Below are 101543 nucleotides of genomic sequence, written 5' to 3'. Positions count from 1 at the left end.
GCAAGTACATCAGCAAGCACATCAGCAAGTACATCTGCTAGCACGTCAGCATCAACAAGCGCAAGCACATCAGCAAGTACGTCAGCTTCAACGAGCGCAAGCACATCGGCTAGTACGTCAGCTTCAACAAGTGCAAGCACATCAGCAAGTACATCAGCAAGTACATCAGCTTCAACAAGTGCAAGCACATCAGCAAGTACGTCAGCTTCAACAAGTGCAAGCACATCAGCAAGTACGTCAGCTTCAACAAGTGCAAGCACATCAGCAAGTACGTCAGCAAGTACATCAGCTTCAACAAGCGCAAGCACATCAGCAAGCACGTCAGCAAGTACATCGGCTAGCACGTCAGCAAGTACGTCGGCTTCAACAAGCGCAAGCACGTCAGCAAGTACATCAGCATCAACAAGCGCAAGCACATCAGCAAGTACGTCAGCTTCAACAAGTGCAAGTACATCAGCAAGCACATCAGCAAGCACATCAGCAAGTACATCGGCTTCAACAAGTGCAAGCACATCAGCAAGTACATCAGCATCAACAAGTGCAAGTACGTCAGCAAGTACGTCAGCTTCAACAAGTGCAAGTACATCAGCAAGCACGTCAGCAAGTACATCAGCTTCAACAAGCGCAAGCACGTCAGCAAGCACATCAGCTTCAACAAGTGCAAGCACGTCAGCAAGCACATCAGCTTCAACAAGTGCAAGTACATCAGCAAGTACATCGGCTAGCACGTCAGCATCAACAAGTGCAAGCACATCAGCAAGTACGTCAGCTTCAACGAGCGCAAGCACATCGGCTAGCACGTCAGCTTCAACAAGTGCAAGCACATCAGCAAGTACATCGGCTTCAACAAGTGCAAGCACATCAGCAAGTACGTCAGCAAGTACATCAGCTTCAACAAGTGCAAGCACATCAGCAAGTACGTCAGCTTCAACAAGCGCAAGCACATCAGCAAGTACGTCAGCTTCAACGAGCGCAAGCACATCGGCTAGCACGTCAGCTTCAACAAGTGCAAGCACATCAGCAAGTACATCGGCTAGCACGTCAGCAAGTACGTCGGCTTCAACAAGCGCAAGCACGTCAGCAAGTACATCAGCTTCAACAAGCGCAAGCACATCAGCAAGTACGTCAGCTTCAACAAGTGCAAGTACATCAGCAAGCACGTCAGCAAGTACGTCAGCTTCAACGAGCGCAAGCACGTCAGCAAGCACATCAGCAAGTACGTCAGCTTCAACAAGTGCAAGTACATCGGCTAGCACGTCAGCTTCAACAAGCGCAAGCACATCAGCTAGCACGTCAGCTTCAACAAGCACAAGTACGTCAGCAAGTACATCAGCAAGTACGTCGGCTTCAACAAGTGCAAGTACATCGGCTAGCACATCAGCTAGCACGTCGGCATCTGAGTCAGCAGATAAGTCAAGACAGCAATTGCCAAATACCGGTACAGAAGTTTCTAAATCATCTGTACTCCTTGGAGTTTTGGCAGCTGTGACTGGTCTAGGTCTGGTTGCTAAACGTCGTAAACGTGATGATGAAGAATAATCGTACTTAAAATACAAATAAAGTATTATTATTTCGATTTATGAAGAATCCCTTGGATAAAAAATTATCCAGGGGATTTTTTGGTATGGCAGATATGAGTAGATATGAAGCAGAACTCTTTTGTAAGTATTCGATACTGGGGGGCATAACGATTTTTGAGTATGACTATTATGAAGTTGTGAGCATCGAAAGAGATTTGCACTCCAATAGCAAGTGGCTGTATTTGAGAGTTTATATATTCTAATGGTGTAGTGGGCATCCGTATTTAGAGGTTTTTTCTTAGTAGCTGGTGCCTATAATAAATAATGAGTAAATGTATTTTTGAAGCAATTATCTTAAGCATATTTGAATGAGTCCATTTGATTAGTTATGAATAATGTTGTTTGACATGAGGCCAAGGACTTAAAGATTATCTATTCTATTAGATTTGTTTATACTCTTTATATATCTGAGATACCCATATTTGAATAAGCATAGACTGAGATTAGAAAACGAGGTTTATAGAATAGAACTCTAGGATACATGAATAGGTTATGTATAAGTTTCAGAAAGCTATCTAAACTTTATCTCGGATAAAACTGATATTAATGGTTAGACGAGAATGAACTAAAGTACTTTTTGGATTTCGTTGAGTATCATTTTGTAAAAAGGTATAAAAATGATATAATGTATTGTAGGATTTTTAAAGATGAAACTAGCATTTTCTATATATGAAGATTATAAACATGTATAATCTCTATGAGAATTGAGAGTAGTCAGAAGATTTAATGAGTCTTGTTGTACTTATCTATAGTAGAGGATTATATAGAGGTTGCTTCCAAATCTTTTTGAATCAGATATATAGAATAGATAAATATAGTCAATACAGTTTAATGTTTTTTGTAATTTTTTAGTGTAAATAAAATTTATTAGGTGGGTAAATGATTCAGAAGACAATCGTTCTTGCAGCAAATCAAGCTTATGTGAGTTATTTAGAAACAACAATTAAATCTATATGTAGCCATATGAAGCAGATTAAGTTTTATATCCTAAATGAAGATATTCCAACGGATTGGTTTCAGCTAGTAGACAATCATCTTGAAAAAATAGATTCAGAGATTGTAAATGTTAGATGTTCTTCAGCTATGTTTCAGGATTATAAACTTCCAACAGCGCATTTAAACTATGCTACTTATTTTCGTTATTTAATTCCGAATCATGTCGTAGAAGATAGGGCCTTGTACTTGGATAGTGATATGATTGTGACACAGGATTTATCAGATCTATTTGAACTGGATATGCAAGGTTATCCTGTTGCTGCAGTTGAGGACTTACCGACAACTTCGGATAAGTTTAACGCTGGGTTATTATTGATAGATAATAAAAAATGGAGAGAGGAAGATGTTGTGAAACAGTTATTTGATTTGACTGCTCAACATCATCATGAGGTCTATGGGGATCAAGGAATCTTGAATCTCGCTTTTCAGGATAATTGGTATCGTCTTCCTCTAACCTATAATCTTCAAGTGGGGTCAGATAGTCAGCAATTTACACTAGGGGATATGGCTTGGTATGATCTTTTTAAAGGAAAACCAGCAGTCATTCACTATACTACAGGTTTGAAGCCGTGGCATCAACATCATTTTAATCGATTCAGAGAAGAATGGTGGTTTTATTATGGATTGTCATGGGAGGATGTTCTTCTTAGAAAATATCCTGCAAAAGAAGGATGGAGCGCTCTTGTTTCAAAACCACCTTATCAAACAGCTATTTACACGAATACCGTAAATCTGCATGAAGCGGAGAATCTGATTAAAGCTCTTCCACAAGTGAATTTTAATATTTTGGCCCACTGCTATTTTGCACCAGAAATTTTAATGTTGGAAAAGTATAAAAATGTAACCCTTTTTCCCTGCTTTGATCCTTTGACGCATGAAAAAGTGTTTAATCAGTTAGATTTTTATCTAGATATTAACTATGAGGGCGAAATTTATAACATTATCCAAAAAGTAGTAGATAAGGGAATTCCTTTCTATTCTTTCCAAGCAACAAATCATGCACAAGAAATCTCTCATTATGTTTTTGAAAATCAGGATGTTCAAGGGATGATTCAGCATATTAAAAACTATTTGGATACCCTAGACAATAAGGAGAAGGAATGCAAACAGAGCCATTAATCAGTGTTATCGTACCAGTCTATAATGTAGCACCTTATCTAGAACTAGCCTTGGATAGTATAAGATATCAGTCTTATCAAAATTTAGAGATTATTTTAATTAATGATGGTTCAACGGATGATTCAGAAAGTATCTGTAAAGATATTGCATCTCAAGATGCAAGATTTAGATACATTTATCAAGAGAATGGGAAAAGTAAAAGATGTTTGTAATCGCAAAAAAAACAGATGATAAAGTTCCAAAAATTAAGGAAATTTTTCAAAAGCTAGAGAAATCATTAACTGTATTCTACATTGATTGTTTTGACAATCTAGATAATCTTGAACAAGGGGAGTTGACAGCACTGACATACTTCCTAATGAAAGAAAAGGGTCAACCTCTCTTTGTTAACAATTTACCTCTGCCCCCTTACTGGGAGATAACGACAGATGGTTTAGAAGGATATGTTTATGATCACGGCAAAAAGAAAGCTGTGATCCAGTTTCGTCAACCACAATCGGAACGTACTGTTGCGAGAATTTACTGGTATGATGACGATGAAAAATGTATTTGGATAGATTATTACAGCGCTTATGGTTGGAAAGTTTGTCGTGAGCTTTTAGATGAAGAAGAAAAGAGTGTACTGAGAACTATCTATGACTCAAAAGGGAGAGAAGTTCTGGTCGAATGGTTACAACAAGATAAAATAGCTTATTTTGATTCGCAGAAGAATCCGGCTATCTATCCGAATCGTCATTTCTTTCTTCTTAAAGTATTAGAAAAGATAGTGGAGAGAGAAGATATTTTAATTTTGGGAGAAGAGGTTCTCTCTCTTTTTCCCTTAAGCAAGAAAGATCATTACTATTATTTAGCAGATGATATAACAGAGGCTGATAAGATTGCAGACCGTGTTAATCAGGTTTTAGTAATGTCTCCTAAAGTTTCAGATGTTTCTCCTTACACTCATTTATATGGATTTGCCCTAGATAAACCAGTTCCACTTAGACCACAAGCTATTATTGTTACGAATTCTGAATGGATAGAAGGTTTAGAACAACTGTTGATACAGTTTCCGGAGATCGACTTTCATGTGGGAGCAGTTACTGAGATGGGGAATCGAATTACTAATTTATCCATCTACTCAAACTTACATATATACGAAGGTATGACCTATCAACTGTTTCAAGAAATTCTCGATAGAAGTAGTTTTTATTTTGATATTCAGTATGATATTGAAATTTTTGCCTCTTCTTTGTGTGCGGTAGAACAAGGCGTATTACTTTTTACATTGGATAATCTAACTCATCATGAAGAATATAAACAATTAGAAACTTGCCACGATTCAATAGAGTCTCTCATTCAAAATGTACGCCAAGTTTTAGAAAATCATGATAAATATCATCAACTATCTAGAAAACAAGCTCAAACATTAGGGATATCTAGTTTGGCAGACTATCGTAATTTATTTGATAGTTGGGAGAGAAAAAATGACGGTTTATAATTTTAATCTATTGCTAGGGTTTGAACCAAATGGAGTAGATGTTGCACAAGCACATCGCCTTAAAATGTTTCGTAAGTTAGGTGTAGAGACATATTTTGTATTTACCCATTGGCCAAATAGTGAACAATTAGATTATTTTTTATCCAAAGGTTATCGATACAATGAACTTCTTTTTGCTCAACTTTTGTTTACGGATCAGTTAGTAACAGAACCCATTCTTTCTTCGAGTGAGATGGAAATGCTTTTGGGATTGGAGAAGTCACAACAAATTGATAGTTCTGATGAAAGTCAATCTTATAAACTAGATAATGGAGAAGTCATCGTTTTTCGGTACAGTAAATATTATTTAGATAAGGTTCAGTATGTGGATTATTTTTCAGAAGGATATTTACTAAGAAGGGAAATGTACTCTACAAGAAAACTAGTAACTGATTATTTTGTATTGAACTATCAAAATAATCACATTTCAGCTGAACTAGGGAAACGTGTTTATCATAACCAAGACGGAAGTGTAGCATTAGAGGAAATTTCTCAGAAAGAGAAACGTCTTTATCTATTAAAAGATAATAGACTAATAACACATGAAGAGCTGATAACTTTTTTTATAAATAAGCTCAACCTAAAAGAAAGAGATATTGTTCTGATGGATAGAGCTTCGAATATTGATTTTGCTCGTCCACTATTGGAGCAATCATCAGGTGCAAAACTAGGACTAGTGTTCCATTCGGAACATACTTTTGGTGAGCATCCCTTTAGCTATGAATATTACTACCCTGTAAAGTATGCTAATCGTTTTGACTTTATGATTACATCTACTAAGTTACAGGCAGAAATTTTGAAGGAGTCTTTTCAAAAAGAAGGACAGCAAGCTCCCAAAATTTATACTATTCCAGTAGGGAGTTTGAAGTCTTTACAATATCCAGACAAAGTTAGGCAACCACAAAAAATTATGACTGCGTCAAGATTGATTTACTCAAAGCGAGTCGATTTAGCTATTAGAGCAGTTGTTTTAGCGCATCAGAAGGGTGCAAATATTGATTTTTCTATCTTTGGTCAAGGTATGGAATATAATGGGTTAAAAGAACTGATTTGTGAATATTCGGCAGAGGATTATATCCATCTAAAAGGATATGCGAGACTAGATGACGAGTACATAAAACATAGTATTTATCTAACAGCTTCTATAACTGAGACTTTTGGTTTGACCCTGATGGAAGCGGTTGGAGCAGGATTGGCTATTGTTGGATTTGATGTAAGATATGGTAATCCTACCTTTATACTAAATGGGGAAAATGGTTATTTAGTTCCTTTTGAAGGTAGAAGTGATCAGGAGTTGGTAGAGGACATGGCTCAGAGATTAGTTGAACTGTCTTCTAAAGATATGGAGGATTTTCATAGAAATTCTTATCAGTTGGCGCGTGATTACCTAGAGGAACGAATCTTGGAGCTCTGGAATGGTTTTCTTGGAGATCAGACTTCAAGAATAGCTATATCTTAGAGAGTTCAATATTCTAATGATAAATTTATAAAAGAGAGAGGAATATGAGTCTTGAAACGAAAGCAATCTATCAATAATGAGGGATAGATTGAGAAAATTATCGATGAAGTTTATCGTCTTTGAAAAACTATTTTTGATTTTGATAATACTCGTCATAATGTGTCTAGAGGTTCTTTTATTTGTGATCACTCTTATCCTGAAAATAAGGTGTTTAAAATAGATAATAAGGAGTTGACTTATATGAAAGAAGAGTTAATTAGCGTAGTTGTTCCTATTTATAATGTGGAAAAATATCTTCGTCTTTGTTTAGATAGTTTGTTGATGCAAACATACACTAATTTCGAAGTGTTAATGATTAACGATGGTTCGTCAGATGGATCATCAAATATTTGTAAGGAATATTTGACTAAGGATAGACGCTTTCAGTACTTTGAAAAGGAAAATGGTGGTTCATCTGATACGAGAAATTATGGGGTAGAACATTCTAAAGGAGAATATATTACCTTCGTTGATTCAGATGATTGGTTAAAGGAAACATTTCTAGCGGATTTATATGAAGCTATTACTAGGACAGGAGCAGATATAGCTCTATCAACCTATGTAAAATACGATGATTTTCAATCTGTTTATAATATTCCGATTATAGGGGAATATTACGAGCGTATCTGGATGTCCGATGAGTTTATTAGAGAATTACCCAAGTTAGAAATGGAAGATAATTCGTATTCAAATCCATGGGCAAAACTATTTAAAAAAGAATTGTTTCGTACGATTCGCTTTCCAAAAGGTAAGTTAATTGAGGATACCAGAACAAATATTAAGTTGTTTTTAGAATCCTCAAGCCTAGTTTATATTAATAAATGTTTATACTTTTATCGAATAAGAGGCGGCTCAGTTATGCAAACTATTACAGAAAAATTATTAGAAGATGTACTGGATACTTTAGTGGAACGATTGTGTCTCGTTACAATGAAAGGATTGTACTCAAACATTTATAAAGAGACTTTGTTAGGATCACTTGAGTTTAGAAGCTATCAAGCCTATACTTGCGGTTTGGAAGATACGGAAATTTATCGAAGATATCAAGAAATGATCTACTTAATCAAAAAGATGGATGAAAAATGATTCTGTTTTGATTAAAATAGACAGCTTAAATTGAGGTCTTTCAGTTTAATTTAGTTTTTCTAGTAGTTCATTTGAAATCCTACCGTAAAGAGTTCTCATCTTGATTATTAGAGTTATTTTGAGATAATATTTCTATTATTAGTAGGGATAATTATTTATTTTATGATTGAAAATATGAAAGGACTTGTCATGAAAAACTATTTTTCATCTATAATAACAAAAAGTCTAATGACTTTCTCTTTGATTTTTATTTATGTACTAGGAAGTCATTTGACGTTACCATTTATTGATGTAAATAGTAGGGACTTTTTAGGTGGTTCAACAGCTTATCTTGCCTTTTCGACGGCTATTACAGGCGGAAATCTCCGCAGTCTTTCCTTACTTTCTGTTGGGATTTCTCCGTGGATGTCCTCTATGATTTTGTGGCAAATGTTTTCCTTCTCAAAACATTTAGGCTTGTCTTCGATGTCGATGGAGACTCAGGATAGGTGTCGGATGTATTTAACACTGTTTATAGCTATCATTCAATCTTTGGCTATTTCCTTAAATCTTCCGGTTCAACCGGCTTACTCTTTTGAACTTGTCCTGTTCTTAAATACAATGTTATTGACTGCAGGAACTTTTTTTTCGATTTGGCTAACTGATATCAATTCTAGCAATGGTGTTGGTGGAGTTATGGTTATATTGTTAACGAGTATGGTATTAAATATTCCGCAGGATTTGATTGAAATATCTAAACAAATCAATATATCGACATCTATTTTGATGCTTTTAAGTCTTATGGGTGTTTTCTTTGCTTATCTACTAGCCCTATTTTATAGAGCTCGCTATCGCATACCAGTTCATAAGATTGGTTTAAATAGTCGTTTTAAGAGATATTCATATTTTGAAGTGATGCTTAATCCAGCTGGAGGGATGCCTTACATGTATTTGATGAGCTTTTTATCTTTGCCAACCTATATTCTTTTGTTGTTACAGACGCTTTTCCCTGCAAATTTAATATTCTCTGAAATTGCAGCAAAGTATACAGTTGGGAAACCACTTTGGATTTATATGTATATCGGATTTCTTTTTCTTTTTAGTATCTTATTTGCTTTTGTAAATATGAGCGGAGAACAAATTGCAGAACGTATGAAAAAGTCTGGAGAATATATCTATGGAATCTATCCTGGTGAAGAAACTAGTCGATTTATGAATAGAATAATTTTTCGTTTTTCTATTATAGGTGCTTTCTTTAATGTGATTATGGCAGGTGGTCCCATGCTTTTTGTTTTATATGATGAAAAGTTATTGAGGATTGCTATGATTCCGGGTTTATTTTTGATGTTTGGTGGTATGATTTTTACAATCAGAGATGAGGTGAAAGCTCTGAGATTAAATGAAACATATAAACCATTGATTTAGGAGGATATCATGTATTATTTTATTCCAGCTTGGTATGGTTCAAATCGTCAATGGCACGCTGATTTGACTCCGTGGTACTATTCTAACTTTAAACTTGAATTTGATGATACTTTCAATCAAATTAGACTTTTTCAAAGACAAGGTCTACCGTCTCGACTATTAGTATTATCCTATCAGCCACATTTACGTTATTTTTTACACAGACATGGTGTCCTAGAGACAGAAGTCTATCCTATATTTGATGATTTGCAAGACTTTCATGATTTACATACCCAAGTTCTTAATATTAGAGATATAGAGTGGGATAGTGATTGTCAATTTCTCTATAGTCCATTTGCAATAGTAGTTCAAAAAAATGGTAAAAAGTATGCCAAGGTAGAACATGGTGTAGAAGGATTTATCAGTGAAATCCAATATTTTGATCTCAATGGACAGATAAGTAAGCATTATATAATGGATGATCGAGGTTTTGTGTCTAGTGTTATTTATTTTGATAATGGACACCCTGCTTATCAAGATTATTTGGATCCTAAAGGTATTTGGAGATTTAGAGAGTATTTAAATGAAGAAGGAAGAGTAGAGGTAAATCCGATATTTGGATACCGTTTTAAACAGCTTCATTATGCCGATATGAGTCAACTAATCTCAGAGTTTTTTAACAAATATTTGCAAAATCAACAGAAAAAACAGGACATTTTTATAATCCCCTCTCATCCTCATCATGACAAATTCCTCTTCAGTTACCTACAAAGAGATGTTATCAAAATTTTGAGTCTTTTTATTAATCGGAATTCTCAAGCCAGTTTTAAAGACTTGGCTCCATCATTTGATCAGTCAGATATCGTGTTGGTGGATAGAGAGGATAGTTTACAACTATTAAAGGAATTGTATCCTGAAGCATCTACTAAATTTCATCATCTTTCTCCTTTTGATACACGTTTAAGATTGGGTCGAAGTCAAACACGAAAAGAATCGATTATTTACTTTCAATTAGATTTTTCTGAAGGGATTGATAGACAAGCTTTATTTCATATTTTGTCATTTATTTCTGAGACAAAAAATACAGAAGTCATTTTTGGAGCCTTTTCTGCTAGTCAGGAACAAATGGAAGAGGTGGAATCTCTTGTCAATGAAATCATTAAGACACAAATTGATACCGATAGCTTAGAAAAAGGTATAGACTATGGTCGCGCAGAAAATCCCCTAGAGGAGAATGGAGAGAAGGAATTACGTTTTCAGTTTGTCAATATGAATGATGATTTGGATCTGATTAAGACACTAGAGTTTGTACGACTTATTGTAGATTTAAATAAACAGCCACATCTCTATACACAGATAGCAGGTATTAGTGCTGGAATTCCTCAGATTAATCAGGTTGAAACGGTCTATGTGGAACATTTGAAAAATGGTTATTTGATTTCAGATGTGACAGAATTTTCAAAGGCTGCACATTACTATTTAGATATGCTAAAAGAATGGAATCAATCTTTAGTTTATTCTATTGATAAAATCAAAGAACATACTGGCCAACGTTTCTTAGATAAATTACATCACTGGATTGAGGAGGTTACAGATGTCAAAGGACTATAAAATCCTACAGATAGGGATTGATAATTGGGCTCATTATTATGAAATTCCTAAAAACATGGATTGGTATTATTTTTGTCCTAACTCACCATTAGCCCTTCGTAAAATGATGGAGATGGAAGAGATAACACGTTTTCATTCTATTTTGATAGAGGATGGTCAGTACTTATCTGATTTACTGCCTTTTGTTCATCATATTGAGCCTCATACTCTTTTTTATAATCAAGATTTTAAAACGACTGATTTGAGCATTCTTGATTTATTAAAAAAGCGATGTGCTCAGTCTGTAGATTTTTCAGATCCCCAGAAATTACTAAATGATTTATCAACTTCTCTTTTTGGTGGTGGGTATGGTGATAAATTATTTCCGTCTAGTATCCAAATTCATCCCTCTTTTAAAGGTTCTATTTCTTATCAAGGATTTGAACATGTGACTTTAGAGGGGAATTTTGGTGATACTTTCTCCCAACTTGCTCACTGGTCATATAATCTCATGATTAGTGAAAATTCTCCTATTGAATTGTGGTTAGAGTACGAAAAAATAGGGGATTGTGAGTTTAGATTGGTGATGCGTAAACTTTGGGCTGGATCAGTTGATGACTTTTTTGAAGAAGAAATTTATAACGAGGATGATCTTCAACAAGCTATTATCGTAGATAGCAAGGAAACAAATTTTTATATAACAGTATCCATTGAAGCTCGTGGTAAAGGGAAAATTCAATTAGGTAATCTGCACCAACGTTGGAGTCGAAAACAGTTTGGGAAATTTGTTCTTGGTGGTAAGATCTTACATGACGAAAGTCGTGATGAGATTAACTATTTCTTTCATCCAGGTGATTTTAACCCCCCTTTAGCTGTTTATTTTGCAGGTTTTCGTCCTGCCGAAGGCTTTGAAGGATATTTTATGATGAAAAATTTAGGATGTCCTTTTCTTCTTTTTTCAGATCCTCGTTTGGAAGGTGGAGCCTTTTACCTTGGTAGTGAAGAATTAGAAAATAAGATTAAGAAAACGATTCAACACTATTTAGACTATCTTGATTTGACTTCTAAAGATTTAATTTTATCAGGTTTATCTATGGGAACATTCCCCTCTCTCTATTATGGTGCAGCTTTTGAGCCGTGTGCAGTTATTGTCGGGAAGCCATTAGCCAATATTGGAACCATTGCAAAACGAGGTCGTTTAGATGCACCAGGGGTATTTAATACAAGTTATGATATTTTGAGGCATCAAACTGGTGGAGTTAGTTATCAACATATGAATGATTTGGATCAACGGTTTTGGAATGTTTTTAAAAAAGCTAACTTTACAAATACGACTTTTGGACTTTCCTATATGAAAGATGAAGACATGGATAGTAAAGCCTATGATCAGCTAGTAGAACATCTTTGTTATACAGGAGCTAAAATTTTATCAAAGGGGACGTCGGGACGACATAATGATGATACTGACACAAACGTTGCTTGGTTCTTACATTTTTATAATATGGTATTGAGAGAGGAGTTTGGGAGAGGTGACATATGATAATCAATCAGAGAGAACATATCACTTGGGGAGAGGTAAAGGGGACATCTATGTATGGTAGCAAAGTAACCTATCATCAAGATCAGCATATCAGTTTATATAATCCCCTAGTTTCAGCAGGGGAAATATTAAAAACATGGTTGTCTATTGTGAACTATCAAGCCCATAGAACTCAGCCCAGTCTTCCCTTACTTAAAAGAAAACAAGATTATCAGTTGTGCATGAATCTTGATTGTACTCCTAAAAATAGTGTCTATATAAGGATTTCTTTTTTTGATAGATACGGGGATGTTATTGAAGAGAAAATTGAAAAAACGAAAGTCTTTGATTTTACCTATCCTGAGGATGCCTATACCTATCAAGTATCTCTTCTAAGTGCTGGATTTGAGTCGCTAGATTTTTATTCTTTTTCTATTAAGGAGATGAATAGTGTTTAAAAGATTGTATCAAGATTTTCAGCTTAGGCATATCAAAAAGATTTTAAAAAAAATTAATGCACTTAAAAGTAAGATGGAATCTTTATCAGACCAAGAATTAGCGGCAAAGACAGTTGAATTCCGTCAACGACTTATTGAGGGTGAAACGCTCGATGACCTCTTGGTAGAAGCTTTTGCAGTTGTTCGTGAAGCAGACAAACGCGTATTGGGGATGTTCCCTTATGATGTACAAGTCATGGGAGGTATCGTTATCCATCAGGGAAATGTTGCGGAGATGAATACTGGCGAGGGGAAAACATTGACAGCTACTATGCCCGTTTATCTTAATGCTCTGACAGGAAAAGGAACCATGCTGATTACTACCAATGACTATCTAGCTAAGCGTGATGCCGAGGAGATGGGACAAGTATACCGATTTTTGGGTTTAACAATTGGAGTTCCTTTTACAGATGATCCTAAACAGGAATTGAAGTCAGAAGAGAAAAAAAGAATTTATGCATCCGATATTATTTATACAACTAATAGTAATTTAGGGTTCGATTATTTGGGTGACAATCTTGCTTCCAATGAAAAGGGAAAATTTTTACGTCCTTTTGATTATGTCATTATTGATGAGATTGATGATATTCTATTGGATAGTGCTCAGACCCCCCTTATCATTGCAGGAGCACCTCGGGTTCAGTCTAATCACTATGGTATTATTGATACGCTGGTAACGACTTTAGTAGAAGGAGAGGACTATATTTTTAAAGAAGAAAAGGATGAAGTCTGGCTCACTACCAAGGGAGCTAAAGCTGCAGAAAGTTTCTTGGGAATCGATCATTTTTACAAGGAAGAACATTCGGTTTTTGCTCGCCATTTAGTCTATGGGATTCGAGCACATAAACTTTTTACAAAAGACAAGGACTATATCATTCGTGGAAATGAAATGGTACTGGTGGATAAGGGGACAGGGCGTCTAATGGAGATGACAAAACTGCAGGGGGGTCTCCATCAGGCTATTGAAGCAAAGGAGCATGTCAAACTTTCTCCTGAAACACGTGCTATGGCTTCTATTACTTATCAAAGCCTTTTCAAGATGTTTAATAAAGTATCTGGAATGACGGGTACAGGTAAAGTTGCTGAAAAAGAGCTTTTGGAAACTTATAATATGTCGGTAGTACGCATCCCAACCAATCGTCCTAGACAACGGATTGACTATCCAGATAATTTATATGTAACTTTACCTGAAAAAGTGTATGCTTCTTTGGAGTGTATTAAAGAATACCATGCTAAGGGAAATCCCTTACTCGTTTTTGTAGGTTCAGTTGAAATGTCTCATCTTTATTCATCACTCTTGCTCCGTGAAGGGATTGCACATAACGTTCTCAATGCTAATAATGCTGCACGTGAGGCCCAAATCATCTCAGAATCAGGTCAGATGGGGGCTGTAACAGTAGCAACTTCAATGGCAGGACGCGGTACGGATATTAAACTCGGTGAGGGAGTTGCAGAGCTTGGTGGCTTGATAGTGATTGGAACGGAGCGGATGGAAAGTCAACGAATTGACTTACAAATCCGTGGTCGTTCTGGTCGTCAGGGAGATCCTGGGATGAGTAAGTTTTTTGTATCCTTAGAGGACGATGTTATTAAGAAATTTGGTCCTTCTTGGGTGCATAAAAAGTACAAAGATTACCAAGTTAAAGATATGATACAACCAGAGGTTCTTAAGGGCCGTAAGTATCGGAAATTAGTTGAAAGAGCTCAGCATGCCAGTGATAGTGCTGGACGTTCGGCACGTCGTCAGACTCTAGAATATGCTGAAAGTATGAATATTCAACGGGATATGATTTACAAGGAGCGTAATCGTCTAATAGATGGTTCTCGCGACTTAGAAGATGTTGTTGATGAAATCATTGCTAGTTATATAGACCAAGTGACTGTTTCAAATTATGAAAGCCGAGAGTTGCTCTTCCACTTTGTTGTAACTAATATTAGTTTTCATATTAAAGATATTCCAGACTATATAGATGTTACTAACAAAACTGCAGTTCGTAGGTTTATAAAGCAGGTGATTGATAGAGAACTTTCTGAAAAGAAAGAATTGCTAGAACAACATGGTCTGTATGAACAGTTTTTACGACTTTCTATGCTCAAGGCTATTGATGACAACTGGGTGGAGCAAGTAGACTATCTCCAACAGTTAACTATGGCTATCGGTGGTCAGTCTGCTAGTCAGAAAAATCCAATCGTAGAGTATTATCAAGAAGCCTATGCAGGCTTTGAAACGATGAAAGAGCAAATTCGTGCTGATATGGTACGGAATCTCCTGATGGGGCTGGTTGAGGTCACTCCAAAAGGTGAAATCGTGACTCATTTCCCATAAGAGGAGAAAATATGACAATTTACAATATAAATTTAGGAATTGGATGGGCTAGTAGTGGTGTTGAATACGCCCAAGCCTACCGTGCTGGTGCTTTTCGGAAATTAAATCTGTCCTCTAAGTTTATCTTTACAGATATGATTTTAGCCGATAACATTGAGCACTTAACAGCCAATATTGGTTTTGATGATGAGCAAGTTATCTGGCTTTATAATCACTTTACAGATATCAAGATTGCACCAACTAGTGTAACAGTGGCTGATGTCTTGGCTACTGTTGACGGTGTTGAAAGTCGTAGAGAAAAGAATGGCAAGGTTTTGCGTGTCTTCTTTTCTGACCAAGATAAGTTTGTCACCTGTTATTTGGTTGATGAGAACAAGGACTTGGTCCAACATGTGGAGTATGTATTTAAGGGGAACTTGATTCGGAAGGATTACTTTTCTTATACGCGTTATTGTAGCGAGTATTTTGCTCCCAAGGACAATGTTGCAGTCCTATACCAACGAACTTTTTACAATGAAGACGGGACTACAGCCTATGATATCTTGATGAATCAAGGGAAGGAAGAAGTTTACCGTTTTAAGGATAAGATTTTCTATGGAAAGCAAGCTTTCATGCGTGCTTTTATGAAATCTTTGAATTTGAACAAGTCTGATTTGGTCATTCTCGATAGGGAGACAGGTATTGGACAGGTTGTGTTTGAGGAAGCGCAAGCAGCGCATCTAGCGGTAGTTGTTCATGCTGAGCATTATAGTGAAAATGCTACAAATGAGGATTATATCCTTTGGAACAACTATTATGACTATCAGTTTACAAATGCAGATAAGGTTGATTTCTTTATCGTGTCAACTGATAGACAGAATGAAGTGTTGCAAGAGCAATTTGCCAAGTACACCCAGCATCAACCAAAGATTGTTACCATTCCTGTAGGCAGTATTGACTCTCTGACGGAGTCAAGTCAAGGACGTAAGCCATTTTCATTGATTACAGCTTCACGTCTTGCCAAAGAAAAACACATTGACTGGTTGGTCAAGGCGGTCATTGAAGCTCGTAAGGAAATTCCTGAATTAACCTTCGATATTTATGGTAGCGGTGGAGAGGATTCTCTGCTTCGAGACATTATTGCAACTCATCAGGCTGAGGATTATATCCAACTCAAGGGACATGCGGAACTTTCGCATATTTATAGTCAGTATGAAGTCTACTTGACTGCTTCAACCAGCGAGGGCTTTGGTTTGACCTTGATGGAAGCTATTGGTTCAGGTCTACCCCTAATCGGTTTTGATGTGCCTTATGGGAATCAGACCTTTATAGAAGATGGGCAAAATGGTTATTTGATTCCAAGTTCATCTGACCATGTAGAAGACCAAATCAAGCAAGCTTACGCAGCTAAGATTTGTCAATTGTATCAAGAAAATCGTCTAGAGGGTATGCGTGCCCATTCTTATCAAATTGCAGAAGGTTTCTTAACCAAAGAAATTTTAGAAAAGTGGAAAAAAACAGTAGAGGAGGTGCTCCATGATTGAACTTTATGATCGTTATAGTCAGGAAAGTCGAGATTTACATGAAAGCCTAGTCGCTACTGGTCTTTCTCAACTTGGAGTGGTCATCGATGCAGATGGTTTTCTGCCTGATGGTCTGGTATCTCCTTTTACTTATTATCTAGGTTATGAGGAGGGAAAACCTCTCTATTTCAACCAAGTTCCTGTTCCAGCTTTTTGGGAAATTTCAGGAAATAATCAGTCTGCTCGTATTGAGGATATGACGCAGGAGAGAGCTGTTATTCATTATGCTGATGGAATGCAGGCGCGTTTGGTTAAGCAAGTAGATTGGAAAAATCAGGAAGGTCGAGTCCGTCAGGTTGACCATTACAATCGCTTTGGTGCTTGCTTTGCCACAACAACCTATAGCGCAGATAGTGAACCAATTATGACAGTTTACCAAGATGTCAATGGTCAACAAGTTTTACTTGAAAACCATGTGACGGGTGATATCTTATTGACCTTACCTGGTCAGTCCATGCGTTACTTTGCAAATAAGGTTGAATTTATTACCTTCTTTTTGCAAGATTTGGAAATAGATACAAGTCAGCTTGTCTTTAATACTCTAGCGACTGCTTTCTTGGTTTCCTTCCATCATCCAAATAAGTCTGGCTCAGATGTCTTAGTTTGGCAGGAACCTCTCTATGATGCTATCCCAGGTAATATGCAGTTGATTTTGGAAAGTGATGATGTGCGTACCAAGAAAATCATCATTCCAAACAAGGAGACTTATGAACGCGCTTTAGAGTTGACTGACGAGAAATACCATACTCAGTTTGTGCATTTGGGTTACCATTATCAGTTCAAACGTGATAATTTCCTAAGACGAGATGCCTTAATCTTGACCAACTCAGATCAGATTGAACAAGTGGAAGCAATCGTAGAAGCCTTGCCTGATGTCACTTTCCGTATCGCAGCGGTGACAGAGATGTCTTCTAAGCTCTTAGACATGCTTCGCTATCCTAATGTGGTCCTTTACCAGAATGCTAGTCCACAGAAGATTCAGGAGCTCTATCAACTGTCGGATATTTACTTGGATATAAACCACAGCAATGAGTTGTTGCAGGCCGTGCGTCAGGCCTTTGAGCACAATCTCTTGATTCTTGGATTTAACCAAACGGTCCACAATAGTTCTTATATCGCTCCTGATCATCTATTTGAAAGTAGTGAGGTTGCTCCTTTGGTTGAGACCATTAAACTGGCCCTTTCAGATGTTGAACAAATGAGTCTGGCACTTGGGAAGCAAGGCCAACATGCAAACTATGTTGACTTGGTGCGATATCAGGAAACTATGCAAACTGTTTTAGGAGGCTAACATGTCAGACGAAGATTTATTTTACAAAGACGTTGAAGGTCGTATGGAAGAGTTGAAACAAAAACCGATTAAGAAGGAAAAAGAAACCCGAGGGGAAAAGATTAGTAAGACTTTTTCACTCATCTTGGGTTTAATGATTCTGATTGGTTTACTCTTTACTTTGTTGGGAATTTTGAGGTAGGCCTATGACTGACATACTGATTGTTTTAGCTATTGTCCTCTCTCTTGCTTTGATTGTATTGGTGACCATACAACCTCGTCAAAATCAACTATTTTCCATGGATGCGACCAGTAATATTGGTAAACCAAGCTACTGGCAGAGCAATACCTTGGTCAAGGTTCTTACTTTATTGGTGAGTTTGGCCTTATTCGTTTTACTATTAACCTTTATGGTAATAACTTACAAATAAAAGAAAACTTCAGATATTCACCTTTTGTGATTGTTCTGAAGTTTTCTTTTTTTACTGTCCATATTTTTGGTAAAAGTCAACTTTTACTTGGATGAAGGTTTTGGCTTCACGTAGGAGTTGGAGGAGCGTGGCGCGGGTTTCAAATTCTTCTCTTGTCTTGGGTAGACTGCGGTTGCGAAAAACTTCTAGATAGCGTTCAATTTCATCTAGTAAATCAGAAGCAGGATTGGTCTGGCTCAGTTGACCTGCAATTTTTGAAAAGAGTTGCGCTAAAATCAAACTCTCACTGGCAGCTAGGTGACAAGTATTGATCTGCTGGGCCATATTTCGCAGGATGCGACTTTGTCGCTGTCTCATCTCAAAGTAGTGAATATGGTAGTCAGTCTGGTGAAAGAGGTGGTCTGAGTGATCCAAATAGACCAGTCTGAGGGCTTCTTCCAAAAGGGTGTCTAATTCTTCAACCAGTTGTGCTCGGTTGCGTCCATCCCCTCTGGATAAAAAATATTTGAAGCGCTGGAGAATATCTTTTAACTTTTCTTCAACCATTGTGTAGTAGAGCTGAATTTCCTTTTCTCGTGAAGGCATATAGAGATTGACCAGTAGGGCAAATCCTGTACCGATAGCAAAGAGAAGGAATTCGTTGACTAGGAGGTCTGGAGAGGTTGACTCTTGCACCAGAAGATGGCTAACCAAAACGCTACTTGGTGTGATGCCAATTTCCCAGCCCATCTTGTAGGCTAGAGGCACATAGAGGGCCAGATAGAGACCAAGGCTCCAGATATGAAATCCGCTCAAGTGAAAAGCCAGAACTCCGATAAGCAAAGCTAGAAGCATGGAAAAGAGGCGATTGCGGGCCAGTTTTAAGGTACTTCTACGGGTATCAGATAGGCTCAAGAGGGCGATGATTCCAGCTGAAACTGCTGAGGAGAGATTGAGAAAATAAGCAAGAAGGCAGGCAAGACAGGTAGCTAAGATGAGCTTGGTCGTACGTTGGCTAATAGACATAAGGATTTCCTAGTAAGTTAGAATAAAAGTGTAAAAGACAAGACTTGAGCAGACTTGTCTTTATGAGTTATTTTTTACGGGCTGCTGCGTATTCGGCAACGGCAGTAAAGAGGACATCTGTAGAAGAATTAATAGCTGTTTCGCATGAGTCTTGGATGACACCAATCACAAATCCAACACCAACAACTTGCATGGCAATATCATTAGAAATGCCGAAAAGACTACAAGCGACTGGGATAAGGAGGAGGGAACCGCCAGCGATACCAGAGGCTCCACAGGCTGAGATAGCTGCTACTACACTGAGGACAAAGGCTGTCGCAAAGTCAACAGGGATTCCAAGAGTATTTACTGCAGCAAGGGTCAAAACGTTAATAGTAATCGCTGCCCCTGCCATGTTGATAGTAGAACCCAGTGGGATAGAAACAGAATAGGTATCTGGATTCAGTCCAAGGTCATGACAGAGTTTCATGTTTACAGGGATGTTAGCAGCGGAACTACGAGTGAAGAAGGCTGTCACACCGCTGACACGCAAACATTTCCAAACGAGGGGATAAGGATTTCTCTTCATAAAGAGGAAGGCAATTAGCGGATTGACTACCAGAGCCACAAAGAACATGGTTGTTACTAAGAGGGCAAGCAAGATTCCATAGTTGGCTAGACTGCCGATTCCCTTATCAGAGATGGTTTTGAAGACAAGACCAAGGATACCAAATGGAGCTAGGTTGATGATCCATTCGACAATTTTAGAAGTCACATCAGCCATAGTTTTCAGCAATTCTTTACTATTTTTGCTGGCTTCTCTCATAGCAATACCGAAAACAACTGCCCAAGATAGGATTCCAATGTAGTTGGCTGTGACGAGGGCATTGACAGGGTTGTCTACGAGTTTAAGTAAGAGATTACTGAGGACCTGACCAATCCCATCAGGAGGTGTAACCTCTGTATTAGCACTATTTAAGGTAATTTCAACTGGAACGATGAAACTAGCAAAGACAGCCACAAGTGCCGCTGCAAAGGTTCCCACTAAATAAAGGAAGATAACGGTTTTCATATTGCTATCCTGTCCCTTTTGGTGTTGGGAAAGGGCGTTAGCAACGAGGGCAAAGACCAAAATAGGTGCGATGGCTTTGAGGCCACCAACAAAGAGATCTCCGAGTAGCCCAATTCCAGAAACAGCAGGAAGTGTCAGTCCGAGGATTCCTCCCAAAAACATACCAATCAAAATACGTTTGATTAGGCTTGCCTTATTCCAATCATGAATGAGTTTTTTCATAATAACCTCCTTGTTTGCTCTTTGATTTTCATTGAGTATTAGTTGTGTAATGTTTATGATTATAGTATAAATATGAGCTAAAATCAAGAATTTTCTGTCTATTTTTGAAATTATTTTTGAATATTTATGGAGAATGACACTTTATGAAAGTGTGGTATAATAAATGAAAGGAGTTTTCTATGCAAGAATTTATTCAAACCTACCTCAATAAGCTTGATGTTACAGCGATTATCGAGAGTATCTTAACCAAATTACTTTCTCTGTTATTCCTGTTTTTACTATTTTATATAGCTAAGAAATTGCTCTATACCATGGTGCAGAGAGTTGTCAAACCCTCTTTAAAAATGTCTCGTCATGATGTTGGGCGTCAGAAAACCATCTCACGTTTATTAGAGAATGTGTTTAATTATACCCTCTATTTCTTTTTACTTTACTGCATTTTGTCGATTTTAGGTTTGCCAGTTTCTAGTTTGCTGGCAGGGGCTGGGATTGCTGGGGTGGCTATTGGGATGGGAGCCCAAGGTTTTCTGTCTGATGTCATCAATGGCTTTTTCATCCTTTTTGAACGTCAACTGGATGTGGGAGATGAAGTTGTTTTGACAAATGGTCCTATTACTGTATCGGGCAAGGTGGTTAGTGTTGGCATTCGAACAACGCAACTCAGAGGAGAAGACCAGGTTCTGCACTTCGTTCCCAATCGCAATATCACCGTTGTCAGCAATTTCTCTCGGACAGACCAGGCCTGAAATTTTAGCAAATTTATGGTACAATAGAAAGAGTTTGGTAAAGGAGAGAAGATGTTTTTAGAAAAACAGTTGGGCAATGGCTGTACCTGGATTGATCTAGATTTGGACAAGTTGAAAAAACTAGAGGATCTTTCTGAAATCTACGGTTTGGACAAGGAAACCATTGAATACGCACTGGATAGGAATGAGCGTGCCCACATGGATTATCACCGCGAAAATGGGACGGTGACCTTTATCTACAATGTCTTGAACTTGAAAAAGGATAAGGAATACTACGAAGCCTTTCCCATGACCTTTATCGTGGAACATCGTCGCCTGATTACCATTAGTAATACCAAGAATGCCTATGTCATTGAACAAATGACCCGTTATCTGGACAGTCATGACACGCTTTCGATTTACAAGTTTCTCTTTGCCAGTCTGGAAATCATCAGCAATGCCTACTATCCTGTCATCGAGCAAATGGACAAGAGTAAGGATGAGGTCAATGGCCTCTTGCGTCAGCGGACGACCAAGAAAAATCTCTTTGCCTTGTCTGACTTGGAGACCGGTATGGTTTATCTTACTGCGGCTGCTAAGCAAAATCGCATGTTGCTAGAGCATATTCAAGGGCATGCGCTTTATCGCAGTTTTAACGAAATTGAGAGAGAGCAGTTTGATGATGCTATGATTGAAGCTCATCAGCTGGTGTCCATGACAGATTTGATTTCTCAAGTTCTCCAACAACTATCAGCATCTTACAACAACATCCTAAACAATAATCTGAATGATAATTTGACAACCTTGACTATCATTTCAGTCTTGCTGGCTGTTTTGGCAGTCGTGACAGGCTTTTTCGGAATGAATGTTCCGCTACCTTTAACAGATGAGCCCCATGCTTGGCTCTATATCAGCTTGGTAAGTGCAGGTTTGTGGATTGTCCTATCATTGTTGCTAAGGAAAATTGCGAAAAAAAGTTAAGAAAAGGAGCCAGAATGGCGATTGAAAATTACATGCCAGATTTTGCTGTGGAAGCAGTTTATGATCTGACAGTCCCAAGCCTGCAGGCGCAAGGAATCAAGGCTGTTTTGGTTGATTTGGACAATACCCTCATTGCTTGGAACAACCCTGACGGGACGCCAGAAATGAAGCAATGGCTACATGACCTTCGGAACGCGGGTATTCGCATCATCGTGGTCTCAAATAACACCAAAAAACGAGTTCAAAGAGCAGTTGAGAAGTTTGGGATTGATTACATTTATTGGGCTCTGAAGCCCTTCACATTTGGGATTGACCGTGCCATGAAGGAATTCCACTATGAGAAAAAGGAAGTGGTCATGGTCGGAGACCAGCTCATGACCGATATACGAGCAGCTCACCGTGCAGGCATTCGCTCAATCTTGGTCAAGCCCTTGGTCCAACACGACTCGATTAAGACGCAGATTAACCGAGCTCGTGAGCGCCGTGTTATGCGAAAAATCACTGAAAAGTACGGACCGATTACATATAAAAAAGGAATTTAATTATGGAAGAAATTCTCTGTATTGGTTGTGGAGCAACCATTCAGACGATAGACAAGGCTGGTCTTGGATTTACTCCCCAGTCGGCACTCGAAAAAGGTTTGGAGACTGGCGAAGTCTATTGTCAACGTTGTTTCCGTCTCCGCCACTACAATGAAATCACGGATGTCCAGTTGACGGACGATGATTTCCTCAAGCTCTTGCACGAGGTGGGAGACAGTGATGCCTTAGTGGTCAATGTCATTGATATCTTTGATTTTAATGGCTCTGTCATCCCAGGCTTGCCACGTTTCGTCTCGGGCAATGATGTCCTCTTGGTTGGAAATAAAAAAGATATCTTGCCCAAGTCTGTTAAACCAGGCAAGATTAGCCAGTGGCTCATGGAGCGTGCCCATGAAGAAGGGCTTCGTCCAGTCGATGTCGTCCTAACTTCGGCACAAAACAAGCATGCCATTAAGGAAGTCATTGACAAGATTGAACACTACCGTAAGGGCCGTGATGTCTATGTGGTTGGGGTAACCAACGTTGGGAAATCAACCCTCATCAATGCTATTATCCAAGAAATCACGGGTGATCAGAATGTTATCACGACTTCGCGTTTCCCAGGGACAACCTTGGATAAGATTGAGATTCCGCTTGATGATGGTTCATATATCTACGATACACCGGGAATTATCCACCGTCACCAGATGGCTCATTACCTGACAGCTAAAAATCTCAAGTATGTCAGCCCTAAAAAGGAAATTAAGCCAAAAACCTATCAGCTTAATCCCGAGCAAACCCTGTTTTTAGGTGGTTTGGGACGCTTTGACTTCATTGCAGGTGAGAAGCAAGGATTCACAGCCTTCTTTGACAATGAACTCAAATTGCATCGTACCAAGCTTGAAGGAGCTAGTGCTTTCTACGATAAGCACCTAGGAACCCTTCTGACACCACCGAATAGCAAGGAAAAAGAAGATTTTCCAAAATTAGTCCAACATGTATTTACCATCAAGGACAAGACAGACCTAGTCATCTCAGGCCTAGGCTGGATCCGCGTAACAGGCACCGCCAAAGTCGCCGTCTGGGCACCAGAAGGCGTCGCCGTCGTCACACGAAAAGCAATTATTTAAACACAGAAAGGAAAGGGTTGTCTAGATTTGGGTGAGCCCTTGCGAGCCTATAGAGAATACTTTTCGCCGTGGTGTTAGTTGGTACAAGGACTTGTACCAACTGCGGAAAATTTGAGACCTTAGGCTCAAATTTTAGTCATGAAAGTCCGAAGGACTTTGCTGACGTCCGTCACCACTTCAGAAAAGTATAAAAAGAAACTCTTTTAAAGAAATTATGTCATTAACATCAAAACAACGTGCCTTCCTCAACAGTCAGGCACACACCCTCAAACCTATCATCCAAATTGGGAAAAATGGCCTTAACGATCAAATCAAAACTAGCGTCCGTCAAGCTCTTGACGCACGTGAATTGATCAAGGTGACTCTTTTGCAAAACACAGATGAAAACATCCACGAAGTAGCTGAAATTTTGGAAGAAGAAATCGGTGTGGATACAGTCCAAAAAATCGGACGCATCTTGATTTTGTTTAAACAATCTAGCAAGAAAGAAAATCGCAAGATTTCTAAAAAAGTCAAAGAAATCTAAAAACGACACTCCAAATAACTGTTTTTACAGAGAAATAAAGGAGACTAGCCTATGGCAATCGAACTATTGACTCCCTTTACCAAGGTAGAGTTGGAGCCAGAAATCAAGGAGAAAAAACGCAAACAAGTCGGAATTTTAGGAGGGAATTTTAACCCTGTTCACAATGCCCATCTGATTGTTGCGGACCAAGTACGCCAGCAGTTGGGACTGGACCAGGTTTTGCTTATGCCCGAATACCAGCCGCCTCATGTAGATAAAAAGGAAACCATTCCCGAGCACCATCGGCTCAAGATGCTTGAGTTGGCGATTGAGGGGATTGAAGGTCTGGACATTGAAACTATTGAGTTGGAGCGCAAGGGCATTTCCTATACCTACGACACCATGAAAATCTTGACAGAGCAACATCCAGATACAGACTATTACTTTATCATCGGTGCTGACATGGTGGACTATCTGCCTAAGTGGTACCGTATTGATGAGCTGGTTGACATGGTTCAGTTTGTAGGGGTTCAGCGTCCACGCTACAAGGCAGGGACTTCCTATCCAGTTATCTGGGTGGATGTGCCTCTCATGGATATTTCGTCCAGCATGGTGCGGGACTTCCTTGCCCAAGGTCGGAAACCCAACTTTCTCCTGCCTCAGCCTGTGCTAGACTACATCGAGAAGGAGGGGCTCTACTGATGGCCTATCAAGACTATATCAACTGCTCTCGTGAGGTTTTGTTGGAAAGAATGGCAGAGCTTCTACCTGAAAAACGTTTAACCCATTGTTTAGGTGTGGAGCGTGCAGCCATAGAATTGGCCCAGCGATTTAGAGTTGATTCCGAGAAAGCAGGATTAGCAGGCCTTCTTCATGACTATGCTAAAAAGTTATCAGATCAGGAATTTCTAGACTTGATTGACCGTTATCAGCTAGACCCTGACCTCAAAAACTGGGGCAATAATGTCTGGCATGGTATGGTTGGCATCTACAAGATTAAGGAAGATTTGAACTTGCAAGATCCTGAAATTCTGCGAGCCATTGAAATCCATACAGTCGGGGCTGACCAGATGACTGACCTAGATAAGGTTGTCTATGTCGCAGACTATATCGAGCACAATCGTGCCTTCCCAGGGGTGGATGTGGCGCGTGAGATTGCTGAGCTATCGCTCAATAAGGCAGTGGCCTATGAAACAGCTCGTACCGTGGAGCATCTAGCTCATCAGGGATTCCCCATCTATCCCCAAACCCTTGAAACCTATAACGCCTTTGTGCACTATTTAAAAGAGGACTAAATGAACGAAAAAGAATTACTAGACCTAGTCGTGAAAGCGGCTGATGAGAAACGTGCGGAGGATATCCTCGCACTTGACGTACAAGATTTGACTAGCGTGACGGATTACTTTGTTATTACTAGTTCAATGAATAGCCGTCAGTTGGACGCTATCGCTGATAATATCCGTGAAAAAGTAGCTCAAGCAGGCTTTAAAGGCAGCCATATCGAAGGCGATGCAGCTGGAGGCTGGGTCTTGCTGGATCTCGGTGCTGTCGTTGTGCATGTCTTCTCAGAAGAAATGCGTGCCCACTATAACCTAGAAAAACTATGGCATGAGGCAGAGTCAGTAGATATTTCAGAAGCTCTTGCTTAGAAGACGAACTCAGTTGTAGCAAACTGGGTTTCTTTGCTTATTTTAGAAAAATTGGTAGAAAGGTAAAGGGCGAGTGGTGTTTGCCATGGTGGCTCTTGGGATCATGATTATGGCAACTTATGAAACCTTTGCGGCTGTTTACGATGCTGTGATGGACGATAGTTTATATGATAAATGGACGGATTTTTCTCTTCGTCATTTGCCTAAGACTAAGGAGAGAAAGAAACTCTTGGAATTGGCTTGTGGGACAGGGATTCAATCTGTGCGATTTTCTCAGGCTGGTTTTGATGTGACTGGACTTGACTTGAGCGCAGATATGCTGAAGATTGCTGAAAAGAGAGCGGCTTCAGCCAAGCAAAAGATTGATTTTATTGAAGGTAATATGCTGGATTTATCCAAGGCAGGTCAATATGACTTTGTTACGTGTTACTCGGATTCAATCTGCTACATGCAGGATGAAGTGGAAGTAGGGGACGTCTTTAAGGAAGTGTATAATGCTCTTAATGAGGACGGAGTTTTCATCTTTGACGTGCACTCGACTTACCAGACGGATGAGGTTTTTCCAGGCTATTCCTACCATGAAAATGCGGAAGATTTCGCTATGCTCTGGGACACCTATGAGGACGAAGCTCCTCACTCTATCGTCCATGAGTTGACTTTCTTTATCAAGGAAGCGGATGGTTCCTTTAGTCGCCACGATGAAGTGCATGAGGAGCGGACCTATGAGGTCTTGACCTATGATATCTTGCTGGAACAGGCTGGATTCAAGTCTTTCAAACTTTATGCGGACTTTGAGGACAAGGAGCCAACAGAAACCAGCACCCGTTGGTTTTTTGTGGCGCAGAAGTAGGAGATTACCATGACCATCACAGGTATTATCGCCGAGTTCAATCCTTTTCATAATGGCCACAAATATCTGCTAGAGCAGGCTGAGGGACTAAAAATCGTGGCTATGTCTGGGAATTTCATGCAGCGTGGAGAGCCTGCGATCGTGGACAAGTGGACACGGGCTCAGATGGCTCTGGAAAATGGAGCGGATCTGGTAGTAGAATTGCCCTTTTTAGTCAGTGTTCAGGCTGCGGATTTCTTTGGTCAAGGTGCTGTGGATATCTTGGCGCGCTTGAGGATTGATACTCTAGCTTTTGGGACAGAGGAAGTTCTGGATTATCAAAAAATTGCTGGCTTATACACAGATCAAGGTGCTGAGATGGAGAAATTTGTGGAAAATCTGCCTGATTCCCTCTCTTATCCCCAGAAAACCCAAGCTATGTGGAAGGAATTTGCAGGTCTTGATTTTTCAGGTAATACACCCAATCATGTCCTTGCTCTTGCTTATGCCAAGGCGGTTGCGGGACGCAACATCAAACTCCATCCGATTCAGCGTCAGGGGGCGGGTTTCCATTCTGTGGACAAGGATGTGGACTTTGCCTCTGCGACAGCCCTGCGTCAGAATCAGTCAGATCAAAATTTCTTAGAACGCTTTATGCCTTCTGTTGCCCTCTTTGAGCAGACCAGTAAGGTGAGCTGGGAAGACTATTTTCCCTTGCTCCGCTATCAAATCTTGTCAAATCTTGACCTTACCACCATCTATCAGGTCAATCAAGAAATGGCTGTGCGCATTAAAGAGGCTATTAAAACAGCCAAGTCTGTGGAAGGCTTGGTTGAGGTGGTTGCCACCAAGCGTTATACCAAGGCGCGTGTTAGACGTCTCTTGACCTATATCTTGGTGCAGGCTAGAGAAAATGACTTACCAGAAGCCATTCATGTCCTTGGTTTTACCGAAAAAGGCAGACAGCATCTTAAATCTCTGAAAGGACAGGTTAATCTAGTCAGCCGAATTGGCAAAGAACCCTGGGATGCTATGACCCAAAAGGCAGATAGAATTTACCAACTAGGAAATCCAAGTATAGCAGAACAGAATTTCGGCAGAGTACTGATTAGAATAGAAACAAACTAAGTCTACTGAAAGGTAGGCTTTTTGAGATTTTTTACGAATAAATAGATAGAAAAGAAAATCTTGTACAAGTTCCTGACAGTTTCTTTCTTTTCGTGTATAATAGTGGAAAAGAGGTAAAACGAGGTATGGTTATGGAAGCAGTTCTTTACTCAACATTCCGAAATCATTTAAAAGACTACATGAAGAAGGTAAATGATGAATTTGAGCCTTTGACGGTGGTCAATAAAAATCCAGACGAGGACATTGTAGTACTTTCAAAGAGTGAGTGGGATAGTATTCAGGAAACCCTGAGAATTGCTCAAAATAAGGAACTTTCTGATAAGGTTTTGCGGGGAATGGCTCAAGTCCGTGCTGGAAGTACTCAGGTCCATGTTATTGAGGAGTGAGAAATGCTGCTCAAGTTTACAGAAGATGCCTGGGCTGATTATTGCTACTGGCAAAATCAGGATAAGAAAACCCTAAAACGAATCAACAAACTAATCAAGGATATTCAACGCGATCCATTTACAGGAATTGGTAAGCCAGAACCACTCAAGTATGACTACCAAGGAGCCTGGTCACGTCGTATCGACGCAGAAAATCGCTTGATTTATATGATGGATGGAGATAGCGTGGCTTTCTTGTCCTTTAAAGATCATTACTAAGTCTACTGCGAAGTAGGCTTTTTATTTTTTAAATTTTTATTAGTAAGTTTAAGATAAAGTTTTTTGGAAAATGACAGAAGCCCTAGTACAAAAGACAAAAACTCAGTAAAGAAATTTAGTATATGAACTTCGATCTTTACCCTTGAATACGCTTTATAACTCGTATTTTGTGGTATAATGAAGAGAATTGTTAATAATAAAAACAGGGGAAGTAAATGTCTAATTTCAAAGAAAAATTACCACTATTCCAAGCAAATGATATCCAAATCTCTAATGATGTCAATACGGTTTGGTCTATCGCTAACACTCTTAGAGGAGCTTATCGAGCAGATAAGTATCGCGATGTTATTATTCCAATGTTTGTCCTGACTCGTTTAGAAGCTGCCTTGCTGCCAACCAAGGATCAGGTGGTAGCACAATACAAAGCAAATCCCAATACACCTGAGAAAGTGTTGGAGAAACTTTCAGGCTATCGTTACTACAATGTTAGTCCTTTTACGTTGGAAAATCTTCAAAATGATCCAAATGCAATCGAGGAGAATTTTCTAGCCTATCTGGATGGCTATTCTTGTCGTGTCAAGGACATCATTGAAAACCTAAAATTTAAAGAGCAAGTCCGTACCCTGGCCCAGAGTGGTCGCCTTTTCACGGTTATTAAAAAGTTCTCTCAAATTGATTTGTCTCCAAGTTCAGTCGACTCTATGCGTATGGGATACATGTTTGAGGATATCATCCGCCGATTTTCTGAAAATGAGGAAGCGGGGTCTCACTATACCCCTCGTGAAGTTATTGCTCTGATGGTCAACCTCCTCTTGATTGAGGCAGACGAAGAACTTTTTGTTGATAAAAAAGAGTTGAAAATACTAGACATGGCGGCTGGAACTGGGGGAATGCTGGCTACAGCTAAAAGCTATATCCGTCAGTTGAATACAGGAGCCACTGTCCGACTCTTTGGTCAGGAAGTTTTGCCTGAAACCTTTGGGATTGGTCGTGCAGATATGCTAATTCGTCAGGAAGACTCTGACTATTTCGTGAAGGTGGATACCTTAAAAGATTCAGATCCTTTCCCAGATACTAAAATGAGCTTTGTCATCGCTAACCCTCCCTTCGGTCAAGCTTGGGGTGGTAAGGATGCGGATGATGGGGTTGAGGATGCAGTTAAGAAAGATCATCAACTCTTTGACAAAACAGAAGGTCGTCAAGGTCGTTTTGTCGCGACTCCAGGAACTGGAGATGCTCAACTACTCTTTCATCTTCATGCTCTTGCAAAATTAGAAGAAAATGGCCGTGCAGCCATCATTTCAAATGGGTCTCCCCTCTTTTCAGGTGGGACATCATCGGGAGAAAGTCAGATTCGCCGTTATATCCTTGAGAATGATTTGCTGGAAGCTATAGTCGCCCTTCCAGGTCAATTTTTCTATAACACAGGAATTGGGATTTATATCTGGATTTATAATAAAAACAAGTCTCCTGAGCGCCAGAATAAGGTTCAGTTTATCGATGCGACGGAGGAGTTTATTCCTCTACGTAAATCTTTAGGTCAAAAACGCCGTGAGTTGTCCGAAGATAATATCCGTCAGATCCTTCGCTGGTACGATGATTTTCAAGAAAATGACCATGTAAAAATCTTTGACAATCAAGAGTTTCTCTATCGAGAGTTTACAGTTATGCAACCTCTGCAACGTCGTGGCCAGATAAGCGAAGAAACAATTGAGAAAGCGAAAAGCGTTCCTTTCCTAGCTAAACTATTTGATGAATACAAGTACCAAGAATTGCTAGAGATGGAACCACGTTCAGCCAAGGATGAGAAAAAATTACAGGACTTTGTAGCTGGCAAGACCAAGCAAGAAGCTATCCTGACAGCTTTTGCTAAGGGAAGTTCTGACAAGACCTATCCTGACTTTGAGAACTTTGTCCAAGTCATCAAGGACTTGCTGGGAGAGTTTAATCTTACGTCTGCTAATATCAATGCGCTAGCCTTAGCTATGAGTGAAATGGACAAGACAGCAGAGGTTATCCGAACCAAGAAGAAAGACAAGGCAAATGAGATTGCCGATGGGATTGTCTATGATAAGACAACCAAGGACAGTGAAATCGTTAAGCTGACAGAGGATGTGGAAACCTACTTTGCGCGTGAGGTCTATCCCCATGTACCTGATGCCCATTACTGGTTTGATGGGAAAAAGGGCTATGGAGCTGAGATTCCTTTTACTCGCTATTTCTATCACTACCAAGCACCAGAAAATGCAGAAAAGCTCTTGGCAGAGTTTTATGAACTGGAAGCAGAACTACAGACTCTCTTGGAGGAACTAAAACATGACTAGGATGAAAGAGAGTGGTATCGACTGGATTGGACAGATACCAGAAGAGTGGGAAGTTGATTTCGTTAATCATATTTTTGAAGAACACAAGCAAAAAAATAAAGGTAATAAAGAAAAAAATCTATTATCGCTAAGTTACGGTCATATTATCCGAAAATCTATAGATACTTCTTTTGGACTTTTACCAGAATCATTTGATACTTATAATATTATTCAAAGAGGAGATATTGTTTTACGTCTGACTGACTTACAAAATGATAAAAGAAGTCTTCGTGTTGGACTTACAAGAGAAAATGGTATTATAACTTCAGCTTATTTAACATTACGCTTAAAAAATATATGTTGTAGTGATAGCTATATGTATTATCTATTACACACGTATGATATTTGTAAAGTTTTTTATAACTTTGGTGGTGGAGTTAGACAAGGTGGAACTTGGTCAGATATTTATAAAATGGAGTTATTAATTCCCCCAAAAAATGAACAACAAAAAATTTCTGATTTCCTTGATAAGAAAACAGCACAGTTGGATAAGGTCAAAGCCCTATTGGAAGAGCAGATTCAAAAACTTAAAGACTACCGCGCCAGCTTGATTTATGAGACCGTCACAAAAGGATTGGATACAACAGTCCCTATGAAGGATTCAGGTATCGACTGGATTGGACAGATACCAGAAGAGTGGGAAGTAAGTAAATTAGAACAGTATGTAGATATATTTGGAAGAATAGGTTTTAGAGGATACACTACAAATGATATTGTTAACGAAGGGGAAGGAGCTATTTCATATAGTCCCTCAAATATAATTGACTATAGTGTGATAGATAATAATAATACTTATATTTCGTGGAGTAAGTATGATGAGTCTCCGGAAATCCAAATTAAAACTGGTGATGTCTTGTATGTAAAGACAGGATCTAGTTATGGAAAAGCTGGAATTGTCAATAAGCTTTCAAATAAAGCAACGATAAATCCTCAATTGGTAGTTCTAAAACCTAAAAAAAATACAGATTCACGCCTAATTAATTATTTTTTGAACAGTTCTGTGGGAAAGGATCAAAGTGAGTTAATAGTCGGAGGGAGTACAATTCCAACTATTACACAAGAAAGTATAAAAAAAATGATATTCCCCAAAATGTCTTTCGAAGAACAACAAAAAATTGCTGATTTTCTAGATAAGAAAACTATTCAAATTGATAAATTAATTCAAATCAAGAACCAACAAATTGAAAATATTAATAAACAACGACAAACTCTTATTTATGATTATGTAACAGGGAAGAGGAGGGTATAAATGCTTGTGGAACGTGAATTCAAGTGTCTTTTTTATAAAGCTGTTTCTAAAACAAATGCAGTATCAAAGATTAATGCATTTTTTGCAGGTCTTAATCCAGCAGTATCATTGGTTACGGAATCCATTGGAAATCTATCATATTATTTACGCAATGATATTCGTAAAACAGATACGTATATAGTATTTACTATTGCAAAGGTTAATTTGGAACAAGATATTCAAATTGATGATATTCAGACTCAAAATAGAGATATTGTGGAAAAAGAAGATACCGAAGGAATAGCTAATGATGCTCAATTTTTGTATGATTTTAAAAATAGCATTTTGCTTCAGAAAAGAGGGAAATCGCAAACTACAATAGAAGAATTAAGAAAATTTATAGCTTTAAAGGTCGGAATTGATTATAAAGAATTTGAATTTGTTATCATAAAGGATAAGGATGCCACTAAAAATCTAGATAAGATGCGACATGTTCATGATGTTGTTTTTTCAATCGCTATTCCAGAAAATTTATCATTATTCTCAGAACAAGTAAAAGATATTAATAGTGGTGTTGAATTTGCTAAGGAAATGTCAGCAAAAAGTATGGAATTGAGAATTAAGGGGACTGATTTAAATAAAAATAGACTGAGACGTGCAATAGACGAATTTTGTTCTTATAAAGATAATCAAAATGTAAAGATAAGAACTATGTCTGTCTATGGTGATTCTGAGATAATAGATTTAGTAAATCATAAGTTGAACTATTATGAAAAATATTACATAGAAGATATTGATAATGATATTATTTACGATAAACTGGAAAAAGCATACAAAGAGAAGGAAGGATATTTAGTTGCTTTCAAAGATTAGAAAATACAAGGGATATTTATTTTTAATAATCTCTTTAATAGTATCTTTCTACGCTTTTCATTCCCAACTTCAATTATGTGTTATCCATAATTATGTTGAATTCGTATCATCTATCCAAAATGTTTTGATTTTTATATCAGGTGTATTAGTTGCTGCATTTGGAATAACATCATTTTTTGCAACAAATCGATTTATAAAAAAATTAAAAAGTCTTAATGTAGATTTATTGATAATAGAAAGACTATTTGATCTATCGTTATTATCCTTTATATTAACAATTTTTCCTTCTTTTTTTCTTGCTCAAGAACCAAGTAGCACTAATGATATTTTACGTGTAACTCTTTCTATATTTATTGGATTATTAATGTTTTTTGTATTATCGCTATGTGATTTAATAAAGGCGTTTAGAAAAATATTGAAAATTACTATAGATTCTGAGAAAGAAAGAAGAAAGATGACGGAAAATGATGATATTTAAGCATAAGGAAGATAAAAATTTTAGTTAGTATTAGAAAGTGAGAAACTATGGCAAATTTGGGCTTGAAGGAGCGCTATGATTTCCAGCAGTGGATTATCAAAGATTTGAGAGATAAGAATGACTATATTCAGCGGGACGCTACTTGCTACGATCCTAGATTAGCCATGGATGTGGAACTCCTATGGGATTTTCTGATGGAGACTCAAGAAGAGACCATGGACTATCTCCTTAAAAAACTTAGTAAGGAGATGATCATCACTCTTATCAATAAGGAAATCGTCAAGGGTGGCTTTTTATTCGCCTTAAAAGAGGGTGTCTTTATTGAAAACAAGCAACTTCGTCTTCTCTATCGTAAACCTGCGACTAGTTTTAATGAAAAGGCTGTTCAACAATACCAAGCCAACTGTCTATCTATTATGGAAGAAGTGGTTTACGAGGAGAGCGACCGCATTGACCTTGTTATCTTTATCAATGGATTAGCACTATTTGCTATAGAACTTAAGTTTAATCCCAGTGGTCAGTCTGTTCAGGATGCCATCAAGCAGCTCAAGGGACGCAATCCTAAGAATCGTCTTTTCCGTTTTGAACAGGGAGTCTTGGCTTCCTTTGCAGTGGATACCCTAGAAGTCTATATGACGACGCAATTGAAAGGACAAGAAACATACTTTCTACCTTTTAATGTGGGGAAAGGGGAAGGTATTGAGATGGGAAGTGGCAACCCTCACAACCCTGATGGTGCCGATACAGACTACTTGTGGCTTGATGTCTTGACCAAGGATAGTATTCTCCAGTTAATAGAGAGTTTTATCTTTTTTGAGATGGATAAGCATAAAAAGAAGACCCTGATTTTCCCGAGATACCATCAGCGAAGAGCAGTTAGCCGTCTCCTAGAGGACATGAAAGTCAACCATACAGACAGTAATTATCTGATTCAGCACTCAGCTGGTTCAGGTAAAACCAATACCATAGCATGGTTGGCTCATAGTTTAGTTTCTCTTCATGATGATCAGAATCAAAACATCGTGGATACTGTATTAATCGTAACAGACCGTATCGTAGTTGACCGTCAGTTACAAGAAGCGGTCAAGGAAATCTCCCACAAGCATGGTGTAGTTAAGGTAATGGGAGATAAAGAAACCTCCAGTGACTTAGCGGATGCGATTGCAGGAAATACAAAAATCATAGCTACGACTATTCATAAGTTTGCCCAGATCAACCAATCCAACTGGATGTCTGTAGGGAACACTGCGAAAAAGAAATTTGCCATCCTGATTGATGAAGCTCACAGTTCAACGACAGGATCCTATATGAGTTCGGTTAGTCAAGTCTTGACAGAAACAGATACAGAAGATGGAACTATAGATGAGATTCAAGAAGTAAGTGTTGCGGATGCTATCGAGCAGGAGATTGCTCGGACAGGTAAGCAGGACAATGTCTCAATCATTGCCTTTACCGCAACTCCAAAGGCGACAACTCTACAGCTATTTGGTACAACACAAGCAGATGGTTCTAAAGCTCCTTTTGATGTTTATAGTATGAAGCAAGCTATTGAGGAAGGTTTTATTCTAGATGTTTTAGATAACTATACGACTTATAAGACCTATTACAAGCTCAATAAAGCAGTCGAAGAAGATCCTGAGCTAAAAACGACTCTTGCTAAGCGTAAGATTGCAAAGTTTGTAGAATTATCTGATGAAAATATCAATCAAAAGGTTGAAATTATCATGGATCACTTTATCAGTCATGATATTATGGCTGAATTGGGTGGTCAAGGTAAGGCTATGATTGTGACTTCGGGCCGTGAGGCAGCAGTTAAGTATCAATTGGCCTTTCAAAAGTACTTCAAAGACCACAGTATTACTAGTATTGGAACCCTGATCGCCTTTTCTGGCAAGGTTGATTATCAAGGTAGTGAATATACTGAGTCGCAAATGAACCAGGTCAAGGAAGATTATTTGAAAGATCATTTTGATACGGAGGACTACCAAATCCTGATTGTGGCAAATAAGTATCAGACAGGGTTTGACCAACCAAAACTGGTTGCTATGTATGTAGATAAAAAGTTGCGAAGTGTTGCTGCGGTGCAAACATTGTCTCGTTTGAATCGTATCTATAGAGGCTACAATAAGAAGACCTTTATCCTTGATTTTAAAAATACTTATGACGATATTCGCTCAGCTTTTTCTCCGTACTACCGTGAGACTATTTTAGCAGATACAGTCACACCTAGTGATGTCTTGACCTTGGATCGGAAAATTGATGAGTATGGTATCTTGGACAGTGATGTTGTTCATGAGTTTAATCAATTCTTATACCAAGAAAAGAGAAACAGCAGAGAAAAACAAAAGATGGTTTCTCTGTTAAATCAAGGTTATGATAGAGTTAGACGGTTTGATGAGAAAGAACAACTTTCTATTCGAAAGGTTATTCGAGGTTTTCTTAGAATGTATACTTTCTTGATTCAGGCAACTGCTTATCAAAATGAAGTTCTACACGAACGTTATAATTATCTGCAAAGCCTTGTCAAGATGATTGATGTTCGCATTGGAGGAGATGATTTTACAATAGCAGATAAGATCGTAGTGGACTATATGAAACATAAGCAAACAGGTTCCTTCAGGTCAGTTTCTGAATTGGAATATCATCCAGAGTTAATACTTACCAAGCCAAATACTGGAGGTGTTACGACTGACCAGGAGAAGCGTTTATCTGAAATCTTAGATGAAATTAACGAACAGTTGGATTTGGATATTGATCACCAAGTCGGTCTAAGTGGAGCGGTATCCATTCGTGAATTGATGAAAAAGAATCCAAGACTAAAGCAATCTGCTCGTGTCAACTCCAGAGAAGACTTCGTTTTTGCTTTTGAAGAAGAGATTGACAATGCTCTTATAGAAGGATACTCTCAGAGTCAAGATTTATTTGGTGCTCTATTAAATAATGATTCTTTCAAGAAGAGATTAGCAGATATATTTATTGATGATGTATTCAAAAGTTTGAAGGGATCCGAAGAAGTGTAATCTTAAAATTCACGCTAATTTCCCCAAAACATATTCTATTTTAGGTTTGTGAAAATCACTTTTTTATGGTAGAATGTAAAAGAATGTATGTCATTCGGAATAACAATAAAATGAGGTAAAAACATGGAAATCATGTCGATTGCGATTGCTGTTTTTGCCGTCATCATTGGTTTAGTCATTGGATATGTCAGCATCTCAGCTAAGATGAAATCATCTCAGGAAGCTGCGGAGTTGATGCTTTTAAATGCTGAACAAGAAGCAACTAATTTACGTGGACAAGCTGAGCGTGAAGCGGATTTATTGGTTAATGAAGCCAAGCGAGAAAGCAAGTCTCTTAAAAAAGAAGCACTATTGGAGGCCAAAGAAGAAGCCAGAAAATACCGTGAAGAAGTGGACGCTGAATTCAAATCAGAACGTCAAGAACTCAAACAAATCGAAAGTCGTTTGACCGAGAGAGCTACTAGCCTTGACCGTAAAGACGACAATTTGACGAGTAAAGAACAAACACTTGAACAAAAAGAACAAAGTATTTCTGATAGAGCGAAAAACCTTGATGCGCGTGAAGAGCAATTAGAGGAAGTCGAAAGACAAAAAGAAGCAGAACTAGAGCGTATTGGTGCTCTGTCTCAGGCAGAAGCACGAGATATTATCTTGGCACAGACAGAAGAAAACTTGACTAAGGAGATTGCCAGCCGCATTCGTGAAGCTGAGCAAGAGGTCAAAGAACGTTCTGACAAAATGGCCAAGGACATCCTGGTTCAAGCTATGCAACGTATCGCTGGTGAATATGTAGCAGAGTCAACAAACTCAACAGTTCATCTGCCAGATGATACTATGAAGGGACGCATTATTGGTCGTGAAGGTCGTAACATTCGTACCTTTGAAAGTTTGACAGGGGTTGATGTCATTATCGACGATACACCAGAAGTGGTGACCTTGTCAGGATTTGACCCGATTCGTCGTGAGATTGCCCGTATGACTATGGAAATGTTGCTCAAGGATGGTCGTATCCACCCAGCTCGTATCGAAGAGTTGGTTGAGAAAAACCGTCAAGAGATTGACAATAAGATCCGTGAATACGGTGAGGCAGCAGCCTATGAGATTGGTGCGCCAAACCTTCATCCTGACTTGATGAAAATCATGGGTCGCTTGCAGTTCCGTACTTCATATGGACAAAATGTCTTACGTCATTCGATTGAGGTTGCTAAGTTGGCTGGTATCATGGCGAGCGAACTTGGTGAAAATGCGGCTCTTGCCCGTCGTGCTGGATTCCTTCATGACATCGGAAAAGCCATTGACCGCGAGGTTGAAGGAAGCCACGTTGAAATCGGTATGGAATTGGCACGTAAGTACAAGGAACATCCAGTTGTGGTCAATACGATTGCTAGTCACCACGGCGATGTCGAAGCCGAAAGTGTCATTGCAGTGATTGTCGCTGCAGCAGATGCCTTGAGCGCAGCTCGTCCAGGTGCTCGTAGTGAGTCTCTTGAAAGCTACATCAAGCGTCTCCATGATTTGGAAGAAATTGCTAACGGCTTTGAAGGGGTACAAAATAGCTTTGCCCTTCAAGCAGGACGTGAAATCCGCATCATGGTCAATCCAGGACAAATCAAGGACGACAAAGTCACAATCTTGGCTCACAAAGTTCGTGAGAAAATTGAAAACAATCTCGATTACCCAGGAAATATCAAGGTAACCGTGATTCGCGAGCTTCGTGCAGTAGATTATGCTAAATAAATAAGAAAGAGCAGTTGAAAAATTACTGCTTTTTTGTTACACTAGATAGAAAGACTGTAGAAGGATAGTTTGCGCAAATTGCTACTATCTGAAGGGAAATCTTATTTTATTTTTACAGACTGACTAAAAGGAGACACAATGGCAGACCGAGGCTTACTAATCGTTTTTTCTGGTCCTTCAGGGGTTGGAAAAGGAACGGTTAGAAGAGAGATTTTTGAGAGTTCTGAAAACCAATTTCAATACTCTGTATCGATGACGACACGCGCACAACGTCCTGGAGAAGTGGACGGTGTTGACTATTTCTTCCGCACTCGTGAAGAGTTTGAAGAGCTGATTCGTCAAGGACAGATGTTGGAATATGCAGAATATGTCGGCAACTACTATGGAACGCCTCTGACCTATGTCAATGAAACCTTGGACAAGGGAATCGATGTTTTCCTTGAAATTGAAGTTCAGGGCGCTCTTCAGGTTAAGAAAAAGGTTCCAGATGCTGTCTTTATCTTCCTGACACCACCAGATTTAGATGAATTACAAGATCGTTTGGTAGGTCGTGGAACAGACAGTGCAGAAGTGATTGCCCAAAGAATCGAAAAAGCCAAGGAAGAAATTGCCCTCATGCGTGAGTATGATTATGCGATTGTCAACGATCAGGTGCCCCTAGCTGCTGAGCGTGTCAAACGTGTGATCGAAGCAGAGCACTTCCGTGTGGATCGTGTCATTGGTCACTATCAGGAGATGTTACCAAAATCTCCAACTGCCCGATAAAATTTAGAAAATAGGTACAAGCAAATGATGTTAAAACCCTCTATTGATACCTTGCTTGACAAGGTTCCATCAAAATATTCACTCGTAATCTTGGAAGCAAAACGTGCCCACGAATTGGAAGCAGGTGCGCCAGCAACTCAAGGTTTCAAATCTGAAAAATCAACTCTTCGCGCTTTAGAAGAAATCGAATCAGGAAACGTTACAATTCACCCAGATCCAGAAGGAAAACGTGAAGCAGTGCGTCGCCGTATCGAAGAAGAAAAACGCCGTAAAGAAGAAGAAGAAAAGAAAATCAAAGAGCAGATCGCTAAAGAAAAAGAAGATGGTGAAAAAATTTAAGGTTGGGGGGACTCAATCTTATTTTTTCTATTGCAAGAATGTACTGCCAAGGAGGAGGTGAGAAGATGGCCATAGCCAAGATTATTGTAGATGTGCCCTTGATGCAGACGGACCAGCCCTATAGTTATAGGATTCCTGAGGAATTTGAGGGAATGCTAGAAGTTGGGATGCGGGTTCATGTGCCTTTTGGTAAGGGCAATCGCCTGATTCAAGGGATTGTGCTTGGTTTGGAGTCCCAACCAGATGAAGAAGAGGTTAATCAAGATTTAAAAGATATTGCGGAGGTTCTGGATTTTTCTCCTGTTCTCACGCAAGAACAACTCTGGTTGGCTGAGGAGTTACGCAAGTCTGTCTTCTCCTATAAGATCTCTATCCTAAAGGCTATGTTACCAGGATTTCTGAACTCCAGCTATGACAAGATTCTCTATCCTCTGGCAGGCCTAAGTCAGGAAGACCGAGAGCGCTTGTTTGGTTCAGAAGATTCGCTAGCCTTTTCTTCTCTAGATTTAGCTAAGCAAGCTGAAATGATGCGTTTGACTAGAAAAGGCTTGCTTGGTCTAGAATATCAGGCGATTGATCAAAAGAAGGTCAAGACCCAGTCTTGGTATGAGGTGAATCTGGCTCAATTAGAAGATGTAGAGATTTCTACACGTGCTAAGAAAAAGTTGGAACTGAGAGACTATTTGCTTTCTCATCCTGAGAGTGCTTCCTTGGCTAGTTTGTTAGAGTCCTACTCACGGGAGCAAGTCAACTTCTTTGTGGAACAAGGTGCTGTTACTATAGTTCAAAAGGAAGTTCAACGCTCGGCTGCTTATTTTGAAGGGATTGAGGCAAGTCGACCTTTGGAATTGAATCCAGAGCAAAGACAGGCGCGTGATGCGGTTGTGAGTGCGATTGGCAGTCATCAGCCTCCCTTCCTCCTTCAAGGGATTACAGGAAGTGGGAAGACCGAGGTTTACTTGCAGATTATTCAAGGAGCCTTGGACAAGGGCAAGACAGCCATTTTGCTGGTGCCTGAGATTTCCTTGACTCCTCAGATGACGGAGCGTTTTATTGCACGTTTTGGTGAGAAAGTGGCCATACTTCACTCAGGCTTGTCTAATGGTGAAAAGTATGATGAATGGCGCAAGGTGGAGCGTGGAGACGCTCAAGTTGTTGTGGGTGCCAGATCTGCCATCTTTGCTCCGCTGAAAAATCTGGGTGTCATGATTATTGATGAAGAGCATGAAGCGACTTATAAGCAGGACAGCAATCCTCGTTACCATGCCAGAGAAGTAGCCATTTTACGGGCTCAGTACAATCAAGCTGCCCTGGTACTTGGTTCAGCAACTCCTAGTCTGGAAAGCCGTGCTCGGGCTGGCAAAGGCGTTTATCAACATTTACGTCTGACCCAACGCGCCAATCCTTTATCTAGGATCCCTGAGGTTCAAGTGATTGATTTTCGGGACTATATCGGACAGAATGAGACGTCAAACTTTACGCCACCTTTGCTAGAAGCGATTCAAGACCGTCTGGTTAAAAAAGAGCAGGTGGTTCTCATGCTCAATCGCCGTGGTTATTCTAGCTTTGTCATGTGTCGGGAGTGTGGGACCGTGGATACTTGTCCCAACTGTGATATTTCCTTGACCTTGCACATGGATACCAAGACCATGAACTGCCATTATTGTGGTTTTTCTAAGGACATTCCTCAGGTCTGTCCTAACTGTAAGAGCCACAGTATTCGTTACTATGGAACAGGGACTCAAAAGGCTTATGACGAGCTAGCAGAACTCTTTCCCCAGGCTCGCATTCTGCGCATGGATGTGGATACGACTCGTAAGAAAGGTAGTCACCAAGCTCTGCTTGATCAGTTTGGTCGAGGAGAAGCAGATATTTTACTAGGTACTCAGATGATTGCCAAGGGATTGGATTTTCCAAATGTGACTTTAGTCGGAGTTCTAAATGCGGATACAGCCTTGAATCTGCCTGATTTCCGTTCTTCTGAAAGAACCTTCCAGATTTTGACTCAGGTGGCAGGCCGAGCAGGTCGGGCTGAAAAAGCTGGTCAGGTCTTGATTCAGTCTTACAATCCGCAGCACTATGCTATTCGATTTGCCAAGGATCAGAACTACGAAGGCTTTTACGCTTATGAAATGGGAATCAGACGACAACTTGGCTATCCACCTTACTATTTCACCATTGGCATTACCCTTTCTCATAAGAAAGAAGAAGAGGTTGTCAAACGTGCCTATGAAGTCATGAACATTTTGCGGTCAGGCTTGTCAGATACAAGTAACATTCTCGGGCCAACGCCAAAACCTATTGCTCGTACCCACAACCTCTATCATTACCAGATTTTAATTAAATACCGTTTAGAAGATGAGCTGGGGCCGACTCTAAATCAGGTTCTGGCCTTGACTCAAGAACGGGAAAATAGTGAGCTCCGTCTCAGCATTGACCATGAGCCGCAGCAATTTTTATAAGAAGGAGAAGATATGACAAAACTAATCTTTATGGGGACACCCGACTTTTCAGCAACAGTTTTAAAAGGGCTTTTGACAGATGACCGTTACGAAATTCTAGCCGTTGTGACCCAGCCAGACCGTGCTGTCGGCCGTAAAAAAGTGATCCAAGAAACCCCGGTCAAGCAGGCTGCCAAGGAAGCAGGCCTTCCTATTTATCAGCCTGAAAAATTATATGGAAGCCCAGAGATGGAAGCGATTATGAAGCTAGGAGCGGATGGAATTGTGACTGCTGCTTTTGGGCAGTTTCTCCCAAGTAAACTCCTTGATAGCATGGATTTTGCGGTCAACGTTCATGCCTCTCTTCTTCCTAAACACCGTGGTGGTGCGCCTATCCATTATGCCTTGATTCAAGGTGATGAGGAAGCTGGTGTGACCATTATGGAGATGGTTAAGGAAATGGATGCAGGAGACATGATTTCTCGTCGTAGTATTCCTATCACAGATGAGGACAATGTCGGCACCTTGTTTGAGAAATTAGCTCTCGTTGGTCGTGATTTGCTTTTGGACACTTTGCCTGCCTACATTGCTGGTGACATCAAACCTGAACCGCAGGACCCAAGCCAGGTTACCTTCTCGCCAAATATCAAGCCAGAAGAAGAAAAACTAGATTGGACTAAAAGCAATCGTCAACTCTTTAACCAAATCCGTGGAATGAATCCGTGGCCTGTTGCCCATACTTTCCTTAAGGGCGACCGCTTTAAGATTTATGAAGCACTACTAGTGGAAGGTAAGGGAAGTCCAGGTGAGATTCTCTCTATCGGCAAGAAAGAATTGATTGTCGCAACGGCAGAAGGGGCTCTATCCCTCAAACAAGTGCAGCCAGCTGGTAAACCTAAGATGGACATTGCTTCCTTCCTCAACGGAGTTGGACGTACATTGACTGTAGGAGAACGATTTGGTGACTAAAGTAGAAACGGCTAGACGTTTAGCTCTAGCAGTATTAGAGGATGTTTTTATCAATCAAGCATACTCAAATATCGCCTTAAATAAGCATCTCAAGGGGAGTCAACTTTCGGCAGCAGACAAGGGCTTGGTGACCGAGCTGGTCTATGGAACGGTAGCACGTAAACTGACTCTGGAATGGTACCTATCCCACTTTATCGAAGACAGAGACCAATTAGACAGCTGGATCTATGTCCTTCTTCTCATGAGCGCCTACCAGCTCCGCTATTTGGACAAGATTCCAGACCATGCTGTGGTTAATGAAGCAGTAGAATTGGCCAAAGTCCGTAAAAAGGGCAGTGAAAAATTGGTCAACGCCGTCCTTCGCCGTATCCTGCGTGAAGGCTGGCCAGATATTGCTAGCATCAAGCGAAAAAACAAGCGTGATTCCATTGCCTATTCTCTCCCAGTTTGGCTAGTTTCCAAGCTCAAGGAAGAATACGGAGAAGAGCGAGCGCAAGCTATTTTTGAAAGTCTCTTGGTGCGTAACAAAGCTAGCATTCGTGTAACAGATCTAAGACGAAAAGAGGAAATCCAAGTCTTGTTGGAGGCTAGTGATTCATCCTTGTCTCCTTCTGGTCTGGTTAAGGAGCAGGGGCATTTTGCAGGCCATGATTTGTTTGCAGATGGAACCATTACCATCCAAGACGAGTCCAGTCAGCTGGTTGCTCCCACTCTTGATTTACAAGGTAATGAGCAGGTCCTAGATGCCTGTGCGGCTCCGGGTGGGAAAACAGCCCATATAGCTTCTTATCTCACGACAGGTCAGGTTACTGCTCTGGACTTGTATGACCATAAGTTGGACTTAATCCAAGAAAATGCCCAACGTTTAGGAGTTGCAGATCGGGTTCAAACGCAAAAATTAGATGCCAGAAAGGTGCATGAGTTTTTTGGTCAGGATTCATTTGATAAGATTTTGGTGGATGCTCCCTGTTCAGGAATTGGTCTTCTGCGCCGCAAACCAGACATCAAATACAATAAAGAAACGGCAGATTTCGCGTCCTTGCAGGAAATTCAGCTAGAAATATTAGGTAGTGTTTGTCAAACACTAGGCAAAGGTGGTATAATGACTTATAGTACCTGTACTATCGTCTCAGAAGAGAACTTTCAAGTCGTACAGGCATTTTTAGAAAGTCATCCTGAATTTGAGCAGGTGAAACTAGAACATGAATGTAAGGATATCATGAAAGATGGCTGTATCCTCATCACTCCTGAATTGTATGGAAGTGATGGATTCTTCATCAGTCAATTTCGCAAGATATCGGATTAGGAAGGAACTAACACATGGAAATTTCATTATTAACAGATGTTGGTCAGAAACGAACAAATAACCAAGACTATGTCAACCATTTTATTAATCGCGCAGGACGTCCAATGATTATCCTAGCTGATGGGATGGGAGGTCATCGCGCAGGGAATATCGCTAGTGAGATGGCAGTAACAGACCTAGGTGTAGCCTGGGTTGATACACAAATTGATACAGTCAATGAAGTTCGTGAGTGGTTTGCTCACTATCTAGAAATTGAAAATCAAAAGATTAACCAATTGGGACAAGATGAAGCTTATAAAGGAATGGGAACAACCCTTGAGGCTGTTGCTATTATTGACAATCAGGCTATTTATGCCCACATTGGAGATTCTCGTATCGGTTTAATTCGTGGAGAAGAATACCACCAGTTAACGAGCGACCATTCCTTGGTCAATGAATTGCTCAAGGCTGGTCAATTGACACCTGAAGAAGCAGCTAGCCACCCACAGAAAAATATTATTACTCAATCTATCGGTCAAAAAGACGAAATTCAGCCTGATTTCGGAATGATCACCCTCGAGCCAGGAGACTATCTCTTACTTAATAGTGACGGCTTGACAAATATGATTTCAGGAAGTGAAATCTATGATATCGTAACCAGCGATATTTCTTTGGCAGATAAGGCAGCAACCTTGATTCGTTTTGCAAACAATGCAGGTGGGTTAGACAACATTACGGTTGCCCTTGTTTCTATGAACGAGGAGGATGCAAAATGATCCAAATCGGCAAGATTTTTGCCGGGCGGTATCGAATTATCAAACAGATTGGTCGAGGGGGCATGGCAGATGTTTACTTGGCCAAGGATTTGATTCTAGACGGGGAAGAAGTGGCAGTGAAGGTCCTGAGGACCAACTACCAGACAGATCCGATTGCTGTGGCGCGTTTCCAGCGGGAAGCGAGAGCCATGGCGGATTTGGACCATCCTCATATCGTTCGGATTACAGATATCGGTGAAGAAGAGGGACAACAGTACCTAGCTATGGAGTACGTAGCAGGACTTGACCTCAAACGCTATATCAAGGAACATCACCCTCTTTCAAATGAAGAAGCGATTCGAATCATGGGACAAATCCTCTTGGCTATGCGCTTAGCCCATACTCGAGGGATTGTTCACAGAGATTTAAAACCGCAAAATATCCTTTTGACTCCAGATGGGACTGCCAAGGTTACAGACTTTGGGATTGCAGTAGCCTTTGCTGAGACGAGTCTGACTCAAACTAACTCAATGCTGGGTTCGGTTCATTATTTATCGCCAGAGCAGGCGCGTGGTTCTAAAGCAACTGTGCAGAGTGATATCTATGCCATGGGGATTATTTTCTATGAGATGTTGACAGGCCATATCCCTTACGATGGGGATAGTGCGGTGACCATCGCCCTCCAGCATTTCCAGAAACCACTGCCGTCGGTTATAGCTGAAAATCCATCTGTGCCTCAGGCTTTAGAGAATGTTGTTATCAAGGCAACTGCCAAGAAATTAACAGACCGCTACAAATCAGTTGCTGAGATGTATGTGGATTTGTCTAGCAGTTTATCTTACAATCGTCGTAATGAACCAAAGTTGGTCTTTGACGATGCGACTAAGGCGGATACCAAAACTTTGCCAAAGGTTCCTCAAAGTACTCTGACTTCTATTCCTAAAGCTCCGGTGCAAGGAGAACCTCTTCAAGTAAAAAAAGCGACTCCGCAGGTCGAAGAGCAAGAGCCTACGCCAAAACTAAAGAAAAAGCGGAAATTTAAAGCTCGATATTTGATTATTTTGGCAAGTGTTCTATTAGTAGCTGCTTCTTTAATCTGGATTTTCTCTAGAACACCGGCAACAATTTCCATTCCGAATGTGGCTGGGCAAACTGTTGCTGAAGCTAAAGAGGCTCTTAAAAAAGCTAATTTCGAAGCAGGTGAAGAAAAATCAGAAGCTAGTGATACAGTAGCAGAAGGACGTGTCATTCGAACAGATCCTGAAGCGGGTAGTAGTCGAAAAGAGGGGACAAAGGTCAATTTGATTGTTTCTTCTGGTAAGCAATCTTTCCAATTGAGTAATTATGTCGGTCGGAAATATACTGATGTTGTAGCTGAACTTAAGGATAAGAAGGTTCCTGAAAATCTCATTAAGATGGAAGAGGAAGAATCCAGCGAAAGTGAACCAGGAACGGTTCTAAGACAAACACCAGCAGCAGGAACTACGTATGACTTATCAAAGGCTAGTACGATTGTTTTAACAGTTGCTAAAAAGGTAACTAGTGTAACCATGCCGGGTTATATCGGTTCAAGTCTTGAATTCACTAAAAATAACTTGATTCAAATTGTTGGGGTGAAAGAGGCTAATATTGAAGTTGTTGAAGTGTCAACTGCTCCTGAAGGAACAGCAGAAGGAAAGGTTGTGGATCAGACTCCAAAAGCGGGTGAAAAAATTGATCTAGCCAGCACACGTATTAAAATTTCGATTTATAAACCCAAAACACCACCATCAAGTTCCTCTTCAACGCCAGTTCAACGTGGTAACCAAGGTTCCACCACTACTCCAAATCAAGGTAATCAACAAGGTGGCCAGCAAGGTAATCAACAAGGAACGGTTCCTACACCAAGTCAACCAAGTAGTGAAGGAAACCATGAAACTCCTTGATAATAAGCCGATCTTTGTCATGATATTATGACAAAGATTTTTTTAAATTGAATTTTTGTGATAGAATAGAGAAAGTAACTAAAAGGAGAAAAAAATGGACGAATCGAGAGAGTTAAATGCCGTCATCGATGTCATTATGTTAGCAGGAACCATTCTCCTTAAAAGTGGTTCAGAGATTCATCGTGTAGAAGATACCATGATTCGTATTGCGCATTCGCAGGGAATTTTGGATTGCAATGTTCTAGCTATGCCTGCCGCTATCTTTTTCTCAATTGAAAATACCAATATTTCGCGTATGAAGCGCGTGACTTCCTCTTCTTATAACATTGAAAAAGTCTGCGATGTCAACCAGATTTCTCGTCAACTGGTTGGGGGGCGAATTGATTTAGAGACAGCCTTCAAGCAATTGACGGTCTTGCAAGCCCAACCCCTTCCCTATACCAAGTTGCAGGTGACTCTGGCTGCGACCTTTAGTGCCCCTTTCTTTTCGGTTATGTTTAGTGGAAACATCTACGATGCACTTGGGGCAGGAGTAGCTACCTTATTTGGTTTTGCCTTTTCCCTCTATGTGGAAAAATTTATCCGAATTCCTTTTGTAACAGCCTTTGCTGGAGCCTTTGTCTTTGGGCTGATAGCCCAGTTTTGGGTTCGTTACACAGGCTTTCCTTCAACGGCAGACTTGATTATAGCAGGAGCAGTCATGCCTTTTGTACCAGGAATTGCTCTGACAAATGCCGTACGGGATATCATGACAAATCATATCAATTCTGGTATGAGCAAGATGTTTGAATCTTTGCTCATTACCCTCGCCTTAGGGGCTGGTACTTCTGTAGCCCTAGTATTAATGACCTAATATGACACTAACAACTATCTTACTACAAGCCATTGCGAGCCTACTCGCTATTATTACTTTTTTAATTGTTTTGAATGTACAGCGCTCTATGTTGTTACCTGCTGGTATTCTTGGGATGGGCGTCTGGATTCTGTATATTTTACTCAAGGATCCTACAAATGTCATTGTGGCTACTTTTATAGCTGCGGTAATAGGATCTTGTATTAGTCAAATTTTAAGTATTCTCTATAAGACACCGGTGGTTGTTTTTGTATTGGCAATTTTAGCTCCCTTAGTCCCAGGCTATTTATCTTATCGGACGACTGCTTTTTTTGTTACTGGAGATTATAATCATGCAATTGCAAGTGCAACCTTGGTTGTCATGTTGGCTTTAGTAATTTCTATTGGTATGGCAAGCGGGACGGTTATTTTAAAGCTTTATTATTATATTCAAAATCATAGGAGAGCTTCCTTCTGATGTTTTCTTAAACAGACTTGATTTGGTGAATCAAGTCTTTTTTCTCTCTTTTACTGCTATTTGTGATAAAATAGTATAGAACGATTTTTTACAATGAATGAAAAAACAGAGGTAAATATGACAATCGGTATTGATAAGATTGGTTTTGCAACCAGTCAATATGTCTTGAAATTACAAGATTTAGCAGTAGCGAGGGGAGTTGACCCCGAAAAATTTAGCAAGGGACTCTTGTTAAATGAAATTAGTATTGCGCCCATGACTGAGGACATTGTAACCTTGGCTGCGAGTGCAAGTAACTCTATTTTGACAGATAAAGAAAAAGAAGAAATTGACATGGTCATCGTTGCGACTGAGTCAGGAATTGACCAGAGTAAGGCTGCTGCGGTCTTTGTGCATGGATTGTTGGGTATTCAGCCCTTTGCTCGTAGTTTCGAGATTAAAGAAGCCTGCTATGGAGCAACAGCTGCCCTCCATTATGCAAAACTGCATGTGGAAAATTCTCCAGAGTCCAAGGTCTTGGTCATTGCCAGTGATATTGCCAAATACGGTATTGAAACTCCAGGAGAACCTACTCAGGGTGCTGGAAGTGTAGCCATGTTGATTACACAAAATCCACGCATTATGGCCTTTAATAATGACAATGTGGCTCAGACCCGTGACATCATGGATTTCTGGCGTCCTAACTATTCAAGTACTCCTTTTGTAAACGGTTTGTATTCGACTCAGCAATATCTTGATAGTCTTACGACAACTTGGGATGAGTATAAGAAACGCTATGATTGGACTATGAATGATTTTGCAGCTATCTGTTTCCACTTGCCTTATCCTAAGTTGGCCCTAAAAGGCTTGCGCAAGATAATGGACAAGAATCTACCGCAGGAAAAAAAGGATAATCTGCAAGAAAACTTTGACAAATCAATTCTCTACAGTCAAAAGGTGGGAAATATCTACACAGGATCCCTCTTCCTTGGACTTTTATCTCTTTTGGAAAATACAGATAGCTTGAAGGCTGGAGATAAAATTGCTCTTTATAGTTACGGAAGTGGTGCCGTGGCGGAGTTCTTCAGTGGTGAATTGGTTGAAGGATATGAAGCATATCTAGATAAAGACCGCTTGAACAAGCTAAACCAAAGAACTGCCTTATCTGTTGCAGAATACGAAAAGGTTTTCTTTGAAGAAGTTGACTTGGATGAAACAAACTCTGCCCAGTTTGCTGGATATGAAAATCAAGATTTTACCTTGGTTGAAATTCTCGACCACCAACGCCGTTATAGCAAGGTTGAAAAATAATGAAGATAAGTTGGAATGGATTTTCTAAAAAATCATACCAAGAGCGCCTCGAGCTGTTAAAAGCTCAGGCGCTCCTTAGTCCTGAGAAACAAGAGAGTTTGGAGCAGGATGAACAGATTGGTGTGACTGTGGCAGACCAGCTGAGTGAGAATGTGGTGGGAACTTTTTCTCTGCCTTATTCGCTGGTCCCAGAAGTACTTGTCAACGGTCAGGACTACACAGTTCCTTATGTGACAGAAGAACCGTCCGTGGTTGCTGCAGCCAGCTATGCCAGTAAAATCATCAAGCGAGCAGGTGGTTTTAACGCTCAAGTCCATGAGCGCCAGATGATTGGGCAGGTAGCCCTTTATCAAGTTGCTGATCCTGAACTAGCGCAAGTGAAGATTGTCAGCAAGAAAGCTGAACTCTTGGAGCTTGCCAATCAAGCCTATCCTTCTATCGTCAAACGAGGAGGTGGGGCGCGTGATTTGCATGTAGAGCAGATCAAAGGCGAAACAGACTTTCTCGTTGTTTATCTCCATGTCGATACCCAGGAAGCCATGGGTGCCAATATGCTCAACACCATGCTGGAGGCCTTGAAACCAGTCTTAGAAGAACTCAGTCAGGGACAGAGTCTCATGGGGATTCTATCAAACTACGCGACCGATTCTCTAGTGACGGCAAGTTGCCGCATCGCCTTTCGCTACTTGAGTCGCCAAAAGGATCAAGGACGAGAAATTGCAGAGAAGATAGCCTTGGCTAGTCAGTTTGCGCAGGCTGATTCTTATCGAGCAGCGACCCACAATAAAGGGATTTTTAACGGTCTAGATGCGATTTTAATTGCCACTGGTAATGACTGGCGTGCCATCGAAGCGGGTGCACACGCCTTTGCGAGTCGAGATGGACGTTATCAAGGTCTCAGCTCTTGGCGTCTGGACTTGGAGACAGAAGAATTGGTTGGTAAGATGACTCTTCCTATGCCTGTGGCGACCAAGGGTGGCTCTATCGGTCTCAACCCTCGTGTAGCCCTCAGTCACGAACTACTGGGAAATCCATCTGCTAAAGAATTAGCCCAGATCATTGTCTCTATCGGGCTTGCACAAAACTTTGCGGCCCTAAAAGCCCTGGTTAGCACAGGAATCCAACAAGGTCACATGAAGCTACAGGCCAAATCCTTAGCTCTCCTAGCAGGTGCTAGTGAATCCGAGGTAGCTCCCCTAGTCGAGCGCCTCATCGCAGATAAAACCTTTAACCTAGAGACAGCCCAGCGCTATCTAGAAAAATTAAGATTATAAAAAACTCAGACAGATCGGTCTGAGTTTTTTATACTTATATGCTTTTTCCTGGTAATAGGGTGACTGGTAAGAAGTAGCCTGTTGTGGCGACTTCCTTGCCTTCGATCTTCTGTAATAGGAGATCAACCGTTAGGCAGGCAATTTCTTCCATAGGTTGTTTGATAGTAGCCAGTTGAGGGTAGTAATTCTCGATAAAGTAGGTACCATCATAGCCGATGACTTTAAGCTCTTCAGGGACAGAAATGCCCAGTTCTTGAGCGATTTTAATGACCAGAATAGCTGTTAAGTCATCTGAAGCAAAAATGGCGTCTGGTTTTTGACGGGTCAAGATATTTTTGATTTCCATTTCCTTTCTAACTGGAGAAAAGTCACTGGAAACATTGATAATAGGGGCATTTGGCAGAATAGATGCAAAACCAGCGTGGCGTAGCCCAGTTGGCGAATTGGAATTGTCATTCCCTGTAATCATGATGATAGACTGGGCACCTGTCTTAACTAAGGTCTGGGCTGCAAGAACTCCACCAGCATAGTTGTCAGAGGAAACGACAGGAATATCTGGTGACAGATTTCGGTCAAAGGAAATAATCGGCGCTGTCACGCGATTGTAGTCTTCGATTCCCAAGTTGTGACTACCAGAAATGATGCCGTCCACCTGATTGGCTTCCAACATTTCGATGTATTCACGTTCCTTTTCAGAATCGTGCTCACTGTTGCAGATGATGGTCTTGTAACCATTTTTGAAGAGTTGGTGTTCCAGCTTATCAATCAATTCTGCATAGAAAACGTTGGAAATATTGGGGAAAATCAAGCCGATTAACTTAGCTGATTTTCCTTGCAAGCTACGAGCTAGGTTGTTGGGTTTATAGCCCAATTCTCGCATGGCTTCATTGACTTTTTGAATGGTTTTCTCAGAGAGATAACCTTTTTTATTGATAACCCGAGAAACGGTAGTAGGGCTGACGCCTGCAAGTTTGGCGACATCAGTTAGTTTTGCGACCATAATCTAATTCATAGTAAGTTCCAGTTGGGTTTCCAGATTTAATCAGGATACCATTTTGGTCTGCATGTGGGAAGACACGACCGGAAAATACTTTTTCTCCTTTATTGATGAAAATTTCAAAGACAGAGTTATCGACGAAAATCGTAGCAGTAGTAGCTTGATTCTCGATAGGGCAAGAGCGAGTTGTTCCAAATTCTTGGGCATACTGTTCACCAACCTGGCTACGATCCACTGTCACTTGACCATTTACAAGGTCGAAGTTGATGGAAAGTCCCTTGCCTTCTTGATCAGCAAGTAAGACAATCTCGCTCTGGCTATTAGCTTCCAAGTTGAGTTCGAGTTCATAAGTGTTCTTGGTTTGGGAACGGTTTGAAAAGGCTTCTTCAGAGGCACGAAGGTCCTTGACAGCTGCGACAGGATATTGGTAGAGTTTGCCGTCTTTGATAGTGAGTTCCTTGACCAAAGAGAAGGTTCCTTGGTGGTCAAAACGGTCAGATGGATATGAAACATCAGGTAAACCAAGCCAGCTAACAGCTAGAGCACGCCCATCAGGAGCGTTGAAGGCTTGAGTTGCATAGGCTTCGAAACCATAATCCATGTTTTGAAGTTGAGACACATCTACCATTTTGGCATTTTTAGGGTCAAAGGAAGTTCCAATCTTATACATATTTGGATAGATATTATCGTAGTCTAGAACTTTCTTATCCAATCCTTGTGGACAGTAGAGAAGGACAGGTTGCTCCCCTACAAAGACCAGATTTGGGCATTCCATCATGTAGGCAGTACGGTCGTTAGCAAAGTCAAGGTCGCCAACTGCTTGCCAGTTTGTGTAGTCATTATCGGCAGCCTTGTAGAGACGGACGAAACCTTTTTTCTCCAAGTCTTGACCACCCACGATGGCATAGTATTGACCTTTAAAGTTAAAAATTTGAGGATCACGGAAGTGGTCAGTAGAGTCTGCTGGCTGGTCAATCAAGATTTTGTCAATCTTCGTAATCTTGCCATCCTTATCCATCAAAGCCCCAATCTGGTAGGGGTGACGGATCCAGTTTTCATCGCGAACATTTCCTGTATAGAATAGGAACAAGCTATCGCCAAACTGCATGGCAGAACCAGAGTAGGCACCGTGGCTATCTAATGGAGTGTCAGGCAAAACTTTGACTCCAGTTTCTGTGAAGTGAACCAAGTCCTCACTTTCCAACTGCACCCAAGATTTCAAACCGTGGGCTGCACCAAAAGGAAAGTTCTGATAAAAAACAACCCACTTCCCATCAAAGTAGGAAAAGCCATTTGGATCGTTGAGAAGTCCTGTTTTTGGCTCAACATGGTAATGAGTATGCCATGGAGATTGAGCCATATTTTCCTTTATATGTTGAATTTCTTCTTGCGTCCAATCTTGATAAAGTCTGTAACGACGCTCAGTTGTCCATTCCATTCATTCATTCCTCCAAAAATCTTATCACTTTTAATAGTAACCGTTTTCGATAAAAAATGCAAGCCTTTTATGTTAAAAAAGAGAAAAAACTGTCAAACGTTTATCACAAATTAAAAGCAGAAAATCAATCAACTTTTTACGAAAATATGAAAGATAATGAAATTGAAGCCTTTTTAATCATGATTTTAAACTTATTTTTTTAAGTAATACCTGATAAAATAGTAAAAAACAATCAATCTAAAGCGTGTACACTAAGTGGATAGAATATTTTTCTGCAAAACGCTTGACATATTTCTAAAACATGATAAAATAATAGTCGTAAGGGCGAATAAAATCGCTTTCAAACAAGAACAAAATTTTATATAAGGAGATTTTTGCAAATGAACAATCAGGAAATTGCAAAAAAAGTCATCGATGCCTTGGGCGGACGTGAAAATGTCAACAGTGTTGCCCACTGTGCGACTCGTCTTCGTGTCATGGTCAAAGATGAAGGAAAAATCAATAAAGAAGTGATTGAGAACTTGGAAAAAGTTCAAGGTGCTTTCTTTAACTCAGGTCAATACCAAATCATCTTTGGTACAGGTACAGTTAATAAAATGTACGATGAAGTTGTTGCACTTGGTTTGCCAACATCCTCCAAAGATGACATGAAAGCAGAAGCTGCTAAACAAGGGAACTGGTTCCAACGTGCTATCCGTACTTTCGGTGACGTTTTCGTTCCAATCATCCCAGTTATCGTTGCGACAGGTCTTTTTATGGGTGTACGTGGTCTCTTAACTGCTCTTGGAATGACACTTCCAGCTGACGTGACAACTTACACTCAAATCTTGACAGATACAGCCTTTATCATCTTGCCAGGTTTGGTTGTGTGGTCAACCTTCCGTGTATTCGGTGGAAATCCTGCCGTTGGTATCGTTCTTGGTATGATGCTTGTTTCTGGCTCACTTCCAAACGCTTGGGCAGTCGCTTCAGGTGGTGAAGTAACAGCTATGAACTTCTTTGGTTTCATCCCTGTTGTTGGCTTGCAAGGTTCCGTTCTTCCAGCCTTCATCATCGGGGTTGTCGGAGCTAAATTTGAAAAAGCTGTCCGCAAGGTTGTTCCAGATGTCATTGACCTCTTGGTAACGCCATTCGTGACACTTTTGGTCATGTCAATTCTTGGACTCTTTGTCATCGGACCAGTCTTCCACGTCGTTGAAAACTACATCCTTATCGCTACAAAAGCGATCCTCAGTATGCCATTTGGTCTTGGTGGTTTCTTGATCGGTGGGGTTCACCAATTGATCGTCGTGTCAGGTGTGCACCATATCTTCAACTTGCTTGAAGTGCAATTGCTTGCTGCTGACCATGCTAACCCATTCAACGCGATCATCACAGCTGCTATGACAGCTCAAGGTGCTGCGACTGTTGCGGTTGGTGTTAAAACTAAAAATCCAAAACTAAAAACACTTGCTTTCCCAGCTGCTCTTTCTGCCTTTCTAGGTATTACAGAGCCTGCTATCTTCGGGGTAAACTTGCGCTTCCGTAAACCATTCTTCCTTTCATTGATTGCTGGTGCAATCGGTGGTGGATTGGCTTCTATCCTTGGACTTGCAGGTACTGGTAATGGTATCACCATCATCCCTGGTACAATGCTTTACATCGGTAACGGACAACTTACACAATACCTTCTTATGGTAGCTGTATCATTTGCCCTTGGTTTTGCTCTTACTTACATGTTTGGTTACGAAGATGAAGTAGAGGCGACTCCATCTGCAAAACAAGCTGAAGTTGTTGCAGAAAAAGAAGAAGTTGCCCCAGCAACTCTTCAAAATGAAACACTTGTAACTCCTATCGTTGGTGATGTTGTCGCTCTTGCTGATGTCAATGACCCAGTCTTCTCAAGTGGAGCTATGGGCCAAGGTATCGCTGTGAAACCAAGTCAAGGTGTAGTATATGCACCAGCTGATGCTGAAGTTTCAATTGCCTTTCCAACAGGACACGCTTTTGGTTTGAAAACAACTGATGGTGCTGAAGTTTTGATTCACGTTGGTATTGACACTGTATCTATGAATGGTGAAGGTTTTGAAGCAAAAGTTGCTCAAGGTGACAAGGTTAAAGCTGGCGATGTTCTTGGAACATTTGACTCAAACAAAATCGCTGCAGCTGGTCTTGATGATACAACAATGGTTATCGTTACAAATACAGCTGACTACGCTTCAGTAGCTCCAGTCGCAACGGGTTCAGTTGCGAAGGGGGATGCTGTGATCGAAGTGAAAATCTAATCAATCCTCTCTAATGTGAAAACGAACAAATGACATGTTTGTTCGTTTTTGCTTGAATGGTAAGATTTACAGAGGAAAATCTAAAAAATAGAGAAATTTAGATTTTCGAAATATGCTATAATAAAGAAAATAAAAACAAGAGGTTTATCATGACAAAATTATATGGAAGCTTGGAAGCGGGCGGTACAAAGTTTGTCTGTGCTGTCGGTGATGAAAACTTTAACGTTGTAGAAAAAACACAATTTCCAACAACAACTCCAATCGAAACAATCGATAAAACCATCGAGTTCTTCTCAAAATTCGACAACCTTGCTGGTCTTGCAGTTGGTTCATTTGGTCCGATTGATATTGATAAAAACTCAAAAACTTATGGCTTTATCACAACGACTCCAAAACCAAACTGGGCAAATGTGGACTTGCTTGGTGCCCTTCGTCGCGCCCTAAACGTGCCTATGTACTTCACGACAGATGTAAACAGCTCTGCTTATGGTGAAGTGGTTGCCCGTAACAATGCGGGAGGCCGCATCGAAAACTTGGTTTACTACACAATCGGTACAGGTATCGGTGCAGGTGTTATCCAACGTGGTGAGTTTATCGGCGGTGTGGGTCACCCTGAAATGGGTCATTACTATGTGGCTAGACACCCAATGGATATTGAAAAAGAGTTTAAGGGTGTTTGTCCTTTCCATAAGGGATGTCTGGAAGGCTATGCAGCTGGTCCAAGTTTGGAAGCTCGTACAGGTGTTCGTGGGGAAAACATTGAGCTCAACAACCCTGTTTGGGATGTCCAAGCCTACTATATCGCTCAAGCTGCGGTCAATGCGACAGTGACTTTCCGTCCAGACGTGATTGTCTTTGGTGGAGGGGTCATGGCTCAACAACACATGCTGGACCGTGTCCGTGAGAAATTTACAGCTCTTCTCAACGGCTACCTACCAGTACCGGATGTGCGTGACTACATCGTCACTCCAGCAGTCGCAGGAAATGGTTCTGCCACACTTGGGAACTTTGTCCTTGCAAAAGAAGTTTCAAAATAAAGCACAAAATCCGCTTGGGAAACCAAACGGATTTTGTGGTTGAAAACAATATTTTTGATCCTTTCCTTAAGTGATTACGGACGGTAGCGACTTTCTTCGAAATTCCATACTTAAACTTTGAGCCTAATGTCTCAAAGTTTCCGAACACCTGAAACCATTAGATTTCAGGTGTTTCTATCACGGCGGAAAGGCTAGGTGAGTCCTCGCTTCACTATCGAAAAATAGGCATGATTTCCATACCAAAGTATATTTAGTATCAAGCTATAATCAATCTACGCTCTAAAAATCCGCTTGGGAAACCAAACGGATTTTTTACGTGTCAAAGCATTTGCCAGAAGAAGTCGATAATATAGGTCAGACCGTAGGTATAAACCACGAGGGTAAAGGGCTTGGTCAGAATGATGATGGTCATATAGCGCTTGAAGCTCATCTTGGTCAGGGCAGCCAGCATACAGAGAAAGTCAGCTGGACTAATGGGCCAAATCATCATAAAGATAAAGAAACGGTCAAAACGATTGCCCTTATCCAACCAGCCGATATACTTGTCATAGGTGCGCTTGCTGACGACAGACTGGACAAAGGCAGCCCCATAGAGGCGCACCAGATAAAAGATAATGGCACAGCCAATCACGATGCCAATATAGTTGTAGATCGTACCGATGATGTGGCCGTAGATAAAGACACCAGCCACCGAGGTCAAGGCCCCAGGAATGATGGGGACGACAGTCTGTAAAATCTGTAAAAAGATAAAGAGAGGTGGCCCCCAGATACCTGCCTGCTGGATAAAGGCAGAGAGGGTTTCCTTGGATTGTAAAATCCCAGCCTGATAAGCCCAAATACAGAAAATCAAACTCCCAACCCCACCGACAATCGATGAGATGTTGATAACTTGCTGTAGAAGGGGAGAAACAGCTTTCATTTGTTTATCCTGTGACATGTAAACTCCTCATAGATAGTATAACTCTACTATACCATATTTTGGAGGAGAAAGGGGGAATGAGTGTTTTTGATAAGGAATAGAAAGTAAATAGGTCTTCGAAACTTAGAATAGCTCTGTATACTAAAGTTTATATGTACTTTAGATTTAGAATAACTGTATTTCCATAAATTTAAAAGTATTCTACTGCTGATGGTGTTGGTCAACGCTCAAGAGGAATATGACCAAGTGGAAAGTAAGGCGCGTGTGCATAAGTCTGCCAAGGAAGTTAGCAAGACCAGACAAGTCCGTACGAACTTTCAACCAGCTACGACCTCTTTATGCGCTGTACCGTAGCTAGTGCAGAAGACTATCCTGAAAAGGAACACCTGACTCAACTCCTCAAGGCTCTGAATACAATCCGAGATAGCAAGCGCTGTCTCATCACTAGCAATAAGAAAGATAAAAAGACCAAATCAGCAGAACCAGCCCAAGTGGCAGGATAAAGACGACCCATTAGAAGCGGATTTCTAAGGGGGATTTTTATGGTTTCGTGGTATAATTTAAGCGTAAAAATAATTTTAGTTTACATTTTGTGTTTAAAATAGGAATTCATAATAGATACTAAAAATAATAACAGTAGGATGATTATAAAATTTTTGATAGTGAGTACATTTTGGAGAGTTTAAAGATTTTATCTTATTTGTTTTAGTAATTATTTTATGGTTTACATATAATCTGTGGAATAATATTCATTTCTTGACAGGTAGAAATGAAAGAAGAGAGTAACCAAACAATTTGCTGTATTTGTGTATTAGTAGATGGATTTTGTATGTAGTCACTAATCTCACTTTTTGAAATAAAATTTACAACTAAAACCATATATTTTTGGACATTAATTTGTCTGTTTGTTTCTTTGATTCTTTCTACTATAGAATTGCTAGAATTAGCAGATTCTCTTATTCGATTAATCTGTGTTTGTATATTATTATTTTTATATTTTTCTAACCACTTATGTTGATATGTTTGTTCTAAATTAATATTTTCGATATTATCTAGAAAAACTAGATTTTTTAACGCCTGACTAACTACATCATGTAATGCAGATGCAGATTTTTTACCTCTATCACTATCAACTTGTTTGTATTTTGCATGGAAAAATCCCAAGCGATTTTCATCGAAGGCTATGTAATCAGCACGTTCATTTCCTAAATCATCGCAAATGATATCAGTATATTCTAAACCGCGTAGTCTTTTTTCTAGTATATCAAAAATGGAATCGTCAGAAAAGTTAACTGAATTTTGATTAAATATGCCTTTTTCAGATTTAGCGTTTATCATATTATTTTCTGCATGGAAATAACGTAAAAATCCTGAATCTTGTAATTTAGAGTCTTGAAATAAGGTCTTTTTATAATAAAAAAATTGTGAATTATCAAAAAGTATAGTAGAATTATTTTCAATTAATTCTTTTAAAGTTATCTCTTTATCGTCATCCTTATACTTATAAAAAACATCAATATCTTCAATATGATATGTAATTGTTTTTTTGTTTTTATTAATTTTTAATTGCTTATTTTTACTAGTCTTAAATGCGTCCTCTATTCTATTATTAGTTGTATATTTAATTTTTTGTAAAGAGCTAGAATTGTTCTTATTGAGTTTAAGATTTATTCTACTGCTGAGTACGTAAGGATAGTTGTAATCAATTATATATTTATCATTTGATAAATTTTGTAAGTTAAATAAGCCATTATAATATTTAAATATAAAACAAGATTCAATTTCAACTTGTTCTTGACGAGTTATAAATCTCAAATCTTCATAGTCTTTTAAAAAATTTAAATCGATAAAAATTATTGTAGGAACTAACTCTTTCATTTTTGAAATATCTACAGGTTTTGCAAAATTATCAAAATATTTGGAACTGTTATTAGTATTAATACTATCAATAATAGTTTTACACCAGTTTATATATTCTTCAACCTTTAGCTTACCATTTCGATAGTTTAACTTGGATGTTGATGGAGATTGTGAAAATACAACTCCATCCTGAAGGACTCTAAAAGCTTTAAGTACATGTTTGGACGAATAAATTGGTCGAAAATTTTCTTGGAGTTTTTGCCCTTCAATGATTCTACTTCTGATACCTGACATTATTGAGGAGTTTGAAAGTGTAATTTTTTCAAATTCAGCTGTATCTTTAGTGAAGTATTTTGTGAATTCTTCAAAGGGAAGTTCAGTACCTATAATTTTTATAACCTCTTTATTGAGAGAACAAAATTTAGAATTGATTAAGATATATTCTTTATATTTTACAATAGTGCAGTAGCCATATTTAGTTTCTAATAATCTAGAGTCAGTAATAAATGAAGGTTCAGTTTGAATTTTAAAAACTTTTGAGTAGTAAAAAAAATCGGATTCATTCTTTTGATCAGTGAATTTATAGTTGCCGTTTCTTTTGTGGCAAGCACTATTAAAAAATTCATTCCATTCTTTTGGTGAAATTCTATCTTTAGCTTTAATTATTTTCACGCTAGAAGGAAATTGTAGTTTGGGTTCAGAATCAGGTATAAGTTGCATAATACGCCTTTCTAGATGTATAATTGATGTAGTTAAAAATTTTATGATTTAGTTCAATCTTACTTTATACTATCACATAAAATCAGATAAAACAATATTCTGTGAGTCTTTCTTTGTTGAAGAACTATATATGGACACTAATAATTTATGATAGTATATTGGTAAATTTTATTAGGGGATTGGTACGATGAAAAATGAAGCAAAAATAAGATTTAAAAAATATAATGATGTTTGGGAAAATGTTAAGTTAACAGAAATAGTACCTATAGTAATGGGGCAATCACCTGACAGTAAAAACTATACTGATAATCCAAATGATTATATACTAGTACAAGGTAATGCAGATATGCAGAACGGTAGAGTTGTACCAAGACTCTGGACAACACAGATTACAAAGTTAGCTGAAAAAGGTGATTTAATTTTAAGTGTTCGAGCACCAGTTGGAGATATAGGTAAAACAGATTACAATGTAGTTATCGGACGTGGGGTAGCGGCAATAAGAGGAAATGAGTTTATATTTCAATTATTGTCAAGAATGAAACAAACTAACTATTGGGCAAAATTTTCTACGGGTTCAACTTTTGAGAGTATTAATTCAAGTGATATAAAATTAGCTGAAATTTATTTACCTAGTCAAGACGAACAATCTGCTATCGGCTCTCTTTTCCGCACCCTTGACGACCTTCTTGCAAGCCACAAGGACAATCTCTCCAACTACCAATCTCTCAAGGCTACCATGCTCTCCAAGATGTTTCCCAAAGCTGGACAAACCGTTCCTGAGATTCGTTTGGATGGATTTGACGGTGAGTGGGAAAAAGTAAAGCTGAAAGATGTAACTGAGAGTATTGAATACGGATTAAATGCTTCAGCTAAGGAATTTGATGGAGAAAATAAATATATTCGTATAACTGATATTGATGATGTTTCTCGAAAATTTAAAGAAGATAGTTTAACATCTCCAGACATTGACGTAAGTGAATGCGACAACTATCTGTTGTGCGAGAAAGATATATTATTTGCTCGTACTGGCGCAAGTGTTGGGAAAACTTATCTTTATATTAAGAAAGATGGCAAAGTTTATTTCGCCGGTTTCTTGATTCGTGCTCGAATAAAAGACAAATTTGATTCAAAATTTATTTTTCAAAATACATTGACTGATAGATTCACACAGTATGTAAAAGTAACTTCTCAAAGATCGGGGCAACCAGGAGTTAATGGTAAGGAATATGGGGAATATGAGTTGTATTTACCAAATTATGAAGAACAACAAGCCATTGGTGCCTACTTTTCAAACCTTGATAACCTCATCAACTCTTACCAAGAAAAAATTTCTCAGCTTGAGATTTTGAAAAAGAAACTCTTGCAGGATATGTTTATATAGGAGATTAATTTTGGGTAATGAAGAATTATTAAACACAGTAAATTCACTAACTAATACTTATTATGCTGCTCTAGGTTTTGTTGCGACTGTAATATTAGGAATTCTGGCATTTGTATTTTGGGATAGAGTAAATTTTAAAAAAACTCTTGAAAAAGAATTTAAAACTATTTTAAAAGAAGAACTTAAGAATCAAAAGTTTGAAATAGATTATTACTATTTGAAGTATTTGCCATTCATTAAAAAATTAGAAACATACTATAAGGGTATGGGGATTAAAAAAGGTGGAATGATACGACCTTTTCTGAAATATTGTGATGGACCATTGAATGAGATGATAGCTTTGTATAATCGTTGTGTAAATACGTCTTTTCAACCATTTTTCGAAAGTTATTCAAGAGATTATTACGATATCTGTTACAATATAATAGAAGACACAAGAGAATTTGTAACTTATAGATTAGATACGTTAACAGAAATGGAGCTAAACGCTATAGTAAAAGTGAATAATTATATACCACAATTGAATTATATATTTACAAAATATGATTATTTAGAGTTTAAAGCAATTGTATTGGATAAAACTAATTAAACTATTTTTATGTATTGTTGAAACGATTAAGGATAGAAAGAAACATTATGGAAACAACACAAACTTCCCAGTCGCTTTACCAAGCCCTGTGGAACTCAGCGGATGTTCTCCGCTCTAAGATGGATGCTAATGACTACAAGTCCTATCTTTTGGGCATGGTCTTTTATAAGTATCTATCAGATAAGATGCTCTTTTTTGTGGCGGAGACTATGGAGGAGGGGAGTGAGAGTCTAGAGGCTGCCCTTGAAGTCTATCGCAACTACTATGAGGATGCGGACACCCACGAGGATCTTCTTGCAGTGATGAAGGACGAACTCAACTATAGTATCAAGCCTGACTTGACCTTTACGGCTCTTGTAGCACGTGTCAATGAGGGGACTTTCCAGCTGGAAGATTTGGCTCAGGGTTTTCGTGATATTGAGCAGAGTGATGAACTCTATGAAAACCTCTTTGAAGATATTGACCTCTATTCCAAAAAGTTAGGGGCAACTCCGCAAAAGCAAAACCAAACGGTGGCGGCAGTCATGAAGGAGTTGGCTGTGCTAGATGTGGCTGGTCATGCTGGTGATATGCTGGGAGATGCTTATGAGTATCTGATTGGTCAGTTTGCGACTGACTCGGGTAAGAAGGCTGGTGAGTTCTATACACCTCAGCCTGTTGCCAAACTTATGACTCAGATTGCCTTTTTGGGACGTGAGAACCAGCTAGGTTTTACCATCTATGATGCGACTATGGGCTCTGGCTCTCTCTTGCTCAATGCCAAGAAATACTCTCATAAACCGCAGACAGTGGTCTACTTTGGTCAGGAACTCAATACCTCGACCTATAACTTGGCTCGGATGAACATGATTCTACACGGTGTTCCTGTTGAGAATCAATTTCTCCACAATGCCGATACACTAGATGAAGACTGGCCGACTCAAGAACCGACTAACTTTGATGGTGTTCTCATGAACCCACCATACTCTGCCAAGTGGTCAGCAAGTTCAGGCTTTATGGCGGACCCTCGTTTCTCTCCTTTTGGGAAACTAGCGCCCCAGTCCAAGGCTGATTTTGCCTTTCTTTTGCATGGTTACTACCATCTCAAGCAGGATAATGGAGTTATGGCTATCGTCCTTCCTCACGGGGTTCTTTTCCGTGGAAATGCGGAAGGGACCATTCGTAAGGCCTTGTTAGAAGAAGGGGCCATTGACACGGTTATCGGTCTACCTGCCAATATCTTCTTTAATACCAGCATTCCGACTACGGTCATCATTCTCAAAAAGAACCGTACCAATCGTAATGTCTACTTTATCGATGCTTCTAAGGAGTTTGATAAAGGGAAAAACCAGAATATCATGACGGATGCTCATATCGAGAAGATTCTGGAAGCCTACAAGTCACGTGAGGAGATTGACAAGTTTGCCCATCTAGCAAGCTATGAAGAAATCGTCGAAAATGACTATAACCTCAATATCCCTCGCTATGTAGATACCTTTGAGGAAGAAGAAGTCGAACCACTGACAGATATCGTCAGCAAGATCAACACGACAAATCAAGCAATCCAAAACCAAACCGCTTCTCTACTTGAAATGCTCGGTCAACTCCACGGAACCACACCAGAAGCCGATGCCGAGCTCAAAGAGTTTTTGAAGGAGTTTGAAGGGTGATAAGAGTAATTGATTCGCTCATATTCTAAGATAAAATTTTATCTAGGCTGATATAGTTGTATTTTCTAACATTAGCGAGGAGGAGTTTTCTTCAAGCTCTATAGAACAGAGAACTATGAAATTGTATAACGAGCTTAAAGATTTAATATGGTAGAATAGAATATAAAGATTTTACTGGAAGCTTGCCTAGAAAGGAAAACCATGACACCGACTTATGAAATTGATAATCCCAACCTCTCTTATCAGACCAAGTTAGACTTATGGGAAACGGGATTTGGTTTACAAAAGGTAGATGATTTAGAGCCGTCGCCGTATATGAGAGAACTAGCAGAGCAAAATTCTCAAGGAAAGTTGACTTATCAAGAAGTTTATGATCAAGTAACGGTTTATCACCAAGAGACGGATGATAGCACAAGAGAAGCAGACCTTGTTGCTATGAGAATTGTGGAACTCTTGTCCTCTAATGCCTTTAAATTTGCTCCAACAACATTGAAAGTGATTCATAGAGAGCTTTTCTTTGGTCTCCTGCCACAAGGCATTCCCTTGGGAGAATACCGCTCTTATAACATTACAAAAAGTGAGGCTGTTTTAAACGGAGACAGTGTCATATATGATGATTTTCGCACGGTAGCAGATAGTTTGACCTATGATTTTCAGCAGGAAAGTCAATTTGACTATCGAGGAAAATCTGATATTGAAGTAGTGCAACATATTAAGACTTTTATTTCAGGTATTTGGCAAATTCATCCTTTTGGAGAAGGAAATACTCGAACCATAACAGTATTTTTGATTAAATATCTTAGAACTATGGGATTTCAGGTAGACAACAAACCCTTCCAAGAAAATGCAAAGTATTTTCGAGATGCTCTTGTTCTTGATAATGCAAAGCTATTCCAGAAAAAAACAGAATATCTGGAACGATTTTTTGAAAATCTCTTATTAGCTGGGCAACATGATTTAGAAATAGACTAAAGAGATGAATGGTTTATTGTACATTTTGAGTTAGAAATTATTCCACCTTTTGAAGATGGGAATGGTCGTATGGGGTGAGTGGGTTAGAGTCTTATCTTGAAGAGCATTATCAGATAACAAATGCAGTGGTACAAGAATTGACAGGATTGAGTGCAGCAACCATTTGTCGTTGTCTCCAACTATCTGTAAACCAAGGTTAGAAAAATCAGGAAGTACAAAAAACACTATTTATTCGCTCATATTCCGCTCATTTTTAAGATATAACTTTGTTTCCATATTTCCGGGGAACTAGTAGAAAGTAAGGAGAAATATGGAAAATAACAACCAACGTGCCCTTTGTCAGCGACTCTGGGCGGAAAATAAATACCTTGTTTTGAGCCATTCCAGCAATGTTTACAATGAGATTCGCCAATACTTGAAGAATGAAGAGGTGGAAGTGAGTCAGGTTCAGGAGATGATTGACCGTGCCTGTCAGATTCCAGAACACAGGGGTCAGGTTTGCAATGCCTTTCAGCATATTTGGGGATATTTCAAGAAGAAAGCAACGGAGACTGAACGCAAGGATTATATGTTTTTACTGGAGCGTTATCACTCTGGTCATGCCACCAAAGAAGACTTAATTGCTAAGACGAGAGACTTGCTTGAACGCTATCCCAATACCTACTTGCAACATTCGACTTTACTGAAAGGAGACGCCCATGAGACTTTGGCATGAGGCTTTGGTTTCACAACTTCCCCGTCCTCAACTCTTGGGGCAACATCGAGAGTGTTGCGCCCTGCGTGGCAATGGCTGGGGCAGAAAGCATGCGACGGTGGACTATGTCTTTACCCACTCGCCCTATCGTCTCTATGCCTATCATGACTTGATCATGAAGGAAATGGCTGTCCGTGGCTACAATGTCAGTCCAGAGTGGTTGGACAAGAACTACCGAGGTAAGACCTGCCCTCCTTATCAAGACTTAGCAGAGGAAAAGCTGAAAAGTCCTATATACAGCGAACATGATGCTGCCTACTATAAGGAGTGTCTGTCAAATCTCCGAGAGAAGGGGATCAACCTATAGTCTTTTCTAATAACAAGCCATAGTCACTTATAAGAATTACTAATAACACGTTTGAAGAGCCTAACTGAAATATTGTTAAAAAACAAGCTACACAAAGGATTTGAGGTATTTGTCTCAAGTCTTTTTCTTTTGTCTAAAATGGAGATATAGTTTCAAACTATATCAAAGCCTAATTTTTTACAATTATACAGATGATTTCTTTTCTGTTAAGATAGTTTCAACAACAAATTTTGGAGGACACATCATGTCAACTACAATCATCGGTTTCCCTCGTTTGGGCGAATTCCGCGAATTAAAATTTACAACTGAAAAATACTTTAGAAAAGAAATCTCAGAAGAAGAACTCTTGGCGGCCGCAAAAGATTTGCGTGCTAAACACTGGAACATTGTCAAAGAAAAAGGCATCACTGAAATTCCATCAAATGACTTTTCTCACTATGACAACTTCCTAGATGCAGCTTTCCTTTTCAACGTGGTACCTGCTTCAGTTCAAAACTTGGACTTGTCTGACCTTGAGCGATACTTCGCTTTGGGTCGTGGTTACCAAGGAGAAAAAGGAGACGTTCGCGCCCTTCCAATGAAGAAATGGTTCAACACCAACTACCACTACATCGTTCCTAAATTTGAAAAAGACACTCAAGTCAAACTTGCAGGTCACAAAATCTTTGATGAGTTCCAAGAAGCAAAAGAACTTGGATTGAACACTCGTCCAGTTCTTGTAGGTCCATTCACTTTCCTTCAATTGTCAGACTTTGAAGAAGGCGTGAAAGCAGAAGACTTTGTAGACAGCTTAGTTGCTGCTTACCAAGAAGTTTTTGCAAAATTGGCAGAACTTGGTGCGACTCGCATCCAATTGGACGAAGCGGCTCTTGTGAAAGATTTGACTGCCGAAGAAAAAGCCCTCTTCTTAAATCTCTACAACAAACTCTTGGCTGACAAAAAAGGTCTTGAAGTCTTGCTTCAAACTTACTTCGGAGACGTTCGTGACGTCTACGCTGACCTTGTAAACTTGCCAGTAGATGCTATCGGTCTTGATTTCGTTGAAGGTAAGAAAACTCTTGAATTGGTTAAAGGTGGCTTCCCAGCTGACAAGACTCTCTACGCAGGTATTGTCAATGGTAAAAACATCTGGCGTAACAACTACGAAAAGAGCTTGGCTATTCTTGAGCAAATCCCAGCTGAAAATATTGTCTTGACAAGTTCATGCTCACTTCTTCATGTGCCATTTACAACTGCTAATGAAGAATTTGAACCAGCAATCTTGAACCACTTTGCCTTTGCAGTTGAAAAATTGGATGAGATTCGTGATTTGGATGCTATCCTCAATGGTCAAGGTGAAGAAGCACTTGCAGCCAACAAAGAACTCTTTGCGACTGAGCGTGTTGGTGAAAATGCGGAACTTCGTGCGCGTATCGCTGGCTTGACAGACGCAGACTACACTCGTTTGCCAGCCTTTGCAGAACGTGAAGCTATCCAAGAAGAAGCTTTCAAACTTCCAGCTCTTCCAACAACAACGATTGGTTCATTCCCTCAAACAAAAGAAGTTCGTGCGAAGCGTTTGGCTTACCGTAAAGGTGAATTGTCTCAAGAAGAGTACGATGCTTTCCTTGCTGAAACAATTGACGAATGGATCAAATGGCAAGAAGATATCGACTTTGATGTCCTTGTTCACGGTGAATTTGAGCGTAATGACATGGTTGAGTACTTCGGTCAAAACTTGTCAGGCTACCTCTTCTCTAAAAATGGTTGGGTACAGTCATACGGTATGCGTGGGGTTAAACCACCAATCATCTGGGGTGATGTAACTCGTCTTAACCCTATCACTGTTAAATGGTCTAGCTATGCACAAAGCCGTACAAACAAACCTGTTAAAGGTATGTTGACTGGACCTGTTACCATCCTCAACTGGTCATTCCCACGTGAAGACATCTCTATCAAGGATTCAACTCTTCAAATCGCCCTTGCTATCAAGGATGAAGTGCTTGACCTTGAAGCTGCTGGTGTGAAAATCATTCAAATCGATGAGGCTGCTCTTCGTGAAAAATTGCCGCTCCGTCGTAGCGACTGGTACGAAGACTATCTTGACTGGGCAATTCCTGCCTTCCGCTTGGTACACTCAACAGTAGCGCCAGACACACAAATCCACACTCACATGTGTTACTCAGAATTTACAGATATCATTCCAGCTATCGACAACATGGATGCGGACGTTATCTCATTTGAGGCTAGCCGTTCAAACCTTGAAATCTTGGACGAACTCAAAGCGAAAAACTTCCAAACAGAAGTGGGACCTGGGGTTTATGATATCCACTCACCTCGTGTACCAAACGAAGGCGAAATCGACCACACAATCGAAGCCATCCTTGCTAAAGTGCCAAGCAAGAAAGTTTGGATCAACCCTGACTGTGGTTTGAAAACACGTGGTATTCCAGAAACAAAAGAAAGCTTGATCCGCCTTGTTGAAGCAGCTAAAGCTGCGCGTGAGAAATTGTAAGATAAGGATTTCTCTAGAAGCGCTGTTTGGTCAATCTGCCTGTTTCACTTGGATTCTAGGAATCCAGCTAACGAAAAAAAATCAACTAGAAAAGGATAATGACTATGTCACGCCAAACACCGTCACTCTCATTTGAAGTGTTCCCTCCCAACCCAGCCGTGGGTAATGATAACATTATTTCTGCTCTTCAAGATATGCAGGAGTTGGCTCCCCACTTTATCAGTGTGACTGCCAGCAATAATAAATTTAATATCAAGGAAACGACGGTTCGTTTGGCTGACTTTATCCAAAATGACTTGGCGATTCCGACTATTGCTCACTTGCCAGCCATCTATTTGACTAAGGACAAGGTGGCTGAAACTATTGCTGACTTGGACAAGGTTGGGGTGCAGAAAATCTTGGCTCTTCGAGGGGATATTATTCCAGACGTGGAACCTCAAAAGGATTTCCGCTATGCAACCGACTTGATTGAGTTCATCAAGGAACAAGCCCCTCACTTTGATATTGTTGGTGCTTGCTATCCAGAAGGGCATCCAGATTCACCAAATCAGATTTCAGATATCCAAAACCTTAAGAAGAAAGTAGATGCAGGCTGTTCGAGTCTCGTAACTCAGCTTTTCTTTGACAATGAGCGCTTCTATGATTTCCAAGACAAGTGCATCTTGGCTGGGATTGATGTTCCCATTCATGCGGGGATTATGCCAATTCTGAATCGAAACCAGGCTCTCCGTCTATTGAAGACTTGTGAGAATATCCATCTTCCACGCAAATTTAAAGCCATCTTAGATAAGTATGAGCATGACCCTGAGTCGCTCAGAGCAGCAGGACTTGCCTATGCAGTGGACCAAATCGTGGACTTGGTAACTCAGGATGTGGCTGGTGTGCATCTCTACACCATGAACAATGCCGAAACAGCAAAATACATCCACCAAGCAACCCATGCCTTATTTAATCATCAGTCTCTAGGATAATAAAAAGCAAACCATTCTTCTCAAGTGAGGGGAATGGTTCCTTTTTAATGGTAAAGACCGCACTTTTTAAGAAAAATATGATAAAATAGACTCTGTACGTACTTGATACAAAGATGAGGGTATTAAATAATACAATGCATTCAAACTGCAAGGTTTAGCGACACGAGCGAGTCAAATCGATGTTATTTGACGAGGGAGTTAGTAAAGCATTTAGCTAATTGCATGATAGCGAATAGCGTGAAAGGTATTAGATACTTTAGCATCAAACCTTTCTAATGACTAATGGCAGGAAAGAGCGACACGAGCGAGTCAAATCGATATTATTTGACGAGAGAGTTAGTAAAGCATTTAGCTAATCGCCCGATAGCGATTAGCGTGAAAGGCTTAGATGCTTTAGCATCAAACCTTTCTAATGACTAATGGCAGGAAAGAGCGACACGAGCGAGTCAAATCGATATTATTTGACGAGAGAGTTAGTAAAGCATTTAGCTAATCGCATGATAGCGATTAGCGTGAAAGGCTTAGATGCTTTAGCATCAAACCTTTCTAATGATTTGTATCTTGAGAATTGAACTCGGCCGAAAAGCTGTGTAAAAAAGATAAACTGTCTTGTCTTCATCGAAGACTTCGTCAGTTTCCTATTTTTACTTTGCTTTTGACGCCCTTAGTATCTTGATTTTTGTAGGCAAGGCGTATAATTTCATCAATCCAAAGGGGATTAAAATGACAAAACAAGTGTTTCAAACGACTTTTGCGGGTCGTGAGTTAATTGTAGAGACTGGTCAGGTTGCTAAGCAGGCAAATGGCTCTGTTGTCGTGCGTTACGGTGAGTCAACTGTCTTGACTGCTGCCGTTATGTCTAAGAAGATGGCAACTGGGGATTTCTTCCCACTCCAAGTCAACTACGAAGAAAAAATGTATGCAGCTGGGAAGTTTCCTGGTGGCTTTATGAAACGTGAAGGACGTCCTTCAACAGATGCTACTTTGACAGCGCGTTTGATTGACCGTCCAATCCGTCCTATGTTTGCGGAAGGTTTCCGTAATGAAGTGCAAGTGATTAACACTGTCCTTTCTTATGATGAAAATGCATCTGCACCAATGGCTGCTATGTTTGGTTCATCCTTGGCGCTTTCTATTTCAGATATTCCATTTGATGGACCAATCGCTGGGGTACAAGTGGGCTATGTAGATGGTCAAATCATCATCAACCCAAGTCAAGAACAAGCAGAGCAATCGCTTCTTGAATTGACAGTAGCAGGTACCAAGCACGCTATCAACATGGTTGAGTCTGGTGCTAAAGAATTGTCAGAAGAAATCATGTTGGAAGCCCTTCTTAAAGGGCACGAAGCGGTCAAAGAATTGATTGCCTTCCAAGAAGAAATCGTTGCTGCTGTTGGTAAAGAAAAAGCAGAAGTAGAATTGCTTCATGTGGATGCTGACTTGCAAGCTGAAATCATTGCAGCCTGCAACAGTGACCTCCAAAAAGCAGTTCAAGTAGAAGAAAAATTGGCTCGTGAAGCGGCAACTCAAGCAGTTAAGGACCAAGTTACTGCTGTTTACGAAGAAAAATATGCGGACCACGAAGAATTTGACCGTATCATGCGTGATGTGGCTGAAATCTTGGAACAAATGGAACACGCTGAAGTGCGCCGCTTGATTACAGAAGACAAGGTGCGTCCTGACGGCCGTAAGGTCGATGAAATCCGTCCTTTGGATGCGGTTGTTGACTTCCTTCCTCGTGTGCACGGTTCTGGTCTCTTCACTCGTGGACAAACTCAGGCTCTTTCAGTTTTGACTTTGGCCCCAATGGGAGAAACTCAAATCATTGATGGTTTGGATCCAGAGTATAAGAAACGCTTTATGCACCACTATAACTTCCCTCAATACTCTGTTGGGGAAACTGGTCGTTATGGTGCACCTGGTCGTCGTGAAATCGGTCACGGTGCTCTTGGAGAGCGTGCCCTTGCTCAAGTCTTGCCAAGTTTGGAAGAATTCCCATACGCTATCCGTTTAGTAGCAGAAGTTTTGGAATCAAACGGTTCTTCATCTCAAGCCTCTATCTGTGCAGGAACGCTTGCTCTTATGGCTGGTGGTGTGCCAATCAAGGCGCCAGTAGCTGGTATTGCAATGGGACTTATCTCAGATGGAAATAATTACACAGTCTTGACAGATATCCAAGGTTTGGAAGACCACTTTGGAGATATGGACTTTAAGGTTGCAGGTACTCGTGACGGTATTACAGCCCTTCAAATGGATATCAAGATTCAAGGGATCACTGCAGAAATCTTGACTGAAGCCCTTGCCCAAGCCAAGAAAGCGCGTTTTGAAATCCTTGATGTGATTGAAGCAACCATTCCAGAAGTTCGTCCAGAATTGGCTCCAACTGCTCCGAAAATTGATACCATCAAGATTGATGTGGACAAGATCAAGATTGTCATCGGTAAGGGTGGAGAAACCATCGACAAGATTATCGCTGAAACAGGCGTTAAGATCGATATCGACGAAGAAGGAAATGTGTCTATCTACTCTAGTGACCAAGATGCTATTAACCGTACTAAAGAAATTATTGCTGGCTTGGTCCGTGAAGCTAAGGTGGACGAAGTTTACCGTGCTAAAGTCGTTCGTATCGAGAAATTTGGTGCCTTTGTCAACCTCTTTGATAAGACAGATGCCCTTGTTCATATCTCGGAGATGGCTTGGACGCGTACCAATAATGTCGAAGACTTGGTAGCAATCGGAGACGAAGTTGATGTTAAGGTTATCAAGATTGATGAAAAAGGACGTGTGGATGCTTCTATGAAAGCTCTTCTTCCTCGTCCTCCAAAACCTGAACGTGATGAAAAAGGCGAAAAGTCTGAGAGACCTCATCGCCCACGTCATCACAAGGACCACAAACCTAAGAAAGAATTTACAGAAACACCAAAAGATTCAGAATAAGAAAAGGAGAAATGTATGGGATGGTGGCGCGAAACCATTGATATCGTAAAAGAGAATGATCCAGCGGCCCGCACCACTTTGGAGGTTTTGCTGACTTATCCAGGTGTCAAGGCCTTGGCGGCCCACCGTCTCTCGCATTTTCTCTGGAAGCATGGCTTCAAACTCCTGGCTCGTATGCACAGTCAGTTCTGGCGCTTTTGGACTCAGATTGAGATTCATCCAGGTGCCCAGATTGATTCAGGTGTCTTTATCGACCACGGTTCTGGTCTGGTGATTGGAGAGACAGCTATCGTTGAGACGGGAGTTCTCCTCTATCATGGGGTGACTCTTGGGGGAACAGGGAAAGACTGTGGCAAACGCCATCCTACCGTTCGCAAAGGAGCGCTTATATCTGCCCATGCCCAAGTTATTGGTCCTGTAGAAATTGGTGCAAATGCCAAGGTCGGTGCTGCAGCAGTAGTTGTTGCAGATGTACCTAGTGATGTGACGGTTGTCGGTATTCCGGCCAAGATTGTCCGAGTTCATGGACAGAAGGACGAACCGACGATCCACGAAGTCGAAGAAAAACGAGAGTACTACGTCAATAAACTCGAGCAGGCTAAAGAAGCCAGTCACAGATCGTCTGGTTTGTAGAGGGTACCTATATGATTCAAGCAAGAAACAAGTTAAGCCAAGAGGAGCTATCTGAGGCGAAAAAACTAATTAACTGTTGCCAAAACTATGATGGTACCTATCGTGATCCCTATCTCTCTAACATGCTTAATTTTGACCCAAACATGCCCGCCTTTTTCCTTTATTATGAAAAAGGCGAACTTGTTGGTTTATTAACTGTCTATGCAGATGACCAAGATGTGGAAGTGACGATACTGGTTCATCCAGATCATCGCCGTCAGGGAATTGCGCGGGCTTTGTATAGAAGTTTTGAGAAAGAAGCAGCATCTTATCCAATTGAGTCTGTGACTTTTCAGACAGAGCGTGTTTTTCTAGACCGCCATCCTGATTTTGTTAGCAACTGGGGATTGGTCGAGGATGAAGAGACAGAAACTTGGTTAGGTAAGGATAGAAGACCTTATCCGTTAGCAAAGGTTTCTAATCTTGAAGTTTTGTTAGCAGATAGTTCGTATCAGGAGCAAATCAGTCAGTTAAAATTTCAGGCATTCTCAGAAGAGCATGAATCTAGAGAGATTGTGGATAGATATGTCGCTGAAGCTCTGAAGGATCCAGAAAGTCGCTTATATATTTTGTTAAAAGACGATCAGGTCATTGGGACTTGTACAGTTGATTTATCGAGCGATACGAATTACTTCTACGGTTTAGCAATATCGGAACCTGAACGTGGAAAAGGCTATGGAAACTATTTAGCAAAATCCCTTGTCAACCAACTAATTGAGCAAAATGATAAGGAATTTCAGATTGCCGTGGAAGATAGCAATGTAGGTGCCAAACGCTTGTATGAAAAAATTGGCTTTGTCAAACAGACTCAGGTGGTCTATCTGAATGAGAAAGGAGCAAGGGATTCCGAAGTGTAGAGATATTCGGACTGAAATTCAATTGAACTTTTAGTGATGAAACTAACAGTTCTTGGATTTTAGCTTTCCTGATTATGATTTATGATTAAAATCTATGACACCTTGAGTGGGAAGTAGACAGGAGAGGCGCTTGAATGTTTAAGAATGAACCGTTCTGTTGCAGATTGGAATTGCTGTTGTCTGGCTTATTTTTCTTGTCCAGCAAGGATTTTGCTGAATACTTTGATTAGTTTAGGTCTAATCATCTGGGTCTATCCCGCTAAGTGAAGGCGAAGCAGAACTAGAAAGGAAACTACAAGAATGGCAGTATATTTTTACGGCTGTATCACCATGGATGGCTACTTGGCAGACAGCCAGCACAGGATAGACTGGCTGCATCAGCTTGGTTCTGTAGAGGATACAGGCTATGATGACTTTTACAGGCAAATGGATATCACCATCATGGGCAAGCGGACCTTTGAGGAAATCCAAGATTTGCAAGATGTAGAAAGTTTTTATCAAGCTACGGAAAACTATGTCTTTACGCATGATAGGCAGCTGCCTGTCAGCAATTACCAGCCAGTAGCTGGGGATGTGGTGGACTTTGTTCACCAGATTGACAAAGGCAAAAATGTCTTTGTGATTGGTGGTAATTCCTTAGTAGGACCGCTCTTGGATGCGGATCTTTTCGACCACCTCATTATTCAGATAGCGCCCCTTATCCTAGGAAAGGGGGTTCCCCTCTTTACCCAAGAGGAAGGGCAGCACTTTTACCAACTGGATAGCCTCAGACAATTTGGTCCTTTTGCAGAGCTGGTTTTCAGCCGAAAAAGTCAGAAATAGAGAAGGGAGTGGACCGCATGATTAAAATTTACGACACCATGTCTCGTGATTTGCGAGAATTTGTCCCAATCGAGGACGGCAAAGTCAAGATGTATGTTTGTGGGCCAACCGTGTATAACTATATCCACGTAGGGAATGCCCGTTCAACGGTGGCTTTTGATACCATTCGTCGCTATTTTGAGTATCGTGGGTACGAAGTTGCCTATATTTCTAATTTCACGGATGTGGATGATAAGATTATCAACCGTGCCAAGGAAGAAGGTATCACGCCTCAGGAGGTTGCGGACAAGTACATCGCTGCCTTTCGTGAGGATGTGACGGCCTTGGGCGTCAAACCTGCGACTCGCCATCCTCGTGTGGTGGAATTTATGATTGACATCATCCGTTTTGTGGAAGAGTTGATTGAAAAAGGTTTTGCCTATGAGAGCCAAGGGGATGTTTACTTCCGTGTGGAAAAATCCCACAACTATGCTAAATTAGCAAATAAAACCTTGGAAGATTTGGAGCTAGGTGCTTCAGGTCGTACCGATGAAGAAACGGCTCGTAAGGAAAATCCTGTAGACTTTGCCCTCTGGAAAGCTGCCAAGCCAGGCGAGATTTCTTGGGATAGTCCTTGGGGACCTGGTCGTCCAGGCTGGCACATCGAGTGTTCGGTCATGTCAACAGAGATTTTGGGCGATACCATTGATATCCACGGTGGTGGAGCCGACCTAGAGTTTCCACACCACACCAATGAAATTGCTCAGTCAGAATCCAAAACAGGCAAGACCTTTGCCAACTACTGGATGCACAATGGCTTTGTCAATATCGATAATGTCAAGATGTCCAAGTCCTTGGGTAACTTTATTACTGTACATGATGCTCTTAAAACTCTCGATGGGCAAGTGCTTCGTTTCTTCTTTGCGACTCAACACTATCGCAAGCCTATCAACTTTACAGAAAAGGCAGTGCGGGATGCGGAGACCAATCTCAAGTATCTGAAGAATACTTATGAGCAACCATTTACAGGAGATGTGGACGCCCAAGAGTTACAAGCCTTTAAAGATAAGTTTGTAGTGGCAATGGATGAGGATTTTAACGCTGCCAACGGTATCACAGTAGTCTTTGAAATGGCCAAATGGATCAATTCTGGCAACTATGATGCAAGCGTCAAGCAAGCTTTTACGGATATGTTAGAAGTCTTTGGAATTGTCTTTATTGAGGAAGTTTTGGATGCAGAGATTGAAGACTTGATCCAAAAACGCCAAGAAGCGCGTGCCAATCGTGACTTTGCGACAGCGGACCAGATCCGTGACCAATTGGCTACTCAAGGGATTAAGCTCCTTGACACCAAAGATGGAGTGAGGTGGACACGTGATTGATGTCAATCTCATTAACGGGATTGCGTTAGCTTTTGAAGGAGATGCGGTGTATTCTATGTATATTCGCCGTCACCTCATTTTAAAAGGTATGACCAAACCCAATAAACTCCACCAAGAAGCGACCAAGTATGTCTCAGCCAAGGCTCAGGCTCGCCTGATTTCCCTCATGTTGGAGGAGCAAGTCCTGACGGAAAAAGAAGAAAAAATCTACAAACGTGGTCGCAATACCAATAGTCACACCAAGGCCAAAAATGCTGATGTAGTGACTTACCGTATGTCCACAGGTTTTGAAGCAGTCATGGGCTATCTCCATATGACTGATAATCTAGAACGTCTTGAGAGCTTGATTTCGTGGTGCATCCAAAAAGTGGAGGGCTAGGACATGATAGCAAAAGAACTACAAGACTGGTTTCCTGAGGCTCAGATTTCAGACCAACCAGTAAAGAGAGAGGGCTATCTTACTCTCCCTTTAGCTTCTCAGCAGTGGATTTTGCTAGAGGAAACTGGGCTCAGTGAGCGTGAAAAGCAGTTAGTTGCCCTTTTGACCCAGCAGGAGCAGGCTCGTTCACTCAATCCTTGGTATTCTTATCTGGTTGAGGGCAAGGGACAGGCACCGCAAGCTTTTAAAAAGATTCAGTTGGTTTATTGCCATCTTTCCTATTTTCAGCAGGAAAATCTAGCTTCTTGGCTAGATATGATGCGCACCCTATTTCCTAACTGTCAAACGGTGCTTCAGGTCGGAGCTCAGGATTATGTTTTCGTGCTTCAGCAAGACAAATACACCTCTGTACGAGCTATTTTAAGTGATACGATTGAAGCGGTTGAGTATGACTTTGGATTGCGTCTCTCTATCATGTTAGGCCAGGTTTGGTCTCAGACGGTGCACCAAGCCCTATCCGATTTGATTAAAGCAGAGCGGAATTTATTTAAGACTTGGTGGCGTCAGGGTCACCAAGGTGTTCATACCTTTTCGCAACTCTATCTTTGGAGTATGGGAGAAAGACTCGTGGACTTGAAGGCAATCAAGGAATATCTACACCAGATGATTTTGGATCAAGATCAGATTCAGGAAATCATTCTCTCTCTTTGGGAAAATAGTGCTGTTCTCACTAAAACAGCCCAGCAACTCTATCTGCACCGCAATTCTCTCCAATACAAGATTGATAAGTGGGAAGAATTGACAGGGCTTCAGTTGAAGGAATTGACAGACCTTACTCTGTGTTATCAATTGATTTTACCAGATATTCTCTAAAGTTTTGTGCAAGTTGCACAGAACTTTTTTATTTTTTTGGTCACCTTGCCATAGAAAAATAAAGCGTTTTCATCTATAATGAAACTATCAAAATACAAAAGGAGTTCACCTTATGGTAGAATTGAATCTTAAAAACATTTACAAAAAATATCCAAACAGCGAACACTATTCAGTTGAAGACTTCAACTTGGACATCAAAGACAAAGAATTTATCGTTTTCGTAGGTCCTTCAGGATGTGGTAAATCAACAACTCTTCGTATGATTGCAGGTCTTGAGGATATTACAGAAGGAACTGCATCTATCGATGGCGTGGTTGTCAACGACGTAGCTCCAAAAGACCGTGACATCGCCATGGTATTCCAAAACTACGCTCTTTACCCACACATGACTGTTTATGACAACATGGCTTTCGGTTTGAAATTGCGTAAATACAGCAAAGAAGACATCGACAAACGTGTGCAAGAAGCAGCTGAAATCCTTGGATTGAAAGAATTCTTAGAACGTAAACCTGCTGACCTTTCAGGTGGTCAACGTCAACGTGTTGCCATGGGTCGTGCGATTGTCCGTGATGCAAAAGTATTCTTGATGGACGAACCTTTGTCAAACTTGGATGCAAAACTTCGTGTATCAATGCGTGCTGAAATCGCTAAAATCCACCGTCGTATCGGAGCTACAACTATCTACGTAACTCACGACCAAACAGAAGCGATGACACTTGCAGACCGTATCGTTATCATGTCAGCAACTAAGAACCCTGCTGGTACAGGTACTATCGGACGTGTAGAACAAATCGGTTCTCCTCAAGAAGTTTACAAAAACCCAGTTAACAAATTCGTTGCAGGATTCATCGGAAGTCCAGCAATGAACTTCATCAATGTGAAATTGGTTGGTAGCGAAATTGTTTCAGACGGTTTCCGTTTGAAAGTTCCAGAAGGTGCTTTGAAAGTTCTTCGTGAAAAAGGCTACGAAGGTAAAGAATTGATCTTCGGTATCCGTCCAGAAGATGTGAATGCAGAGGAAGCATTTCTTGAAACATTCCCAGAATCAGTTGTAAAAGCGACTATCTCTGTATCAGAATTGCTTGGTTCAGAATCTCATCTATACTGCCAAGTTGGTAAAGATGAATTCGTTGCTAAAGTTGATGCTCGTGACTACTTGCAAACAGGCGCAACAGTTGAACTTGGATTTGACTTGAACAAAGCCCACTTCTTCGATGTAGAAACTGAAAGAACAGTTTACTAAGATAAATGAAACTCAAAACACTGCTAGAGAAATCTGGCAGTGTTTTTTGAAATGTGGATTGATTGAGAGGGAATTTTCTAGTTTTCATATTCTTAAAAAAGTGATAAAATGGTAGGAAGAATTGGAGAGTAGAGATGCCGAAAGAAGTGAATTTGACGGGCGATGAGGTTGTCGCTTTAACGCAAAAATATTTATCAAAAGAAGATGTTGCTTTTGTCCATAAGGCCTTAGTCTATGCTGTTGAATGCCACAGTGGCCAGTATAGGAAATCTGGCGAACCTTACATTATTCACCCTATCCAAGTGGCAGGGATTTTAGCCAAACTTAAGCTAGATGCCGTAACGGTTGCTTGTGGTTTCTTGCATGATGTGGTAGAAGATACAGATGCGACCTTGGATGATTTGGAGAGAGAGTTTGGCCCTGATGTGCGGGTAATCGTCGATGGGGTTACCAAACTTGGTAAGGTCGAGTACAAATCGATCGAGGAGCAATTGGCGGAAAATCATCGTAAGATGCTCATGGCCATGTCTGAGGACATCCGTGTTATCTTGGTCAAACTGTCTGACCGCTTGCACAATATGCGGACCCTGAAACACCTTCGAAAAGACAAGCAGGAGCGCATTTCCAAAGAAACCATGGAAATCTATGCTCCACTTGCCCATCGTTTGGGGATTTCCAGTGTCAAATGGGAGTTGGAAGACCTATCTTTCCGTTATCTAAATCCAACGGAGTTTTACAAGATTACCCATATGATGAAGGAAAAGCGCAGAGAGCGTGAGGCCTTGGTGGATGAAGTAGTCACAAAATTAGAAAACTATACGACGGATCGTCACTTGAAAGGGAAGATTTATGGTCGTCCCAAACATATTTACTCGATTTTCCGCAAAATGCAGGATAAGAGAAAACGTTTTGAGGAAATCTATGATTTGATTGCTATTCGTTGTATTTTGGATACCCAAAGTGATGTTTATGCCATGCTTGGTTATGTGCATGAGCTTTGGAAACCGATGCCAGGTCGATTTAAAGACTATATTGCTAATCGTAAGGCTAATGGTTACCAGTCTATCCATACGACTGTTTATGGGCCAAAAGGACCGATTGAATTCCAGATTCGAACCAAGGCCATGCATGAGGTGGCTGAGTACGGGGTTGCGGCTCACTGGGCTTATAAGAAAGGTATTAAGGGGCAGGTTAACAGCAAGGAATCAGCTATTGGGATGAACTGGATCAAGGAGATGATGGAGCTCCAAGACCAGGCTGATGATGCTAAGGAATTTGTCGATTCAGTTAAGGAAAACTATCTGGCTGAGGAAATTTACGTCTTTACCCCAGATGGAGCTGTCCGTTCACTTCCAAAAGATTCAGGACCGATTGACTTTGCCTATGAAATCCATACAAAAGTCGGGGAAAAAGCAACTGGTGCCAAGGTCAATGGCCGTATGGTTCCACTGACAACCAAGCTCAAGACAGGGGATCAGGTTGAAATTGTCACCAACCCTAACTCCTTTGGGCCAAGCCGTGATTGGCTCAATATGGTCAAGACCAGCAAGGCGCGCAACAAGATTCGTCAGTTCTTTAAAAACCAAGATAAGGAATTGTCTGTCAACAAGGGTCGTGAAATGCTGATGGCCCAGTTTCAAGAAAATGGCTATGTGGCCAATAAATTCATGGACAAGCGTCACATGGACCAAGTTCTGCAAAAGACTAGCTACAAGACAGAAGAATCCCTCTTTGCCGCCATTGGTTTTGGAGAAATCGGTGCGATTACTGTCTTTAACCGTTTGACTGAAAAGGAACGCCGTGAGGAAGAGCGTGCAAAAGCCAAGGCTGAAGCAGAAGAACTTGTCAAAGGTGGCGAAGTCAAGGTTGAAAACAAAGAAACCCTAAAGGTCAAGCATGAGGGTGGTGTGGTCATTGAAGGTGCCTCAGGTCTCCTAGTGCGGATTGCCAAGTGTTGTAATCCCGTGCCTGGTGATGATATTGTTGGCTACATTACCAAGGGTCGTGGTGTGGCTATTCACCGTGTGGACTGTATGAACCTGCGCGCCCAAGAAAACTACGAGCAACGTCTCCTTGATGTGGAATGGGAAGACCAGTATTCAAACTCAAATAAGGAGTATATGGCCCATATTGATATCTATGGCCTCAACCGTACAGGACTGTTGAACGATGTACTGCAAGTTCTTTCAAACACAACCAAGAATATCTCAACAGTCAACGCCCAACCAACCAAGGATATGAAATTTGCTAATATCCATGTATCCTTTGGCATTGCCAACCTCTCTACACTGACCACGGTTGTGGACAAGATTAAGAGTGTGCCAGAAGTTTACTCTGTCAAACGGACCAACGGCTAATTGGCCTAGCTCTTACTAGAAAGGCTATTATGAAAATCATTATTCAACGGGTTACAAAAGCCCAAGTGAGTATCGAAGGTCAGGTTCAGGGAAAAATCAATCAGGGACTCTTATTGCTGGTTGGTGTTGGACCAGAGGACCAAGAGGAAGATTTGGATTATGCCGTGAGAAAACTGGTCAATATGCGGATTTTTTCAGACGTAGAAGGCAAGATGAACCTGTCTGTCAAAGATATTGAAGGAGAAATCCTCTCTATTTCTCAGTTTACCCTCTTTGCGGATACTAAGAAAGGCAATCGTCCAGCCTTTACAGGTGCGGCCAAGCCGGATATGGCATCAGACTTCTATGATGCTTTCAATCAAAAATTAGCGCAAGAAGTGCCCGTTCAGATAGGCATTTTTGGAGCGGATATGCAGGTTGAGCTGGTCAATGACGGACCTGTTACCATTATCCTTGATACTAAAAATAGATAAGAAAGACCAAGCCCAGCAGGCTTGGTTTTTCTCATCTATTACAAAATACTCCAAAATGAAATCGGTTCCTGATAGGCTTTTGGAAAGTATCTTTTCAGGATTTGGCAAGTGCGATAGGAAGGGATGAGATGTCCTAGGATGAGGAGAGTGCCCTGAAGGAAAAGTGGGAAACCACTTAAACATATCAAGAAGAGAATCATCAGGCTATCCCATAGAAGGATTTGTAAGGCAAAACGCCAGAATCTCGGTCTAATCTGGGAATAGAGTTGACTAAAGTGGTCACAAAGTTGGTTAGAAAGATAAGTAAGTAGTACAGGATGAAAGAAAATAATACTCTTCGAAAATCTCTTCAAACCACGTCAGCGTCGCCTTACCGTACTCAAGTACAGCTTGCGGCTAGCTTCCTAGTTTACTCTTTGATTTTCATTGAGTATAAGCCAACCACTATAAATCAAAATCCAATCCCAAGTGAGTCTCTCTTTAAATGTCAAAAATGCCAGCATGATTCCATCAATGACAAGGAGTTGAATGGTTTTGGTGTAGATGATTTTTCCATGCCAAAACCTCCTTTTCCTTAGAGACACTCCCATAAAGAGACGTGTTTATCGTAAAAGTCTGGATAGTTTTCTCTTAGGTAGTCAGCTGTCATATAATATAAAGTAGAATGACAAGCAGTGATGATTGGCATAAGAGAGGGAAAACGCTGAGAACTAACGAAGGTTAAAAGGACAAAAAATAGAAAATCAATGGAGAGAACCCCTAAATAGTAGAAGCGAATCTTTTTATTGATTTGAGGATAAATCTCAGCGAATTGATGTTTGAGTCGGACGACCAAGCGAAATAGTAGTAGACTCTGAGCAAGGAGGAAAATAAAACCAGAGAGCAAGAGCCACTCCAAAGATGTCTCGGGTCTTTTGCTAAAAAATGCCAATAGTAGCAAATCAATAACTGCAATTGTTGTAAAATGGAGTCTAAAGAGTTTTTTCATAAGATGACCTCCCTCTTTTATCTAGCTTCATTCTACTCCAAAAGAATGGGAGTTACAACTAAAATGATAAAAATTTTAGTAAGGAGATTCTGTTAGATTTCTTTATTTGATTTCCCTCTTATTGTTCCACCTCTTCATCATTCCAGACAAATAAAGCTCCGATTGCATTGAGGATATAAAAGATGTATTTTCCGATATTGGCAAAATTTCCTTGAATACCAGCTTTTGTCAGCTGAACAAAATTGTAAATCAACCAAAAGCCCCACTGAGTTGTTAGTTTCAATGCGTTAAAAGCATTGGCAATGAGGGACAGTGCAAAGGCAATAGTTGTTACGTAGGCAAGGAGATTCATCTTTCCTTCATAGCCGATATAGTTGGTCACAAAGGCAAAGAGGAAGGCGATGATGGAAATGATCATGGCTGCCAATTTTACCTGTTTTTGGCTCATTTGGTTGGGTCTGCCTTCTTGCGAAGCTTCCCATTTCTTAATAGCAAAGGTATAAATGAGGAAGGTGACAGGATAGGTGATAATGGCCGCCTTATTTCCAAGGATATAGTCAATGGTACCAGATAAAATGGTATTAACAATGCCAAAGTAATTTCCCCATTTGCTTAATTTTCCCGTGAAACGAGTGGACAACATGGAAATCCCAACGTTGGTTACGGAAATCAATCCAAAAGGAACAAGGGCAGTCCAGGGGCCCCAATCTACGAATTTATCGAGACGAGAGTTTAGGTAACCAGATGCAATCGCAATCCCAACGACCAAAGCAACCCCGAAGAGGTCAAACCATTTGGATGTTGCAAAAATTTTTAGCGATTTTTTCATATATTAAGATATCTTTCTTTTTTTAACAAATATTATACAACTAAATGAAAGTAAAATCAAATGATAGAAATAAAACCCTGAAAATAAAATTTTCAGGGGTGGTTGGGGTATTTGAGAAATTAGTCGATTTTCTCGACATAGAGTTGTTTGGCAATGTCCATACCTACTTGTAAATCCTCGTTTTTACTGAGGATAGTGAAAGTATTGCTGAAGCCATCAAACTGCTGGACTTGGAGATGATCACCGATGTGAAGCGAGTGCTTATCCAAATAATTGAGAATCTCAAAACTATCATGCACCCGAGTCAGGAGGTAGGAGCCAGCTTCCTTGATGTCAGCTAGTGGCAGGTTATTAATTTCAACTAGGAGTTCTCCCTTGGCAGGAATAGTTCCTCCGTGAGGGCAGGTCTTGGGAAATCCAAGCAATTTTTCTAGTCTCTCCACGAATAGCTCAGAGACAGTATGTTCCAAGACCTCAGCTTCCTCGTGAATCTGGTCACTCGTATAGTCTAAATGATGGACTAGAAAAACTTCAATCAAGCGATGCTTACGGTAGAGCTCTGAGACCAGTTTGAGTCCAATGTCCGTCAGTAGATAGCCACATTCCTTGTCCTTAAGGATGAGATTTTCGCTCTTCATCCGTTTAATCATTTCAGTTACGGCAGGGGGAGAGACTTGCATACGAGCCGCAATTTCCTTGTTGGTAATCTTATGCAAATCTATGCCAATTTCATAAATACATTTTAGGTAATCTTCTTTATTCGGGGTCATTCGTTTCCTCTTGTCTAATATCTTTATCTAGTATATCAAAAAAAGCTAGATTTCTCTAGCTATCTGCCATGATGGCTTCTAATTTAGTTCTTTAGCAGCTGCAATTGCGGCTTCGAAGTTTGGCTCAGAATTGATATTGTCCACATATTCAACGTAGCGAATAGTATTGTCAGTGTCGAGGACAAAGACTGCGCGTGCCAATAGGTGCCACTCATTGATTAAGAGGGCATAATCACGTCCAAAGGACTGGTCGAAATAGTCCGAGAGCATGATGGCATTTTCAATACCTTCAGCACCACACCAACGTTTTTGGGCAAAAGGGAGATCCATAGAAACAGTCAAGACAACCGTATTATTCAGTCCAGCCAGTTCTTCATTAAAACGACGCGTTTGAGTTGAGCAGATGCCTGTATCGATAGAAGGCACGACACTCAAGACTTTTTTCTTGCCATCAAAATCAGCCAGAGATTTTTTAGACAGGTCTGTTGTAGTGAGTGAAAAATCAAGTGCCTTGTCGCCGACTTGTAGTTGTTTACCTGTAAAGCTCACAGGATTTCCGAGAAAAGTTACCATAAGATACTCCAATCTTTTTTCTTCCATTTTAGCTGAAACAGTCAGAATTTTCCAATGATTTGACTGAAAATGTGTGCATAGAAAAAACGCCAATTCGGAAGAATGACGTTTTTCAGAGGATTATTTTGCCAATCCTTCAGCAATCTTATCAAGGTTGTATTTCATCATGTTGTAGTAGCTGTCGCCTTCTTTACCTTGTTCTGCGATAGAGTCAGTAAAGATTTGTGCGTAGATTGGGATGTTTGTGTCTTGTGAAACAGTCTTCATTGGACGGTCATCCACACTTGATTCTACAAAGAGTGATGGAACTTTTGTTTGGCGAAGTTTTTCAACCAAGGTCTTGATTTGTTCAGGTGTTCCTTCTTCTTCAGTATTGATTTCCCAGATGTAGGCACTTGGGACACCATAGGCTTTAGAGAAGTATTTGAATGCTCCTTCGCTGGTTACAATGAGTTTCTTTTCAGCAGGGATGTTATTAAATTTATTCTTACTTTCTTTATCAAGTTTGTCTAACTTATCAGTATATTCTTTGAGATTTTTTTCATAGAATTCCTTGTTGTTAGGATCTTTAGCGCTCAATTGTTTGGCGATATTTTTAGCAAAGATAATTCCATTTTCAAGGTTAAGCCAAGCGTGTGGGTCTTCTTTACCTTTTTCATTTTTTCCTTCAAGGTAGATAACATCAACACCTTCACTGACTGCAAAGTAGTCTTTGTTTTCAGTCTTCTTGGCATTTTCTACCAATTTGCTAAACCAGGCATTGCCACCTGTTTCAAGGTTGATGCCGTTATAGAAAATGAGGTCAGCCTCAGAAGTTTTCTTAACATCTTCAGGGAGTGGTTCGTATTCGTGTGGGTCTTGTCCAATCGGAACGATACTGTGAAGATCAATCTTGTCACCAGCAATATTTTTAGTAATATCAGCGATGATTGAGTTTGTAGCAACAACTTTTAGTTTTTGACCAGAAGCTGCATCTTTTTTTCCGCTAGCACATGCTACAAGAGCAATAACGGAAAGAAAGAGAACGAGTAATGTACCTAATTTTTTCATTAGATCCTCCAATTTATTGGGGTTTTGCCCCTTATTTTAACAAATGTTTATTTTTCAGTTTCAAATATCGTTGTTTAGGAGAGATAAAGAAACTGATTAAGAAGAAGCTAGCAGCTGTAAGTACGATGCTAGAACCAGCTGCTAAGTTTAAACTATAGCCAATAAAGAGTCCCAAAACTGAAGCTGTAGCTCCAAAGGTTGAGGAAAGGAAAATCATACTTTTCAGGCTATTAGCATACAGATAAGCAGTTGCAGCTGGGGTAATCAGCATGGCTACAATCAGGATAGTTCCGACACTTTGCATGGCTGTCACAGACACGAGAGTCAGGAGTATCATGAGGAGGTAGTGATAGAAATTGACAGGCATTCCCATGGCTTTAGCCAGAAGTTCATCAAAGGAAGTGATCAAGAGTTGCTTGAAGAAAATCCAGATTAACAAGAGAATGACCGCCCCTACGCCCATAGTGATAAACATATCCGTATCTTGGACGGCTAGAATATTACCAAAAAGGATATGGAAAAGGTCAGTTGAACTTTTAGCGACACTAATCAAGATGATACCGAGGGCTAAGAAAGAAGAAAAGGTAATGCCGATGGCGGTATCGCTTTTGATAATCGAGTTCCCCTTGATGTAGGTAATGATGATAGCAGCTAGCAATCCAAAGACAATGGCTCCGATAAAGAAGTCAACTCCCAAGATAAAGGAGAGGGCTACACCTGGTAAGACAGCATGTGAAATAGCATCTCCCATGAGTGACATCCCACGTAGAATGATGAAACATCCCACAGCTCCAGCTACGACCCCGACGACAATAGCTGTTATCAAGGCATTTTGTAGGAAATGGAATTTTTGCAATCCATCGATAAATTCTGCAATCATAGGTCACCTCCATTGAAAAAGAGTCGATTACCGTAAGCTTCTTTGAGATTGGCTTCGGTAAAGGTTTCTTTGGTTGGACCAAAGGCAATCACTTCTCGATTGACAAGTAAGACTTGATCGAAGTAGTGGGAAACCTTGCTGAGGTCGTGGTGAACGATGAGAACCGTCTTACCAGCTTTTTTCAAATCTCTCAGCGTATTCATGATGATTTCCTCACTGACAGAGTCAATCCCAACAAAGGGTTCATCCAAGAGGATATAGTCGGCTTCCTGCACCAAACATCTGGCAATCAAGACCCGCTGGAATTGACCTCCAGACAGTTGACTGATTTGACGTTCAGCGTAGTCAGCTAGGCCGACGATTTCAAGGGCTTCCTCTACTTTTTTCCAATGTTTAGCATTTAAACTGCGAAAGAGAGGAATAGAAGGAAATAGTCCTAGCGAGACACATTCCTTGACCTTGATGGGAAAGTTGTAGTCGATATTGATTTTTTGTTCGACATAGGCGATTCGGTGTAAGGATTTTTTAACTTCCTTGTCATCGAGAAATGCCTGACCTTGATGTGGGATAATTCCCAGCATACCTTTTAATAATGTTGATTTTCCAGCACCGTTCGGACCAATGATACCAGTAATTGTTGGTCCATGGAGCACTAGTGAAATATCCTTAAGTGCCAACGTTTCTTTGTAGGAGACACTGAGGTTTTCGATACGTATCATAAACTTGTATTCCTCCTGCCTCTTAATATACCTTAAAAAAAAAATTAAGTCAAGTTAATTTTTGAAAAAATTAAAATAATAACTGAAAAACAATAGAAAATATCAGTTCATTTTTAATTGCATTCCCAGGTAATTTTTGTTAAGCTAAAAACAAGTACAAATGAAAGTGAGAACAAGATGACACGTTATCAAGATGATTTTTATGATGCAATCAATGGAGAATGGCAGAAGACTGCTGAAATCCCAGCAGATAAATCTCAAACGGGAGGTTTTGTTGATTTAGATCAGGAAATTGAAGACTTGATGTTGGCGACAACAGACAAGTGGTTGGCAGGAGAAGAGGTGCCTGAGGATGCTATCTTAGCAAACTTTGTCAAATACCACCGCCTAGTTCGTGATTTTGACAAGAGAGAAGCTGACGGTATTAAACCTGTCTTACCACTCCTTAAAGAATTCCAAGAATTGGAGACTTTTGCGGATTTTACAGCTAGACTAGCAGAGTTCGAGCTTGCAGGAAAACCTAACTTCCTTCCTTTTGGTGTATCGCCAGACTTTATGGATGCCAGAATCAACGTTTTATGGGCTAGCGCTCCAAGCACTATTCTGCCAGATACGACCTATTATGCAGAAGACCATCCTCAGCGCGAAGAGCTCTTGACTCTTTGGAAAGAAAGCAGCGCAAATCTTCTCAAGGCTTATGATTTCTCTGATGTAGAAATTGAAGACTTGCTAGAGAAAAGACTAGAATTGGACCGTCGAGTTGCGGCAGTGGTGCTCTCTAATGAAGAAAGTTCAGAATATGCTAAACTCTACCATCCATATGCTTACGAAGATTTCAAGAAATTTGCGCCTGCCCTACCTTTGGATGACTTCTTCCAAGTCGTTCTTGGACAAGTACCAGACAAGGTTATCGTAGACGAAGAACGTTTCTGGCAAGCAGCAGACCAATTTTATAGTGAAGAGGCCTGGCCTCTCCTCAAGGCAACCTTAATTTTAAGTGTTGTGAATCTCTCAACCAGCTATTTAACAGAAGAAATCCGTGTCTTGTCAGGTGCCTATAGCCGTGCGCTTTCAGGAGTTCCAGAAGCCAAAGACAAGGTCAAGGCAGCCTACCAACTAGCACAAGGTCCATTCAAACAAGCCTTGGGTCTCTGGTATGCCCATGAAAAATTCTCTCCAGAGGCCAAGGCAGATGTGGAGAAAAAAGTGGCAACCATGATTGATGTCTATAAGGAACGCTTGGCTAAAAATGACTGGCTGACTCCTGAAACTCGTGACAAGGCCATCGTCAAACTCAATGTCATCAAGCCTTATATCGGCTACCCAGAAGAATTGCCAGAACGCTACAAGGACAAGGTAGTGGATGAGACTGCTAGCCTTTTTGACAATGCTCTAGCCTTTGCGCGTGTGGAAATCAAACACAGTTGGAGCAAGTGGAATCAGCCTGTAGACTACAAGGAATGGGGCATGCCTGCTCATATGGTCAATGCCTACTACAATCCACAGAAGAACCTGATTGTCTTCCCAGCGGCTATTTTACAGGCTCCTTTCTATGACTTGCATCAGTCATCTTCTGCTAACTACGGTGGTATTGGGGCGGTTATTGCCCATGAAATTTCCCACGCCTTTGATACCAACGGAGCTTCCTTTGATGAAAATGGTAGTCTCAAAGATTGGTGGACAGAGAGTGACTATGCTGCCTTCAAGGAGAAAACACAAAAAGTCATTGACCAGTTTGATGGACAGGATTCTTATGGAGCAACCATTAACGGTAAATTGACTGTGTCAGAAAACGTGGCTGACTTGGGAGGAATCGCTGCAGCGCTTGAAGCAGCGAAGAGAGAACCAGACTTCTCAGCAGAAGAATTCTTCTACAACTTCGGTCGCATTTGGCGCATGAAAGGTCGTCCAGAATTTATGAAACTTTTGGCTAGTGTCGATGTGCACGCACCAGCCAAACTCCGTGTCAATGTACAAGTACCAAACTTCGATGATTTCTTTACAACCTATGATGTCAAAGAAGGAGACGGTATGTGGCGTTCGCCAGAAGAGCGCGTGATTATTTGGTAATGAATTCAATCTAATACTAAAATCCGTAAATCTGCATGGGATGGGTTAAAGAGGTTAACATGAAGAAATTTTTAATGATGCTTTCAGCTATTCTTACTGTTTTTGTTTTAGCATCTTGTGGTGCAAATAAAAAAGATGAAAAAATAGAACCTTCGGCAACACAATCATCTTCTACCAAAGAGGAACTGAAGGAAAGCTCTACGAAGTCAGAGAGCCAAACTAGTACAAGTTCTTCAATGGCAACGCCGTCAACAACAATGGAAACGAAAAGCGAAACAGGAAAAGATTTGTACAAGGAAGTAATAGAGCGGTACAATCACTATCAGGCACTTTTAAGTAGTGGTGACCGAGAATCCTTGTATGAAAAGTTGAAACAGAATAAGATTTTTTCTGAAGAGTATGGCTATATCTTTACACTAAGCACCTACGATAAACCAGCTAGTCTCCATTATGTGTTTGTTGATTTAAATAATGATGGTCAGGATGAATTGATTATTGGAGATAAAAAATATATAGGGGCCATTTACTATTTAGAGAATAAACAACCAAAGTTACTTCATACAGCTTATGTAGCTTCTGCAGGTGGTTTTCGTTCCAGTTTAGTTATTTATGAAAACGGTCAAGTCATATATGCAGACTGGCAGTCAACACGACCAGAAATGAACTTAAGTCTGTATGCTTTTGATAAAGACGGAGTACAGAAGATTAAGGAAGGTATCTTTCAAATTGGTAGTGATCAAAAGCCAGAGCAAATCTTAGAGATTTCTTCTAATGAACTTGATTTAGCTAAATTTGATTGGAAAGAATTTGAGCCAGTCAACTAGTATTTGATGAAATTCAATACTAGGCTAGATTCTAACTTCATATAAATAGCAGTACACAAAAACCAAGGAGAAAAAATTCCTTGGTTTTTTGCTACTTAGAAAAAAGGATTAAAGGTCTTTTCATGGGCGATAGTCGTAGCTGGACCATGTCCTGGATAGACATCGTAGTTTGGTAGGGTGAAGAGTTGGGTCTGGATACTATGGAGGAGTTGCTCCATGCTACCAGTCGGCAGGTCGGTTCGTCCAATAGTTTCACGGAACAGGGCATCTCCTGTCAAAACTAGGTGAGCATCAGGAAAGACGATAGAAACACCGCCGATAGAGTGACCTGGTGTTGGCAAGACGGTGAAACGAAATTCCTCCAGTTGATATTCCTCATGAAAGACAAAGCTGTGTTCAGCTGGTTTTGCAACCACATCTGCCATATCATCATGACGAGGGAGACCAGAGAGATTATCGACTGGAGTGTAAAGCCAGCTAGCTTCACTCTCTGCGATATAGACAGGAGGATTTCCAAAAGTCTCGCGAACTAGGTCCAGACTCATGATATGGTCATAATGAGCGTGGGTCAATAGAATAGCACAGATAGGTTTGTTGATGCTCTCTATTGTCTGACGAATGGCTTCCCAATGGCTACCAGGATCGACGACGATGAGGTATTTTTCACCTTCCAGGTAATAGGTGTTTTCATAGGCAACAGGATTCACAGTTTTATGGATTTTCATACTAGCTCCAATCTCAAAGAATGTACTAAATTAAGTATAGCACAGTTAGGGAGAATAAAGTGGATAGAAGGTCCTTCTCTTTTAAGGAATGTTATTTGCTATCTACTTCATTCTGTTCAAAATAGAGGTAACTATTTTCTAGTTAGGAACTAGCTAGAATTTTTAATGATTTCACAGAGATTTTAAATGAGTTGGAGAGTAAATTATTAAAAAATGATAATGAATCAAGAAAAGTGTATCCTATACTAGAATGAAGTTTGTGATAAAAGAAAATAAAATATACATGTAAAGTTAATTTGCATTAATATATTGAATTTCTAAAACTCTAGTATCTAACCTATAACAACTTGCTATATCTAATCATACAAGTCAAAGAGTCTGAAAATTATATTTTTGGAAAATATTTATTTTTAATTTAGAATAAAAAAAGAAGCTATTTTATTTGCTATGCACTAGAAAATATGATATCATAAAGTCGTATGTTGTAGACAATTTTATGATATTGAAAATGACCTCTAACATCTTTTGTTTCAGCTGAGGTTAGCAGTTAATTTTCGATATCAAGAACTTGTAAACTAACATCAAAATAAAAAAGGAGGTTGTAGGTCTAAATGAAAGGCAAGCAACAAGATTATAGAGTAGAGAAATATATACGATACGGAATTCGTAAATATAGTTTTGGTGCAGCGTCGGTAGCTATTGCGGCTGGACTTATGTTCCTAGGAAATGGGGCTGTATCAGCAACTGAAGTACAGGGAACTGAAGTGGCAGTAGCATCAACGACATCAAAAGCACAAGATGGGGTTACGTCATCTGACAATGCAGCAGTAACAGTAGAAAGCAAATCAGAAGCTGTCAAGGTTGCAGATAAAGTAGCTTTGACAAATAAAGTAGCGGCTTTGGAAGCGAAATTGTCTACTGCTAAGAAAGCGGATGCAGCAGCTCAAACAGCTGCTAAAGAAGCATTGGTTTCAGCTAAAGCAATTCTAGCGAAGGCAGATGCTAATCAGGCAGATGTTGATGCAGAAGCAGCTAAAGTAGCTGATTTGACTGCTGTTTTGACAGAGTCAGATGCTACTGCTCAAAAAGCTGAAGATGCAAAAAAAGCAGAGGAAGCTAAAAAAGCTGAAACAGCAAAAACAGCTACCCCTATCACTGATGCTAAAAAAGTTTTGGACCAAGTGACATCAGAAGCGGAAGTAACTAATGTCCTTGCAGAAGAAGCTGTTCGTAAAAATCATGTTGAGGATGAAAATAAAGAAGCAATCGAAGCAGCGGTTGCAAAAAACAAAGAGGTTATTGCAGAAGCTAAAAAGACCTTGGACGTGAAAGACTTGACTATCAAAGAAATTGATGCTCAACTCTCACGCTTGAATGAGTCTATCCTTGCGGTATACAATGATCTTAAAAAAGCAGGAATCGGTCGTGATGGGAAGCTTGCTGTAGCGTTAGCAGCTCAAGATTTTTATGCGGAATCAACTGCTAATTCAAACGGTACACGTACCACTCATGCTACTGCTGTGACTGCAGCAACTGCTACAGGTAAAGATATTTATAAATTCAACCCTAATGGAACAGCGTCTCAAGATGGTTCTAGACAATCAGGAGAGTTGAATGCCAAAACTCGTGTAACAGGAGGGACTGCTGAAGGTTTAGAAGTTGTTGTCTATTCTAATCAACGTGATGGTTCAGAAATCAACCCTGCCAATGGTTTGACATCTTCTCGAGGTGGTGCAAAAGGTCATAACAACATGGGACGTGTGGATTATCCACTTTCTCCAGAAATGGCTAAAAAACTAGCTAAAGAAGCAGAACTTTGGAGAGGTAAACCTCGTCCAAGTGGTAGCAATAATTTTTCAGGTGGTGCCAATGTATTCTCAAATGGAGGTCCATACGAATTCCTTGCAACAGAAATCTATAAATTGGGATATGAGCAAGGAATTGATCGTGTGTATATTCCAGGTATCAAGTCTCGATTTGGAGTGACAGCTGAAGCGGCTGAAAAAGGCTGGTCCTTTACAGGTATTGATGGTTCAGTAGGTGCTGCTACACCTTATAATCTACCTAATGGTCTTGTGTATGATGCTGCAAAGGATGTTATCGAAGGGATTATTACAAGTAGGATTGAAAATGGGGTACAAGACTTCAAAGCTAATGTAACCTTTACAAACAGCAAAACAGGTGCAGTAGTAACAACTCAATTTGCAAATATGCGTTTGGGTTGGATAGCTTGGATGGATACAACTCCACCAACTATCGCATCAGATAATGCAGTCTACGAACGTACAGTTGGCCAAGACATTAATATTGATATCAAGTATCAAGACACATCAGGTGCTCGTACATTGCGCGATCAAGGTGCGAACGTATCTTATACTAAAGCTGATGGGACAACAACATTGATTCGTCAACAATATGGAACTGCCGTAACTGGTGTTGCTGGTGTCAATGTAAATAAACAAAATCAAGTTCTTGATGAAACAGCAACAACAATTCCAGGTGTTAGCTATCAGATGGATCCAAATAACAAAGCGCAGTCTGTTACTATTGATGGTCAAGCTTCATATAATTCTCCTGCTAAATTGTCTGGTGCCTTGACCGAAGCAGGTGTGTTTTATGTATCAACTTTTGCTAAAGATTACAATAGTACTGATGGTTCACGTGAACAGTGGATTCAATCTGGTCAGGAAACACAAGGAAATATTACAGTTGTCGTTAAACCAAAAGTAGAAGCTTTGAATATTGAAACCTACTCAGAAACTGTTCCTGTGACTATTTCTAAAGGTGCAACAAACGCTGTAGTTACTATGCCAGATGGAACGAAGACTGTCCTTCAAAATCAAAATGGAAGTTGGGTTGTAGTTGCATCAGGAGAAGATGTAGATGGCAATGCAGTAACAACAACCAATACGGCTGCAGCAGTAGGCACAAATTTGGGTACAGTAGGTGGAAAAATTAATGTTCCAGTTACACAAGCTGCAACTGCAAAAGCTGGAGTGGATAACATCAAGGTTGAAGTAATCACTGAAAATATCAAGGCTACTTTCCTACGTAATAAGGTAGTGCTGACAGATGTGGACAATACTACTCATGAAGCTACGTTGAACTCTAAAACTGGTCATTGGGAGCTTCCAGCAGAATATTCTACTATTCAGACTACGAATGCAGACGGAACATATACATTAACTAAACGTCAAGTCTATACTGAGACTCAATTAGATGGTTCTCAAAACTTCTATATCTATACATACAAACGTACATTTGAAACAGATGGAACAATTAAGAGTGTTGATGCGGTAACTCGTCATAAAACAACAGTTGCAAGTAAAAATGGAACATCTGCAGATGGAATGTCTGTTACAGTAACCTACAATAAAGTTACAAATGCATGGACTGCTTCTGATGGTTCTACTGTGACAGCTACTAAACTTGGAGATTCATCATGGGACATCAAGACTTTATCAGGATTTGGTGGTGAAGTTCGTGCTCGCAAAGCAACAAGCACAGATGTTGCGACTATCATTAACACAAAACCAACTGCAACATCAACAAGCTATGAATCAACTAAGGGAACAATTGTTGACCTTCGTAATGCGGCACAAGCTGCAGTTACGATTGCAGATAAAGAAGATACTGCTCATAGTAAAACGACTTACATTACTCGTTTGACAGTAACATCACCATCTGGAGCTCAAAAAGTATATGATACAAAGACAGATGCTGCAGCTTACACATTAGCTAGTAACTATGTTTTATCAGAAGTGGGTGTGTATAAAGTTGTTGTAGATGTGATTGATAGTAACGGAAATGTTGTTACGGCTACTTTGGATGGTACAGATTCAGGTACAGATTCAGGTGCAGGTTCATCTGTAGCTCAAACAACTTACACCATTACGGTTAAGGATACGATTGTAGGTCACAATGCTACATCATCTGATATCCAAGGAGCTACTCAAACAGGAACACCAACCTTTACTTCTGTAGGTGACGGTTCAACTATCTCACCAAGTGCAACATCACCAGCTAAGTTGGTTGCCGCTGATGGTAATCCAGTTGAGACTTTAAAAGTTGCAAATGAGGGAACTTATACAATTAACCCAGAAACAGGTGTTGTAACCTTCGAACCACTTCCAACATTCAAAGGAACAGCAACTCCAGTAACTGTTAAACTAACTGCAATTCTAGGTACAGATGCTAATAATGCTAATATTACTGCAACTGCGACAGCTACTTACACACCAAAAGTAGTTCCAGTAACACCAACCGCAGTAGCATCTCAAACAACTGGACCTCAAGGGAAAGCCCAAACTTCTGCTATTAAGTTTGACGCAGCAGATACAGATGATACAACTGTAAACTTTGCTAAAGGAACAGTTGCTATTGATGCAAATACAACAAAATCTGTTGATCTTAATACAGCATCAGTAACTCTTCTTAATGAAAACGGTGATGCTGTACCGTCTGTAACAGTTGAAAATGAGGGAACTTATACACTGGATAAAGCGACAAATGTTATTACATTCCAACCAGTCGCAACATTCACAGGAACTGTTACAAAACCAGTTAATGTACGTATTGCAGATGCAAATGGTACTACTGTAACAACTACTTACACTCCAACTGTCACAGATGTAACTATGACAGCTGAAAATGCAACATCTGAAGACGTTCAAGGTAAAACACAAACTGGAACACCAGAATTTGAAACATCAGATCCATCAGTAACGATTGCAACACGTCAGTTGATTGATCCATCAACGATGCAACCAACTACTAGTGTTACAATTGCAAATGAAGGAACATACACAATTGATCCAACAACAGGTGTTGTAACCTTCGTACCAGTCCCAACATTTACTGGAGAAGGAACAGGAGTAACTGTTCAAGCAACAGACTCAAATGGTGAGACAGCAACAGCTACTTATAAACCAACTGTAACACCAATCACGATTACTGGTGAAGATGTAACATCTAAGAATATTCAAGGTGAACAGCAGTCAGAAACACCACTATTCTCATCATCAGATGCTAGTGCTCCAGTATCAAATTACAAACTTGTAGATCCAGCTACTGGAAATCCAACGACTGAACCTTCAGTGACTGTTGAAAATGTTGGTACATACACAATTGATTCAACAACAGGTGTAGTAACATTCCAACCAGTTGCAACTTATAAAGGAACACCAGCACCAGTAACAGTTCAAGCATCAGCTACTATTACTAATGAAAAAGATGAATCAACAGTCATCACAGGTACAGCTACCTATACTCCAACAGTAGTTCCTGTAGCCCCAACAGCTAAAGAATCAGCGACAGTTGGTAAACAAGGTCAAGCGCAAACGTCACAAATTGTTTTTGACACCCCTGATACAGATGCTACAACATTGAACTTCGCTAAAGGAGAAACATCTGAAGTATTAGGTGAAGATGGTCAACCAAAATCAGTTGCTCTTAATAAGAATACTTTGACACTTCTTGATGCGAACGGAAATTCTGTAACCACAGTTAAGGTTGATGGTGAAGGAACTTACACTCTTGATAAAACAACTAATGTCATTACATTCCAACCAACTGAAGAATTCACAGGCAAAGCTACACCAGTTAGTGTACGTATTGCAGATGCGAATGGTACTACTGTAACAACTACTTACACTCCAACTGTTGTTGCTGAAGATGGAACAGTCATTGTTGAGTACAAGGATGAAGAAGGTAACGTTATCTCTCCTTCAACAACTCCAGTAAACAACGAAAAAGTAACAACTCCATTTACAACTGAACCAAAAGAAATTCCTGGTTACACTCTTGTTAAAGTGGCAACAACAAATGGTACGGTTGATGAAGCTACTAAGAATGTTTCAGGTAAGGTTACAAATGATACAACTACTGTAACATATACTTATAGAAAGAATGTTCAAACAGCAACTATTTCTTACTATGATGTGACAACTGGTGCAGAAGTTGCGATTGATTCAACTAAAGTACCAGCAGCATCTGTTGAGACAGTAGAAGGCGTTTATAACGGTGCTATCGACTTTACTAATCGTGAAAAAGCAATTGCAGCTCTTGAAAAAGCTGGCTATACGTTAGTAGAAGACAGTTTCGTTGCAGCAACAACAGCTGACAAACTGTTTGATAACGACACGGCGGTAACTCAAAACTTCAAGGTAACAGTTAAACAACGTGTGGAACCAGTGACTCCAAATGATGAGAAACCTGTTCCAGGTCAACCAGTTGATCCAGAAAATCCAAATTCACCAGTATGGCCAAGTACTGCAGAAAATCTTGAGTTAACTAAGACAGTTACTCGTACAATCAAGTACCGCTACAACGATGAAAATGGTAAAGAAGTAACAGCTGATGAAGTTCAAACAGTAACCTTCACACGTAGCGCAAGCGTTAACTTGGTAACAGGAAATGTTGAATACACTGACTGGTCAGCAGCACAAACGCTTGAAGAAGTAGTTTCTCCAGAAGTAGCTAATTATACTTACGATAAGGGAACTGTTCCAAGTCTTGAGGTAACAAACGGGTCAACTGATAGTACAGTGTACGTTATCTATAAACCAGTAGCGCCAACTGCAACACCTGCTACATCAACTGATATCCAAGGTAAGCCACAAACAGGTACTCCAACATATAAACATGCTGATGGAACTGAGTTGAAACCAACAACAGATAATCCAGCTAAGTTCGTTGGAACTGAGGAAACAACTATCCCAGCTACTAAGGATGGTAAGACAGTTGGTACATATACAATCGATTCAACTGGTACAGTAACCTTCACACCAAATAAAGACTTCGTTGGAACACCAGACCCAGCTAAAGTAGTTGTAACAGATCCTACAAATGGTACAACTGTTGAGTCAAGTTACACTCCAACTGTAACCCCAGTTACACCAACAGGTGTGGATACAGGTTCTACAGGTCCTAAGAACACTCCTCAATCTGGTACACCAACATTTGTACCTGGTCATAAAGATGTACCAATGGACAATACTGTTCCTGCTAAATTTGAAGATGGTACAACAAGTAAAACAGTTCCAAACGAAGGAACATATACTGTTGATGCAACAGGTAAGGTAACCTTCACACCAGTACCAAACTACGTTGGCACTCCAGAAGGTGTCGTAGTGGTTCGTAAGGACACAAATGGAACTGTAGCGAAAGCTAAGTATACTCCACGCGTGCTTTCTGAAGATGGTACAGTTATTGCTAAGTATGTGAATAAAGAAGGTGAAGCAATCGCAGATACAACTGTTGTTGTTGAAAACGAAGAAACAGGAACTTCTTACACATCATCAGCTAAGACAATTCCAGGTTATGTATTAACAGAAACTCCAGCTAATGCAAATGGTACAGTTACAAACGGCTTGACAACTATTACTTATGTATATGAAAAAGCAACTCAAAACGCTACAGTTACATATGTAGATGTCACAACTGGAACTGAAAAAGTTCTTGGAGATATTGATAAGGCTTCTGGTAAGTTCGATGAAGTGATCAATTATTCTACTGAAGACCGTGTTATTGCTCTTCAAAAAGCTGGATATGAATTGGTAAACGATGGATTCACAACTGAAGATGGACGTGTTTATGATGCAGATGATACTAAGAATAACTTCAAGGTAACAGTTAAACAACGTGTGGAACCAGTGACTCCAAATGATGAGAAACCTGTTCCAGGTCAACCAGTTAATCCAGAAGATCCAAACTCACCTGTATGGCCAAATACTGCAGAAAATCTTGAGTTAACTAAGACAGTTACTCGTACAATCAAGTACCGCTACAACGATGAGAATGGTAAAGAAGTAACAGCTGATGAAGTTCAAACAGTAACCTTCACACGTAGCGCAAGCGTTAACTTGGTAACAGGAAATGTGGAATACACTGACTGGTCAGCAGCACAAACGCTTGAGGAAGTAGTTTCTCCAGAAGTAGCTAATTATACTTACGATAAGGAAACTGTTCCAAGTCTTGAGGTAACAAACGAGTCAACTGATAGTACAGTATACGTTATCTATAAACCAGTAGCGCCAACTGCAACACCTGCTACATCAACTGATATCCAAGGTAAGCCACAAACAGGTACTCCAACATATAAACATGCTGATGGAACTGAGTTGAAACCAACAACAGATAATCCAGCTAAGTTCGTTGGAACTGAGGAAACAACTATCCCAGCTACTAAGGATGGTAAGACAGTTGGTACATATACAATCGATTCAACTGGTACAGTAACCTTCACACCAAATAAAGACTTCGTTGGAACACCAGACCCAGCTAAAGTAGTTGTAACAGATCCTACAAATGGTACAACTGTTGAGTCAAGTTACACTCCAACTGTAACCCCAGTTACACCAACAGGTGTGGATACAGGTTCTACAGGTCCTAAGAACACTCCTCAATCTGGTACACCAACATTTGTACCTGGTCATAAAGATGTACCAATGGACAATACTGTTCCTGCTACATTTGAAGATGGTACAACAACTAAGATAGTTCCAAACGAAGGAACATATACTGTTGATTCAACAGGTAAGGTAACCTTCACACCAAATAAAGATTTCGTTGGAACTGCAACAGGAGTAACTATTGTACGTAAAGACACTAACGGAACAGAGGTAAAAGCTAAGTATACACCAACTGTTTATGAAGTGAAGTCTGATACACAAGTTGCAACTGTAACTTACAAAGATACTAAGGGAACAATTCTTGGTGAAGTGGATATTCTTCAAGGTGATTCTGGTTCTGAAATGAACTACTCTACTGCAGAACGTATCAACGCACTGAAAAAACTTGGCTACGAGCTTGTGTCTGATGAGTTTACAAAAGCTGATGGCAGCAAGCAATCATTTGATAATGATACAAATGCTGTTCAAAAATTTGTAGTCACTGTTCAACCACGCCTTGTTCCAGTTATCCCAAGTGATGTGACACCAGTTCCAGGTCAACCAATTAATCCAGAGGATCCAAACTCACCAGTATGGCCTGAAAGCGTTAAGGAATTGACAACTTCAGAAGAAGTAACTCGTACAATTACTTATGTTGATGAAGATGGTAAAGAGGTTACTACTTCTGTGACTTCATCAGTTAAATTCACTCGTGATGCTAAGGTGAACTTAGTGACAGGTGAAGTTACTTACGGCGAATGGAAGGCAGCTACAACTGATGTTCTTTCTGGTAACAAACTTCCACTTGTTAAAGGTTATATTGCAGTAAGTGGAGATGTTGAAGCATCTACTAAGGATCAAACTGTTAAGGCTGAAGACAAAGATATCGTTCAAAAAGTTGTCTATAAGAAACTTGGAGCATTGATTCCAAACGTGCCAGGACAAACAAATCCTCCACGTATTGATTATCCAAATGATCCAAATGGTGACCCAACTAAACCAGGTGTACCAACGGAAGATATTGTAATTCCTTATGTTCCAGGTTACATTCCAAGAGATAAAGATGGAAATCCGTTGAAACCAGTTGATCCAGAAGATCCATCTAAAGGTTATGTGCCACCAACATTGCCAACTGATCCAAGTCAAGATACACCAATCAACTATACTAAGATTACAACGTCTTATGTGACAGTTGATCCAAATGGTAAAGAAATCTCTATTCCAGAGTATCCAACAGTTGAAGGTAACCAACCTAAGAAAGATATCCCAGGATACGAGTTTGTGAAGACTACAACTGGTAAAGATGGTAATGTAACTCACGTTTACCGTAAGGCTGATACACAAGTTGCAACTGTAACTTACAAAGATACTAACGGAACAATTCTTGGTGAAGTGGATACCCTTAAAGGTGATTCTGGTTCTGAAATGAACTACTCTACTGCAGAACGTATCAACGCACTGAAAAAACTTGGCTACGAACTTGTGTCTGATGAGTTTACAAAAGCTGATGGCAGCAAGCAATCATTTGATAATGATACAAATGCTGTTCAAAAATTTGTAGTCACTGTTCAACCACGCCTTGTTCCAGTTATCCCAAGTGATGTGACACCAGTTCCAGGTCAACCAATTAATCCAGAGGATCCAAACTCACCAGTATGGCCTGAAAGCGTTAAGGAATTGACAACTTCAGAAGAAGTAACTCGTACAATTACTTATGTTGATGAAGATGGTAAAGAGGTTACTACTTCTGTGACTTCATCAGTTAAATTCACTCGTGATGCTAAGGTGAACTTAGTGACAGGTGAAGTTACTTACGGCGAATGGAAGGCAGCTACAACTGATGTTCTTTCTGGTAACAAACTTCCACTTGTTAAAGGTTATATTGCAGTAAGTGGAGATGTTGAAGCATCTACTAAGGATCAAACTGTTAAGGCTGAAGACAAAGATATCGTTCAAAAAGTTGTCTATAAGAAACTTGGAGCATTGATTCCAAACGTGCCAGGACAAACAAATCCTCCACGTATTGATTATCCAAATGATCCAAATGGTGACCCAACTAAACCAGGTGTACCAACGGAAGATATTGTAATTCCTTATGTTCCAGGTTACATTCCAAGAGATAAAGATGGAAATCCGTTGAAACCAGTTGATCCAGAAGATCCATCTAAAGGTTATGTGCCACCAACATTGCCAACTGATCCAAGTCAAGATACACCAATCAACTATACTAAGATTACAACGTCTTATGTGACAGTTGATCCAAATGGTAAAGAAATCTCTATTCCAGAGTATCCAACAGTTGAAGGTAACCAACCTAAGAAAGATATCCCAGGATACGAGTTTGTTAAGACTACAACTGATAAAGATGGTAATGTAACTCACGTTTACCGTAAAGTAGTTAAGACAACTACATCATTCGTAGACGGAAATGGTAACCCAGTTTCACCAAATGAAGAAGGTAACCAACCTAAGAAAGATATCCCAGGATACGAGTTTGTTAAGACTACAACTGATAAAGATGGTAATGTAACTCACGTTTACCGTAAAGTAGTTAAGACAACTACATCATTCGTAGACGGAA

Annotated in this window: 83 protein-coding genes and 2 pseudogenes; 69 read left to right on the top strand and 16 right to left on the bottom strand. The window is 40.1% G+C overall.

Annotated features, from left to right (window positions below):
* Nucleotides 1-1388 (bottom strand): hypothetical protein (locus tag FBF73_RS10270; protein ID WP_419991807.1); only part of this gene is annotated, 1388 nt, incomplete at its 3' end.
* A gap of 37 nt (nucleotides 1389-1425) precedes the next feature.
* Here FBF73_RS10270 and FBF73_RS10265 point away from each other — a divergent pair.
* The 15 genes from FBF73_RS10265 (at nucleotide 1426) to asp5 (ending at nucleotide 18376) form a co-directional block, all read left to right on the top strand.
* Nucleotides 1426-1539: an LPXTG cell wall anchor domain-containing protein gene (locus FBF73_RS10265; protein ID WP_263284281.1), complete on the top strand. Its 114-nt coding sequence runs from the start codon at nucleotides 1426-1428 to the stop codon at nucleotides 1537-1539.
* Between the two features lie 920 nt (nucleotides 1540-2459).
* Nucleotides 2460-3695 (top strand): glycosyltransferase family 8 protein, encoded by a 1236-nt coding sequence (locus FBF73_RS08110; protein WP_136937488.1) that lies wholly within the window; start codon nucleotides 2460-2462, stop codon nucleotides 3693-3695.
* Nucleotides 3677-3907 carry a glycosyltransferase family 2 protein gene (locus FBF73_RS08105; protein WP_136937487.1) on the top strand — a complete coding sequence of 77 codons (231 nt, stop codon included), beginning with the start codon at nucleotides 3677-3679 and terminating at the stop codon, nucleotides 3905-3907. Before FBF73_RS08110 ends, FBF73_RS08105 begins: the two co-directional genes overlap by 19 nt.
* Nucleotides 3898-5175 carry a hypothetical protein gene (locus FBF73_RS08100; RefSeq protein ID WP_136937486.1) on the top strand — a complete coding sequence of 426 codons (1278 nt, stop codon included), beginning with the start codon at nucleotides 3898-3900 and terminating at the stop codon, nucleotides 5173-5175. Before FBF73_RS08105 ends, FBF73_RS08100 begins: the two co-directional genes overlap by 10 nt.
* A complete protein-coding gene (locus tag FBF73_RS08095; protein ID WP_136937485.1) occupies nucleotides 5162-6673 on the top strand; it encodes a glycosyltransferase in 1512 nt (503 codons plus the stop codon). Before FBF73_RS08100 ends, FBF73_RS08095 begins: the two co-directional genes overlap by 14 nt.
* 240 nt (nucleotides 6674-6913) lie before the next feature.
* Nucleotides 6914-7798 (top strand): glycosyltransferase family 2 protein, encoded by an 885-nt coding sequence (locus FBF73_RS08090; RefSeq protein ID WP_136937484.1) that lies wholly within the window; start codon nucleotides 6914-6916, stop codon nucleotides 7796-7798.
* Between the two features lie 189 nt (nucleotides 7799-7987).
* The gene (gene secY2 / locus FBF73_RS08085; RefSeq protein WP_136937489.1) at nucleotides 7988-9202 is read left to right on the top strand and encodes an accessory Sec system protein translocase subunit SecY2; all 1215 of its coding nucleotides are present in this window, start codon (nucleotides 7988-7990) and stop codon (nucleotides 9200-9202) included.
* A gap of 9 nt (nucleotides 9203-9211) precedes the next feature.
* Nucleotides 9212-10792, top strand: a complete 1581-nt coding sequence (gene asp1 / locus FBF73_RS08080; RefSeq protein WP_136937483.1) for an accessory Sec system protein Asp1 — start codon at nucleotides 9212-9214, stop codon at nucleotides 10790-10792.
* Complete coding sequence (gene asp2, locus FBF73_RS08075; protein WP_136937482.1) at nucleotides 10776-12311, top strand: accessory Sec system protein Asp2; 1536 nt, start codon at nucleotides 10776-10778, stop codon at nucleotides 12309-12311. The genes asp1 and asp2 overlap by 17 nt, the downstream gene beginning before the upstream one ends.
* Nucleotides 12308-12748 (top strand): accessory Sec system protein Asp3, encoded by a 441-nt coding sequence (gene asp3 / locus FBF73_RS08070; protein WP_136937481.1) that lies wholly within the window; start codon nucleotides 12308-12310, stop codon nucleotides 12746-12748. The genes asp2 and asp3 overlap by 4 nt, the downstream gene beginning before the upstream one ends.
* Nucleotides 12741-15113 carry an accessory Sec system translocase SecA2 gene (secA2, locus tag FBF73_RS08065; RefSeq protein WP_136937480.1) on the top strand — a complete coding sequence of 791 codons (2373 nt, stop codon included), beginning with the start codon at nucleotides 12741-12743 and terminating at the stop codon, nucleotides 15111-15113. The genes asp3 and secA2 overlap by 8 nt, the downstream gene beginning before the upstream one ends.
* 11 nt (nucleotides 15114-15124) lie before the next feature.
* Entirely contained in the window at nucleotides 15125-16636 is a 1512-nt protein-coding gene (gene gtfA, locus FBF73_RS08060; protein ID WP_136937479.1) for an accessory Sec system glycosyltransferase GtfA, read from the top strand.
* Nucleotides 16629-17966, top strand: coding sequence for an accessory Sec system glycosylation chaperone GtfB (gene gtfB / locus FBF73_RS08055; protein WP_136937478.1), 1338 nt, complete (start codon nucleotides 16629-16631; stop codon nucleotides 17964-17966). The genes gtfA and gtfB overlap by 8 nt, the downstream gene beginning before the upstream one ends.
* A 1-nt stretch (nucleotide 17967) precedes the next feature.
* On the top strand, nucleotides 17968-18147 hold the full coding sequence (gene asp4 / locus FBF73_RS08050) for an accessory Sec system protein Asp4 (protein ID WP_001278707.1): 180 nt from the start codon (nucleotides 17968-17970) through the stop codon (nucleotides 18145-18147).
* A gap of 4 nt (nucleotides 18148-18151) precedes the next feature.
* Nucleotides 18152-18376, top strand: a complete 225-nt coding sequence (gene asp5 / locus FBF73_RS08045; RefSeq protein WP_033689239.1) for an accessory Sec system protein Asp5 — start codon at nucleotides 18152-18154, stop codon at nucleotides 18374-18376.
* Nucleotides 18377-18427: 51 nt separating this feature from the next.
* Here the strand turns inward: asp5 and FBF73_RS08040 are convergent, their stop codons facing one another.
* Nucleotides 18428-19381, bottom strand: a complete 954-nt coding sequence (locus FBF73_RS08040; RefSeq protein ID WP_136937477.1) for an aromatic acid exporter family protein — start codon at nucleotides 19379-19381, stop codon at nucleotides 18428-18430.
* Nucleotides 19382-19448: 67 nt separating this feature from the next.
* Nucleotides 19449-20654, bottom strand: a complete 1206-nt coding sequence (sstT, locus tag FBF73_RS08035) for a serine/threonine transporter SstT (protein WP_136937476.1) — start codon at nucleotides 20652-20654, stop codon at nucleotides 19449-19451.
* Nucleotides 20655-20833: 179 nt separating this feature from the next.
* Here sstT and FBF73_RS08030 point away from each other — a divergent pair, with 179 nt between their 5' ends.
* The 29 genes from FBF73_RS08030 to FBF73_RS07890 all read left to right on the top strand — a co-directional run bounded on the left by FBF73_RS08030 (nucleotide 20834) and on the right by FBF73_RS07890 (nucleotide 50818).
* Nucleotides 20834-21400, top strand: a complete 567-nt coding sequence (locus FBF73_RS08030) for a mechanosensitive ion channel family protein (RefSeq protein ID WP_136937475.1) — start codon at nucleotides 20834-20836, stop codon at nucleotides 21398-21400.
* A gap of 51 nt (nucleotides 21401-21451) precedes the next feature.
* On the top strand, nucleotides 21452-22360 hold the full coding sequence (locus FBF73_RS08025) for a magnesium transporter CorA family protein (RefSeq protein ID WP_136937474.1): 909 nt from the start codon (nucleotides 21452-21454) through the stop codon (nucleotides 22358-22360).
* Nucleotides 22361-22374: 14 nt separating this feature from the next.
* Entirely contained in the window at nucleotides 22375-22902 is a 528-nt protein-coding gene (locus FBF73_RS08020) for a YqeG family HAD IIIA-type phosphatase (RefSeq protein WP_136937473.1), read from the top strand.
* A gap of 2 nt (nucleotides 22903-22904) precedes the next feature.
* Entirely contained in the window at nucleotides 22905-24011 is a 1107-nt protein-coding gene (yqeH, locus tag FBF73_RS08015; protein ID WP_136937472.1) for a ribosome biogenesis GTPase YqeH, read from the top strand.
* 214 nt (nucleotides 24012-24225) lie between these two features.
* On the top strand, nucleotides 24226-24537 hold the full coding sequence (yhbY, locus tag FBF73_RS08010) for a ribosome assembly RNA-binding protein YhbY (RefSeq protein WP_000060169.1): 312 nt from the start codon (nucleotides 24226-24228) through the stop codon (nucleotides 24535-24537).
* Nucleotides 24538-24588: 51 nt separating this feature from the next.
* A complete protein-coding gene (locus FBF73_RS08005) occupies nucleotides 24589-25218 on the top strand; it encodes a nicotinate-nucleotide adenylyltransferase (protein ID WP_125421569.1) in 630 nt (209 codons plus the stop codon).
* Complete coding sequence (gene yqeK / locus FBF73_RS08000) at nucleotides 25218-25811, top strand: bis(5'-nucleosyl)-tetraphosphatase (symmetrical) YqeK (protein WP_136937471.1); 594 nt, start codon at nucleotides 25218-25220, stop codon at nucleotides 25809-25811. Before FBF73_RS08005 ends, yqeK begins: the two co-directional genes overlap by 1 nt.
* On the top strand, nucleotides 25812-26165 hold the full coding sequence (gene rsfS, locus FBF73_RS07995) for a ribosome silencing factor (RefSeq protein ID WP_136937470.1): 354 nt from the start codon (nucleotides 25812-25814) through the stop codon (nucleotides 26163-26165).
* Between the two features lie 109 nt (nucleotides 26166-26274).
* Complete coding sequence (locus FBF73_RS07990) at nucleotides 26275-27015, top strand: class I SAM-dependent DNA methyltransferase (protein ID WP_061428021.1); 741 nt, start codon at nucleotides 26275-26277, stop codon at nucleotides 27013-27015.
* Nucleotides 27016-27024: 9 nt separating this feature from the next.
* Entirely contained in the window at nucleotides 27025-28122 is a 1098-nt protein-coding gene (locus FBF73_RS07985) for a nucleotidyltransferase (protein ID WP_136937469.1), read from the top strand.
* Nucleotides 28123-28253: 131 nt separating this feature from the next.
* Nucleotides 28254-28508, top strand: coding sequence for a type II toxin-antitoxin system Phd/YefM family antitoxin (locus FBF73_RS07980; RefSeq protein WP_000388572.1), 255 nt, complete (start codon nucleotides 28254-28256; stop codon nucleotides 28506-28508).
* Between the two features lie 3 nt (nucleotides 28509-28511).
* Nucleotides 28512-28766: a Txe/YoeB family addiction module toxin gene (locus tag FBF73_RS07975; protein ID WP_000924721.1), complete on the top strand. Its 255-nt coding sequence runs from the start codon at nucleotides 28512-28514 to the stop codon at nucleotides 28764-28766.
* Nucleotides 28767-28981: 215 nt separating this feature from the next.
* On the top strand, nucleotides 28982-31090 hold the full coding sequence (locus FBF73_RS07970; RefSeq protein WP_136937468.1) for an N-6 DNA methylase: 2109 nt from the start codon (nucleotides 28982-28984) through the stop codon (nucleotides 31088-31090).
* Nucleotides 31083-32378: a restriction endonuclease subunit S gene (locus tag FBF73_RS07965; protein WP_136937467.1), complete on the top strand. Its 1296-nt coding sequence runs from the start codon at nucleotides 31083-31085 to the stop codon at nucleotides 32376-32378. Before FBF73_RS07970 ends, FBF73_RS07965 begins: the two co-directional genes overlap by 8 nt.
* The gene (locus tag FBF73_RS07960) at nucleotides 32379-33230 is read left to right on the top strand and encodes a DUF6731 family protein (RefSeq protein ID WP_124787866.1); all 852 of its coding nucleotides are present in this window, start codon (nucleotides 32379-32381) and stop codon (nucleotides 33228-33230) included.
* Nucleotides 33214-33708, top strand: coding sequence for a hypothetical protein (locus tag FBF73_RS07955; protein WP_124787867.1), 495 nt, complete (start codon nucleotides 33214-33216; stop codon nucleotides 33706-33708). The genes FBF73_RS07960 and FBF73_RS07955 overlap by 17 nt, the downstream gene beginning before the upstream one ends.
* A 47-nt stretch (nucleotides 33709-33755) precedes the next feature.
* A complete protein-coding gene (locus FBF73_RS07950) occupies nucleotides 33756-36728 on the top strand; it encodes a type I restriction endonuclease subunit R (RefSeq protein WP_136937466.1) in 2973 nt (990 codons plus the stop codon).
* A gap of 123 nt (nucleotides 36729-36851) precedes the next feature.
* Complete coding sequence (locus FBF73_RS07945; RefSeq protein ID WP_136937465.1) at nucleotides 36852-38465, top strand: ribonuclease Y; 1614 nt, start codon at nucleotides 36852-36854, stop codon at nucleotides 38463-38465.
* Nucleotides 38466-38603: 138 nt separating this feature from the next.
* Complete coding sequence (gmk, locus tag FBF73_RS07940; RefSeq protein WP_136937464.1) at nucleotides 38604-39230, top strand: guanylate kinase; 627 nt, start codon at nucleotides 38604-38606, stop codon at nucleotides 39228-39230.
* 24 nt (nucleotides 39231-39254) lie between these two features.
* A complete protein-coding gene (rpoZ, locus tag FBF73_RS07935) occupies nucleotides 39255-39569 on the top strand; it encodes a DNA-directed RNA polymerase subunit omega (RefSeq protein WP_000979235.1) in 315 nt (104 codons plus the stop codon).
* A 65-nt stretch (nucleotides 39570-39634) separates the two neighbouring features.
* Nucleotides 39635-42031, top strand: coding sequence for a primosomal protein N' (locus tag FBF73_RS07930; RefSeq protein ID WP_136937463.1), 2397 nt, complete (start codon nucleotides 39635-39637; stop codon nucleotides 42029-42031).
* Between the two features lie 12 nt (nucleotides 42032-42043).
* Complete coding sequence (gene fmt / locus FBF73_RS07925) at nucleotides 42044-42979, top strand: methionyl-tRNA formyltransferase (RefSeq protein ID WP_136937462.1); 936 nt, start codon at nucleotides 42044-42046, stop codon at nucleotides 42977-42979.
* A complete protein-coding gene (gene rsmB / locus FBF73_RS07920; protein ID WP_169435200.1) occupies nucleotides 42972-44285 on the top strand; it encodes a 16S rRNA (cytosine(967)-C(5))-methyltransferase RsmB in 1314 nt (437 codons plus the stop codon). Before fmt ends, rsmB begins: the two co-directional genes overlap by 8 nt.
* A gap of 14 nt (nucleotides 44286-44299) precedes the next feature.
* Nucleotides 44300-45040: a Stp1/IreP family PP2C-type Ser/Thr phosphatase gene (locus FBF73_RS07915; RefSeq protein WP_124787873.1), complete on the top strand. Its 741-nt coding sequence runs from the start codon at nucleotides 44300-44302 to the stop codon at nucleotides 45038-45040.
* Nucleotides 45037-46944: a Stk1 family PASTA domain-containing Ser/Thr kinase gene (gene pknB, locus FBF73_RS07910; RefSeq protein WP_136937460.1), complete on the top strand. Its 1908-nt coding sequence runs from the start codon at nucleotides 45037-45039 to the stop codon at nucleotides 46942-46944. The genes FBF73_RS07915 and pknB overlap by 4 nt, the downstream gene beginning before the upstream one ends.
* 94 nt (nucleotides 46945-47038) lie before the next feature.
* Entirely contained in the window at nucleotides 47039-47797 is a 759-nt protein-coding gene (locus FBF73_RS07905) for a threonine/serine exporter family protein (RefSeq protein WP_124787875.1), read from the top strand.
* Nucleotide 47798: 1 nt separating this feature from the next.
* The gene (locus tag FBF73_RS07900) at nucleotides 47799-48254 is read left to right on the top strand and encodes a threonine/serine exporter family protein (RefSeq protein ID WP_136937459.1); all 456 of its coding nucleotides are present in this window, start codon (nucleotides 47799-47801) and stop codon (nucleotides 48252-48254) included.
* 117 nt (nucleotides 48255-48371) lie between these two features.
* Complete coding sequence (locus tag FBF73_RS07895; RefSeq protein WP_169435199.1) at nucleotides 48372-49544, top strand: hydroxymethylglutaryl-CoA synthase; 1173 nt, start codon at nucleotides 48372-48374, stop codon at nucleotides 49542-49544.
* Nucleotides 49544-50818, top strand: coding sequence for a hydroxymethylglutaryl-CoA reductase, degradative (locus FBF73_RS07890; RefSeq protein ID WP_136937457.1), 1275 nt, complete (start codon nucleotides 49544-49546; stop codon nucleotides 50816-50818). The genes FBF73_RS07895 and FBF73_RS07890 overlap by 1 nt, the downstream gene beginning before the upstream one ends.
* Before the next feature lie 34 nt (nucleotides 50819-50852).
* On the opposite strand, the gene FBF73_RS07885 is transcribed toward FBF73_RS07890, so the two are convergent.
* The gene (locus FBF73_RS07885) at nucleotides 50853-51818 is read right to left on the bottom strand and encodes a LacI family DNA-binding transcriptional regulator (protein ID WP_136937456.1); all 966 of its coding nucleotides are present in this window, start codon (nucleotides 51816-51818) and stop codon (nucleotides 50853-50855) included.
* Nucleotides 51799-53253, bottom strand: coding sequence for a sucrose-6-phosphate hydrolase (locus FBF73_RS07880; protein ID WP_136937455.1), 1455 nt, complete (start codon nucleotides 53251-53253; stop codon nucleotides 51799-51801). The genes FBF73_RS07885 and FBF73_RS07880 overlap by 20 nt, the downstream gene beginning before the upstream one ends.
* Nucleotides 53254-53633: 380 nt before the next feature.
* On the opposite strand from FBF73_RS07880, the gene FBF73_RS07875 reads away from it, so the two are divergent.
* The gene (locus tag FBF73_RS07875; protein ID WP_136937454.1) at nucleotides 53634-55517 is read left to right on the top strand and encodes a sucrose-specific PTS transporter subunit IIBC; all 1884 of its coding nucleotides are present in this window, start codon (nucleotides 53634-53636) and stop codon (nucleotides 55515-55517) included.
* Between the two features lie 149 nt (nucleotides 55518-55666).
* Nucleotides 55667-56554 carry a fructokinase ScrK gene (gene scrK, locus FBF73_RS07870; protein ID WP_000164309.1) on the top strand — a complete coding sequence of 296 codons (888 nt, stop codon included), beginning with the start codon at nucleotides 55667-55669 and terminating at the stop codon, nucleotides 56552-56554.
* Nucleotides 56555-56873: 319 nt separating this feature from the next.
* Here the strand turns inward: scrK and FBF73_RS07865 are convergent, their stop codons facing one another.
* Complete coding sequence (locus tag FBF73_RS07865) at nucleotides 56874-57491, bottom strand: TVP38/TMEM64 family protein (RefSeq protein WP_000076168.1); 618 nt, start codon at nucleotides 57489-57491, stop codon at nucleotides 56874-56876.
* A 204-nt stretch (nucleotides 57492-57695) separates the two neighbouring features.
* On the opposite strand from FBF73_RS07865, the pseudogene FBF73_RS07860 reads away from it, so the two are divergent.
* Nucleotides 57696-57976 (top strand): annotated as a pseudogene (locus FBF73_RS07860) (hypothetical protein); the annotation flags it as partial.
* Between the two features lie 214 nt (nucleotides 57977-58190).
* Here FBF73_RS07860 and FBF73_RS07855 read toward each other — a convergent pair.
* On the bottom strand, nucleotides 58191-60053 hold the full coding sequence (locus FBF73_RS07855; protein ID WP_136937453.1) for a hypothetical protein: 1863 nt from the start codon (nucleotides 60051-60053) through the stop codon (nucleotides 58191-58193).
* Nucleotides 60054-60240: 187 nt separating this feature from the next.
* On the opposite strand from FBF73_RS07855, the gene FBF73_RS07850 reads away from it, so the two are divergent.
* From FBF73_RS07850 to dtd, 18 genes are all read left to right on the top strand, one after another.
* The gene (locus FBF73_RS07850) at nucleotides 60241-61434 is read left to right on the top strand and encodes a restriction endonuclease subunit S (RefSeq protein ID WP_136937452.1); all 1194 of its coding nucleotides are present in this window, start codon (nucleotides 60241-60243) and stop codon (nucleotides 61432-61434) included.
* A gap of 10 nt (nucleotides 61435-61444) precedes the next feature.
* The gene (locus tag FBF73_RS07845; protein ID WP_136937451.1) at nucleotides 61445-62023 is read left to right on the top strand and encodes a hypothetical protein; all 579 of its coding nucleotides are present in this window, start codon (nucleotides 61445-61447) and stop codon (nucleotides 62021-62023) included.
* A gap of 47 nt (nucleotides 62024-62070) precedes the next feature.
* A complete protein-coding gene (locus FBF73_RS07840; RefSeq protein ID WP_136937450.1) occupies nucleotides 62071-63672 on the top strand; it encodes a type I restriction-modification system subunit M in 1602 nt (533 codons plus the stop codon).
* Nucleotides 63673-63873: 201 nt separating this feature from the next.
* Nucleotides 63874-64644, top strand: a complete 771-nt coding sequence (locus FBF73_RS07835; RefSeq protein ID WP_136937449.1) for a Fic family protein — start codon at nucleotides 63874-63876, stop codon at nucleotides 64642-64644.
* A 310-nt stretch (nucleotides 64645-64954) separates the two neighbouring features.
* The gene (locus tag FBF73_RS07820; protein ID WP_136937448.1) at nucleotides 64955-65359 is read left to right on the top strand and encodes a YbgA family protein; all 405 of its coding nucleotides are present in this window, start codon (nucleotides 64955-64957) and stop codon (nucleotides 65357-65359) included.
* Nucleotides 65343-65705, top strand: a complete 363-nt coding sequence (locus FBF73_RS07815) for a TIGR02328 family protein (protein ID WP_136937447.1) — start codon at nucleotides 65343-65345, stop codon at nucleotides 65703-65705. Before FBF73_RS07820 ends, FBF73_RS07815 begins: the two co-directional genes overlap by 17 nt.
* Before the next feature lie 244 nt (nucleotides 65706-65949).
* Nucleotides 65950-68199, top strand: a complete 2250-nt coding sequence (gene metE / locus FBF73_RS07810) for a 5-methyltetrahydropteroyltriglutamate--homocysteine S-methyltransferase (RefSeq protein WP_136937446.1) — start codon at nucleotides 65950-65952, stop codon at nucleotides 68197-68199.
* Nucleotides 68200-68303: 104 nt separating this feature from the next.
* Nucleotides 68304-69170, top strand: coding sequence for a methylenetetrahydrofolate reductase [NAD(P)H] (gene metF, locus FBF73_RS07805; protein WP_000089967.1), 867 nt, complete (start codon nucleotides 68304-68306; stop codon nucleotides 69168-69170).
* Nucleotides 69171-69893: 723 nt separating this feature from the next.
* Nucleotides 69894-72107, top strand: a complete 2214-nt coding sequence (gene pnp / locus FBF73_RS07790; protein WP_136937445.1) for a polyribonucleotide nucleotidyltransferase — start codon at nucleotides 69894-69896, stop codon at nucleotides 72105-72107.
* Between the two features lie 15 nt (nucleotides 72108-72122).
* Nucleotides 72123-72740, top strand: a complete 618-nt coding sequence (gene cysE, locus FBF73_RS07785; RefSeq protein ID WP_136937444.1) for a serine O-acetyltransferase — start codon at nucleotides 72123-72125, stop codon at nucleotides 72738-72740.
* 11 nt (nucleotides 72741-72751) lie between these two features.
* The gene (locus FBF73_RS07780) at nucleotides 72752-73636 is read left to right on the top strand and encodes a GNAT family N-acetyltransferase (RefSeq protein ID WP_136937443.1); all 885 of its coding nucleotides are present in this window, start codon (nucleotides 72752-72754) and stop codon (nucleotides 73634-73636) included.
* A gap of 300 nt (nucleotides 73637-73936) precedes the next feature.
* Nucleotides 73937-74458 carry a dihydrofolate reductase family protein gene (locus FBF73_RS07775; protein WP_136937442.1) on the top strand — a complete coding sequence of 174 codons (522 nt, stop codon included), beginning with the start codon at nucleotides 73937-73939 and terminating at the stop codon, nucleotides 74456-74458.
* A 17-nt stretch (nucleotides 74459-74475) separates the two neighbouring features.
* Nucleotides 74476-75819 (top strand): cysteine--tRNA ligase, encoded by a 1344-nt coding sequence (gene cysS, locus FBF73_RS07770; RefSeq protein WP_136937441.1) that lies wholly within the window; start codon nucleotides 74476-74478, stop codon nucleotides 75817-75819.
* A complete protein-coding gene (locus FBF73_RS07765) occupies nucleotides 75812-76198 on the top strand; it encodes a Mini-ribonuclease 3 (protein ID WP_136937440.1) in 387 nt (128 codons plus the stop codon). The genes cysS and FBF73_RS07765 overlap by 8 nt, the downstream gene beginning before the upstream one ends.
* 3 nt (nucleotides 76199-76201) lie before the next feature.
* On the top strand, nucleotides 76202-77071 hold the full coding sequence (locus FBF73_RS07760; RefSeq protein WP_136937439.1) for a helix-turn-helix domain-containing protein: 870 nt from the start codon (nucleotides 76202-76204) through the stop codon (nucleotides 77069-77071).
* Nucleotides 77072-77183: 112 nt separating this feature from the next.
* Nucleotides 77184-78314, top strand: coding sequence for an ABC transporter ATP-binding protein (locus FBF73_RS07755; protein WP_061590495.1), 1131 nt, complete (start codon nucleotides 77184-77186; stop codon nucleotides 78312-78314).
* Between the two features lie 134 nt (nucleotides 78315-78448).
* Complete coding sequence (locus FBF73_RS07750; protein ID WP_136937438.1) at nucleotides 78449-80671, top strand: RelA/SpoT family protein; 2223 nt, start codon at nucleotides 78449-78451, stop codon at nucleotides 80669-80671.
* A 29-nt stretch (nucleotides 80672-80700) separates the two neighbouring features.
* Complete coding sequence (dtd, locus tag FBF73_RS07745; protein WP_124787902.1) at nucleotides 80701-81144, top strand: D-aminoacyl-tRNA deacylase; 444 nt, start codon at nucleotides 80701-80703, stop codon at nucleotides 81142-81144.
* A gap of 38 nt (nucleotides 81145-81182) precedes the next feature.
* On the opposite strand, the pseudogene FBF73_RS10245 reads toward dtd, so the two are convergent.
* Nucleotides 81183-81473 (bottom strand): annotated as a pseudogene (locus FBF73_RS10245) (hypothetical protein); the annotation flags it as partial.
* Between FBF73_RS10245 and FBF73_RS10145 the strand changes: the two are divergent.
* The gene (locus FBF73_RS10145; RefSeq protein ID WP_223336319.1) at nucleotides 81462-81722 is read left to right on the top strand and encodes a hypothetical protein; all 261 of its coding nucleotides are present in this window, start codon (nucleotides 81462-81464) and stop codon (nucleotides 81720-81722) included. The pseudogene FBF73_RS10245 and the gene FBF73_RS10145 sit on opposite strands and share 12 nt — an antisense overlap.
* Here the strand turns inward: FBF73_RS10145 and FBF73_RS07725 are convergent.
* The 7 genes from FBF73_RS07725 to FBF73_RS07695 form a co-directional block, all read right to left on the bottom strand.
* A complete protein-coding gene (locus FBF73_RS07725; RefSeq protein WP_124787904.1) occupies nucleotides 81719-82132 on the bottom strand; it encodes a hypothetical protein in 414 nt (137 codons plus the stop codon). The genes FBF73_RS10145 and FBF73_RS07725 overlap by 4 nt on opposite strands.
* Before the next feature lie 118 nt (nucleotides 82133-82250).
* Entirely contained in the window at nucleotides 82251-82961 is a 711-nt protein-coding gene (locus FBF73_RS07720; RefSeq protein ID WP_169435198.1) for a nicotinamide mononucleotide transporter, read from the bottom strand.
* Between the two features lie 119 nt (nucleotides 82962-83080).
* Nucleotides 83081-83731 (bottom strand): metal-dependent transcriptional regulator, encoded by a 651-nt coding sequence (locus tag FBF73_RS07715; RefSeq protein ID WP_136937437.1) that lies wholly within the window; start codon nucleotides 83729-83731, stop codon nucleotides 83081-83083.
* A 78-nt stretch (nucleotides 83732-83809) separates the two neighbouring features.
* Complete coding sequence (tpx, locus tag FBF73_RS07710; RefSeq protein ID WP_136937436.1) at nucleotides 83810-84304, bottom strand: thiol peroxidase; 495 nt, start codon at nucleotides 84302-84304, stop codon at nucleotides 83810-83812.
* Nucleotides 84305-84424: 120 nt separating this feature from the next.
* On the bottom strand, nucleotides 84425-85354 hold the full coding sequence (psaA, locus tag FBF73_RS07705; RefSeq protein ID WP_136937435.1) for a metal ABC transporter substrate-binding lipoprotein/adhesin PsaA: 930 nt from the start codon (nucleotides 85352-85354) through the stop codon (nucleotides 84425-84427).
* Between the two features lie 31 nt (nucleotides 85355-85385).
* On the bottom strand, nucleotides 85386-86234 hold the full coding sequence (locus FBF73_RS07700) for a metal ABC transporter permease (protein ID WP_000559791.1): 849 nt from the start codon (nucleotides 86232-86234) through the stop codon (nucleotides 85386-85388).
* Complete coding sequence (locus FBF73_RS07695) at nucleotides 86231-86953, bottom strand: metal ABC transporter ATP-binding protein (protein WP_033686841.1); 723 nt, start codon at nucleotides 86951-86953, stop codon at nucleotides 86231-86233. The genes FBF73_RS07700 and FBF73_RS07695 overlap by 4 nt, the downstream gene beginning before the upstream one ends.
* A gap of 177 nt (nucleotides 86954-87130) precedes the next feature.
* Between FBF73_RS07695 and pepO the strand changes: the two genes are divergently transcribed.
* Nucleotides 87131-89023, top strand: a complete 1893-nt coding sequence (gene pepO / locus FBF73_RS07690; RefSeq protein WP_136937434.1) for an endopeptidase PepO — start codon at nucleotides 87131-87133, stop codon at nucleotides 89021-89023.
* A 59-nt stretch (nucleotides 89024-89082) separates the two neighbouring features.
* Entirely contained in the window at nucleotides 89083-89847 is a 765-nt protein-coding gene (locus tag FBF73_RS07685) for a lipoprotein (protein WP_125411684.1), read from the top strand.
* A gap of 95 nt (nucleotides 89848-89942) precedes the next feature.
* Here FBF73_RS07685 and FBF73_RS07680 read toward each other — a convergent pair whose 3' ends face one another.
* Nucleotides 89943-90572 (bottom strand): MBL fold metallo-hydrolase, encoded by a 630-nt coding sequence (locus FBF73_RS07680; protein WP_136937433.1) that lies wholly within the window; start codon nucleotides 90570-90572, stop codon nucleotides 89943-89945.
* 611 nt (nucleotides 90573-91183) lie between these two features.
* Here FBF73_RS07680 and FBF73_RS07675 point away from each other — a divergent pair.
* On the top strand, nucleotides 91184-101543 hold a 10360-nt coding region (locus FBF73_RS07675), incomplete at its 3' end, for a mucin-binding protein (protein ID WP_136937432.1).

The organism is Streptococcus mitis, assembly GCF_005144795.1.
In the GTDB taxonomy this organism is placed as follows: Bacteria; Bacillota; Bacilli; order Lactobacillales; family Streptococcaceae; genus Streptococcus; species Streptococcus mitis_BB.
This window is presented reverse-complemented; position numbering and strand designations above follow the sequence as displayed.

What these genes read in the sequence shown, in the direction of transcription:
- pknB (WP_136937460.1), top strand. Translation starts at nt 45,037, where the DNA reads ATGATCCAAATCGGCAAGATTTTTGCCGGGCGGTATCGAATTATCAAA.
- FBF73_RS07750 (WP_136937438.1), top strand. Translation starts at nt 78,449, where the DNA reads ATGCCGAAAGAAGTGAATTTGACGGGCGATGAGGTTGTCGCTTTAACG.
- asp2 (WP_136937482.1), top strand. Translation starts at nt 10,776, where the DNA reads ATGTCAAAGGACTATAAAATCCTACAGATAGGGATTGATAATTGGGCT.
- FBF73_RS08090 (WP_136937484.1), top strand. Translation starts at nt 6,914, where the DNA reads ATGAAAGAAGAGTTAATTAGCGTAGTTGTTCCTATTTATAATGTGGAA.
- FBF73_RS08025 (WP_136937474.1), top strand. Translation starts at nt 21,452, where the DNA reads ATGTTTTTAGAAAAACAGTTGGGCAATGGCTGTACCTGGATTGATCTA.
- FBF73_RS07820 (WP_136937448.1), top strand. Translation starts at nt 64,955, where the DNA reads ATGGAAAATAACAACCAACGTGCCCTTTGTCAGCGACTCTGGGCGGAA.
- metF (WP_000089967.1), top strand. Translation starts at nt 68,304, where the DNA reads ATGTCACGCCAAACACCGTCACTCTCATTTGAAGTGTTCCCTCCCAAC.
- tpx (WP_136937436.1), bottom strand. Translation starts at nt 84,304, where the DNA reads ATGGTAACTTTTCTCGGAAATCCTGTGAGCTTTACAGGTAAACAACTA.
- asp4 (WP_001278707.1), top strand. Translation starts at nt 17,968, where the DNA reads ATGTCAGACGAAGATTTATTTTACAAAGACGTTGAAGGTCGTATGGAA.
- FBF73_RS07970 (WP_136937468.1), top strand. Translation starts at nt 28,982, where the DNA reads ATGTCTAATTTCAAAGAAAAATTACCACTATTCCAAGCAAATGATATC.
- FBF73_RS07950 (WP_136937466.1), top strand. Translation starts at nt 33,756, where the DNA reads ATGGCAAATTTGGGCTTGAAGGAGCGCTATGATTTCCAGCAGTGGATT.
- FBF73_RS07755 (WP_061590495.1), top strand. Translation starts at nt 77,184, where the DNA reads ATGGTAGAATTGAATCTTAAAAACATTTACAAAAAATATCCAAACAGC.
- FBF73_RS07855 (WP_136937453.1), bottom strand. Translation starts at nt 60,053, where the DNA reads ATGCAACTTATACCTGATTCTGAACCCAAACTACAATTTCCTTCTAGC.
- dtd (WP_124787902.1), top strand. Translation starts at nt 80,701, where the DNA reads ATGAAAATCATTATTCAACGGGTTACAAAAGCCCAAGTGAGTATCGAA.
- FBF73_RS07775 (WP_136937442.1), top strand. Translation starts at nt 73,937, where the DNA reads ATGGCAGTATATTTTTACGGCTGTATCACCATGGATGGCTACTTGGCA.
- scrK (WP_000164309.1), top strand. Translation starts at nt 55,667, where the DNA reads ATGACAAAATTATATGGAAGCTTGGAAGCGGGCGGTACAAAGTTTGTC.
- FBF73_RS07875 (WP_136937454.1), top strand. Translation starts at nt 53,634, where the DNA reads ATGAACAATCAGGAAATTGCAAAAAAAGTCATCGATGCCTTGGGCGGA.
- rsfS (WP_136937470.1), top strand. Translation starts at nt 25,812, where the DNA reads ATGAACGAAAAAGAATTACTAGACCTAGTCGTGAAAGCGGCTGATGAG.
- FBF73_RS07905 (WP_124787875.1), top strand. Translation starts at nt 47,039, where the DNA reads ATGGACGAATCGAGAGAGTTAAATGCCGTCATCGATGTCATTATGTTA.
- FBF73_RS08005 (WP_125421569.1), top strand. Translation starts at nt 24,589, where the DNA reads ATGGCAATCGAACTATTGACTCCCTTTACCAAGGTAGAGTTGGAGCCA.
- asp5 (WP_033689239.1), top strand. Translation starts at nt 18,152, where the DNA reads ATGACTGACATACTGATTGTTTTAGCTATTGTCCTCTCTCTTGCTTTG.
- FBF73_RS08105 (WP_136937487.1), top strand. Translation starts at nt 3,677, where the DNA reads ATGCAAACAGAGCCATTAATCAGTGTTATCGTACCAGTCTATAATGTA.
- FBF73_RS07880 (WP_136937455.1), bottom strand. Translation starts at nt 53,253, where the DNA reads ATGGAATGGACAACTGAGCGTCGTTACAGACTTTATCAAGATTGGACG.
- FBF73_RS07975 (WP_000924721.1), top strand. Translation starts at nt 28,512, where the DNA reads ATGCTGCTCAAGTTTACAGAAGATGCCTGGGCTGATTATTGCTACTGG.
- sstT (WP_136937476.1), bottom strand. Translation starts at nt 20,654, where the DNA reads ATGAAAAAACTCATTCATGATTGGAATAAGGCAAGCCTAATCAAACGT.
- yqeH (WP_136937472.1), top strand. Translation starts at nt 22,905, where the DNA reads ATGGAAGAAATTCTCTGTATTGGTTGTGGAGCAACCATTCAGACGATA.
- FBF73_RS07890 (WP_136937457.1), top strand. Translation starts at nt 49,544, where the DNA reads ATGAAGATAAGTTGGAATGGATTTTCTAAAAAATCATACCAAGAGCGC.
- FBF73_RS07980 (WP_000388572.1), top strand. Translation starts at nt 28,254, where the DNA reads ATGGAAGCAGTTCTTTACTCAACATTCCGAAATCATTTAAAAGACTAC.
- pnp (WP_136937445.1), top strand. Translation starts at nt 69,894, where the DNA reads ATGACAAAACAAGTGTTTCAAACGACTTTTGCGGGTCGTGAGTTAATT.
- FBF73_RS07850 (WP_136937452.1), top strand. Translation starts at nt 60,241, where the DNA reads ATGAAAAATGAAGCAAAAATAAGATTTAAAAAATATAATGATGTTTGG.
- FBF73_RS07685 (WP_125411684.1), top strand. Translation starts at nt 89,083, where the DNA reads ATGAAGAAATTTTTAATGATGCTTTCAGCTATTCTTACTGTTTTTGTT.
- FBF73_RS07680 (WP_136937433.1), bottom strand. Translation starts at nt 90,572, where the DNA reads ATGAAAATCCATAAAACTGTGAATCCTGTTGCCTATGAAAACACCTAT.
- gtfB (WP_136937478.1), top strand. Translation starts at nt 16,629, where the DNA reads ATGATTGAACTTTATGATCGTTATAGTCAGGAAAGTCGAGATTTACAT.
- FBF73_RS08095 (WP_136937485.1), top strand. Translation starts at nt 5,162, where the DNA reads ATGACGGTTTATAATTTTAATCTATTGCTAGGGTTTGAACCAAATGGA.
- asp1 (WP_136937483.1), top strand. Translation starts at nt 9,212, where the DNA reads ATGTATTATTTTATTCCAGCTTGGTATGGTTCAAATCGTCAATGGCAC.
- metE (WP_136937446.1), top strand. Translation starts at nt 65,950, where the DNA reads ATGTCAACTACAATCATCGGTTTCCCTCGTTTGGGCGAATTCCGCGAA.
- rpoZ (WP_000979235.1), top strand. Translation starts at nt 39,255, where the DNA reads ATGATGTTAAAACCCTCTATTGATACCTTGCTTGACAAGGTTCCATCA.
- cysE (WP_136937444.1), top strand. Translation starts at nt 72,123, where the DNA reads ATGGGATGGTGGCGCGAAACCATTGATATCGTAAAAGAGAATGATCCA.
- FBF73_RS07915 (WP_124787873.1), top strand. Translation starts at nt 44,300, where the DNA reads ATGGAAATTTCATTATTAACAGATGTTGGTCAGAAACGAACAAATAAC.
- FBF73_RS08040 (WP_136937477.1), bottom strand. Translation starts at nt 19,381, where the DNA reads ATGTCTATTAGCCAACGTACGACCAAGCTCATCTTAGCTACCTGTCTT.
- yqeK (WP_136937471.1), top strand. Translation starts at nt 25,218, where the DNA reads ATGGCCTATCAAGACTATATCAACTGCTCTCGTGAGGTTTTGTTGGAA.
- FBF73_RS07865 (WP_000076168.1), bottom strand. Translation starts at nt 57,491, where the DNA reads ATGTCACAGGATAAACAAATGAAAGCTGTTTCTCCCCTTCTACAGCAA.
- FBF73_RS07885 (WP_136937456.1), bottom strand. Translation starts at nt 51,818, where the DNA reads ATGGTCGCAAAACTAACTGATGTCGCCAAACTTGCAGGCGTCAGCCCT.
- fmt (WP_136937462.1), top strand. Translation starts at nt 42,044, where the DNA reads ATGACAAAACTAATCTTTATGGGGACACCCGACTTTTCAGCAACAGTT.
- FBF73_RS07840 (WP_136937450.1), top strand. Translation starts at nt 62,071, where the DNA reads ATGGAAACAACACAAACTTCCCAGTCGCTTTACCAAGCCCTGTGGAAC.
- FBF73_RS07990 (WP_061428021.1), top strand. Translation starts at nt 26,275, where the DNA reads ATGGCAACTTATGAAACCTTTGCGGCTGTTTACGATGCTGTGATGGAC.
- FBF73_RS07985 (WP_136937469.1), top strand. Translation starts at nt 27,025, where the DNA reads ATGACCATCACAGGTATTATCGCCGAGTTCAATCCTTTTCATAATGGC.
- cysS (WP_136937441.1), top strand. Translation starts at nt 74,476, where the DNA reads ATGATTAAAATTTACGACACCATGTCTCGTGATTTGCGAGAATTTGTC.
- FBF73_RS07960 (WP_124787866.1), top strand. Translation starts at nt 32,379, where the DNA reads ATGCTTGTGGAACGTGAATTCAAGTGTCTTTTTTATAAAGCTGTTTCT.
- secY2 (WP_136937489.1), top strand. Translation starts at nt 7,988, where the DNA reads ATGAAAAACTATTTTTCATCTATAATAACAAAAAGTCTAATGACTTTC.
- asp3 (WP_136937481.1), top strand. Translation starts at nt 12,308, where the DNA reads ATGATAATCAATCAGAGAGAACATATCACTTGGGGAGAGGTAAAGGGG.
- FBF73_RS08100 (WP_136937486.1), top strand. Translation starts at nt 3,898, where the DNA reads ATGTTTGTAATCGCAAAAAAAACAGATGATAAAGTTCCAAAAATTAAG.
- FBF73_RS07930 (WP_136937463.1), top strand. Translation starts at nt 39,635, where the DNA reads ATGGCCATAGCCAAGATTATTGTAGATGTGCCCTTGATGCAGACGGAC.
- FBF73_RS07715 (WP_136937437.1), bottom strand. Translation starts at nt 83,731, where the DNA reads ATGACCCCGAATAAAGAAGATTACCTAAAATGTATTTATGAAATTGGC.
- gmk (WP_136937464.1), top strand. Translation starts at nt 38,604, where the DNA reads ATGGCAGACCGAGGCTTACTAATCGTTTTTTCTGGTCCTTCAGGGGTT.
- FBF73_RS07780 (WP_136937443.1), top strand. Translation starts at nt 72,752, where the DNA reads ATGATTCAAGCAAGAAACAAGTTAAGCCAAGAGGAGCTATCTGAGGCG.
- FBF73_RS07815 (WP_136937447.1), top strand. Translation starts at nt 65,343, where the DNA reads ATGAGACTTTGGCATGAGGCTTTGGTTTCACAACTTCCCCGTCCTCAA.
- FBF73_RS07695 (WP_033686841.1), bottom strand. Translation starts at nt 86,953, where the DNA reads ATGATACGTATCGAAAACCTCAGTGTCTCCTACAAAGAAACGTTGGCA.
- pepO (WP_136937434.1), top strand. Translation starts at nt 87,131, where the DNA reads ATGACACGTTATCAAGATGATTTTTATGATGCAATCAATGGAGAATGG.
- FBF73_RS08110 (WP_136937488.1), top strand. Translation starts at nt 2,460, where the DNA reads ATGATTCAGAAGACAATCGTTCTTGCAGCAAATCAAGCTTATGTGAGT.
- psaA (WP_136937435.1), bottom strand. Translation starts at nt 85,354, where the DNA reads ATGAAAAAATTAGGTACATTACTCGTTCTCTTTCTTTCCGTTATTGCT.
- FBF73_RS10145 (WP_223336319.1), top strand. Translation starts at nt 81,462, where the DNA reads ATGAAAGAAAATAATACTCTTCGAAAATCTCTTCAAACCACGTCAGCG.
- FBF73_RS07895 (WP_169435199.1), top strand. Translation starts at nt 48,372, where the DNA reads ATGACAATCGGTATTGATAAGATTGGTTTTGCAACCAGTCAATATGTC.
- FBF73_RS08030 (WP_136937475.1), top strand. Translation starts at nt 20,834, where the DNA reads ATGCAAGAATTTATTCAAACCTACCTCAATAAGCTTGATGTTACAGCG.
- FBF73_RS07900 (WP_136937459.1), top strand. Translation starts at nt 47,799, where the DNA reads ATGACACTAACAACTATCTTACTACAAGCCATTGCGAGCCTACTCGCT.
- FBF73_RS07720 (WP_169435198.1), bottom strand. Translation starts at nt 82,961, where the DNA reads ATGAAAAAATCGCTAAAAATTTTTGCAACATCCAAATGGTTTGACCTC.
- FBF73_RS07835 (WP_136937449.1), top strand. Translation starts at nt 63,874, where the DNA reads ATGACACCGACTTATGAAATTGATAATCCCAACCTCTCTTATCAGACC.
- FBF73_RS07760 (WP_136937439.1), top strand. Translation starts at nt 76,202, where the DNA reads ATGATAGCAAAAGAACTACAAGACTGGTTTCCTGAGGCTCAGATTTCA.
- yhbY (WP_000060169.1), top strand. Translation starts at nt 24,226, where the DNA reads ATGTCATTAACATCAAAACAACGTGCCTTCCTCAACAGTCAGGCACAC.
- FBF73_RS07700 (WP_000559791.1), bottom strand. Translation starts at nt 86,234, where the DNA reads ATGATTGCAGAATTTATCGATGGATTGCAAAAATTCCATTTCCTACAA.
- gtfA (WP_136937479.1), top strand. Translation starts at nt 15,125, where the DNA reads ATGACAATTTACAATATAAATTTAGGAATTGGATGGGCTAGTAGTGGT.
- FBF73_RS07725 (WP_124787904.1), bottom strand. Translation starts at nt 82,132, where the DNA reads ATGAAAAAACTCTTTAGACTCCATTTTACAACAATTGCAGTTATTGAT.
- FBF73_RS07945 (WP_136937465.1), top strand. Translation starts at nt 36,852, where the DNA reads ATGGAAATCATGTCGATTGCGATTGCTGTTTTTGCCGTCATCATTGGT.
- FBF73_RS07965 (WP_136937467.1), top strand. Translation starts at nt 31,083, where the DNA reads ATGACTAGGATGAAAGAGAGTGGTATCGACTGGATTGGACAGATACCA.
- FBF73_RS08020 (WP_136937473.1), top strand. Translation starts at nt 22,375, where the DNA reads ATGGCGATTGAAAATTACATGCCAGATTTTGCTGTGGAAGCAGTTTAT.